111 protein-coding genes and 6 pseudogenes are annotated in these 103,209 nt (G+C 58.1%); 51 read left to right on the top strand and 66 right to left on the bottom strand.

Annotated elements, in window-relative coordinates:
* A partial coding sequence (locus GLP43_RS15490) for a L,D-transpeptidase (protein WP_237280043.1) occupies positions 1-338 on the top strand: 338 nt, incomplete at its 5' end.
* A gap of 83 nt (positions 339-421) precedes the next feature.
* Here the strand turns inward: GLP43_RS15490 and GLP43_RS15485 are convergent.
* From GLP43_RS15485 to GLP43_RS15450, 8 genes are all read right to left on the bottom strand, one after another.
* Entirely contained in the window at positions 422-691 is a 270-nt protein-coding gene (locus GLP43_RS15485; RefSeq protein ID WP_237280042.1) for a hypothetical protein, read from the bottom strand.
* Between the two features lie 17 nt (positions 692-708).
* Positions 709-1,299, bottom strand: a complete 591-nt coding sequence (locus GLP43_RS15480; RefSeq protein WP_067293148.1) for a L,D-transpeptidase — start codon at positions 1,297-1,299, stop codon at positions 709-711.
* Between the two features lie 108 nt (positions 1,300-1,407).
* A complete protein-coding gene (locus tag GLP43_RS15475; protein WP_237280041.1) occupies positions 1,408-1,965 on the bottom strand; it encodes a methyltransferase family protein in 558 nt (185 codons plus the stop codon).
* A complete protein-coding gene (locus GLP43_RS15470) occupies positions 1,958-2,866 on the bottom strand; it encodes a cation diffusion facilitator family transporter (protein ID WP_007121394.1) in 909 nt (302 codons plus the stop codon). Before GLP43_RS15470 ends, GLP43_RS15475 begins: the two co-directional genes overlap by 8 nt.
* Entirely contained in the window at positions 2,856-3,626 is a 771-nt protein-coding gene (locus GLP43_RS15465) for a transglutaminase-like domain-containing protein (protein WP_024099353.1), read from the bottom strand. The genes GLP43_RS15470 and GLP43_RS15465 overlap by 11 nt, the downstream gene beginning before the upstream one ends.
* 86 nt (positions 3,627-3,712) lie before the next feature.
* A complete protein-coding gene (locus GLP43_RS15460; protein ID WP_024099354.1) occupies positions 3,713-4,330 on the bottom strand; it encodes a cation transporter in 618 nt (205 codons plus the stop codon).
* 113 nt (positions 4,331-4,443) lie between these two features.
* Positions 4,444-4,800 carry a YnfA family protein gene (locus GLP43_RS15455; RefSeq protein WP_208596091.1) on the bottom strand — a complete coding sequence of 119 codons (357 nt, stop codon included), beginning with the start codon at positions 4,798-4,800 and terminating at the stop codon, positions 4,444-4,446.
* Positions 4,767-5,195 (bottom strand): MerR family transcriptional regulator, encoded by a 429-nt coding sequence (locus GLP43_RS15450; protein WP_024099356.1) that lies wholly within the window; start codon positions 5,193-5,195, stop codon positions 4,767-4,769. The genes GLP43_RS15455 and GLP43_RS15450 overlap by 34 nt, the downstream gene beginning before the upstream one ends.
* Before the next feature lie 178 nt (positions 5,196-5,373).
* Between GLP43_RS15450 and GLP43_RS15445 the strand changes: the two genes are divergently transcribed.
* The 11 genes from GLP43_RS15445 (at position 5,374) to GLP43_RS15395 (ending at position 13,010) form a co-directional block, all read left to right on the top strand.
* Positions 5,374-5,982, top strand: coding sequence for an SCO family protein (locus tag GLP43_RS15445; protein WP_443069485.1), 609 nt, complete (start codon positions 5,374-5,376; stop codon positions 5,980-5,982).
* Complete coding sequence (locus GLP43_RS15440; protein WP_237280040.1) at positions 5,979-6,422, top strand: disulfide bond formation protein B; 444 nt, start codon at positions 5,979-5,981, stop codon at positions 6,420-6,422. Before GLP43_RS15445 ends, GLP43_RS15440 begins: the two co-directional genes overlap by 4 nt.
* On the top strand, positions 6,419-7,081 hold the full coding sequence (locus tag GLP43_RS15435) for a DsbA family protein (protein ID WP_047997971.1): 663 nt from the start codon (positions 6,419-6,421) through the stop codon (positions 7,079-7,081). The genes GLP43_RS15440 and GLP43_RS15435 overlap by 4 nt, the downstream gene beginning before the upstream one ends.
* A gap of 70 nt (positions 7,082-7,151) precedes the next feature.
* A complete protein-coding gene (locus GLP43_RS15430; RefSeq protein ID WP_043939878.1) occupies positions 7,152-7,583 on the top strand; it encodes a copper chaperone PCu(A)C in 432 nt (143 codons plus the stop codon).
* Positions 7,584-7,591: 8 nt separating this feature from the next.
* Positions 7,592-8,215, top strand: coding sequence for an SCO family protein (locus GLP43_RS15425; protein WP_237280039.1), 624 nt, complete (start codon positions 7,592-7,594; stop codon positions 8,213-8,215).
* Positions 8,212-9,561 (top strand): M23 family metallopeptidase, encoded by a 1,350-nt coding sequence (locus GLP43_RS15420; RefSeq protein WP_443069484.1) that lies wholly within the window; start codon positions 8,212-8,214, stop codon positions 9,559-9,561. The genes GLP43_RS15425 and GLP43_RS15420 overlap by 4 nt, the downstream gene beginning before the upstream one ends.
* A gap of 20 nt (positions 9,562-9,581) precedes the next feature.
* Complete coding sequence (locus tag GLP43_RS15415) at positions 9,582-10,034, top strand: DUF411 domain-containing protein (RefSeq protein WP_007120870.1); 453 nt, start codon at positions 9,582-9,584, stop codon at positions 10,032-10,034.
* Positions 10,035-10,044: 10 nt separating this feature from the next.
* Positions 10,045-10,827: a ZIP family metal transporter gene (locus GLP43_RS15410; RefSeq protein ID WP_237280046.1), complete on the top strand. Its 783-nt coding sequence runs from the start codon at positions 10,045-10,047 to the stop codon at positions 10,825-10,827.
* A 3-nt stretch (positions 10,828-10,830) separates the two neighbouring features.
* Entirely contained in the window at positions 10,831-11,307 is a 477-nt protein-coding gene (lspA, locus tag GLP43_RS15405; RefSeq protein ID WP_237280037.1) for a signal peptidase II, read from the top strand.
* A 45-nt stretch (positions 11,308-11,352) separates the two neighbouring features.
* Positions 11,353-12,849, top strand: a complete 1,497-nt coding sequence (gene lnt / locus GLP43_RS15400) for an apolipoprotein N-acyltransferase (protein ID WP_237280036.1) — start codon at positions 11,353-11,355, stop codon at positions 12,847-12,849.
* A complete protein-coding gene (locus GLP43_RS15395; protein WP_237280035.1) occupies positions 12,846-13,010 on the top strand; it encodes a hypothetical protein in 165 nt (54 codons plus the stop codon). The genes lnt and GLP43_RS15395 overlap by 4 nt, the downstream gene beginning before the upstream one ends.
* 25 nt (positions 13,011-13,035) lie before the next feature.
* Here GLP43_RS15395 and GLP43_RS15390 read toward each other — a convergent pair whose 3' ends face one another.
* The gene (locus tag GLP43_RS15390; protein ID WP_047998128.1) at positions 13,036-13,536 is read right to left on the bottom strand and encodes a L,D-transpeptidase family protein; all 501 of its coding nucleotides are present in this window, start codon (positions 13,534-13,536) and stop codon (positions 13,036-13,038) included.
* 61 nt (positions 13,537-13,597) lie between these two features.
* Positions 13,598-15,934 carry a heavy metal translocating P-type ATPase gene (locus GLP43_RS15385; RefSeq protein WP_237280034.1) on the bottom strand — a complete coding sequence of 779 codons (2,337 nt, stop codon included), beginning with the start codon at positions 15,932-15,934 and terminating at the stop codon, positions 13,598-13,600.
* Between the two features lie 216 nt (positions 15,935-16,150).
* On the opposite strand from GLP43_RS15385, the gene GLP43_RS15380 reads away from it, so the two are divergent.
* From GLP43_RS15380 to GLP43_RS16355, 5 genes are all read left to right on the top strand, one after another.
* A complete protein-coding gene (locus tag GLP43_RS15380; RefSeq protein WP_237280033.1) occupies positions 16,151-18,478 on the top strand; it encodes a heavy metal translocating P-type ATPase in 2,328 nt (775 codons plus the stop codon).
* Positions 18,479-19,004: 526 nt separating this feature from the next.
* Positions 19,005-19,403: a FixH family protein gene (locus GLP43_RS15375; protein WP_007120878.1), complete on the top strand. Its 399-nt coding sequence runs from the start codon at positions 19,005-19,007 to the stop codon at positions 19,401-19,403.
* Positions 19,400-20,836: an efflux RND transporter periplasmic adaptor subunit gene (locus tag GLP43_RS15370; RefSeq protein ID WP_237280032.1), complete on the top strand. Its 1,437-nt coding sequence runs from the start codon at positions 19,400-19,402 to the stop codon at positions 20,834-20,836. The genes GLP43_RS15375 and GLP43_RS15370 overlap by 4 nt, the downstream gene beginning before the upstream one ends.
* A complete protein-coding gene (locus tag GLP43_RS15365) occupies positions 20,833-22,896 on the top strand; it encodes an efflux RND transporter permease subunit (RefSeq protein ID WP_272903309.1) in 2,064 nt (687 codons plus the stop codon). Before GLP43_RS15370 ends, GLP43_RS15365 begins: the two co-directional genes overlap by 4 nt.
* Positions 22,790-23,983: an efflux RND transporter permease subunit gene (locus GLP43_RS16355; RefSeq protein ID WP_272903308.1), complete on the top strand. Its 1,194-nt coding sequence runs from the start codon at positions 22,790-22,792 to the stop codon at positions 23,981-23,983. Before GLP43_RS15365 ends, GLP43_RS16355 begins: the two co-directional genes overlap by 107 nt.
* A gap of 50 nt (positions 23,984-24,033) precedes the next feature.
* On the opposite strand, the gene GLP43_RS15360 is transcribed toward GLP43_RS16355, so the two are convergent.
* The 10 genes from GLP43_RS15360 to GLP43_RS15315 form a co-directional block, all read right to left on the bottom strand.
* Positions 24,034-25,275 carry a sialidase family protein gene (locus GLP43_RS15360; RefSeq protein WP_237280031.1) on the bottom strand — a complete coding sequence of 414 codons (1,242 nt, stop codon included), beginning with the start codon at positions 25,273-25,275 and terminating at the stop codon, positions 24,034-24,036.
* 94 nt (positions 25,276-25,369) lie between these two features.
* The gene (locus GLP43_RS15355) at positions 25,370-25,828 is read right to left on the bottom strand and encodes a c-type cytochrome (protein WP_237280030.1); all 459 of its coding nucleotides are present in this window, start codon (positions 25,826-25,828) and stop codon (positions 25,370-25,372) included.
* A complete protein-coding gene (locus GLP43_RS15350) occupies positions 25,825-27,129 on the bottom strand; it encodes an ABC transporter transmembrane domain-containing protein (RefSeq protein ID WP_007120883.1) in 1,305 nt (434 codons plus the stop codon). Before GLP43_RS15350 ends, GLP43_RS15355 begins: the two co-directional genes overlap by 4 nt.
* An 8-nt stretch (positions 27,130-27,137) precedes the next feature.
* Positions 27,138-27,671: a cupredoxin domain-containing protein gene (locus GLP43_RS15345; RefSeq protein WP_007120884.1), complete on the bottom strand. Its 534-nt coding sequence runs from the start codon at positions 27,669-27,671 to the stop codon at positions 27,138-27,140.
* A 109-nt stretch (positions 27,672-27,780) separates the two neighbouring features.
* Complete coding sequence (locus GLP43_RS15340; protein ID WP_237280029.1) at positions 27,781-28,494, bottom strand: copper-binding protein; 714 nt, start codon at positions 28,492-28,494, stop codon at positions 27,781-27,783.
* Positions 28,495-28,540: 46 nt separating this feature from the next.
* On the bottom strand, positions 28,541-29,899 hold the full coding sequence (locus GLP43_RS15335; RefSeq protein ID WP_007120886.1) for a multicopper oxidase family protein: 1,359 nt from the start codon (positions 29,897-29,899) through the stop codon (positions 28,541-28,543).
* An 11-nt stretch (positions 29,900-29,910) separates the two neighbouring features.
* The gene (locus GLP43_RS15330; protein ID WP_007120887.1) at positions 29,911-31,374 is read right to left on the bottom strand and encodes a TolC family protein; all 1,464 of its coding nucleotides are present in this window, start codon (positions 31,372-31,374) and stop codon (positions 29,911-29,913) included.
* The gene (locus tag GLP43_RS15325; protein ID WP_237280028.1) at positions 31,374-31,595 is read right to left on the bottom strand and encodes a hypothetical protein; all 222 of its coding nucleotides are present in this window, start codon (positions 31,593-31,595) and stop codon (positions 31,374-31,376) included. The genes GLP43_RS15330 and GLP43_RS15325 overlap by 1 nt, the downstream gene beginning before the upstream one ends.
* Before the next feature lie 73 nt (positions 31,596-31,668).
* Positions 31,669-32,091 (bottom strand): hypothetical protein, encoded by a 423-nt coding sequence (locus GLP43_RS15320; protein WP_237280027.1) that lies wholly within the window; start codon positions 32,089-32,091, stop codon positions 31,669-31,671.
* A 174-nt stretch (positions 32,092-32,265) separates the two neighbouring features.
* Entirely contained in the window at positions 32,266-32,475 is a 210-nt protein-coding gene (locus tag GLP43_RS15315; protein WP_007120889.1) for a heavy-metal-associated domain-containing protein, read from the bottom strand.
* A gap of 138 nt (positions 32,476-32,613) precedes the next feature.
* Between GLP43_RS15315 and GLP43_RS15310 the strand changes: the two genes are divergently transcribed.
* The 5 genes from GLP43_RS15310 to GLP43_RS15290 all read left to right on the top strand — a co-directional run bounded on the left by GLP43_RS15310 (position 32,614) and on the right by GLP43_RS15290 (position 38,521).
* On the top strand, positions 32,614-35,121 hold the full coding sequence (locus GLP43_RS15310; protein ID WP_007120890.1) for a heavy metal translocating P-type ATPase: 2,508 nt from the start codon (positions 32,614-32,616) through the stop codon (positions 35,119-35,121).
* Positions 35,122-35,140: 19 nt separating this feature from the next.
* Positions 35,141-35,560, top strand: coding sequence for a Cu(I)-responsive transcriptional regulator (gene cueR / locus GLP43_RS15305; RefSeq protein WP_007120891.1), 420 nt, complete (start codon positions 35,141-35,143; stop codon positions 35,558-35,560).
* Between the two features lie 107 nt (positions 35,561-35,667).
* Positions 35,668-36,537 carry a DUF305 domain-containing protein gene (locus GLP43_RS15300; RefSeq protein ID WP_237280026.1) on the top strand — a complete coding sequence of 290 codons (870 nt, stop codon included), beginning with the start codon at positions 35,668-35,670 and terminating at the stop codon, positions 36,535-36,537.
* 22 nt (positions 36,538-36,559) lie between these two features.
* Positions 36,560-37,324: a MauE/DoxX family redox-associated membrane protein gene (locus GLP43_RS15295; protein ID WP_197089315.1), complete on the top strand. Its 765-nt coding sequence runs from the start codon at positions 36,560-36,562 to the stop codon at positions 37,322-37,324.
* A gap of 87 nt (positions 37,325-37,411) precedes the next feature.
* A complete protein-coding gene (locus GLP43_RS15290) occupies positions 37,412-38,521 on the top strand; it encodes a permease (RefSeq protein ID WP_007121398.1) in 1,110 nt (369 codons plus the stop codon).
* Here GLP43_RS15290 and GLP43_RS15285 read toward each other — a convergent pair.
* From GLP43_RS15285 to GLP43_RS15235, 12 genes are all read right to left on the bottom strand, one after another.
* Positions 38,518-39,258: a cytochrome c biogenesis CcdA family protein gene (locus GLP43_RS15285; protein WP_040652296.1), complete on the bottom strand. Its 741-nt coding sequence runs from the start codon at positions 39,256-39,258 to the stop codon at positions 38,518-38,520. The two genes, GLP43_RS15290 and GLP43_RS15285, sit on opposite strands and share 4 nt — an antisense overlap.
* Positions 39,255-39,746 (bottom strand): hypothetical protein, encoded by a 492-nt coding sequence (locus GLP43_RS15280; RefSeq protein WP_007121400.1) that lies wholly within the window; start codon positions 39,744-39,746, stop codon positions 39,255-39,257. The genes GLP43_RS15285 and GLP43_RS15280 overlap by 4 nt, the downstream gene beginning before the upstream one ends.
* Positions 39,743-40,447: an SCO family protein gene (locus GLP43_RS15275; protein ID WP_045685125.1), complete on the bottom strand. Its 705-nt coding sequence runs from the start codon at positions 40,445-40,447 to the stop codon at positions 39,743-39,745. Before GLP43_RS15275 ends, GLP43_RS15280 begins: the two co-directional genes overlap by 4 nt.
* The gene (locus GLP43_RS15270) at positions 40,447-40,737 is read right to left on the bottom strand and encodes a hypothetical protein (protein ID WP_007121402.1); all 291 of its coding nucleotides are present in this window, start codon (positions 40,735-40,737) and stop codon (positions 40,447-40,449) included. The genes GLP43_RS15275 and GLP43_RS15270 overlap by 1 nt, the downstream gene beginning before the upstream one ends.
* Positions 40,738-40,819: 82 nt before the next feature.
* A complete protein-coding gene (locus GLP43_RS15265; RefSeq protein WP_007121403.1) occupies positions 40,820-41,332 on the bottom strand; it encodes a TlpA family protein disulfide reductase in 513 nt (170 codons plus the stop codon).
* Positions 41,329-41,925: a DsbE family thiol:disulfide interchange protein gene (locus GLP43_RS15260; protein ID WP_237280025.1), complete on the bottom strand. Its 597-nt coding sequence runs from the start codon at positions 41,923-41,925 to the stop codon at positions 41,329-41,331. Before GLP43_RS15260 ends, GLP43_RS15265 begins: the two co-directional genes overlap by 4 nt.
* Positions 41,922-42,347: a c-type cytochrome gene (locus GLP43_RS15255; protein ID WP_090270163.1), complete on the bottom strand. Its 426-nt coding sequence runs from the start codon at positions 42,345-42,347 to the stop codon at positions 41,922-41,924. Before GLP43_RS15255 ends, GLP43_RS15260 begins: the two co-directional genes overlap by 4 nt.
* 149 nt (positions 42,348-42,496) lie before the next feature.
* Positions 42,497-42,631 carry a hypothetical protein gene (locus GLP43_RS16350; RefSeq protein WP_272903307.1) on the bottom strand — a complete coding sequence of 45 codons (135 nt, stop codon included), beginning with the start codon at positions 42,629-42,631 and terminating at the stop codon, positions 42,497-42,499.
* A 66-nt stretch (positions 42,632-42,697) separates the two neighbouring features.
* The gene (locus GLP43_RS15250; RefSeq protein ID WP_009820203.1) at positions 42,698-43,153 is read right to left on the bottom strand and encodes a DUF411 domain-containing protein; all 456 of its coding nucleotides are present in this window, start codon (positions 43,151-43,153) and stop codon (positions 42,698-42,700) included.
* Positions 43,154-43,193: 40 nt separating this feature from the next.
* On the bottom strand, positions 43,194-44,633 hold the full coding sequence (locus GLP43_RS15245; RefSeq protein ID WP_075571762.1) for a multicopper oxidase family protein: 1,440 nt from the start codon (positions 44,631-44,633) through the stop codon (positions 43,194-43,196).
* Positions 44,634-45,288: 655 nt separating this feature from the next.
* Positions 45,289-45,912: a hypothetical protein gene (locus tag GLP43_RS15240; protein ID WP_007121517.1), complete on the bottom strand. Its 624-nt coding sequence runs from the start codon at positions 45,910-45,912 to the stop codon at positions 45,289-45,291.
* A 17-nt stretch (positions 45,913-45,929) separates the two neighbouring features.
* Positions 45,930-46,658, bottom strand: coding sequence for a HupE/UreJ family protein (locus GLP43_RS15235; RefSeq protein WP_009820205.1), 729 nt, complete (start codon positions 46,656-46,658; stop codon positions 45,930-45,932).
* A 501-nt stretch (positions 46,659-47,159) separates the two neighbouring features.
* On the opposite strand from GLP43_RS15235, the gene GLP43_RS15230 reads away from it, so the two are divergent.
* Together GLP43_RS15230 and GLP43_RS15225 are read left to right on the top strand one after the other, a co-directional pair.
* Positions 47,160-47,420 carry a metal-sensing transcriptional repressor gene (locus GLP43_RS15230; protein WP_007120627.1) on the top strand — a complete coding sequence of 87 codons (261 nt, stop codon included), beginning with the start codon at positions 47,160-47,162 and terminating at the stop codon, positions 47,418-47,420.
* A gap of 8 nt (positions 47,421-47,428) precedes the next feature.
* On the top strand, positions 47,429-48,748 hold the full coding sequence (locus GLP43_RS15225; protein WP_007120628.1) for an MFS transporter: 1,320 nt from the start codon (positions 47,429-47,431) through the stop codon (positions 48,746-48,748).
* A 173-nt stretch (positions 48,749-48,921) separates the two neighbouring features.
* On the opposite strand, the gene GLP43_RS15220 is transcribed toward GLP43_RS15225, so the two are convergent.
* The gene (locus GLP43_RS15220) at positions 48,922-49,974 is read right to left on the bottom strand and encodes a hypothetical protein (protein ID WP_237280024.1); all 1,053 of its coding nucleotides are present in this window, start codon (positions 49,972-49,974) and stop codon (positions 48,922-48,924) included.
* 245 nt (positions 49,975-50,219) lie between these two features.
* Here GLP43_RS15220 and GLP43_RS15215 point away from each other — a divergent pair, with 245 nt between their 5' ends.
* The 7 genes from GLP43_RS15215 to GLP43_RS15185 all read left to right on the top strand — a co-directional run bounded on the left by GLP43_RS15215 (position 50,220) and on the right by GLP43_RS15185 (position 56,210).
* Positions 50,220-51,101 (top strand): recombinase family protein, encoded by an 882-nt coding sequence (locus GLP43_RS15215; RefSeq protein ID WP_237280023.1) that lies wholly within the window; start codon positions 50,220-50,222, stop codon positions 51,099-51,101.
* 282 nt (positions 51,102-51,383) lie between these two features.
* Positions 51,384-52,571 carry a plasmid partitioning protein RepA gene (gene repA / locus GLP43_RS15210; protein WP_037930882.1) on the top strand — a complete coding sequence of 396 codons (1,188 nt, stop codon included), beginning with the start codon at positions 51,384-51,386 and terminating at the stop codon, positions 52,569-52,571.
* Positions 52,571-53,641, top strand: a complete 1,071-nt coding sequence (repB, locus tag GLP43_RS15205) for a plasmid partitioning protein RepB (protein ID WP_237280022.1) — start codon at positions 52,571-52,573, stop codon at positions 53,639-53,641. The genes repA and repB overlap by 1 nt, the downstream gene beginning before the upstream one ends.
* A 155-nt stretch (positions 53,642-53,796) precedes the next feature.
* Positions 53,797-54,846, top strand: coding sequence for a helix-turn-helix domain-containing protein (locus GLP43_RS15200; protein WP_237280021.1), 1,050 nt, complete (start codon positions 53,797-53,799; stop codon positions 54,844-54,846).
* 201 nt (positions 54,847-55,047) lie between these two features.
* Positions 55,048-55,431, top strand: a complete 384-nt coding sequence (locus tag GLP43_RS15195) for a hypothetical protein (protein ID WP_237280020.1) — start codon at positions 55,048-55,050, stop codon at positions 55,429-55,431.
* A gap of 115 nt (positions 55,432-55,546) precedes the next feature.
* Positions 55,547-55,801, top strand: coding sequence for a type II toxin-antitoxin system prevent-host-death family antitoxin (locus GLP43_RS15190; protein ID WP_237273232.1), 255 nt, complete (start codon positions 55,547-55,549; stop codon positions 55,799-55,801).
* The gene (locus GLP43_RS15185; protein WP_237280019.1) at positions 55,794-56,210 is read left to right on the top strand and encodes a hypothetical protein; all 417 of its coding nucleotides are present in this window, start codon (positions 55,794-55,796) and stop codon (positions 56,208-56,210) included. The genes GLP43_RS15190 and GLP43_RS15185 overlap by 8 nt, the downstream gene beginning before the upstream one ends.
* Before the next feature lie 28 nt (positions 56,211-56,238).
* On the opposite strand, the gene GLP43_RS15180 is transcribed toward GLP43_RS15185, so the two are convergent.
* Positions 56,239-56,532 (bottom strand): hypothetical protein, encoded by a 294-nt coding sequence (locus tag GLP43_RS15180; protein WP_007120638.1) that lies wholly within the window; start codon positions 56,530-56,532, stop codon positions 56,239-56,241.
* A 368-nt stretch (positions 56,533-56,900) separates the two neighbouring features.
* On the opposite strand from GLP43_RS15180, the gene GLP43_RS15175 reads away from it, so the two are divergent.
* Both GLP43_RS15175 and GLP43_RS15170 read left to right on the top strand, forming a co-directional pair.
* The gene (locus GLP43_RS15175; protein WP_237280018.1) at positions 56,901-57,371 is read left to right on the top strand and encodes a hypothetical protein; all 471 of its coding nucleotides are present in this window, start codon (positions 56,901-56,903) and stop codon (positions 57,369-57,371) included.
* A 40-nt stretch (positions 57,372-57,411) separates the two neighbouring features.
* Positions 57,412-58,056, top strand: a pseudogene (locus GLP43_RS15170) (ArdC family protein); the annotation flags it as partial.
* Between the two features lie 374 nt (positions 58,057-58,430).
* Here the strand turns inward: GLP43_RS15170 and GLP43_RS15165 are convergent.
* The 4 genes from GLP43_RS15165 to GLP43_RS15150 all read right to left on the bottom strand — a co-directional run bounded on the left by GLP43_RS15165 (position 58,431) and on the right by GLP43_RS15150 (position 60,779).
* Positions 58,431-58,841, bottom strand: a complete 411-nt coding sequence (locus tag GLP43_RS15165; protein ID WP_237280017.1) for a DUF1801 domain-containing protein — start codon at positions 58,839-58,841, stop codon at positions 58,431-58,433.
* 2 nt (positions 58,842-58,843) lie between these two features.
* Entirely contained in the window at positions 58,844-59,725 is an 882-nt protein-coding gene (locus GLP43_RS15160; protein ID WP_237280016.1) for an AraC family transcriptional regulator, read from the bottom strand.
* On the bottom strand, positions 59,722-60,372 hold the full coding sequence (locus tag GLP43_RS15155; RefSeq protein ID WP_237280015.1) for a hypothetical protein: 651 nt from the start codon (positions 60,370-60,372) through the stop codon (positions 59,722-59,724). Before GLP43_RS15155 ends, GLP43_RS15160 begins: the two co-directional genes overlap by 4 nt.
* Before the next feature lie 200 nt (positions 60,373-60,572).
* Positions 60,573-60,779, bottom strand: coding sequence for a hypothetical protein (locus tag GLP43_RS15150; RefSeq protein ID WP_237280014.1), 207 nt, complete (start codon positions 60,777-60,779; stop codon positions 60,573-60,575).
* Between the two features lie 952 nt (positions 60,780-61,731).
* On the opposite strand from GLP43_RS15150, the gene GLP43_RS15145 reads away from it, so the two are divergent.
* Complete coding sequence (locus tag GLP43_RS15145; RefSeq protein WP_237280013.1) at positions 61,732-63,552, top strand: hypothetical protein; 1,821 nt, start codon at positions 61,732-61,734, stop codon at positions 63,550-63,552.
* Here the strand turns inward: GLP43_RS15145 and GLP43_RS15140 are convergent.
* From GLP43_RS15140 to GLP43_RS15130, 3 genes and pseudogenes are all read right to left on the bottom strand, one after another.
* Positions 63,549-63,734 (bottom strand): annotated as a pseudogene (locus GLP43_RS15140) (IS3 family transposase); the annotation flags it as partial. The gene GLP43_RS15145 and the pseudogene GLP43_RS15140 overlap by 4 nt on opposite strands.
* 16 nt (positions 63,735-63,750) lie before the next feature.
* Positions 63,751-64,803: an IS110 family transposase gene (locus GLP43_RS15135; RefSeq protein WP_237280012.1), complete on the bottom strand. Its 1,053-nt coding sequence runs from the start codon at positions 64,801-64,803 to the stop codon at positions 63,751-63,753.
* 193 nt (positions 64,804-64,996) lie between these two features.
* Positions 64,997-65,940 (bottom strand): annotated as a pseudogene (locus GLP43_RS15130) (IS3 family transposase); the annotation flags it as partial.
* Between the two features lie 65 nt (positions 65,941-66,005).
* Between GLP43_RS15130 and GLP43_RS15125 the strand changes: the two are divergent.
* From GLP43_RS15125 to GLP43_RS15105, 5 genes and pseudogenes are all read left to right on the top strand, one after another.
* Positions 66,006-66,605, top strand: a pseudogene (locus GLP43_RS15125) (DUF2493 domain-containing protein); the annotation flags it as partial.
* 537 nt (positions 66,606-67,142) lie between these two features.
* Positions 67,143-67,349, top strand: coding sequence for a hypothetical protein (locus tag GLP43_RS15120; RefSeq protein ID WP_007120662.1), 207 nt, complete (start codon positions 67,143-67,145; stop codon positions 67,347-67,349).
* Between the two features lie 518 nt (positions 67,350-67,867).
* Positions 67,868-68,449, top strand: coding sequence for a helix-turn-helix domain-containing protein (locus GLP43_RS15115; protein WP_336885974.1), 582 nt, complete (start codon positions 67,868-67,870; stop codon positions 68,447-68,449).
* Complete coding sequence (locus GLP43_RS15110; protein ID WP_237280010.1) at positions 68,436-70,769, top strand: relaxase/mobilization nuclease domain-containing protein; 2,334 nt, start codon at positions 68,436-68,438, stop codon at positions 70,767-70,769. The genes GLP43_RS15115 and GLP43_RS15110 overlap by 14 nt, the downstream gene beginning before the upstream one ends.
* 8 nt (positions 70,770-70,777) lie before the next feature.
* Positions 70,778-72,778 carry a type IV secretory system conjugative DNA transfer family protein gene (locus tag GLP43_RS15105; protein WP_237280045.1) on the top strand — a complete coding sequence of 667 codons (2,001 nt, stop codon included), beginning with the start codon at positions 70,778-70,780 and terminating at the stop codon, positions 72,776-72,778.
* Positions 72,779-73,067: 289 nt separating this feature from the next.
* On the opposite strand, the gene GLP43_RS15100 is transcribed toward GLP43_RS15105, so the two are convergent.
* Both GLP43_RS15100 and GLP43_RS15095 read right to left on the bottom strand, forming a co-directional pair.
* Positions 73,068-75,407 (bottom strand): S8 family peptidase, encoded by a 2,340-nt coding sequence (locus tag GLP43_RS15100; protein ID WP_237280009.1) that lies wholly within the window; start codon positions 75,405-75,407, stop codon positions 73,068-73,070.
* Positions 75,408-75,415: 8 nt separating this feature from the next.
* Positions 75,416-76,402: an AAA family ATPase gene (locus GLP43_RS15095; RefSeq protein WP_237280008.1), complete on the bottom strand. Its 987-nt coding sequence runs from the start codon at positions 76,400-76,402 to the stop codon at positions 75,416-75,418.
* Positions 76,403-77,299: 897 nt separating this feature from the next.
* Between GLP43_RS15095 and GLP43_RS15090 the strand changes: the two genes are divergently transcribed.
* Positions 77,300-78,184: an ArdC family protein gene (locus GLP43_RS15090; protein WP_237280007.1), complete on the top strand. Its 885-nt coding sequence runs from the start codon at positions 77,300-77,302 to the stop codon at positions 78,182-78,184.
* 89 nt (positions 78,185-78,273) lie between these two features.
* On the opposite strand, the gene GLP43_RS15085 is transcribed toward GLP43_RS15090, so the two are convergent.
* Positions 78,274-78,732: a hypothetical protein gene (locus GLP43_RS15085; protein WP_113913515.1), complete on the bottom strand. Its 459-nt coding sequence runs from the start codon at positions 78,730-78,732 to the stop codon at positions 78,274-78,276.
* A gap of 220 nt (positions 78,733-78,952) precedes the next feature.
* On the opposite strand from GLP43_RS15085, the gene GLP43_RS15080 reads away from it, so the two are divergent.
* Positions 78,953-79,750 carry a uracil-DNA glycosylase family protein gene (locus tag GLP43_RS15080; protein ID WP_237280006.1) on the top strand — a complete coding sequence of 266 codons (798 nt, stop codon included), beginning with the start codon at positions 78,953-78,955 and terminating at the stop codon, positions 79,748-79,750.
* A gap of 140 nt (positions 79,751-79,890) precedes the next feature.
* On the opposite strand, the gene GLP43_RS15075 is transcribed toward GLP43_RS15080, so the two are convergent.
* On the bottom strand, positions 79,891-80,760 hold the full coding sequence (locus tag GLP43_RS15075) for a hypothetical protein (protein ID WP_237280005.1): 870 nt from the start codon (positions 80,758-80,760) through the stop codon (positions 79,891-79,893).
* Between GLP43_RS15075 and GLP43_RS16380 the strand changes: the two genes are divergently transcribed.
* The 5 genes and pseudogenes from GLP43_RS16380 to GLP43_RS15055 all read left to right on the top strand — a co-directional run bounded on the left by GLP43_RS16380 (position 80,759) and on the right by GLP43_RS15055 (position 83,742).
* The gene (locus GLP43_RS16380) at positions 80,759-81,229 is read left to right on the top strand and encodes a GNAT family N-acetyltransferase (RefSeq protein WP_443069483.1); all 471 of its coding nucleotides are present in this window, start codon (positions 80,759-80,761) and stop codon (positions 81,227-81,229) included. The two genes, GLP43_RS15075 and GLP43_RS16380, sit on opposite strands and share 2 nt — an antisense overlap.
* Positions 81,230-81,408: 179 nt before the next feature.
* Positions 81,409-82,493, top strand: a pseudogene (locus tag GLP43_RS15070) (IS3 family transposase).
* A gap of 110 nt (positions 82,494-82,603) precedes the next feature.
* Positions 82,604-82,948, top strand: coding sequence for a hypothetical protein (locus GLP43_RS15065; protein ID WP_237280004.1), 345 nt, complete (start codon positions 82,604-82,606; stop codon positions 82,946-82,948).
* A 36-nt stretch (positions 82,949-82,984) separates the two neighbouring features.
* Positions 82,985-83,233, top strand: coding sequence for a hypothetical protein (locus tag GLP43_RS15060; RefSeq protein WP_237280003.1), 249 nt, complete (start codon positions 82,985-82,987; stop codon positions 83,231-83,233).
* Positions 83,230-83,742 (top strand): DUF192 domain-containing protein, encoded by a 513-nt coding sequence (locus tag GLP43_RS15055; protein ID WP_237280002.1) that lies wholly within the window; start codon positions 83,230-83,232, stop codon positions 83,740-83,742. The genes GLP43_RS15060 and GLP43_RS15055 overlap by 4 nt, the downstream gene beginning before the upstream one ends.
* On the opposite strand, the gene GLP43_RS15050 is transcribed toward GLP43_RS15055, so the two are convergent.
* A complete protein-coding gene (locus GLP43_RS15050) occupies positions 83,698-84,531 on the bottom strand; it encodes an ATP-grasp domain-containing protein (protein WP_237280001.1) in 834 nt (277 codons plus the stop codon). The genes GLP43_RS15055 and GLP43_RS15050 overlap by 45 nt on opposite strands.
* 281 nt (positions 84,532-84,812) lie before the next feature.
* Here GLP43_RS15050 and GLP43_RS15045 point away from each other — a divergent pair, with 281 nt between their 5' ends.
* Entirely contained in the window at positions 84,813-85,424 is a 612-nt protein-coding gene (locus tag GLP43_RS15045; RefSeq protein ID WP_237280000.1) for a hypothetical protein, read from the top strand.
* Here the strand turns inward: GLP43_RS15045 and GLP43_RS15040 are convergent.
* The 18 genes from GLP43_RS15040 to GLP43_RS14955 all read right to left on the bottom strand — a co-directional run bounded on the left by GLP43_RS15040 (position 85,376) and on the right by GLP43_RS14955 (position 99,358).
* Positions 85,376-86,146, bottom strand: a complete 771-nt coding sequence (locus GLP43_RS15040; protein WP_237279999.1) for an SAM-dependent methyltransferase — start codon at positions 86,144-86,146, stop codon at positions 85,376-85,378. The two genes, GLP43_RS15045 and GLP43_RS15040, sit on opposite strands and share 49 nt — an antisense overlap.
* 333 nt (positions 86,147-86,479) lie before the next feature.
* Positions 86,480-86,860, bottom strand: coding sequence for a GFA family protein (locus GLP43_RS15035; protein ID WP_272903306.1), 381 nt, complete (start codon positions 86,858-86,860; stop codon positions 86,480-86,482).
* Entirely contained in the window at positions 86,853-87,422 is a 570-nt protein-coding gene (locus GLP43_RS15030) for a DUF2087 domain-containing protein (protein WP_237279997.1), read from the bottom strand. Before GLP43_RS15030 ends, GLP43_RS15035 begins: the two co-directional genes overlap by 8 nt.
* Positions 87,423-87,773: 351 nt before the next feature.
* Positions 87,774-88,853, bottom strand: a complete 1,080-nt coding sequence (locus tag GLP43_RS15025; RefSeq protein ID WP_237279996.1) for a type IV secretion system protein — start codon at positions 88,851-88,853, stop codon at positions 87,774-87,776.
* Positions 88,854-88,859: 6 nt separating this feature from the next.
* Positions 88,860-89,264 (bottom strand): hypothetical protein, encoded by a 405-nt coding sequence (locus GLP43_RS15020; protein WP_237279995.1) that lies wholly within the window; start codon positions 89,262-89,264, stop codon positions 88,860-88,862.
* Entirely contained in the window at positions 89,261-89,449 is a 189-nt protein-coding gene (locus GLP43_RS15015) for a hypothetical protein (RefSeq protein ID WP_237279994.1), read from the bottom strand. The genes GLP43_RS15020 and GLP43_RS15015 overlap by 4 nt, the downstream gene beginning before the upstream one ends.
* Positions 89,446-90,432, bottom strand: a complete 987-nt coding sequence (locus GLP43_RS15010; RefSeq protein ID WP_237279993.1) for an ATPase, T2SS/T4P/T4SS family — start codon at positions 90,430-90,432, stop codon at positions 89,446-89,448. Before GLP43_RS15010 ends, GLP43_RS15015 begins: the two co-directional genes overlap by 4 nt.
* Before the next feature lie 4 nt (positions 90,433-90,436).
* Positions 90,437-91,816, bottom strand: coding sequence for a TrbI/VirB10 family protein (locus tag GLP43_RS15005; protein WP_237279992.1), 1,380 nt, complete (start codon positions 91,814-91,816; stop codon positions 90,437-90,439).
* Complete coding sequence (locus GLP43_RS15000) at positions 91,813-92,508, bottom strand: TrbG/VirB9 family P-type conjugative transfer protein (protein WP_237279991.1); 696 nt, start codon at positions 92,506-92,508, stop codon at positions 91,813-91,815. The genes GLP43_RS15005 and GLP43_RS15000 overlap by 4 nt, the downstream gene beginning before the upstream one ends.
* 1 nt (position 92,509) lies before the next feature.
* Positions 92,510-93,163: a virB8 family protein gene (locus GLP43_RS14995; protein ID WP_237279990.1), complete on the bottom strand. Its 654-nt coding sequence runs from the start codon at positions 93,161-93,163 to the stop codon at positions 92,510-92,512.
* Between the two features lie 17 nt (positions 93,164-93,180).
* Positions 93,181-93,981 (bottom strand): type IV secretion system protein, encoded by an 801-nt coding sequence (locus GLP43_RS14990; RefSeq protein WP_443069482.1) that lies wholly within the window; start codon positions 93,979-93,981, stop codon positions 93,181-93,183.
* An 8-nt stretch (positions 93,982-93,989) separates the two neighbouring features.
* Positions 93,990-95,078, bottom strand: a complete 1,089-nt coding sequence (locus GLP43_RS14985) for a lytic transglycosylase domain-containing protein (RefSeq protein ID WP_237280044.1) — start codon at positions 95,076-95,078, stop codon at positions 93,990-93,992.
* A gap of 55 nt (positions 95,079-95,133) precedes the next feature.
* The gene (locus tag GLP43_RS14980) at positions 95,134-95,301 is read right to left on the bottom strand and encodes a hypothetical protein (protein WP_024099338.1); all 168 of its coding nucleotides are present in this window, start codon (positions 95,299-95,301) and stop codon (positions 95,134-95,136) included.
* The gene (locus tag GLP43_RS14975; RefSeq protein WP_237279988.1) at positions 95,298-97,673 is read right to left on the bottom strand and encodes a type IV secretion system DNA-binding domain-containing protein; all 2,376 of its coding nucleotides are present in this window, start codon (positions 97,671-97,673) and stop codon (positions 95,298-95,300) included. The genes GLP43_RS14980 and GLP43_RS14975 overlap by 4 nt, the downstream gene beginning before the upstream one ends.
* Positions 97,663-97,941, bottom strand: coding sequence for a type IV secretion system protein VirB3 (locus GLP43_RS14970; RefSeq protein ID WP_012187324.1), 279 nt, complete (start codon positions 97,939-97,941; stop codon positions 97,663-97,665). Before GLP43_RS14970 ends, GLP43_RS14975 begins: the two co-directional genes overlap by 11 nt.
* Positions 97,934-98,218 carry a TrbC/VirB2 family protein gene (locus GLP43_RS14965; RefSeq protein WP_027246639.1) on the bottom strand — a complete coding sequence of 95 codons (285 nt, stop codon included), beginning with the start codon at positions 98,216-98,218 and terminating at the stop codon, positions 97,934-97,936. Before GLP43_RS14965 ends, GLP43_RS14970 begins: the two co-directional genes overlap by 8 nt.
* Before the next feature lie 107 nt (positions 98,219-98,325).
* A complete protein-coding gene (locus GLP43_RS14960; RefSeq protein WP_237279987.1) occupies positions 98,326-98,946 on the bottom strand; it encodes a lytic transglycosylase domain-containing protein in 621 nt (206 codons plus the stop codon).
* 43 nt (positions 98,947-98,989) lie between these two features.
* Positions 98,990-99,358: a hypothetical protein gene (locus GLP43_RS14955; protein WP_237279986.1), complete on the bottom strand. Its 369-nt coding sequence runs from the start codon at positions 99,356-99,358 to the stop codon at positions 98,990-98,992.
* Between the two features lie 211 nt (positions 99,359-99,569).
* Between GLP43_RS14955 and GLP43_RS14950 the strand changes: the two genes are divergently transcribed.
* The 3 genes from GLP43_RS14950 (at position 99,570) to GLP43_RS14940 (ending at position 100,600) form a co-directional block, all read left to right on the top strand.
* A complete protein-coding gene (locus GLP43_RS14950) occupies positions 99,570-99,821 on the top strand; it encodes a hypothetical protein (protein WP_237279985.1) in 252 nt (83 codons plus the stop codon).
* A gap of 124 nt (positions 99,822-99,945) precedes the next feature.
* Entirely contained in the window at positions 99,946-100,203 is a 258-nt protein-coding gene (locus GLP43_RS14945; protein WP_237279984.1) for a helix-turn-helix domain-containing protein, read from the top strand.
* 169 nt (positions 100,204-100,372) lie between these two features.
* Positions 100,373-100,600 carry a hypothetical protein gene (locus GLP43_RS14940; protein WP_237279983.1) on the top strand — a complete coding sequence of 76 codons (228 nt, stop codon included), beginning with the start codon at positions 100,373-100,375 and terminating at the stop codon, positions 100,598-100,600.
* 120 nt (positions 100,601-100,720) lie between these two features.
* Here GLP43_RS14940 and GLP43_RS14935 read toward each other — a convergent pair whose 3' ends face one another.
* Both GLP43_RS14935 and GLP43_RS14930 read right to left on the bottom strand, forming a co-directional pair.
* Positions 100,721-101,476: a hypothetical protein gene (locus GLP43_RS14935; protein WP_237279982.1), complete on the bottom strand. Its 756-nt coding sequence runs from the start codon at positions 101,474-101,476 to the stop codon at positions 100,721-100,723.
* Positions 101,477-101,560: 84 nt separating this feature from the next.
* A complete protein-coding gene (locus GLP43_RS14930) occupies positions 101,561-102,586 on the bottom strand; it encodes an IS30 family transposase (protein WP_237279981.1) in 1,026 nt (341 codons plus the stop codon).
* Positions 102,587-102,880: 294 nt separating this feature from the next.
* Between GLP43_RS14930 and GLP43_RS14925 the strand changes: the two are divergent.
* Positions 102,881-103,209 (top strand): annotated as a pseudogene (locus GLP43_RS14925) (L,D-transpeptidase); the annotation flags it as partial.

Below are 103,209 nucleotides of genomic sequence, written 5' to 3'. Positions count from 1 at the left end.
GTACATACACGATCAAGCGTAAAGTCAGATGGCCGCATTGGCAGCCGACGCAGAACATGATCGACCGCGACCCAGAACTCTACGCTGATATCGCCGACGGTATGGAGCCCGGACCTAAGAATGCGCTTGGGTCGCGAGCTCTCTATCTCTTTCTCGGCGACCGGGACACTTATCTCCGCATTCACGGTACGCCACAGCCGAGAAGCATTGGCGGTCGTGCAAGTTCCGGCTGCGTCAGAATGGTCATGGCGCACATAAACGAGCTTTATCCCAACGTCGATATTGGTTCGACGGCTTTCCTCTACTCGGCCGAGGACAGTGTCACTGCGGGAAGCTGAGGCCGTGTACCAAAGCACCATCGGTCAGGGAAAGTGACGGGAGTTTATCCTAGCCGGGGAGCACTTCGGATTATTGAACCCCGCTAGGCCGCCGGCGCGGTACAAATCGGATTTCCGCGAGGGGTTCGGAGCGGCACCAGGGTAACTTCCACGGGACCGTTGTGCAGATACCAGTAGCAGCCGTCTTCCGGCAAAAGGCGCGCGGACTGAAGATCCTGACCCGTTGCGGCCATAGCGACGACTGCCTCCGGCAGTGGTCTGTTTTGTGCAGTGTCGGGCCTGCCAGGAATAGAAGCGGAACACGCTCCCAACAAAAACGCTGCTGGGAGAAGTAAGCCAAGATGAATTCGCATATTTAAAATTTCCGCCCTTAGAACAACTTAACCTGAGTACCAACCTCGGCTAATCCAAACAACTCTTCGATATGTTCGTTGTAGAGGCCGATGCAGCCGTTCGACGATTGTCGACCGATCTTGCGCGTGTCACCTGTGCCGTGAACGCGGTAGTACTGCCATGACAGATAAAGGGCGTGTGTTCCAAGGGGATTGTCGGGGCCAGGGCCAACGAAATCCGGCCATTCGGGATTGCGCTCCTTCATCGACGGCGTAGGTCGCCAGCTCGGGCCATCCACCTTGCGAACGATTTCGGTGTAACCGCGCCGCGTCAACTCCTCCGTAAGAGGGACGCTGGAGGGGTAAAGCTTGTAGACGTTTTCGTCTTCCGACCAGAACTGCACCGCGCGGGAGTCAATGTCGCAGAGAATCGCGCCATTCCGCAGGTTGTCAAAATGATCTTGCCAGGACGCAACCCTAAACCCGGAAATATTGCTTCGCACCGCCGGTGTCGCCAGACCCTCGTTTGTCTGTGCCACTCCCCTGCCGGTTCCGAGAACCAAGCCGCTTGCGGCGGCCCCCAGGAGCGCAGCCCTGCGCGTGACTGACATGTCGTTCGCTCGTTTCATCATGAAAACCTCAAATTTTATCTGTTTGGACTATTCTCGGACCTCCACCCACTAGAGCTTCAACAGGCTGCCACTCACAAAGCCGTGAGATCAGCTGTCCTTATGCTGTCAGAGAAACCTGCGGGTTGTGCGGAGGTAGCCTCGGTATGGGTCCCCGTAGCGATCAATCAACCAGCGCTCTTCAGCGAAGGGCGCGAGTGCCAATGCAGTAACGCCGGTGATAATCACTGGCCACGCGAGGATCGAGGCGGAGAGCAGTCCGATCCCGATGAGGATCGCCATGTCAGCCACATACTGAGGATTGCGGGAGAACCGGTAAAGGCCACGGGTCCGCAGAACGCCTTCATCACCACTCGTCGCCGCCATCCCAAGTTGCATCACACCGGACCAGACAACGGCATTGCCCAGAACGATCAGACAAAGCCCTAAACCCCAACGTATGATCCATGGGAAGTCGAGCTCACCCCATTCTAGCAGAGCCAAAACGATGGCAGATCCGAAGCCGACGCACGTAGGTCCCCAGACGACAATCTTGTGGGCTCCTGTAGAGTGAATCGGCGGCCAGACTCGTCGCTCCGGTTGGAACATGGACCAGAGTATACCCGCGACCAGCAACAGATTGGCCGCACAACCCAGCACGAGAACCACGGTTTTGAGGTCACCCATGACCATACCTGTCTGCGTCCCGATGTTTGGTCGCTGAGCGTTCAAACTCCAGCGTTGAGTGGTCGATCCCGAATTCCTCGTCGAGGCGGGTCTTGATTGCCGTCTTGATGTTTTCGAGGTCATCCCAGCGGTCCTCGGCGATTACGACGTGGGTATCGAGCGCCGCACGATGCTCCTGCATCTGCCAGAAATGTGCGTGATGAACTTCCTCGACTCCGTCCACGTCCTCCACGGCCGCGATAACCTTATCCGTGTCGATATCGGGCGGGCTTCCCAACATCAGGGTGCGGATCGGGCCACCGATCTCGCTGAAGGCGAGCCAGAGGATATAGGCGGCAATCCCGATGGTGATCGCCGGATCAACCCAGCGGACATCGTAGAGAAGGATGAGAACGCCACCGACGATCACGGCCACAGACGCCAGCGCATCGCTGAGGTTGTGGAGGAACAGCGCCCGGATGTTCACGCTGCCTTTCTGCATCGAATAGGTCAGCCACGCGGTGAGGGTATCGATGAACAGCGCCACACTGCCCAGGATGACCACGGTCCAACCCGCGACTTCGGGCGGATCAACAAACCGCATCGCGCCCTCATAGACCAAATAAAGGCCGATGATGATCAGCGAGGTATAATTGATAAGCGCGGCGACGATCTCGACCCTGCCATATCCGAAGGTCATTTTCGCATCGGCCGGGCGGCGCGCGATCTTGCGCGCGCCGAATGCGATGACGAGCGACGCCATGTCGGAGAAGTTGTGGATGGCATCCGCGATCAGCGCGAGGCTGCCGGATAGTATCCCGCCGACAATCTGCGCGACCGTCAGGAGGCCGTTTGCCCAGATGGCAATGGCAACCCGCCGGTCGCCTTCTTTAGGCTCCATATGGGCATGATCATGCGGCACGAGAAGCCTCCTCATGGCCGTGGTTTGGCCGGCTGAGCCCTGGAACGCTTGGCAAACGACCAGCGCGGATCGCCCTGACGCGGGCATTCATCCAATGGCGAATGAGGTGCCGATAGATCCAGTCGCGCAGGGGGCCAAACGCCTGACGATGGTGCTCATAAAACATGTCAGGATTATCGAATGTTCCAAAATCGCGGGCGATGCCGGTCTTTTGGATATATGTACTCTCCCCCGTCCATCCGACTGGCGGTGCGCTCAAGCAGTCGGTCCCGGCACCGTAGCCGCATAGGGACCGTGTCTCGGGAAACGACCGCTGCAGGGCCAACAGGAAGGGTGTGTCGAGGATGAAGCCCTCAAGATCGACCCATCCTGCCTCGGTCTCGACCTCGATCCATGAGTGGAGGATTTCTGCGGGTGCGATCGGATAGATCAGTTCAGGCACGACGCCCCGTTGCAACGCTTTGTGGATTGTGAAGCCGTGCAAGCGGCATCTTACGCCGACAGCGCGTAGAAGCGCCATCAGCAGCGTTCCCTTCGTGTTGCATTGTCCATACCTGTCGTCGAGTACTTCAGAGGCAGGAATGTCGTCGGCGCGGTTATAGCCAAAGTCGATCTCGTTTCGCACGAAGTCGTAGATTGCACCAATTCGATCATGCAACGGCAAGGTTCCCCACCCCCGGTCGGCGATCAGAGCGGCAAGTGAAGGATGCCTGACATCCAAGAGTGGCGTCGACGAAAGCAGCGGGTCAACAGGGGTCATGAGCGTTTCCTAGAATCAACTATACAAAGATGATAGTTTCTACAGTCACTGTAGCTTCAACCTTTATCTTGTCGCGACGCGAGAGACTATTCTGGTTGGTGATTGTGAACTGCCTTGTGATGCTCGTCATGCGCGTCCCGCAGGATGCCTATGCCGCCCCACGCCGCGATGCCAGCCACCGCGACCCCGACAACGAGGTCGGGCCAGTTGCTGCCCAACCACCAAACGAGACCGCCCGCGATCAGGATGCCGCCGTTCGATGCGAAATCGTTGAGGCTGAAGGTGTTGGCGGCCCGGATGTTCACGTCCGGTTCCTTCAGTCGCCCGAGCAGCCAGATGCAGGCGAGGTTGACGACCGCAGCGATCAGCGACATTGCGATCATCAGAGTTCCGAGCGGTTCGGAACCGCCGACATAGCGCCGCCAAGCGTCAATCAGAATGCCAACCGCAAAGATCAGAAGCAATCCGCCGGATACGTTCGCGGCACCCCGCTTCCACTTCGACGACCGGGACAAGGCCAGAAGGCTGATGCCATAGACGAGGCTGTCGGATGTGTTGTCGAGACCATTGGCGATCAGGGCGCTGGAATCGCCGATAGCTCCCGTGGCGAAGAACCCCGCAGCGATTGCGAGATTGAGACCGAGAACAATCCAGAGCGTCTGGCGCTCTTTTTCATTCTTCCCGCTGAATTCGCTTTCGACCATCGAACTGGCAAACCTTCCGATTTCTAAGGAAGGGGGCAGAAACGCCCTCTTCGGATGAAGCTGTCAAAAAGATATATAGAACCTCTAGCGACTATAGATCCAAAATAGCTTATTTACGTCCCTCTGGGCACCGAAAGAATAATCGCGGCACCGATCAAACAGATGGACGTCCCTATGAAGTCCCATCTGTCAGGTCGCTCGCCCTCGACGAACCACATCCAGAGCATGGAGGCCCCGATGTAGATGCCGCCATAGGCTGCGAAAGCGCGGCCCGCTGCGCTGGTTTCGACCTGCGCCAGCAACCAGCCGAAAAGCGCGAGCGCGATTATGCCGGGTGCGAGCCAGAGCGGTGATGCCCCAAGACGCCACCACGCCCAGATGGCGAAACACCCGCTGATCTCCGCGACAGCAGCCAGCGGATAGGCAATTGCGGCGTTCAAGCCCCAATCTCGTCGTGCTCGGTGAGACATTCCGCATGGTCTCGAAGGACCTCCAGAACCTTGCACTCCGCAACGCTGTCACCGTCGCACTCGGCGACCATGCGTTTCAATTCCTTCTTAAGCGCTTGCAGACGCTTGATCCGCTGTTCGACTTGGTGGAGTTGCCGACGCGCGATCGAATCCGCCTCCGCGCAGGATTGGGACGGGTTGTCCGAGAGGTCCAGCAGCTCCCGGATGGAGTCGAGCGAAAATCCGAGCTGGCGTGAGTGCCGGATGAAAGCCAGCCGGTCGAGGTCCTTTTCAAAGTAACGGCGCTGGCCGCCTGCGGTCCTTCCGGCCTCGTTCATCAAACCGATTTCTTCGTAGTAGCGGATCGTCTGAACCTTGGTTCCGGTTCTCCGCGAGAGTGTTCCAATTGCCAGCATGTGAGATCCTTCAATCTACAAAGACTGTAGCTTACTGAAGAGACAACTCCATTGAAAAGACAAAGGTTTCACTTTGGCGTGACTTCGGACAACAAAAAGTAACTTTTCGCTTGAACCTCTATCTGCTGTAGCTTGTATCCCGCGCACAGACAAACTGAACAGGTGGGTAGCGCAAGCAATGAAGAAGGTCCGGATAGTTCTCTGGTCGGCAGTGGTTGTCGCTGCGGCGGTGTCAGCCACGCTTTGGATGACTGAACGCAATCAGGGACCGTTCGCCGCGCGTGTTGATCCTGAGGCCGAGAGTTTCACTGCGGATTTTGAGCTGACGGACCATACCGGTATGGTGCAGACCGACGAGGATTTCCGAGGGCGCTGGATGCTCGTCTTTTTCGGATTTGCGAACTGCCCCGACGTGTGTCCCATGGGGCTCGCAACCATCGCGCAGGTCATGGACGAGCTCGGCACCCAAGGTTCCGCCGTCCAGCCCCTGTTCATCACGGTCGACCCTGAAAGGGATACGCCAAGCGCTCTGGCCAACTACGTTCCCCAGTTTGGTCAGGGAATCCTTGGGTTGAGCGGACCGCCGGAGCAAATCGAACGCACTGCCGAGACCTTCAAGATCTACTACCAGAAGATTGAGGAAGCCTCGGCGCCCGACGGCTATACGATGGGGCATACGTCGTCCTTCCTTCTCTTCGATCCGGAAGGTGAATTTGTCCGCATCTACGAATACGACGAGGAACCCGGACTGATCGTTACTGATCTTCGCGAAAGGATCGGCGCGTGACAGCTGGCCCAGACGCAACGCCAAGCGCCGCGAGCCCGGTAGCTTTCCTCTTCGCGGCATGGTTCGTCGCCTTGTCCGCGTCGCTCGCCGTGCTCTTCATCGGAGAGGTTCTGGGGCAGACCCCCTGCAATCTGTGCTGGTTCCAGCGTGCCTTCATGTTTCCGCTCGCGATTATCCTCGGGGTGGCGGCGTGGCGCGCCGACCTCTCGATCTGGCGCTATGCCGCGCCGCTCGCGGTTCTGGGTGGTGCCGTCGCCCTTTACCATTCCCTGCTTTACGCAGGGATCGTGCCGGCGCCGATCGTCCCCTGCACGGCGTCCGGGCCATCCTGCACCGATGACGCGATGCTGATCCTTGGCCTGCCAATCCCTCTGCTCTCCCTGCTGACGTTCGGGGCGATCCTTGCCCTTCTCATTCAACTTCGACGGATATCAATATGAACCGACAGACTCTTCTGCTCGCGATACTCACTCTGGTACTGGCCGTTTTCGTGGCTGGTGCCTGGTTCGTATCGCGCCCCGATCCGACCCCGGTGGCGACAGCCGCTCCGCTGGAACAACAGGATCGTCTTGTTCGGTCCTATTCTCCCATACTCGGGCGCGAGGATGCGCCAGTGACCATCGTGGAGTTCTTCGACCCAGCCTGCGAGGCCTGCCGCGCCTTCCATCCCATCGTGAAGCAGATACTGGCGCAATACCCCGACGATGTGCGCGTCGTCATGCGCTACACGCCGTTCCACGGCGATGGGTCCGAGCTGGCAATCAAGGTGCTGGAAGCGGCTCGGTTGCAGGACGTTTTTGTTCCCGTGCTGGAAGCGCTGCTTGAAAATCAGCCCGCTTGGGCCTCTCACGGCGCTCCGGCAGCTGAGCGCATCATGGAGATCGCCGGAGCGGCGGGCTTGGACACAGACGCCGCCGCAAATCAGATCATGTCACCCAGCATCGTCGGCGTCCTCAATCAAGACCGGGCAGACGTCGAAGCTGTCGGAATCCAAGGCACACCGACGTTCTTCGTCAACGGTAAGCCTTTGCCAGAGTTCGGTGCGGAGCAGCTCTTGTCGCTCGTCCAAGCCGAAGTCGAGGCTGCGGCAACAAACTAGAACGAACAGGAGACCCAACGTGTTCAAAACCTTCGCAAAGGCAATCCAGAGCCTGTCTGTCGCTCTTCTGATGGGCTTGCCAATGGCATCCTCAGCGCAGCAGTTGTCAGAGAACGCATCGATTGTGGTCGAGAGCCCCTGGGCGCGCGCGAGCCTTGGAATGTCGCGGCCCGGCGGGGCCTATCTGACCGTTCGGAACGAGGGCAGCGATCAGATCTCCCTTATCGGTCTTCGCGCGGAGATCTCCGGCATGGCTTCGATCCACGAAACCAGAACCAATTCTGACGGCGTCAGCAGCATGGCTCCGGCGGACGATATCGTGATCCCGCCCGGGGGTATGTTCGCCCTTGAACCCGGCGGATATCACGCGATGCTGATGCAACTGCAATCTCCGCTCGTCGAGGGGGAGACCTTTCCGCTGACCCTGCTCTTTTCCGATGGAACGGAGCTTGAAATCACCGTCCCGGTCCTTGGCATCGGCGCACGCGGCCCCGAAGGCTGATCCGGCTAATGATGAGGGTGGCCAAAATCGCAGCGATCGGAGCGGCGGCGGTCTTTGCCGCCCTGTTTGTCGGCTGGTGGCAGGTAGATGGGCCTGGCGCTGACTCCGCGCCGGGCAAGCGGTCTCTACCGCTGACTGCTATGGAATTCAGCCTGACGGATCAGGATGGTCGGGATGTCGGCCCGGAAACCCTCATCGGCGAGCCGAGTCTGGTCTTCTTCGGATTCACCTATTGCCCCGACGTTTGCCCGACGACCCTCTCGGACATTTCCGGATGGCTCGACGAGATTGGGCCGGACGCCGAAGACCTGAATACCGTTTTCATCACCGTAGATCCGGACCGCGACACGGTCGAGACCATGGCCGAGTATGTCTCGTATTTCCATCCGCAGATACAAGGATGGACGGGCTTGCCAGACCAGATCGCGGCCATCGCCGATGGTTTCCGTGTCACCTATGAGAAGGTTGAGGCGGAAAACGGCGAATATACGATGAACCACACGGCGGGTGTTTTCTTGTTCGATGCGACAGGTCGCTTCGTCACCACCATCGACTATCACGAACCACGCGAATTCGCCGTGCCGAAGATAAGGCGCGCGATGCAGAACAGAACCGAGAGGGCAGAATCTTGAAACTGAGACATATCGTTCTGGGAACGACAATGGCCGCGGCAGCGGTCAGCACGATAGCGAGCCGGGCTTTGATCCTGGAGGCGCCGCCCGAGTACATCTTTTCCGAGGCTCCGGAAGCCTTGGACAGTCCGCCCGAACCTCTCGATGGACCAGGCGTCAACGCATCCGGCGAGACGATGCCGAATATGCTTCCGGCCGCTTTTCAGCCGCCTGAGTTTCCCGCACTCGAACGGGCCGAGCCAGATAATCTGATGGCGCTTGTTCAGGCCCTCGCCACGCCGCCTTGGGAGGCGACGGTCGAGGCGGGTGACACATTGGACGTGCTTCTCTCTCTCGCGGACATGGATGCGCAAACACGGACCGAAGTCGCACTGGCACTGACGGTTGAATACGACCTGCGCCGCCTTCGACCGGGCCATCGTCTCAGCGTCGACTTTCGCCCGGACGGAACGCCATCCGTTGTGACGTTGGCTGTCGATGACGGTGTGCGGATCGAAGTCACCCTGGACGACACCATTGCGAGTCGGACGGTAACGCCGAGCGCGTTGACAGTCGAGCGTGCGAGCCAGCTGCTGGTAAACGGGTCGATCTACGCTTCGCTGGATCGAGCAGGCGTCCCGGCCCGTTTTGCCGTCGATCTCGCACAAATCCTCGGGGAAACGGTCGACTTTCGCAGGGATCTTCAAGGCGGAGAGACCCTGAATATCCTTTGGGGTCAGACCGTCCTTCGCGATGGTTCAGAGGTCGGTCAACCGTCAATCTCCTATGCGGCCCTCGATCTGGCCGACGACCGCTTCGAAATCCTCTGGTCAGCCGAAGACAGCGGGCGGGCAACGGTCTATTTGAATGGTGAAATCCTGCGGACGGTCGCGCCGCCGGTGGAAGGCGCACGACTGTCGTCGGTCTTCGGGCAGCGCAAGCATCCGATCTACGGCAATATGCGGATGCACACAGGTGTCGATTATGCCGCCGCTGCGGGGACACCGATTGCAGCGACCGCACCCGGACGGGTCTCCTTCATCGGATGGCGGAGCGGGTATGGCCGGGTGGTCGAGATCGCGCACGGGTCAGACACAATGACCCGCTATGCGCACCTCAGCGCTGTGCCGGAGGGTCTGGCCGTCGGAAACCGCGTGGTCGCGGGCGAAACGATTGGCCAGGTCGGTGAGACAGGCACGGCGACAGCTCCGAACCTTCACTACGAAGTGCGCGTGGACGGCCGACCTATCGATCCGCTCGGGGAGGAATTGCTCGCCTCTGCGGAAAATTTCGACACTGCGGATGCCACTGAAATCCTTGAAGAGACGCGCACACGGTTCGCGACCTTTCTTCGCGAAGACACATGACTGATTTGAAAGGAATTCCGATGAAAAACAGGTTTCAAACCTTGGCCGCTGCGACCCTCATGATTGGTGCCGCGACGGCAGTAACCGCCCAGACCGCTATCCACGTCGGAAAGACGCGCGGCTGCGGTTGTTGCCTTGCCTGGATGGAAAAGCTGTCCGATGCCGGGTTCGCTCCTGAAGGTGAGAATATGGGCGGGGCGTTGATCCGTCTGAAAATGGATCGCGGTATTCCCGTCGATATGTTCTCCTGTCACACGGCGACCGTCGAAGGCTACACCATCGAGGGTCACGTTCCGCCAGCCGATATTACTCGACTGCTTGAAGAACGTCCCGATGCCATAGGCCTGGCCGTGCCCGGCATGCCCATCGGCTCGCCCGGCATGGATTTCGGCGACGATGCCGAAGCCTACGATGTCTTTCTGGTGAAATCCGACGGCTCCACTGAGATCTTTTCGTCCTATCCGGCGAGTTAAAGTGGAGCAAATCACAACACTCTCACCAGTCGCACTGGGCTTTCTAGGCAGCCTGGCCGCCGGTCTCATGACCGCCGTCGGGGCGGCGCCCGTGCTTCTCGGCAAGACCCCGTCACGCAAATGGCGCGATATTTCGCTCGGCTTTGCCGCCGGGGTCATGCTTGCCGCGTCTTTCTTTTCTCTCATCATACCGGCACTCGACGCAGCGGAGGGCCGATACGGGGATGGCGCGATACCGGCGCTGATCGTCTGTGCTGCGATCCTGATGGGCATGGGCGCGGTCGCCATGATGAACGAAATGATCCCGCATGAGCATTTCAGCAGCGGGCGCGAAGGCCCGGAGGCGGTCTCGCTGCGCCGTGTCTGGCTCTTCATCATCGCCATCACGATCCACAATGCGCCGGAGGGTTTGGCCGTCGGCGTTGCGTTCGGAGCTGATGGTTTTACAGGCGGATTTCCCGTCGCTCTCGGGATCGGATTGCAGAATGCGCCTGAAGGGCTGGCTGTTGCAGTCGCCCTACTGGGCGAGCGATACTCGGCGGGCCGTGCGTTCGGCATCGCAGCACTGACCGGACTGGTCGAACCCGTCACCGGTTTCCTGGGTGCTGCGGTAATTGTCGTGGCAGAACCTCTGCTGCCTTGGGGCTTGGCCTTCGCAGCGGGCGCGATGCTTTACGTCATCAGCCACGAGATCATCCCCGAAACCCATCGCAGCGGCCACCAGAAGCAGGCGACGACCGGGCTCGCGATCGGGCTCGTCGTCATGCTGTTCCTCGATGTCTGGTTGGGATGACGCATGGCAATTCGTTCCATTGGCATTTGCACGGCTGTCGCGGCGCTCGCCGCCGATCAGGCATCGAAGGCGTTCGTGCTTGCGAACGCAGAAGCGCTCGCCACCGGCGTCGCTGTATTCCCCGGCTTCAACCTGATCTTCCACCGCAACTACGGCGTGACCTTTGGGTTCTCTCAAAATGTGCCGTGGTGGGTCCTTGCATTGGTCGCCACCGCCGTCGTTCTGTTCCTCGTCGTTTCACTGATCCGGGCAACGCAGGCAGCCGAGGCGGTTGCCTACGGCATGGTGATCGGCGGCGCTCTTGGGAATATCGTCGATCGTCTTCGCTTTGAAGGGGTGACCGATTTTCTGGATTTCTATCTCGGAACGGTGCATTGGCCAGCGTTCAACCTCGCGGATGTCTTCGTGGTCTGCGGCGTCGGGATTTTGCTGATCTTCTCGGGGCGCGAAAAGGTCGCTGCGTCCGAAACCTCAAGATAGATCTCGGTGATTTCAATCGGCATCACTGTTCTCCGCATTTCCGGAATGTCAGGTATCATCCTCACATTCTGTGCATTCGGCCTCGGCGCTTTGGCGGTTCTCGCTCTGCCACCATTCTCGATGCCGGTGCTTTTGCCCGTCGCGTTTGGCGCGCTGTATCTCCTCACGGTCGGAGAGAGCCGCATGCGGGCCGGACTTGCCGGATGGGCGTTCGGCGTTGGCTTCTTCCTGTTCGGATTGTCCTGGATCGCGGAGAGCTTTTTTGTCGACGCGGAGCGGCTCGGCTGGATGGCCGTTCCTGCGGTGGCTGGACTGGCCGCCGGCCTTGCGCTGTTTCCGGCGGCGGCAATGGCAGCGTTCGCATGGAGCAGGACGAAAGGTGTCTCCGGCGCATTGATCTTCGCGGTCTGCTGGTCGGTTTCGGAATGGCTGCGCGGCACCATGCTGACAGGCTTTCCCTGGAACCTGATCGCCTATGCATGGGCCGACTACGATATTCCACGCCAAATGGCCGCATGGGTTGGCAGCTACGGACTTGGCCTCGTCACAGTTCTGCTGTCGGTCCTGCCCGTAACGCTCCTCATGCGGAATCGTCGGCAAAATGCGTTCGCCGCATTTGTTTTCATGTCGGTGGTGGGGGGTGCCGGAACCCTCGGTACGGTTCGCCTTATGGCCACCACACCGCCAACAGACACAACCGTCAGGATCGTTCAGGGAAACATTCCTCAGACGGAGAAATGGGACCCCGCGTTCCGCGAACGGAACATATCCCGCTATCTGGACCTGTCTGCGCAGTCTGGCAGCTTCGACGTCCTTCTCTGGCCCGAAAGCGCATTTCCCGGTTATCTTGATGAGAATCCTGAAATGTTGGGTCGAATTGCCGAACGTCTGCCTGAGGGCCGCGTTCTTCTGACCGGTGCACAGACGCGCGAGTCGGACGGCACTGGCACACGCTACAGAAATTCGATCCTCGCAGTCGATCAGACCGGACAGATCGTCACGCGATACGCCAAGCATCACCTCGTGCCGTTCGGGGAATACGTTCCCCTGCGGAGTTTTCTTCCGATCCAGCGATTGACCGCAGGGCTTGGGGACTTCACGCCCGGTACCGGACCCCAGACCGTTGAGCTACCCGGTTTATCTCCGGTCGGCCTTTCGATCTGCTACGAGGCCATTTTTCCGGGACGTGTCGTAGACGCCGCTTCGCGTCCGGACTGGATATTCAACGCCACCAATGACGCTTGGTTCGGTGCGTCTCTCGGTCCCCGGCAACATCTGGCCTCTGCCAGGATGCGCGCGGTCGAAGAGGGGCTGCCTTTGGTTCGCGCGGCCAACACGGGCATTTCAGCAGTTATCGATGGGTACGGCCGGATCGTCGCCCGGCTCGGGCTCGATGAGACCGGCGTGCTGGACGCCTGCTTGCCAGTTGCGCTCCCGGCCACGCCATTCGCGAAATACGGGCAGATGATGTTCCTGCTCGTTTTGGCAGCGTGCATCGCGGGTGCCATTGGGTTGACTATTGGAAAGGAAAAGGCACCATGATCGTGATCTTCGGAGCATTGGTCGGCGCCGCATGGGGCGGATATCTCGCCAAGAAGTGTGGCGGCAACAGGCTGGACATCGCCCAGTACGCGGCAAGTTCCGCGATCGCATTCGGACTCCTGGCGTTGTTCGCCTCGATCGTTCTTGCACGGGTTCTATGAACCGCCGTCCAAGGCCGGATAGGCGCTAGGCGAATATGTCGATCGGCGTCCCGTCCCGCACCATCGCGTAGATATCCTCAATTTCGCGGTCCGACACCGCGATGCAACCCGCCGTCCAGTCTGGCTTGATCGCGTCGATCCCGGGTCGTGGCCCGCCATGGATGAAAATGTCGCCGCCTGGCTCACGTCCCTGTGCAGCGGCGAAGGCGATATCGGCCTCGTTCGGATAAGAGATTCCGATGGAGAGATGGAACAGACTGTCGGGATTGCGTCGGTCGACGGTATAAGCCCCTTCGGGCGTTTTCCCGTCACCCTCGAACTGCTTGGGCCCCTCGGGCGCGAAACCGAGGTCTATCCTGTAGGCTTTCAGGACCGAGGTATTGTTGAACAGGAACAGGTTCCGGTCACCTTTGAACATCTGCAACCGGGTGACCTCGGGCCCATCGTAGGTTCGGAATTTGCTGGCGCACCCTGCAAGGCCAAGTGCAAGTCCGCCCAAGAGTGCCGTTCGTCGTGTCGTTTTCATCATGTCGTCCGCTCGATCTTTTTACCTGTCCACTCATATCGGTATCGGTATGCTTGATCAATCAATGGCCGTGCGCCATCTTCTCTCCCACTTTCTCTCCCCCGGACCCGTCTGGCCGGTCCTTCTTGGCCCGGAGCAGCCTGAGCGCGTTGGCGACAACCAGCAGCGAAACGCCGACATCCGCAGCGATGGCACCCCACATTGTTGCCATGCCGAACGCTGTCAGCCCGACGAACAGCGCCTTCGTCGCAAGCGCAATAGCGATGTTCTGATGGATGACGTTCATGGTGCGGCGGGAATGGCCTATCAGCCATGGCACCTTGGCGATGTCGTCCGTCATCAGGGCGATATCGGCGGTCTCAATGGCGGCATCCGATCCGACCGCACCCATGGCGATGGCGAAATGCGCCCGCGCCATGGCAGGTGCGTCATTCACACCATCTCCGATCATTGCCACGACATCGTAACTGGCAACCAGTTCTTCGATTGCCGCCACCTTGTCTTCTGGCAGCAGTTCTGCGCGAACCTCATCGATGCCGACTTCCGCCGCCACGGCGCGCGCCGTGCGTTCATTGTCGCCGGTCAGCATGATGATCTTTTGCACGCCTTGGGCATGCAGACGCGCCACGACCCCCTTCGCATCCGGGCGGATACGGTCGCGCAGTTCGATCAGGCCCAGCAGGCGGCTTCCGGAGCCTACGGCCACGAGTGTGCTGCCAGCCCCTTCGATCCGTTCCAGCAGGTCGCGGGGGATCGCTTCGCCAAGCCCCTTCTCGGTCGCAAATCGATCCGAACCGAGCCAGACGGGCTGACCCTCCCAGGTTCCCTCGACACCGCGGCCCGGCACCGTTTGGGTGTCGGTAGCCGCCGACTGCGTCAGCCCATCGCGTTCGCCGCGCACCAGGATGGCCCGCGCGAGAGGATGCGAAGAGCGGGCTTCCAGCGCGACAGCGGCGCTCAGAAGGTCGCGCTCGGCCGTGCCGCCCAAGGGATGCAGACCCGCGACCTCCGGTTCTCCCATGGTGATCGTCCCGGTCTTGTCCATTGCCAGAGCTGTCAGGCGTGACGGCGCCTCCACATAGGCACCGCCCTTGATCAGCACGCCATTGCGTGCCGAGGCCGCGAGCGAAGCGACGATGGAGACCGGCGTAGAAATCACGAGCGCACAGGGGCAAGCGATTACCAGGAGAACCAGTGCATTGTAGAACCAATAATTCCATGCCCCCGCGAACAGCAGCGGTGGAACGACGGCGATTAGAACCGCCAGCACCATGACAATAGGCGTGTAGATGCGGGCGAACTTTGTGACCCACTGTTCAACCTCGGCGCGGCGCGAATGAGCGTCGCCTACCATACGGATGATTTTCGAGAGCACGGTATCGCCTGCGGCCTTGGTGGCCCTGACCGTCAGTGTGCCGTCGCCGTTGATCGTTCCGGCATACACTTCATCGCCAGTTTCCTTTGCCACAAGAGCACTTTCCCCGGTAATCGGAGCCTGATCAACATCGCCGCGACCCTCGGTCACCTCTCCGTCGAGCGGGATACGGTCTCCGCCGCGCACCACGAAGCGGTCACCGATCGCAACCTGAGCCGCAGGAACATCGGTCTCCGATCCGTCGTCACGAATGACGCGCGCCGTGGGTGGTGCTAGGTCCAACAGGGCCGAGACCGCGTTGCGCGCACGCCCCACGCTCCAGGATTCGAGAGCGAGGGACAGAGCAAAGAAGAATGCGACCGTTGCCGCCTCGAAAAACTCGCCCAGACCGATCGCCCCGGCCACGGCGACGATCATCAGCAAATTCATGTCAGGCGAAAATCTACGCGCGGCGGACCATGCTTTGGGGGCGACCAGCCAGGCTCCGAACACCACCGCCAGCATGAACAGCCCCATCTCGACCAGAGGCATAGACGTCTCGCCATGACCGGAGAAGAGCCGCAGCGCGCCGCCCGCCCCCGTCTCGACGATGTGGTAAAGGAACCCCGCGGCCCAGAAGCCGCCGCTGAGCCCGGTGAAGAGGCGTTGACGTGCGAAATGGGCCGCCTGGTCCGCTTCGGCGCTTTCAGCATCCCACATCTTCGCGCTCATCCCAGTCGACCCGACGATCTTGATGATCTTATCGTCGCTGAGCGGTTTGGCGCTTTTGAGGATGGTCATGCGCCCGTTGATCACATCGAAGGCCAGATGCTCGCTGCCGCCGACTTCCGGCCCGACGACCTTGTTCAGGATCGCGACCTCTTCCGCACAATCCAGCCCGTTAACGCGAAAACTGCGTCCGGAGGATGGTGGAGGTGCTGCCACCTGCGCGGTGTCTTCGGCCGTCTGGCCGCAGCAAGCCTTTGTGTCTTTGCGATCATCCTGATGACCGTGCGGATGCGTGTCTGGACCGTGGTGGGACATGGGAAACCTCTGAGAATAAGCGTTGAGCCAAAGATAGGAGCTTCAGTTGCTAGAGGTTCAAGAAGTTTCTTGGGATGTTCTGTGCTTAAGGCCATCACAATCAGCACTGTACCTCCTCTGAACTGTTCGGGCGCGACAGCGAGGCGATTGGACTTGACCTTCCATCTACGGGAAGCACTATTTGCGGACCCAGTGTAGTTTTTGAAAGGCTGGGAAATGGATCAGATAGTAGGCAAGGATGCGTCAGAGCGGTCGTCGGATCATGCCGTGGATCCGGTGTGCGGCATGTCCGTCACAATTTCTCCGGACGCACGCCGTGCAGACTATGACGGTGAAATTTTCTATTTCTGCTCCGACAGGTGCCACACCAAGTTCAAGGCTGATCCAGTTTACTACGCCTCTGGCAAGGCATCGGATCGTCGCATGACCTCACAAGCAGGCGCGCAGTATACATGCCCGATGCACCCTGAAATCGTACGTGATGAACCCGGATCTTGCCCGATCTGTGGCATGGCGCTTGAACCGATGTTACCGTCGGATGAACCCAGTGAGGAACTGACCGACTTCACCCGCCGCATGTGGATCAGTGCCGCCGCGGCCGTTCCCCTGGTCATCCTAACCATGGGTGAGTTGGTCGGTCTGCCCGTCCGAGACTGGATCGGGCATCAACTGGCGACCTATGTCGAGTTCGCGTTGGCGACACCAATCGTCCTATGGGCGGCGAAACCCTTCTTCGAGCGGGGATGGGCGTCGATCGTGAACCGCTCGCCCACCATGTGGACACTGATCTCCATCGGTGTCGGTGCGGCCTACATCTATTCGCTGGTGGCTACGTTCCTTCCGGGCGTGTTTCCGGAGGTCTACCGGATGGGCGCGGGGGTCGGCACCTACTTTGAGGCCGCCGTTGTCATCATCACCCTGATTTTTGTTGGGCAGGTTCTGGAGCTGAGGGCGCGGGAACGGACCGGCGATGCCATTCGGGCACTACTCGACCTGGCCCCGAAAACTGCGCGACGTATCCTGCCCGACGGCACAGAGTATGACGCGCCGCTGGAAAACATCGTTGAGGGGGATCGTCTGCGGGTCCGCCCAGGCGACGCGATCCCCGTCGACGCCACGGTCATGGACGGTACGTCGTCCATCGACGAGAGCATGATCACCGGCGAACCCCTGCCGGTCGAAAAAGGTCCCGGCGATACCGTCACCGGCGGCACGATCAACAAGAACGGATCCCTTGTCATCGAGGCCGCGCGCGTGGGTGCCGACACGATGCTGAGCCAGATCGTCGAGATGGTTTCGAACGCGCGTAGGTCCCGCGCGCCGATTCAGGGTCTTGCCGACAAGGTCTCATCCTACTTCGTGCCGACCGTTGTCCTGATCGCGCTGCTCGCATTCGTCGCGTGGCTGAGCTTCGGACCCGAACCTGCTCTGGTCTTTGCCATTGCCTCGGCGGTGTCGGTGCTGATCATCGCCTGCCCCTGTGCTCTGGGTCTGGCGACCCCGATTTCGATCACGACGGCCGCGGGGCGCGGTGCACAGGCGGGTGTGCTGATCAAGGACGCCGAAGCTCTGGAACGCATGGCCAAGGTCGATACGCTGATCGTGGACAAGACGGGTACCCTGACCGAGGGGAAGCCGAAGCTGACCGATGTGGCCGCTCTGGGCGACGAAAGCGAGGAAACCATTCTAACCCTAGCTGCCGCCCTGGAAAAAGGCTCGGAGCACCCGTTGGCGGAGGCCATCGTGGAGGGTGCGATGGAGAAGGGCATCAAGGTCGGCAATGCCGAAAACTTCGAGGCGGTGACCGGAAAAGGCGTGCGCGGAACTGTCTTGGGGCGGGCTGTCGCACTTGGAAATACCGCAATGATGCGCGACATGTCTCTCGACACATCTACGGCGGAGGAAGCGGCAGATGTTCTACGGGCCGAGGGTAAGACCGCCATGTTCGTAGCCATTGAAGGTAAGCTGTCCGGCATCGTCGCAGTGGCCGACCCGATCAAGGAGTCGACTGCCGAAGCCATCAAGGTACTGCACGAGGCAGGTCTGCGGATCATCATGGCGACAGGTGACAACGAACGCACCGCCAGCGCCGTGGCGCAGCGGCTTGGAATCGACGAGGTTCGGGCCGGCGTTCTGCCGGAAGATAAGAAGGCGCTGGTCGACGAGCTGCACGCCGAAGGCAGAAAGGTCGCGATGGCGGGTGATGGTGTCAACGACGCGCCAGCCCTGGCCGCAGCGGACGTCGGCCTTGCCATGGGTACGGGCGCGGACGTGGCGGTTGAAAGTGCGGGCATCACGCTGTTGCGCGGGGATCTGAACGGCATCGTCAAGGCGCGGACACTGGCGGTGGCGACGATCCGCAACATTCGCCAGAACCTGTTCTGGGCGTTTGCCTATAACACGCTCGGTGTTCCAATCGCGGCAGGGGTCCTCTACCCGGTCTTCGGCCTATTAATGTCACCAATGATCGCCGCAGCCGCGATGAGCCTTTCTTCAGTCTCGGTCATCGCAAACGCTCTCAGGCTGAGGCGATTGAAGCTTTAGCGGGTCCGCGTTTTGAACGTGAAGTAGGTCAATTATCCATTTCAGCAAAACGTGTATTGCTGGTCTGTCAGAAATCCAACATAGCTGACCGATGATACTCAAAACGCGCCTTTTTGTGCTTACTCTTTTGATTGGCGTTGTTCTGGCGCAAATCAGTCATGCGTCCATTTCAAGCGTGGATTCAGGGTCTTCGATGGTCATGCAAAGCGATTGCTGTCCAGATGACTGCCCGGACATGCCGGAATGCGATGCTGCTTGCATTTCGACGATGCAATGTCGGGTAGCCCCGATTGTGCTGGGGCTGGAACGAGCAACTCTAGCGAGCTTGCCGAGCCCCGGAAACGCAGAGTTCTCACGGGCCGAGGCGGCAGCGCACCGACAACATGCGGACATTGAGCTTCAAAGACCGCCCAAGGCATGACGGGTCAGGTGTCTTTCGCACCAAAATCCACGCGCCGATGTAACGTATAGACTCAGGGTCGATACGATGGCTGGCGTTCCCGTTGCCCGTCAAAATAGGCGTATCATGCTCCGTTATATCCCCACCTTTCTTGCGACCCTCGTGGTTGCGACCCAGCTCTCCGTGCCGATAGCACAGGCGGCTGCATCTGATTACAACCTTGTTCTCGTCGAAACGACCTATCCCTTCGGAGACGGCGCGGTTCTGGAGCTTCGTCTGATTGATACCCGCACCAATGCGCCCGTCGAAGGCGCCGTCATCTTTGCCACAAGGCTGGATATGGAGCCGGACGGCATGGAGACGATGACTTCGACGGTCTTGGCGTTGCCCGGCGAAGAGCCGGGTCTCTATCGCTTTTCCGCCGATCTGACGATGGACGGAAACTGGCGGTTTTCCGTTGCGGCCAAGGTGCAGGGCGAACCTGAAACTGTTCAGGCGCAAATCGTGCTCGAGGTGCTGCCATGAGCGTCTTTGGCAAATTGGTGCTTATCGGCGTGGTTGGCGGCGCGGCTGGATGGGCGGGCCTCGCGGCAGGCGTCAAGGGTTGGACGCCTGCTATGCTGGCAAATGTGGCGCAGACGCAATTCCCCGCGCTGATGGGACGGCAAGCTGAAGCAATGCCAGCCGCAACCCGAACGCCGACAGGCCCGGTCATCTACTACCGACACCCTGACGGTCTCGCCGAATGGTCCGCCGCGTCGACCGAGACTGCCGATGGAAAGTCCTTTTTGCCGGTCCTGGCGAACGAAGACGTATCGTTTGATCCAGAGGCGATCACGCCTCTAGAGGCAGAGAGTGGCGAACGAACCCTACTCTACTACCGCCACCCGATGGGCCTGCCTGATACGTCGCCGGTGCCAAAGCTGGATTCCATGGGGATGGACTACCTGCCCGTCTATGCCGACGAGGTAAGCGATGCCGGATCAGTGACCGTATCGCCCGGCAAGCTGCAACGCACGGGCGTGCGTACGTCAATTGCAGTGTTTGATCCCATGGCAACAACAGTGCGTGCGCCGGGGATCGTCGCGCTGGACGACCGTAGAGTCAGCGTCATTTCATTGCGTGCGGATGCGTTCATCGAAGAAGTTGAGGATGTAACGACCGGATCAATCGTTGAAGCGGGCGAACCGCTGGCGATGCTCTATTCCCCAGAGGTCGTCGCCGCTGCGGCGCAATATGTTTCCGACCTTCGGGGCGGTGAAGGGAGGGTCGAAGGCAGCCGCCAAAGGCTGGCAAATCTGGGCGTCCCAGCAGCCGTCATCGACAAGATCGCGGCGGAAAGGCGTACGCCGGTGCAAATCACTCTGATGGCACCGCGGTCGGGCGTGGTACTCGAACGGATGGCCGTCGAAGGCATGATGTCCGAGGCCGGAGAAACGCTGTTTCGTATTGCCGATACATCGGTTGTCTGGGTCATGGCGGACGTGCCGGAATCTGCGCTCGCGGGCCTTTCGGATGGAAACGCTGCGACGATCACCTTCCCAGGCCTGCCGGGCGAGACCTTCAGCGGCTTGATCGACAAGATATACCCTGAAGTCGATATGCAGACCCGGACTGCACGCGTCCGCATCGATCTGTCCAACCCCGAGGGTCGCTTGCTGGTCAACATGTTCGCGGATGTGGTTTTGGCGACGGGCGACGGTGCGCCCGTGGTGCAGGTGCCGGAAACGGCGGTGATCGACACCGGCGATCGCCAGGTGTTGATCCGCGATATGGGAGAGGGGAAATTTGTGCCGCAGGATGTGGTGCTGGGGCGGCAGGCCGCCGGGATGGTGGAAATCCTTGAAGGCATTGTGGAGGGCGACCGGATCGTCACCACCTCGACCTTTCTGATCGACGCGGAGAGCAACCTGAACGCAGCCCTGGCTGCGCTGACCGCCCCGGAGGCAGTCGAATGATCGCGCGTGTCATCGAATGGTCCGCCCGCAACCTTGTTCTGGTGTTCTTTGCCACGGCCCTGATCATCGCCGCAGGGGTCTGGTCACTGCGCAACTTGCCGATCGACGCTATTCCCGACCTGTCTGACGTGCAGGTGATCGTGCTGACCGATTATCCGGGCCAGGCTCCGCAGGTCGTCGAGGATCAGGTCACCTATCCGCTGACTTCGGCGATGCTGACGGTGCCGCGATCCCGCGTCGTGCGGGGGTTTTCGTTCTTCGGCATTTCCTTTGTCTACATTATCTTCGAGGACGGCGTAGACCCCTATTGGGCACGGTCTCGCGTTCTGGAATACCTGAACGCCGCGGCAGCCCGCCTGCCGGACGGCGTGACGCCCACGCTCGGTCCCGATGCGACCGGGGTCGGATGGGTTTACCAATACGCGATCACCGGAGAAAATCTGTCGCTGGCCGAATTGCGGTCGTTGCAGGATTGGGTCGTCCGCTTTGGTGCAAGCCGTGCCGAGGGCGTGTCCGAAGTGGCCAGCGTCGGCGGCTTCGTCAAGCAATACTCGGTCACGGTGGATCCGGTGCGGATGCGGGCGCAGGGGTTCACGCTGTCCGACATCGGCAAGGCCATCTCTGAAAGCAACATGGACACCGGCGGGCGCACGGTAGAGCTTTCCGAGTTCGAATTCATGGTACGCGGACGGGGCTATCTGTCGGGGACCGAGGATATCGGCAAAATCACCCTGCGCAGTATCGGCGGCGTCCCGATCAGCCTGCGCGACGTGGCGCGGGTCGAAATCGTCCCCAATGAACGCCGCGGCATCGCCGAGTTGAACGGTGAGGGCGAGGTGGCCAGCGGCATCGTGCTGCAACGGGTGGGCGCCAATGCACTGGACGTGATCGAAAACGCCAAGTCAGAACTGGATGTGGTTGCTCAAAGCTTGCCGGACGGGGTCGACATCGTGCCGGTCTATGACAGGTCCAACCTGATCCTGTCGGCAATAGAGACGCTGAAAACAACGCTTCTCGAAGAAAGTCTCGTTGTGGCCGGGGTCACGATCATTTTTCTGTTGCACGTCCGGTCGGCCCTCGTAGCGATCATCATGCTGCCTATCGGATTGCTCATGGCGTTCACCGCGATGAAATTCCTCGGGATCGGGGCCAATATCATGAGCCTCGGCGGCATTGCCATCGCCATCGGCGCGATGATCGACGCCGCCATCGTGATGATCGAGAACGCGCACAAGCATTTGGAACGTGCTGCCCCCGATAAGCCCCGCATCGAGGTGCTGATCGAAGCCGCAAGCGAGGTCGGCCCGGCACTGTTCTTCAGCCTGCTGATCATCACCGTATCGTTCCTGCCGATCTTTGCACTGGAAGGACAGGAGGGACGCATGTTCGGCCCGCTGGCCTATACCAAGACGTTTTCGATGGCGGCGGCGGCGTTCTTGTCGGTGACGCTGGTGCCTGCGCTGATGGTGGTCTTCGTGCGCGGCCGGATCATCCCTGAACACAGGAATCCGGTGAATCGGGCACTCATCGCCGTTTACCGCCCAATCATCCGCGCCGTGCTGAAGGCCAAAAGTCTCACGATCATAGTGGCTCTCGCCGCACTGGTGGTCACGATCTGGCCCGCGCGGCAGTTGGGGTCAGAGTTCATGCCCGTCCTGAACGAGGGCACGCTGATGTATATGCCGACCACTTTGCCCGGTCTGTCAGTCACCAAGGCCGCAGAGTTGATGCAGACGCAAGACCGCATCATCAAGACCTTTCCCGAGGTCCTGACCGTCTTCGGCAAGGCGGGCCGCGCCCTGACCGCGACCGATCCCGCGCCGACCGAGATGTTTGAGACGATCATCCAGCTCCGCCCGGAAGACGAATGGCGGCCCGGTGTGACGACCGAAAAGCCTGCGGCAGGAAATGGATGCCGCCCTGCAATTTCCCGGCGTATCGAACGCCTGGACGATGCCGATCCGGGCGCGCATCGACATGCTGTCCACCGGAATCCGCACGCCTGTGGGGATCAAGGTCTTCGGCACCAGCCTGACCGAGATGGAAAAGGTCGCCCGTGAGGTCGAAGCCGTGGTACGAACGGTGCCCGGAACGACCAGCGCCTATGCCGAACGGGTGATCGGCGGCTATTACCTCGACATCACCCCGGACCGTACAGCGCTTGGCCGCTACGGTCTGTCGGTGCAGGATGTGCAAGAGGTAATCGGCATGGCGTTGGGGGCCAAGGCCATCACGCAGACCGTCGAGGGGCGCGAGCGCTACGACGTCGCAGTGCGCTATCCGGCGACACTGCGGTCTGATCCGGAGGCGATTGGGCGCGAGGTTCAGGTTGCACTGCCGGGCGGTGGCACCATTCCGCTGGGGGACGTGGCCACCATTGAACGCACCCGCGGAGCTACGTCGATCCGCACCGAGAACGGACAGCTTGCCGTATATATCTTTGTCGATATCGTCGGACGCGATCTTGGCGGCTATGTGGCCGAAGCTCAGGCGGCGGTCGCGGCCTCCGTCACTCTGCCACCCGGCTATTCTTTGGGCTGGAGCGGTCAGTTCGAATACCTTGAACGCGCGAAACAGCGGCTGGCCACTGTTGTGCCGCTGACGCTGGCGCTGATCTTCCTGCTGCTTTACCTAAACTTCCGCCGCCTGACGGAAACCTTGATCGTGATGCTGTCGCTGCCTTTCGCTCTGGTCGGTGGCATTTGGCTCATGTGGTTCATGGGCTTCAACATGTCGGTTGCGGTGGCCGTCGGGTTTATCGCGCTGGCCGGGGTGGCGGCTGAAACCGGAGTGATCATGTTGATCTATCTCGATCAGGCGTTGAATGAAGCGCGTGCCCGCGCGGGCGACAGGGACCTGACCCGCGACGAGCTCTACGCCGCGATCATGGTGGGTGCAGTAGACCGCGTGCGCCCCAAGATGATGACAGTTGTCGCAATCATGGCCGGCCTGATGCCGATCCTTTGGGCGCATGGCACCGGGTCCGAGATCATGCAGCGCATCGCAGTGCCCATGATCGGGGGAATGGTGTCGTCAACCTTGCTGACCCTGATCGTCATTCCGGCGGTTTATGCCATCATCAAAGGGTGGAGCCTGAAGCAAGCCGGTACAGTGCCTGATTTGGCCCTCGGGCGGGCCGCAGAATAAGGGCAACGGCGTCAAGCAAGCAATAGGATATTGAGATGTATGCTCGAAACCTATGGAGTCACCGCGACTTCGACCATGCGGATTGTAGTGTCCCCATCCCCGCCGCCGGTCGGCTGCGTCCAGGCCACAAACGTATTGGCGTCTCCGCGCGCCATTCGGGGAAAACCGATCGATCCGCCGCCCCGATTGATATGGAGCGCCTGAGGCGCTGCGCATCCGGTACTTCGCGATATGTGGCACATGACGATCGCTTCACCGCCTCCCACATATTCAATCCAGAGCGCCAATGCGCTTCCATCCGGCATTTGCAGAACATCCACCCGTCCCGCGGCTGTGCCGAGGTCAATGCGGAGCGGTTCGTCAAACTGCGCGCCGCCATCGTCCGAAAACGCGATATAAACCTCCGGTTTATTCTCAGCTGCAGTGAACCAGATGACGGACACCTTGTCGTCCATCGTATCAACAGCTGGGCCATTTACGGGGCAGCCGGCAATTTCCCATCCGTCGTCGTGAACAGTGAGGGGTTGCGTCCAGTCCCCTCCGGTAGATCGAACAATCGAAATGTCGCGGATTTCATCGGCGGTTCGATCACGATAGACCGCCACGATATCGCCCGAAGCGGTCCGCGCTGCGGACGTCTGACAACAAGTACAAGCGCGCGCGTCCAACAGGCTTTCTGGCTTCATCGTTCCGTCAGAGTTGATCTGTCGTGCGCGCAGCTGCATCGCATTCTCGAAGTTTTCGCCTTCTGTTTGACTGTCATACTCCCGGCCATCCAGCCACAGTGCCGTCAACCCGCCAAACTGATCGGGAACCAACGAAACAAAACCGTGCTCGCGTTGTGATCTGTCATCATGGGGAATAAGCGGTTCCGTCCAGCTTCTGCCTTCATCTTTAGAAAAAGCGATATTGACGTCATATTGGTAATCACCCTCCCCATTCAGTTTAAGCCATTGTGCCGCCAGGCCGCCATCAGCCAGCACCGCTACCGATGGAAAATCGGCCCAGTTGATGTAAATCTTTGACGATTTATGAATTGTGCGAGCGTCCGACCACTCGCTGCCATCAAGGATGGCCATGCGAACTTCCGCTTCGGCTCCGTTTTCTTCTGTCCAACTCAATACGACCCGGCCATCCGGCAAGGTTGCAAGTGATGGCTCACGGGCACCGATGCCGACCGGGGCTGCGCGGTCGGTCAATCTGAAGAGGTCGGTTTCCTCGGCATATGTTGCGGTGAAAGAACTGAAAAATGCACCAATACTCAATATGGATGCAGAAAGACATTTACTCATGAAAACGTTCTTCCGCCAGTTGTGGCCATGTCGCGGCGAACCTAGTAGTCGTTGACCGCGAACCAAACTCCACCCTCTTATCTGTCGAAACGGCTTAATTGATCCCATTGGCACGCTGCAATGCTCGAATGTACGTCACGATAGCAAGGATATCTGATCGCGTCACGCCTTCAACCGCTGGCATGTTTCCAAATTTCCAATGATGCGCCCGCACTCCATTTTGCGCAGCGAGGACAAACGCCATGTCGCCGTGATGGCTCGGCTCATAGATCTTGTGAACAAGCGGTGGAGCAACGCCATCCAGGCCTTGCCCGTTCGGGCCATGGCAGGCGGCACAGACCGCATCATAAGCGCTCGCGCCGATTTGCTCCTGCTCTGTAAAACTTGCTGGTAGCGTGACAGTTACAAGCGCGCCTGCGGGAAGCGCGACGCCCTCATCCGTCTGCGTACCCGTTTGAGAGTAATCCGGCTGCATGATGTACCAGCCTGCTGAAGCAACGGCGATCAAAGCAAAGAATATCGCTGCCCATTTCATCCCATCAAACTCCTTCATGATGTTGCTATGGCCCCCTGCCCTACCAAAGACAGAGCTGGGTATCTCTGCTTGGATCGCTCGAATTGGCCAGCCTCTTGTGGCGCAGTGTTGTCTGGCTGAGCATGCCCCAATGGCTGAATCGATTTGTTTAAAAAGGCCATGATTTCCTGATACCGGATCCGCGTGTCTTCCAGCGTCTGATAGTAGTTGAAGAGCTCTTTCAGCGGTGCCGAGAAGTCCTTGTGTGCTGCCAGGACGGCCACCAGCGCGCCGAGTGTAATGCGACCTTCGATGACAAAATATCCACCCAAAGAGTAGAACAGGAATGGCGTCAGCGCGGTCAGAAAATTGTTGAGGGCCTTGATGAAGAACTTCAGACGGAAAATCTTCCTGCGCACGCGCTCAAGCTCTCTAAAGCTTGTACTCACTGGCAGCAGCCCGGCCGGATTGACCTGTCGTTCGCGCAACTGATCGCTGAGCTGCCTGCCAAGTTGTCGGACTTCCCTGATCCTTGTGCGTGAAAGGGCGTTGACCCGGCGTTGTAGCTTGGGCAGCAGCACGAGTTGAATTGGCAGCACCGTCAGTGCGGCGGCACCCAACACAGGGTCCTGAACGAACATGAAAGACAGGATCGTCAGAAGCGTACCGCCTTGCAGGATTGGTAGCGCAAGGACATCTGCAGCAAAGCCACCTATGGGCTCAACTTCCTGTGCGAGAATAGGGATGATTTCGCTCTGGTTTCGAGCGTCTGGATCGCTGCGCCAGTGCCGATAGACCAGCAGGCGGAAGCGCCGCAGAAAACGCTCAGCGACATACCCTTTGAAGACATTAAGGCCATATTTGTTTAGCCCGTTCAGGATGATCGCCAGAAGGTAAAGACCGCAAAGCAGCATGAGGAAAACGACCTGATCGAGGTCTTGTCCCAAAATGGCAATCGGGAAACGGCCTGAATCCAGAGCGTTGTTTACGATCTGTTTTGGCAGTTCTAAAGTCAGATAGAGTATAGGCATTGCGATGAGGCTAACCAATATCATCAATGCCTGCTGACTTCTGGAGTAGCGCAAGACAGTCTTGAAAAGACTTTTTTCAAGCCCTCGTATGGGCTCTGTGTGTAACGCCGGCGTGCTGCGGTACTTCCAAAGCTTCAGAATGCCGCGAATAGCAAGATATGAGCCAACGGTGATCAGCAGCGCGGGGGCCAAGACCAGTATGAGATGAATGAACGGATGCACCCAGTCTGGCGTGGCATCGTTGTAGTCGTACCCAAAGGCGGCAGCTACGTCGTGTACAAGCAGGTGATACCTGTCCAAGAGTGACATTGAAAAGTCTAGCCCTTGGATTTCGGCGCAAGGTGGTCGTGCACGATGATGACGCCCCACATGCCCGCTTCCCGGTGGCCGGGGATCAAGCATACGAACTCCAGGTTGGCCATATCGGAGAACTCCCAGATCAACTCGGCATTTTGTCCACTAGGGATCGAAACTGAATTGGCGTTGTCATGTTGCATATCGGGATGTTCGCGCATCCACTGCTGGTGTTCTGCAACCTCGTCAAAGGAGCCAAGAAAGAACTCGTGATCCAGTCTGCCGGCATTGCCGATCGAAAACCGGATGACCGACCCCCTTTCAATCTGGATCGCGTCCGGCTCGAAAAGCATGTAGCCGCTTTCTGTCTCCCTGATGGACAATTCAATCGTCCTGTCGATCGAGGAGCCATCACCGGGTTTCCCGATCGGATCATGGCCAAGCATTTCGAAGGCTCGGGCGTGAGGCTGCTGGCCCTTCCCACTGGAAGCGCCTACTGAAAAAGCCGGAAGGACGAGCGCAAGGGCGATGGTGCAGGTTCTCAGGAAATTCTTCATGCTCGGCTACCTCCGTAGCGCTTGATTTTATGGGATCTTCTTGCTTGCTCGGGCCAAGCGATCAAGGCGATGGGGCCGGAGTGTTTACCCCCGACCCCATTGTTTGTAGTTACTTCATCTGCGTGACGGTCAGTTTACCCTTGACCCGGTCAGCGACGAATTCGATGCCCTGACCTTCCGCCATCTTGGCCATCATTGCTTCGTCGGCGCGAAACACCATAGTCATCGCGGGCATATCGAGGTTGACCAGAGGGCCGTGGATGATTGTGACCTTGCCGGCCTTGGCGTCGATTTTCTTGATGGTCCCGCTCGTGTATTCCACGTCAGCTTGGGCCGTCTGGTCACCGACTGCGACCTCACGGTGCATGCCGGATTCGTAGTGGCCAGGGATCAGGCACGCCGCTTCGAACGTACCAGAATTCGCGAAAGTCCAGACAACCTCACCCGACGCGCCCGCATCGAGACGGATACGGTTCGGATCGTCGTGTTCCATATCCATCTTGGCCATTTCGATCTTGTGCTCGGCATTCCGCTCTACCGTGTCGAGGACGAATTCATGCTCCAGCTCACCCTTGTTGGTGATGTTGAAGCGGATGGTTTCGCCCTCCTTGATATCCATCGGCTCACTCTCGATCAGCATCTGGCCCTCATCGTTTTCGAGCAAAGTGACGTCGATTGTGCGGTCCACCTTGGCGGCGTCACCAGGGACACCGATGTCCATCTGCGGTGCCGCCGTTTCAGCTTTGCTGGTATGCCCGGGAGATGCATAAGCGCCCGTGGCAAGTGTGAGAGTGATGGCCGTGCTGAGAAGTATCTTTTGCATTTTATTGTCCTGTAGGTTGGTTAGGTTGGAGATGACGAAGGGCCGCTCAGCCCTTCGAGGTTGGTTTCGGTGTGAGAATGGTCTTGGGGCTGTTGTTGGAGGCAAATTCGGGTAATTCGCCGGTCCATTCGTAGGCCATCTCGCCCGGAGGATTCTCGTACCAGCCGGGATCGGAGTAATCGTCCGCGTCGATGCCGTCCCGCACCTTCACGACCGAAAACATGCCGCCCATCTCGATGGGTCCGTACGGGCCCCAACCCGTCATCATCGGGATGGTATTGTCGGGTAGCGGCATTTCCATTTTTGCCATGTCCCCCATGCCGGACATGCCCATCGGCATGTATTCCGGCTGGAATTGACGGATCTTCTGGGTCAGCGGCTTCTTGTTCACCCCGATGAACGTCGGCACGTCATGGCCCATGGCGTTCATCGTATGGTGCGATTTGTGGCAATGGATCGCCCAATCTCCCAGATGATCGGCGACGAATTCGTAGGCGCGCATCGCACCTACGGGAATGTCGATGCTGACCTCCGGCCACTGTGCTTCAGGCGGCACCCAGCCGCCATCCGTGCAGGTGACCTTGAAGTCATAGCCGTGCATATGGATCGGGTGGTTCGTCATCGTAAGGTTCCCAACCCGTACTCGCACCCGGTCGCCCTTGTTCACGACCAGCGGATCAATGTCGGGGAAGATCCGGCTGTTCCAGGTCCAAAGGTTGAAATCCGTCATCGTCATGATGCGGGGTACATAGGTACCCGGATCGATGTCGAAAGCATTCAGCATGATCAGGAAATCACGATCCACCGGCATGAATGTGGGATCCTTGGGGTGGACCACGAACATGCCCATCATCCCCATCGCCATCTGGGTCATTTCATCGCCGTGGGGGTGGTACATGAACGTTCCGGACTTCACCAAGTCGAATTCGTAGACGAAGGTTTTGCCCGGCGGGATGCTTGGATGGCTCAATCCGGAGACCCCATCCATGCCTGAAGGAAGAATGAGCCCGTGCCAGTGCACCGTTGTGCCTTCCGGCAGCTTATTGGTGACGTAGATGCGCACCCGGTCGCCTTCGACTGCTTCGATCGTCGGGCCGGTGGATTGGCCGTTGTAGCCCCACAAATGCGCGATCATGCCGTCGGCAAGCTCGCGTTCTACCGGTTCGGCCACGAGGTGAAATTCTTTCACCCCGTTGTTCATCCGGTGCGGCAGGGTCCACCCGTTCAATGTGACCACAGGTGTGTAGTCCGGCCCGGAATTGGGACGCGCCGTGATCGCCGTTGCTGCGCTATCCATTTGGGCAGCTTCGGGCAGGCCCATGTTCAGGGTTTGACCCCAGGCTTTCGAAGATACCAGCGTTGCACCTGCCGCGCCGGCTCCGAGTAATTGACGTCTATTTAGCATGTCAGTTCCTTTCAGTGTCCTGCGCCGCCACCGGCGGCAAGTGTCGCGCCTTCTCCACCAGCACCGCCACCGCCTTCGCCGCCGCCATAGATCGCAGCGGTCAGATCAGCCTGTGCCATGTAGAATTCGCGTTTTGCGTTTGCCGCTTCCAGTGATGCGCCCAGTTTCTCGCGCACGTCTGTCAGCAGCTCGAAAGTGTTGGTGATCATGCCGTTATAAGACAGCAGCCCCTCTTCTTCGACGGTCGTGCGTAGCGGCACCAGAACGTCGCGATAGTGGCGGGCGATCTTATACGCGGCGTGATAGGAGGCTTCAGCACCACGCGCTTCGGACCGCACGTTGACGGCTCTTTCTGCCAGCACGTTAGCTGCTTGCAGGTACGACAATTCCGCCTTGCGCATCCGTGCCTTCCCGGTGTCGTAAATCGGGATTGCGAACTCCACCTCCACCTGAGGGGTGGTCACGGTCTCCGTTTCTCCGTCCTCAATTTCCCGCTCCGCTTCGAACCCGGCAATGAATTCGAGATCGCTGATAATGCGAGTCTGATCAGTCAGACCAAACGCCTTGGCCTGTGCTTCCAGGCCAAGTTTGGCAACGCGCAGATCAACCCGATTTCGCAATGCTTTCGCTTCGATGTCAGTCACACGGCCGACGGAACGCGGCAGCGCAGGAAGGGCATCGGGCACATAATAGTCGACTTCGGTGCCCCACAGCCCCATGAGCCTGGTCAAAGCCTCCTTGGACCGGGTAGCACTCAATCGTGCCTGGGCAAGTTGTCCAGCGAGTTCGGCATTGAATGCCTGCTCGCGGGCCTGTCCAGCTTTGTTGAGTGCGCCGGTCTCACCCAGCCTCATAGCCAATTCCGATCCGGCGTCAGACGTCGCCTTCGCACGGCGGAGATAACTCACAGCCTCGAAGGCGGCTACGGCATCGACCCATGCCTTCCGCGTCTGATTGGCCAGTGCGAGTGTGTCGTTCACGGCGCTCAGTTGAGCCTGCCGGAAGTTTGCGTCTGCAATGGCCGTACGCTGCTTGCGAGTGGTGGCATCGAGCACGTTCGACCGGATCAGTCCCTCGATCGCCCTGTAGGCACCCAGTTCGGGCGCACCGATGCCCAGTATACCAATCGACACGATCGGGTTTTCCGGCGTCGATTGCTGCCAGGCCTCTGCGGCCGATAGGCCAACGTTCGCATAGGACGCCTGCAACCCTTTGTTGTTCAGAAGCGCGACCTGAACGGCGGTGTCCGCCGAAATGGTCTTGCGGTACACCATTGCGTGCACCTGCTTCTTCAAGGCCTCGTTTTCGGCCTGGGTTTCGGCGAAGGCTGTCCGTTTGCCGATGGCTGGTGTGACCTGGCTGGAAATGTTGGCAAAGCCAGCTTTTGGTTCCGTGTAGATGCCCGGTACAGCTGCAGCACAGGCACCCAAGATTAGCGGAAAGCCGAAAACCAGCGGAAACTTCGATACCCGCATCAGTTGCCCTCCGTCTGTTCTTGATTGACGGAACGCCAGTCGCGGGGACCTGTAGGGCCGCGATAGGTGTAGCCCGCCAAGGGGTCCTGATAGCTGATCGGCGATGAAACTGCCGTGTTGACGACGGCCTGTTGGGTCGCGACGGACGGCAACGGGGTGGGCTCATAGGCGCATGCGCCAAGCCCGAGGGCCGAAGCCCCCATAAGTATATGAATTTTCATGAAAGTAACCTGATTGGTGAACGTTGTCTCACGCAGAATCTGCGCAAGGCTCACACCCGATTTGGGCGCCGGTTCAGATCAAGAATCGAGGGGGCCGAAGAAACCCTGCTGTTTCTACCGAATACGTTTGACCGTCCAGAATGACATATTCACTTGTACCAACCGGCTCTGCTCTGATCCTAGTGTCTTCGATGAAGACGACAGAAATACAGATGCCGTTGCAACACTCTTGAGATTGTTGCTCTTTGCCATCCTTGTCGGACGCTGCGATGTCAATGTCGCTTGCGACCCTAAGCGTCTCATGCGCGTGATGCGCATCGCTTCCGGTGTCATGAGTCATGGCAGCACCAACGACACCAACAGACTTGGCTTGATGTCCGTCATGCATGCCGGATGCCGCGTGAGCGGCAGAAGGTGGTGACAATACCAATGCCAGCGCAAACGCAATGCACGTAAACACCCTTGACCAGCTTGATATGAAAACTCGAAAGCTCATGCCGCGAACATCGGAGACCTGTGCAGTACAGTCAATCCGTCCTGCGCAGGAAGGTTTGTCGCTTTTTTTGAAACAGGCGAGTTTTGGCCGCTGCTGTCAGAGAGTGCTGCATATCAGCGACATAGAGAGAGAGCCACTATCTCCGTCCAGCGGAGCGTTGCTGACGCATCTTGGCTACTGAACCTCTGCCAGCTTCTCAGACCTGTAGCCCGCATCGCTGATCGCTGCGGCCAATGCAGTTTCATCCAGAGTGCTGTCGACGTCGACGATACGTGCAGTCAGATCGCACGAAACCGTTGCATCTGGGTCGGCCGCCATAATGGCCTTTTGGATGGAAGCGGTACAATGGCCGCAACTCATGTTCGGTACGCTGAATTTGAACATCGCAATCTCCTTTGACGACATGCATGTAAGGCGTTCCGGCGCGGGAAGGTCAATGGCCAGAATTTTATTCTACATGCCTGTTGACCTTCCAGTAACTGGAGGCCCTATCTGCAGGAGTATCAGAACAAGGAGATTCTCATGTCGGATCCGCGCACCCTTCGGCTTTCCCTGCAAAACATGTCCTGCGCTTCCTGCGTCGGGCGCGTGGAACGTGGCCTCACGGCTCTGCCGGGGGTCAGCGATGTCCGTGTCAATCTCGCCAGAGAGACCGCCCAGGCGCAGATCGACGCACCGGAGCGCATCGCCGAAATCGCCACGACCCTTCAGGAGATCGGCTATCCGGCCCGGAGCCGGAGCGTACGTCTGAACATTTCATCTATGTCCTGTGCCTCGTGCGTCGGTCGGGTGGACAAGGCACTGGCAGTGCTGCCGGGCGTGCTGGACGTGAACGTCAACCTGGCCTCGGAAACCGCTACTGTCAGCTATCTGGAGGGCGCAGTCGCGGTTGCCGACCTTATCAAGGCGGCCAGCGACGCGGGTTACCCCGCCACGCGGGCCGAAGACAGTTCATCGGAAGACGCAGGAGCCCGCAAGAACGAAGAGGCACGGGTTCTGGCTCGCCGGACTGTCGTGGCGACGACCCTCGCCCTGCCCGTATTTTTGCTCGAGATGGGCGCACATCTGATCCCCGGGATGCACGGTCTCATCGGCGACACCATCGGCCATCGGGCCAGCTGGATGATCCAGTTCGTGTTGACCACGGCAGTCCTGCTCTGGCCAGGACGTGCTTTCTACACACGCGGTTTCCCGGCACTGTTGAAAGGCGCGCCGGACATGAACAGCCTTGTCGCGGTTGGCACATCGGCGGCCTACATCTATTCACTTGTGGCGCTTTTCGCACCGACGCTGCTGCCCGCGGGATCGCGCGCGGTCTATTTCGAGGCAGCGGCCGTCATCGTGGTGCTGATCCTTCTGGGCCGCTGGCTGGAGGCCCGCGCAAAGGGCCGGACCGGGGCTGCGATCCAGAAGCTGCTGGGCCTTCAGGCAAAGACGGCCCGTATGCTGGTTGACGGGGAGCCGCAGGATGTGGCCATCGACCGCATCGTCGCTGGCGACATTCTGATCGTGCGCCCTGGCGAGCGGATCGCAGTGGATGGTGAGCTGACCGAAGGCAGTGCCCGTGTGGATGAGAGTATGATCACCGGCGAACCGGTGCCGGTCGCCAAATCCGTGGGCGATCCCGTCACCGGCGGCACCGTCAACGGCAGCGGTGCCTTCCGGTTTAGCGCGACGCGTGTGGGTGCCGACACGACGCTGGCCCAGATCATCCGGATGGTCGAAGAGGCGCAGGGCGCCAAGCTGCCGATCCAAGGGCTGGTGGACCGGATCACCCTGTGGTTCGTGCCCGCGGTCATGGCATTGGCGCTGTTGACGGTGATTGTCTGGCTGTTGGTCGGTCCTTCGCCCGCGCTGTCATTTGCGCTGGTGGCTGGCGTATCCGTGCTGATCATCGCCTGCCCCTGCGCGATGGGTCTTGCCACGCCAACGTCGATCATGGTCGGCACGGGACGTGCCGCCGAGATGGGCGTGCTCTTCCGCAAGGGCGACGCGTTGCAACAGCTATCCAGCGTGGATGTGGTGGCGCTGGACAAGACCGGAACGGTGACCCAGGGCCGCCCGGAACTGACCGATCTCGTGCTTGTGCACAGCTTTGACCGCACCGAGGTGCTGACGCTTGTCGCCGCTGTCGAGGCGCAATCGGAACACCCGATCGCCGAGGCGATTGTGCGCGCGGCAAAGGTCGAGGGCGTCGCGCGGCATGACGCTAAGGATTTTGAATCCATCACCGGCCACGGCGTGCGGGCAAAAGTGGCGGGCCGCGAGGTGCTTGTCGGGGCCGACCGCCTGATGACCCGCGAGGGGCTGACAATCAGCGATCTGGCCGACGAGGAGCGTCGGCTGGCCGAACAGGGCCGCACCGCACTTTTCGCGGCGATCGACGGTCGTGTCGCCGCCGTCATCGCGGTGTCCGATCCGGTGAAGCCGTCCAGCGCCGCTGCAATCCGCGCCTTGCACGCACAGGGACTGAAGGTCGCCATGATCACCGGTGACAAGCGCGAAACGGCAGAGGCTATCGCCCGCGAAATCGGCATCGACCATGTGATCGCTGGCGTTCTGCCCGACGGTAAGGTGGCGGCGCTCGACGATCTGCGCGGCGCGGGCAAGCGCATCGCGTTCGTTGGCGACGGGATCAACGACGCACCCGCGCTTGCCCATTCGGACGTGGGTATCGCCATCGGCACCGGTACAGACGTGGCCATCGAATCCGCAGATGTGGTGCTGATGTCCGGCGATCTGCGCGGCGTCGTGAACGCCCTCGAGGTGTCGCGGAGCACCATGCGCAACATCCGTCAGAACCTTTTCTGGGCATTTGGATACAACGTCGCCCTGATCCCGGTTGCGGCGGGCGTGCTTTATCCGGTGTCAGGACTTCTGCTCTCACCCGTTCTGGCAGCAGGTGCGATGGCTCTCAGCTCTGTCTTCGTGCTGACGAATGCGCTGCGGCTGCGCCGCGTGCGCCCGGCGATGGACGAAACGGCGCGCCCCGTCTCCGAAGCCTCGGCATCCCCGATTCCAGCTGAATGAACTCAAGGAGGAAACGATTATGAACATCGGAGATGTGGCCGACCTTTCCGGCCTTCCCGCCAAAACGATCCGCTACTACGAAGACATCGGTCTTGTCGAACCGCTGCGCAGTTCAAATGGCTATCGCAGCTTTCGGCAAAGCGACGTGCACAAGCTGGCCTTTCTCGGCCGGGCACGGGCCCTTGGATTCACCATCGAGGATTGCCGGAGCCTGCTGAAGCTTTATGCCGATACTGACCGCGCCAGTGCCGAGGTAAAGCAGATTGCCGAAGAGCATCTTGATCGGATTGACAGCAAGATCGCCGAACTGACCGAAATGCGCGCGACGCTGTCGCATCTTGTGGATGCATGCGCGGGTGATCACCGCCCCGATTGCCCCATCTTGGCCGATCTGGCGATGGAACAAAAGGCGGGCAGTATCAGCAAGGCGTCCGGGTAGCTCTGACGTCTGCAAAAGCCGAACTTTCCCGAAAACTACGGAACATTCCAGCGCAGCAATGTTGTTCCTTCTATAGGACATCAATTTTTCGAGACTGGAGGTCGCCAATGACATACCTACGCTTTTTCGCGATGATCGCCACATCCACGGTGGTGATGTTCATCCTGATGTATCTCAACACCTATCTGCTGAGCCATATCTTCTGGTCCGAAACACGCGCCTATATGGCCGTGCTGATGGGGGCCATAATGGCGATCATCATGCTGGGCTTCATGCTGTCAATGTACTCCAGCAAGGCGATCAACGCTGCCATCTTTATTGGCGGCGCCGTGGTGTTTGCCGGATCCCTCTGGCTGGTCCGGAGCCAGGTGACCGTGGGCGATACCAGCTACATGAAGGCAATGATCCCGCACCATTCGATCGCGATCATGACATCGAGCCGCGCCAACATTTCTGACCCTCGGGTGCGCAAACTGGCTGACGAGATCATCTTTGCCCAAGACAAAGAAATCGCCGAAATGCGGTATCTGGTGAATGACATCGACACGAATGGTGACGCGGCTGATGAGGGTCTGGATGGTTCAGCCCGCATCGTCGATCTGAACGAGGCACTCTCATCCGCCGAAATCGCCATCCTTGATCTGGAATTCCTGACTGGCGATGAGATCGCGCAGCTTTTCCCGGATGGGGCCATCTGCACCTTCAAGTATACGACGACCAGCAAACCTGTGCTTGCCACAGGACAGATCGACGGTGCCCCGGCGGCGCTGGCAAAGATCAGCGGCGACCTGGTGCGTCTTGGTTCAACCGACGCAACCGGCACCCTGAGCACCGAAGGAATGTCCGTAAGCCTCAGTGCGCCGGACGGGGCTGCGGCGCTGGAAAACAGTGGTGAAGTGCAGGACGCCAACCTCGTGCTCGAACTCGATGCCGGCCTGCGGGCAGGCTATCGCGGCTATTATGGCTGCGACGCCTGAACCCTGAAACGGAGGATATGACATGCCAAGAGACACAACCCAGACAGCCAAGCTTTACCGGATGGTGATGCCCGACCACCTCTGTCCCTATGGGCTCAAATCCAAGGACCTGCTGGAGCGCAAGGGTTTCGAAGTCGAGGATCACCCTTTGACCACGCGTGAGGAAACCGACGCGTTCATGGAAGAGCACGGCGTCGAAACCACCCCGCAAACCTGGATCGGGGACGAGCGGATAGGCGGATATGACGACCTTCGGGTCCATTTCGGCATCGATGCGCCGGAAGACGAACGCTCGGACACGTCCTACCAGCCGGTGATCACGATCTTTGCCGTCGCGTTCCTGATGGCGCTCGGTTTGTCGTGGTACAGCTTCGAGAACATTTTCACCCTGCGCGGGCTGGAATGGTTCATTTCGATCTCGATGTGCTTTCTGGCGGTACAAAAACTTCAGGATGTCGAGAGCTTCTCGACCATGTTCCTGAACTACGACCTGCTGGCGCGTCGGTGGGTGCGTTATGGCAAGATCTATCCGTTTGGAGAGGCTTTCGCAGGTATCCTCATGGTCGCCGGGGCGCTGACCTGGCTTTCGGCACCGGTGGCCTTGTTCATCGGCACTGTTGGCGCAGTATCGGTTTTCAAGGCGGTCTATATCGACAAGCGTGAATTGAAGTGCGCCTGCGTCGGCGGCGACAGCAACGTACCGCTCGGCTTTGTCTCGCTCACAGAGAACCTGATGATGATGGTCATGGGGATCTGGATGCCGATCAGGGTCTATCTGATCGGCTGAAAGGCGGGTGCCGTTTTCATATCCCTCGGACTCGTTCTCCCGATAGATGCGCAAGTCGGACAGCACTGCGAAAAAGGGTCAAGCTGAATGGACCAGATAATCGAAGCATTCACGACCGGGGCGGGCATGCTCTGGAAGGCGCTCTGGGCGCTCATCTTCGGGTATATCATCTCCGCAGGCATCCAGATTTTCGTGACACGGGATCAGATGGCGCGTGTTCTTGGCGACCGTGGTGCCAGGAAGGCAGGCATTGCCGGCTTCTTTGGGTTTGTGTCATCGTCCTGTTCCTTCGCGGCTCTTGCCGCGTCGCGTTCGATCCTCGTGAAGGGTGCGCATCCGGTCAATTCGATCGCCTTCCTGATTTCATCGACAAATCTGGTGATCGAGCTTGGAATCGTCCTTCTGGTCCTGCTGGGCTGGAAATTCATGGTGGCAAATTTCATGCTTGGCATCCTGATGACGATCTACGCCTATGCCCTCACCCTGATATGGCTTCCAAGGTCGTTTGTCGAAAGCGCAAAAGAGCATGCGGAGAAGGCCCAGTCCGACGAAGGTATGGACAGGGACCAGACCATGAAGGGTTCGTTCCGCGACAAACTGCTGTCCCGCGAAGGATGGGACCGGATCGCCCGCGCTTTCTTCATGGAATGGAAGATGGTCTGGAAGGAGATCCTCTTCGGCTTCACGGTCGCGGGTTTCATTTCCGTCTTTGTGCCGCAGAGCTTCTGGAACGCGATCTTTCTGGTCGGAGATGGCGGTGCGCAGGACGCGCCGGGCTTCCTGATCGTTCTTGAAAACGCGCTGGTGGCACCGGTCGTGGCCTTCTTCACCTTCATCGGGTCGATGGGCAATGTCCCCCTGGCTGCGATGCTCTGGTCGCGTGATGCGTCGTTCGGAGGCGTGATCGCCTTTCTCGGAGCCGATCTTGTTGCTGCCACGGTGATATGGGTGCACGCAAAATATTACGGCTGGCAGTATGCGCTCTATCTTTCAGGCTTGCTGTACCTGTGCATGGTCGCTGCGGGAATTACGGTGCATTACCTGTTCGCTCTCGTAGGGATGATCCCGACCGAGCGGCCTTCGCTTCAGGAAATGGTCCGGTTCAGCATCGATTACACGTTCTTCCTCAACCTGATCTTTCTTGTCATCGGGTCAGCACTGATCTGGCTTCACATCAGGAATGCCGAGGAAGACTAACCGATTGAGGCCAAGAATGGGAAGGTTCCCAGAAGCCAGTAGGCAAACCGGGACAATTGGCCGGTCATGATGGCAACGCCCATGATGATCATGGCGACGCCCGCGCCCTTGTAGAGCCAGCGACCGGCTTTGCCGATCTGTCTGACCCGTGCGGCGATGGCGTCGGTGAACAGCGCGGCCAGCAGGAACGGCACGCCCAGCCCTGCGGAATAGATCGACAACAGCCAGATGCCGTCCGACATACCGCCGGATGTCGAACTGAGCGTCAGGATTGCGCCGAGGATCGGCCCGATGCAGGGCGTCCATCCAAAGGCGAAGGCCAAGCCCAGGACGTAGGCTCCAAGCGGGCGACCCCCCGGAATGTCGAGTGTGAAGCGGGTGTCACGCGAGAACGCTTCCAGACGGAAGGCACCCAGCATGACCAGTCCGAACAGGATGATGATCGCCCCGCCCAGATAGTTGAGCTCAGTGCGCCAAGTCAGCAGCAACGACCCGAGCGCGCTGGCCCCGGCCCCCAACGCGACAAAGACCGTGGAGAACCCCAGAACGAAGCAGGTGCTTAGGCCAAGTGCCCCGGCGCGTGCCCGCAGGCCGACCGATCGCGTCGTGCGCAAATCCGGCTGGCCTGCGATGTAGGAAACATAGCCCGGAACCAGTGGCAGGACGCAGGGTGACAGGAAGGAAATGGCCCCCGCCAGAAAGGCCGCGAAGATGCCGATGCCGGAAATATCCATCATGCTTTATGCTCGGCGCTGAAGGGTCGCGCCGCCCACCAGAAGGCAATCAGCGGGATTACGATCCATTGCAGCACGGGCGACAGCCCTGCATCGAGGACCGGAATGATCGGCATCAGGTCCGAATAGGCCCAAGCCGCGCGGATCACGATGTTGAGCCATTCGCTGAACAGCGTATATCCCAACCCGAACACCACCGTCAGGACGGTTACCGAGCGTCGCGTCGGAGCCACGAAGGGCCAGCCACGGCCGGTCAGCATCAAGGCAAGCACCAGCGCGCTCATGGCAATCAGGATGTCGCCACCCGTGCAATGAACCGCGGCGAAGACGATCTCACCCCAGGTGCCCTCGTTCCAGATCGTGTAGAGCGGCATATGGGCGAACTCCCAGATCAGATTGGCCGGGATGATTACCGAAAAATACCGACGTAGCGCTGTCAGGGATATTCCATCCGCCGAAGATGGCATGACGCCAGTCGCGGTGACACTCATTGAAACACCCCTGTCACCCGGTCCCACCAACTGCGTTCCCGGCGTCGATGCTGGGCATTGTTGATCAACTCGCTGACATAGAGGATCAGGTTCACATTCTTGAAATCCATGCCATGGAACTTTGCGGCGAACCGCCCGCCGATATCCACGACATGGGTGACCGCACCGTGCATCATCATGTCGCTGTCGGCGGTCGTGGTGAACTCGAGCCCATAGTCCCGCGCCACAAGGCGCGTCGCGTCGTCGCTCTGATCGGGCCGTTTGGTCAGAATGACCCAGTTGCTCGGATCGAGCCCATGCCGGTCCGCGTAGTCGCGCAGAACGTCCGGCGTGTCATTCACGGGATCGGTTGTGATCGAGATGAATTGCACCAGATCCCTCATCGGCCCGTCGTTGATCGAAGCCTGGACCGCCGCGATCTTTTCCGCATGGAGCGGGCAGATATCCGGGCAGTTGGCGTAGATGAAATGCAGGATGACGACCCTTTCGCTGAAATCCGCCAAGCGCACAGGATTGCCCTCCGCATTCTGCAACTCGAAATCCGGGGCCTGTGCCGCGTCGATGGCCTGGAAGTATGGCTCCATCTCGAACATCCGGGCATCCAGATTTTCACCCGGATGATCGGCGGAGGCCGGAAAGGCGATCGTGGCCGCAAATGTCGCCAAGGCGGCGCGCCGGGTCAGATAGACAATCAACTGCATCACCTTTCGGATTGATCGGGCTTGCCACCACCCGCATCGTCGCATTTCCCGCCGGACCCGCCCTTCATGCACAGACCGAGCCCGCACATCGCGGCACAGGGTGCCAGCGAAACCAAGACAGGCGCGAGACCGATCGCGGTGAGCCATCCCCAGTTCAGCGCCATGCCGCCGCCCATAACGGTTGCCGCACCGACGAACAGCAGTCGTCTGCGCGTCAACCACCGGGGCCAGTTGCCTGCGCTTTCGATGTCGGCGGCACCCGCATCGTTGGAAGATGATATGTCGGTCATCCGGAAAATCCTTCTGAAGTTTGAGTACTGGTCATTCTGATAACTGGGCGGTCAAGGGCGGGCGGCGCTCTTTCAGGGGCGCTTATTCGATAAAGCCTCGCAAGAAGGAGACCATCTCGGGATCATCCCATTCGGCCGGGCCGACCAGTCTCCCAAGCTCCCGCCCCTGCGCGTCGATCAGGATCGTTGTCGGCAGACCGACGGTGCGCAGCGCGGTCATCGACAGCATGGTCTTGTCGACATACATCTTGAGATTGTTGACACCGATCTCGTCGTAGAACCGCCGCACGACGGGCGACCCGGCCCTGTCGATGGACAGGGCGACAACCTCGAAACGGTCGCCGCCAAGTTCCGCCTGAAGTGCATCCAGCGTCGGCATCTCTTCCCGGCAGGGGACGCACCAGGTTGCCCAAACGTTCACGAGGATCACCTTGCCACGAAAATCCTCCATGTCCCCACGGCTGCCGTCCTCGGTCTCGTAGCGCACATTGATCACCGGCTGCGGCGTGTCGTGCAGTGCGAAGCCTTGCGGCCCGGCAAACGCCGTGCCGACGGACAATGCCCAGACGAGCAGCGCCGTTTTGAGATATTTCATGGCGTTGGCTCCTTGCCGGCTTGGGTTTTCAGATCACGGACGATCGGCAAAAGGGTTTCCTCCAGAATCGCTCGCGTGATGGGGCCGACATGGCGGTAGGCAATGGTGCCGTCGGAAGTGATGACATAGGTTTCAGGCACGCCGTAAACACCCCACTCGATGCCCGCACGTCCGTTTATGTCGGCCCCGATGCGGGTGTAGGGATCACCCAGTTCGTCTAGCCAGGCGCGCGCCTGTTCGGGCGGATCCTTGTAGTTGATCCCGTAGAGCGGCACTTCGCCCGTGGCGCTCAATTCCATGAATAGCGGATGTTCGGCGCGGCAGGGCACACACCACGAGGCAAAGACGTTCACCAGCGAAACATGGCCGATCAGGTCCTGCGTCGAAAGACCTTCCTCGCGGCCGAGCACCGGAGCGAGTGCAAACTCCGGTACAGGCTTGTCGATAAGCGCGGACGGCAGATCATCGCCCTCGCTGAAAAGCCCCCAGCCAAACAGGACCATAAGGGCCAAAGCCACGACGGGCGCCAGCACAAAGCCGAGATTTCTCCGGCGGGGCGTGGGAACAGTCATATTGTCACGATAGCTGGTCATGGCTGTGCTTGCTGGTCCTCGCGGGTCCGCTCACTCTGAAAGGCACGTTCTTTGTCGGGCCAGGTGCTCTTGATGTAGTCGACGATCGACGTGATTTCGTCATCTGTCAGTACGCCCTCATATCCGGGCATGTCGCTTTCATAACCGGCCCCGACAATCGCCGCCGGTCCGCGTTTCACGATGTCGAACAATACGCGGTCCGTATGATGCCAGGTATGACCCGACGCATCATGCGGCGGGGCAGGCAATCTGCCGTTCGGCAATCGGGTGCGCCAATCAGGCTGCCCCTCCAGGTTTGCGCCATGGCAACTGGCACAATTCTCCTGATAGAGACGCTCGCCCATGCGCAAGTCGCTCTCCGCCGAAACGGGAGAGACCGTTGTGGCGAGCAAGACCGCGGCGAGCCTAATGGTGTTTTTCATGTCGCTTGTGCCTTCTTCTGGCTATCCAAATACAACGAGAGTGCGACTATCGATGCCACGACAAGCAGGACGCACGCCCCCAGACCAATCCCCATCGACAACAGGCCGTCGCCGTTGCTGTCGCCCTCATTCCGCATCTTGGCGCATTTCTATTTTCCGCTGTCCGAGCGGATGTATTTGACCAAGGCGATTGCCGCGAGCACCAGCACCGCCACGATGAGTAACCAAACCAGTCCCATCGCGATCATCATGCCGTCACCCATCATTCCACCATCCATCATCATGCACTTCATCCTTTGTTTTCCCTTGAAACCGGTCAGGCACGGGATCGCACCAGTCCGCGCAATTAATCATTCGACCGCATAGACGGTCGGGTTCACACCTTCTTCGACGGTGTAAATCTTGAACGGTTCCTGCTTCGCGCCCCCCATACCCGGCGATCCCAACGGCATGCCGGGAAGTGTCAGACCGGCAATGTCCGGGCGCTCATCAAGCAACTTGTTGACGACATCAATTGGCACATGACCGCTGACGACGTAGTCACCCAGAAAGGTCGTATGGCAGCCCTGGAAATCGTCCGGGATACCTGCATCACGGCTGATCTGAGCCAGATCATGGGTCGGCTTTACCTCGACCGTGAAGCCATTCTCGCGCAGGTAGTCCGCATAGCTCTCGCAGCATCCGCATTGCGGGTTCTTGTAGAGCGTGGCCTCTTGCGCTGCTGCAGGCGCGGCATTCAGGCTCATTGCAAGGACAGCGGCAGCACCTGCGGTGCCAAGACTGGCAAGTCCAATTAGTTTCTTCATCGGTTCTTTCCTTTCGTGGTGATCGTTACGTGAGATTGTTTCAGGTTTTGGTCGTGCCAGGATCGACACGTATGATGCCCATCATGCCGGCCGCCTGGTGTTCCAGGATGTGACAATGGAACATCCAGTCTCCCGGATTGTCCGCCACGAAGGCGATCTCGACCCGTTCCTCCGGTGCCATCAGGACGGTGTCCTGCCATTCGCGATGCCGTGTCGGTTGCCCGTTCCGTGTGATCACACGGAACGAATGTCCATGAAGATGCATCGGGTGATGCCACGCGGTGCGATTGTCCATCTGCAGCACATGCGACGTGCCCTGCGGCAGGACCAGCAATGGATCCATCATGTGCCCCGTTGCTGCTTTGCCGTTGATGAACCACATGTTGCCTTCGCGCATCTGCTCCATCATGGACCCCATGCCGCCGCCCATCATCATCTGCCCCATCATGCCGCCATTAAAGATGATCTGATGCCGCGTGGCAGCTTGCATATCGGGTTCGGCCAGCGGGTTGGGTGGCAGTTCCATCGACCAGTCCGGGACCGCGTCCCGTAACCGATCCGGCCCGTAGGCGAGATCGACCAGACGGTATTCCAGATCCCTGTAGAAGACATCGGTGATGGTCAGGCTCTCTCCGGGCTTGCCGGTCATATCAATCACCAGATCGACACGCATGGCCGGACCGACCACCACGATGTCATCGTCTGGTACATGAGGTGACACGGGTTGACCGTCCAGAGCGACCACGACCGGCGCAAGCCCCCCGAAATCCAGCCCGAATATCCGCGCGTTCGCTGCATTGACCAGCCGAAGGCGGATGCGTTCCCCGGATCGCACCGCGATACGGTCAGGGATCTGGCCGTTGATCGTCACGGAATTGCCGATACGACCGCCGTGCATCGCGTCGTGCCGGCTTCCGAAATCTGTCGCAATCTGTCCGTCGCCGGTCATCCGCCAGTCATCGAGCATCCAGGTCAAATCGCGATCCACGCGGATCGGGTTTGCTTCCTCGACGATCAGCGGCCCGTAAAGCCCGCGCCCGACCTGTTCCGAACTGCGCTGGTGCGGGTGATACCAGAATGTACCTGCGTCCAGCGCATCGAATTCGTAGAGAAACTCGCCACCGACCGGGATCGGGTCCTGTGTCAGGAACGGCACACCGTCCATCGCATTGGGTGTGCGAATGCCATGCCAGTGGACCGTCGTCCCCTCATTTAGCCCGTTCCGGGCCAGAACCCGAATTCGGTCTCCCTGCCGCACCCGGATCTCGGGGCCGGGGAGGGATCCGTTGTAGCTCCAGACGTCGGTAGGGCCGTAGGGTGCCGGTCGCAGGGCGGCTTGTCCGGCCGCAGCGCGTAGCAAGAATGGGTCCTCTGTCGGACCTGCCATCGCTACTCGTGCCGGTGACAGAGTGGATATGGCCGTGAAAGCGGCACCGGTGCGCAGCACGTGCCGTCGTGAAATCAGTCTGTTGAGGGTCATTACTTCTGCCTTGATCTGAAAGGGTCGCACTCAGCCAGCTTCGGCCAAGGCAACGGTCAGGCCCCGCAACAAGCGAGGCCGCTATCAGGTTCAGACAGGCAGCTTGGGAGGAAATGGATCAAGGGAGGGAACCGCGCCAATCGGGATCACAGGTCCCGCGACCGGGATGACAACACCGAAGGCCATCTCAAGCGTCATCGCTGACGTACGAGCTACGATACCGGCCGTAGTTCCCGCGCCACAAGGGACTGTACACCCACCCTCGCAGGTTATCCCGTCAGCAAATCCGATCGGATCGCATCCGCCGCAATGGTCGTCCCCGCTTTCAGCGCCCACCATCTGAGCCATTGCTGCCTCAGCCGCATTCGCTGCCGATACATCCGGCGCAACCACGGCACCGAAGCTCAATGCAAGAATCAAAATGAGGCGGAAAACGCAGATCATGCGATCCTTATGCAAGCTTCCAGTAGGGGGAGGTCAAGAAGTATCCCGTAACATAGGCGTGACATTGCCACGCGGGTACTCACTGATTGGCCAAAAGATGCCCGAGGTTGGTTTCGGGGGAAAATCTGAGGCGAGACTGCGGACTCATCCAAGGTCTGTTTCGGAGCCAGGCAACCACCCGCATCTTTTCATGCGGGTGGCTGCCCTTGTGTCAACTTGCGTCTTTGAATTCGGTGTATTCGCCGCGCACCTGGACAGTCACGGTTGCGGGCTGGCTGTCCCGATTCCGCCAGAACCATCCGTGTTCGCCGTCGAATGCCGCGATGATCTCGCCCTCGTCGCCCGTCGAACCGCGGCCCTTTTCATAGGTCACCGAATTGCCGCCGCCGTGGCCGTGCATGTCAAAATTCACCCGACCGCCATCGACCAGCATTCGGTATTCCACCGTCTGGCCCTCTTCCATGACCAGCTTCCACTCGGCACTGTCGCCGGGTGCAAGCGTAAAGGTGGTTTCGTCACGCCAGATTTCGGCCTCCTGTGCATATGCCGTGCCGACAAAAAGTCCAAAGATATCGTTCATAAGGCTCGACTGCTCTTCGGCTTCGATCTCCAACAGCCTGTCGGCTTCGGCCTCCTCCGCAAGCTGGGCTTTGATCTCACCCATCTCGCTCAGCCCGAGAACCCCGCCGATCCCGGTCGGGTCGATGTTGTATTCGGCAGGCAGCACGACGGTCACAAGGATCGCAACGGCGCTGGCCGCCGCAATGGCAGTGGAACGGATAAGCTGCGCGGAGCTGGGAAGCTCATCAAGGCTCGGTTTTTTTGCGTTAAACATTTTGGTCTCCTAAATTCTCAGGTGGCTACGAAGTAGCCGGTGATTTGCAGGCCCATGAGGATGAATCCCATGGACATCATGACGACGTTGGCGGTGTAGGCTTGGCGGAAGAAGCTTGGGGATTTCCGCCAGAAGCCCATGACGATGAGGATCACGGCAAGCGCCATGATCTGGCCAAGCTCGACGCCCACGTTGAACGCCAGAAGATTGGCCAGTAGGCCCTCTGACGCGATCTCGTAGTCTAGGATCTTCGTGGCCAGGCCCGTGCCGTGGAAGAAGCCGAAGATCAGCGTTGCGGCCTTGGTGTTCGGCTGGAACCCAAACCAGCGCTGATAAGCCCCGAGATTGTCGAGCGCCTTGTAGACGACCGAAAGGCCGATGATCGCGTCGATGATGTAGGCGTTGATTCCCCAGCCGAACCAGACACCGGCCAGCATCGTGGTCGAGTGCCCGAGGGCGAAGAGGCTGACATAGATGCCTACATCCTTCATCTTGTAGAGGAAGAAGACGACGCCGAGCAGGAACAGGATGTGATCGTATCCCGTGACCATGTGTTTGGCGCCGAGATACATGAAGGGGATGATGTTCACCCCCCAGATTTCCTGGATATAGCCTGCGTCACCTTCTGTGACGGCATGGGCAAGAGCGTTTTCCGCACCCAGGACGAGCGCCGAAAGGGCAATGAAGGACAGGATCACGATCCGGCGTATGCCGGGATCGGTCCAGCCCTGGTGGACTGTATTCATGGATTGAACTCCGCATATGTGTTGATGATCGAATGCAGCGCGCTGTTGGCACGCAGTCGATCAGACGCGCGGAGGTCTTTCGATTTGGTATGTCTGCAAGGTGTTCGACGTGGCCGAACTCAACGGCCATGCGGCTCTATAAATATCGAGCGGGTGCGGCGATCGGTCGGGGCCAGGCACGACCGCCTGACTGTGATCGTGATCGATGCTGTCATGGCTATGTCCATGCATGGCCCAGGCGAGGTCTTCTTCCAGTCCATGCGAATGACCGTGCTCAGCAACCATTTCTGCGTGCTCTTGAAGGACGCCGATGACTGAGGGTGCGTGCGAGGTTGCGGGCACCACAGACCAGAGGAGTACGGCCAAACATAAGAGTGTCGCAAACGCGGCGTTTACAACTGTCCTCAAGGTATCCATAGGATCTGCCCGTCTGCCCGTCTCTAGCGTGGTGCGTCGTGGCACCATCTTGTTCTATCCTCCCGGGGGGGATAGAACTACTTTATGACAAAACATCCAGTCCATGCAACCCATCCCGCCCTTGTCGCCCGGCTGAAACGCGCTGACGGCCATTTGCGCGCCGTGATCGAAATGATCGAGGCGGGCAAACCCTGTCTGGAGATTGCTCAGCAGATGCAAGCGGTCGAAAAGGCCGTGACGAACGCCAAGCGTGCGCTGATCCATGATCACATGGACCATTGTATCGACGTTGAAAGTTCTGAAACTGATCGGGCCGAGTTGCGGGCGATCGCCCGATATCTCTGAGGCTGACCATGCTCGATATTCTCTCCGACCGCACTTATCGGCACCTGTTTCTGGCACAGGTCGTAGCCCTTCTGGGTACCGGACTCGCCACAGTCGCACTCGGCCTGCTCGCCTTTGATCTTTCGGGCGACGGGGCGGCGCTGGTCCTCGGCACAGTCTTCACCATCAAGATGGTTGCTTATGTGGGCATCGCGCCCATTGCAGGGGCTTTCGCAGACCGCGTGCCGCGCCGCGCGCTTCTGGTGACGCTCGATCTGGTGCGTGCCGGTGTCGCGCTCGCACTGCCCTTCGTGACCGAGGTCTGGCAGGTCTACGTCCTGATCTTCCTTCTTCAATCGGCTTCCGCCGCCTTCACGCCGACCTTTCAGGCGACGATCCCGGACGTTCTGCCCGAAGAGGCGCGCTATACCCGCGCGCTGTCGCTGTCGCGGCTGGCCTACGATCTGGAAAACATCGTCAGCCCGACGCTGGCGGCCCTTCTGCTCGCGGTGATGTCCTACAATTCGCTTTTCCTCGGCACGGTCCTCGGTTTCGCCGCATCGGCCCTTCTGGTTGTTTCGGTCGTGCTGCCCAGTCCCCGCCCATCCGAGCCGCGCGGTGTCTATGACCGCACTACGCGCGGCATCCGCATCTATCTGGCCACGCCCCGCTTGCGCGGGCTCTTGGCATTGAACCTCGCGGCGGCGGCGGCAGGTGCGATGGTGCTGGTCAATACCGTCGTTCTTGTGCGCGGCTCGCTCGGTCTTTCGGAAAGTGCTCTGGCCTGGACGATGTTCGCCTTCGGCGCAGGGTCGATGATCGCCGCGCTGGTCCTGCCGCGTGTTCTCGATGTGTTGCCGGACCGGCCCGTGATGTTCGGCGGAGCCACGCTGATGGTGGCTACTCTGGTCGGTCTGGCGTTGACGGTCCTTGGAGCGGGCCTTGGCTGGTCCATCCTTCTGACAGCCTGGTTGCTGGTGGGGCTCGGATATTCCGCTGTCCTCACCCCTTCTGGCCGACTGCTGCGCCGTTCCGCACACGCCGGGGACCGCCCGGCACTCTTCGCGGCGCAATTCGCGCTGTCCCACGCCTGCTGGCTTGTGACCTATCCGCTGTCGGGATGGCTGCTGACGGTCTATGGTGTCGTTCCCGCACTGATCGGACTGGCCCTCATCGCCGCCTTCGGAATGCTCGCAGCGCTGAAACTCTGGCCGTCCGGCGATCCCGTTGAGCTTGAGCACACCCACGATAATTTGCCACTCGACCATCCCCACCTAAGGGGACATCGCAGGCACAGCCATGCCTTGATCATTGACGAGAGCCATCCTCGCTGGGCCACGCATTTATAAGCCGCAGCAAGAGACGAAGACTGGACACGGGCGGTTCGTTTTTATCCATGCGGACATTCGTGCTTCGAGCAAAATTCATCCAAGTGGGCTCGATGCGCGAATTCTCTGCAAGTTTGGCGGACAGAAGCGTTGACTCTAACATAAACTGTCGGCCCCCCGACAAAGAGCACGGCTTAAGTTGCGACCCTCCACATCCGATACCGCCCCTGCCCCGTCATCTCGTGGATCAGACCACGCGCTTCCATCCAAGCAAGGTTGCGCTGGACGGCAGCCCGGCTGGCGCCGATCAGGGCCTCGGCCATCGGAGCGGACACGAGCGGCCATTCGGTAAGTACCGCGCACAAGGCCGGGGGCGTGCGGCCGGAAAGCGGGCTCATCTCGGCTTCCGCCCTCGCCGACCATGCCTCGATATCATCGAGGTGACGCATTGCGGTCAGGCATGCGGTCTCCATCCCGTCAAGCCAACGAGACAGACGGTCAGCGGGTGGGCCACCGGAGCGCAATCCTCCTGCCCCGCCGATGGCCAAAGGCGCGAAGAGCGCCCCCTTGCCCTCACTGGCCACGATCCGTGCGGCTGTGACCGCCGCTTCCATCCGGTCGCCGTGCTGCCCGAGGCCCGCGAGACTCCAGAGATGGAAGCCCATGCAAGCGCGCGTGATTGGGTGAAGATCGGCGGCTTGCGCCATGAGATCGAGCCAACCGCCCGCGCGATCCGCGAACGGTTCGGCTTCAACGCCGAGGTTCTCGGGGTCGCGGCGGTCGAGGAAGGCGGACAGGTCCACTTCCGGTCCAGGGCCGCCTGTAAGACGCCGCACTGCCCATCCGACACGCGCGAGCGCCGCGGTGTCGTCCTGCACGCCGGACAAGCGCATGGATTTCCAGAGCGCCAGCCGATCCGGGCCAATTCGGTCGCCTACTACAAACCAGCTGAGGTCTGCCGCCTCCATCAGCGCGAGCCTGTGCCGCCAACCTTTCGGGCCACGGCGCAGCCGGTCGTCCAGCGCGCCGATCCGGCCAGCCACACGGGCGAGACGCGCGGCATTGCCCGCCTCTGCCTTCCGCCAATCGTCGAGGACTGCGGTTTCACGAAGCTCTGCCCTAGGTCCGGGCGGCAGATAATCTGGCTCCTCGTCCATCGGACCGGGCAGGAACCACAGGTCGTCCTCAGACGTCTCTTCAAGCCCCTCCGCATTCACAAGAGGATCGTAAAAAATATCATACTGCATAGATACTTGAGTCTTCATGTATGCAAAATACCGCACTTTTGCCTTTTACCAAAGTGTTTTGTCAGGGTGCGCCTGCACAACTTTTACAGCACGAGCGCGCGGTGTTCTGCGACATCTCTCTGATCGCGCTCAGCGTATAGAAAACCAAGTGGTTTTTGATGAACAGCGCCACAGAGCACGCCCTTGCATCTGTCTACAAACGGTCGTTTATTAGCGATACATAAAACTGCAAAAAGACTGTTTTGATGCCCCTGATAGGTTACGCTCAGGTCTCGACCGAGGATCAGACCCCCCTGCCCCAGACGCAGGCCCTGAAATCCGTGGGCTGCGCCGAGATCCATGAAGAACAGGCCTCGGGCGGCAATCGTGCGCGGCCGGTGCTGGCGCGGGTGTTGGAGCGCATCGGCAAGGGCGACACGCTGGTGGTCGTGCGGATCGACCGCCTTGCGCGATCCCTGTCGCATCTGCTGGAGGTGATCGAGCGGCTGGAGGCCAAGGGCGCGTTCTTTCGTTCCATTCACGACCCCATCGACACCGGATCCCCGCAGGGCAAGTTCACGTTGCAAGTGCTGGGGGCCGCGGCCGAGTTCGAACGCGCCCTGATCCGGGAACGTACCAAGGCCGGCCTCGCCAGCGCTCGCACAAAGGGCCGCGTGGGCGGGAACCCTGGGCTGCGCGCCAAAGACCCTGCCGCTCTTCGTAAGGTACGGCTGGCAAGACAGGACGGCTACATGGAGCGCCTGAACGAGACGGCACAAGACTGGGTGCCCCATGTGCGCCGGTTGCGCCCCGACTTGGCCTGGGAAGACGTGTTGCGCATCATCAACGGCCCCTTGCCCGAGGCGCGTCGCTGGACCCAAAGCCGTCTCTTGCGCGCTGTGAAGGCATATGTCCGCGACGGCTTCCTGCCTGCCGAGGTTCTGGCCCGCGCCGGGCGCCGCGAAACCGACGACCGCCTGCCCGCCATTATTGCTGGCATCAAGGGCGCAGATCCTGACATCACGCTTCGAGCGATCTGTGAACGGCTGGAATCTATGCGCGAACGCACGCCCCGTGGCCGAACGAGATGGCAGCCCTCATCGGTCAAGATGCTGTTGGAGCGAGCCGAGAGTCTGGGAATGATTTAAGAGACTCAGATTCGTTCTTTGGAAGCAAAACCGCCTATGTGAATCGAGTACATCTTGCGTTTAAGAGATGGCAGCGACACAAGCACTTGACGCGCTGGATCCGCAAAATAAGATAAGTCATTGTAAATAAATGATTTCACCGGATACCGGCCTACCATTTGAAAAAATCCTTGCCTGTCAAACGCTTTCCTGACATTTTTGCGGAAGAACGCTAACCATCAGTTTCCGGCGGTTTTGCGTTCCTTCTCAAGATAGACCCGGAAGACGGGCGGCGGGACGGGCATGAACGAGCAGCGGATTAGAATGGATCAAAAGATCCAAACGATGGCGACACGTCTAAGCAAATCGCTTGATGTGAATATGCGCAAGTCGTTTCTACCTGATGAACGAAAGGCTCTCAGACGCTTCTCATCCACGGAAGTTGCCCAGATCCTCGGGGTAAGCCAAGATTTTTTGCGGAAGATGTTTTTCGAGGACAAGCTCGATCTCGGTGATATCGAGACAGACGCCCGCGGCCGCAGGTTCTACACTGCAGAGCAAATCGATATAGCGCGCCACGAAATAGCCCGGTCAAGCACCAAGTTCCAGCATATCGTTCCTCGTCGTCGGGATGGGGAGCATATCCAGATCATTTCGATCGCCAACTTCAAAGGGGGGGCCGGGAAGACGACAACGGCGATCCATCTGGCCCAAAAACTTGCCCTTGATGGTTATCGAGTTCTGGCAATCGATCTCGACCCACAAGCCTCAATGACCACCATGTTCGGTTTCCGGCCGGAAATCGACTTCCCTGAGGCCGGAACGGTGTACGATGCCCTCCGGTACGAGGACCCTATCCCATTTAGAGACGTTGTGCGCAAAACGTATTTCCACAACCTCGATCTAGCCGCGGCCGGCTTGTTGCTCTCTGAGTTCGAGACCGAAACCGCACACGCGCTTCGAAACAATATCAGGCCGCCGTTCTATCAGCGGCTTGCTCTTTGCATTAATGAAGTCGAGACAGACTACGACATTGTCGTCATCGACTGCCCACCGCAACTCGGGTTTACCACACTATCGGCTTTGGTAGCGTCGACATCCCTAGTCGTCACTGTCATTCCGAGCATGCTTGACGTCGCCTCGATGGCCCAATTCCTGCAGCTCACATCCAGCCTCATGGCAACAATTGCTGATGTGGGCGCATCGCCCGACTGGGACTTCATGAGATTTCTAATCACTCGTTTCGAGCCCAATGACGGCCCCCAAACTCAGATGGCGGCATTCCTGCGGACCATGTTCACGGATGACGTTCTTACTCAGCCTTTCCTGAAATCCTCCGCAGTCTCTGACGCTGGACTCACGCAACAGACACTGTTCGAGATCGCCAGAACGGATTTTCATCGCCAGACGTACGATCGGGCTATCGAGTCCATCAACGGGGTTGTGGCGGAGGTCGAAGGGCTCATCAAAACGGCATGGGGGCGTAAGTAATGGCCCGCAAAGTCACATTCGACATTCCCGAGGATGAAGAAAAGCAGCAGAGCTCGTCGATTTCTCCGACTCGAACCCAGTCACGAGCCCCTGCCCTTTCGGGAATGGCCCGTTCTCTTCAGGATGCGGCACAATCTTCAATTCAAGAAATCAGTACCGACCTTATTGATGATTCCGAGTTCCAGGATCGTCTGGCCCTGGATGACGAAGATGACATCAGGGAACTGGCTGAAAGCATTGACAAGCAGGGACAGCTTATCCCGATACTTCTGAGCCCCGAAGGGGGGCGGTACAGGATCATCTATGGGCGCAGGCGATTAGCCGCCCTTCGACTTATCGGCAAGCCCGCAAAGGCTCTCATCAGAGGCTTGGATGAGGATCAAGCGATTCTTGCACAAGGCCAAGAGAACAGCTTCCGAAAAGACCTCAGCTGGATCGAGAAAGCCCTGTTTGCACGTTCTCTCATAGAGTCCGGCAAGGATGAGGGACTGGTCTGTGACGCCCTCAACATCGATCAGAAAGCCAGGAAAGCCGGTGACAAGCTCACGGGACTTGCTCGCATGAAACAAGTCACTTCCTGTATTCCGACTGAACTCATCCAAAAGATCGGGGCGGCACCCGGGGTTGGACGGGATCGTTGGTATGCTGCCGCAAAGGCTTATGAGAGCTTTGGCTTCTCTGGAGATGAAGGGTTTCCGGCCGGAAACCGAGAATTCCATGATGCTCTCATGGAATCCAGAGGTTCAGGCAAGACCTCCGACGAACGCTTTGCGATCTTCGAAGGGCTCCTAAAACAGCACAAGCCCCCTGCCCCATCGGCAATCAAGACAAAACTCGGGATGGTGAAGGTCACCAAAAGAAACGTGATCATCACCGTCAAGAACGGAGATGACGGGCTTCATAAGTGGATCTCTGAGAATCCAGAGGCCGCTCTTCTAGCGTTGGCGAACGCGAAGGCCGCTGGTCTAGGGCAGATCATTACCCCAGAGAAAATGGAACCCATAGGTAACCCAGTCTCCGGCAGGGATCAGGATCTTGATGGTCCTGACATAGACGATAACAAAAACTGAGCAGAAAGGAGGACAGGCCAGAAAAGGAAAGACCCCCCGAAAGCAGTGCTTCCGAAGGGCCTCGATTAGCTTAGACACCTGATTGATACCCCGAAGCCGAATCGTTTTCAACACCGTTCGCGGTGAACGGGGAAGCTTTTTCAGCCGCAATCATCATGAGACAGGTATTTTCTCACACACCCGCCTTGGCGGAACGATCTTCTGTACCCGGTACGAACCCGTACAGGGTAATCGAGCCAATCCGAGCGCTTCGCAAAGAACTCGGTCTGACACCAAATGACCTGGTAACACTGCAGGCCTTGATCAGCTTCATGCCGAAGAAGGCCGGACAAACAGCTCCAATGACTATCGTCTTTCCCTCAAACGCATCATTGTCTGAGAGAACGAACGGCCTGAACGAGAGAACGATTCGACGGTGTATCGGACACCTCGTGGATGCCGGGCTGATCCAGCGCAGGGATAGCGCAACCCGCAAACGGTTCCCTCTTCGCTACGGTGGATTGATCAGAGATGCCTTTGGCTTCGATCTGCAGCCAATGTATGATCGGGAAAGAGAGCTCACCGAACACGCAGAACAGCTTGTGGGCGATCAGGAAAAGCTACGGTCACTCAAGGCGGAGGCACTGGCTCTTCGTGTCGAGGCTTTGCGCCAAGCAAAGGATGTTGAGACTGTCTCATTTCTCCAGAACGTACGAAACATCCTACGCCGTGCAACTCTCAAAGCCGACGAAATCATAGAGCTTATCAAGAGGCTGGCAGAGTTGGTCGGAGCGACCATCAGAGAGTTTCCGGCCGGAAACCATGACGCTCAGGAAACAATGCCCGACCAAATGTCCGGCGACGACGGACCAAATGTCCGGCACGTAGAACCCACAAGATTGAATATAAAAAAAGATAGAGCAGATGCACACTGCACCTCTGGTTTTCAGGAACGCCGAGATCCAACAATTATGGCATGGACGGACCTGAAAAACATATCGGACTTCTTCCCGCATGAACCAAGAGATCATCAATCAGTTCTCGAAATATTGGCCGATGTCGGAAGATTGCTAAGAATAGAACAGGGCAGGATCATGAAACACCTTAGAGAACGAGGTCCAGGGCAGCTCCTTATTGCACTCGACGAATTAATTTTGAGAGCCAGCACAGGACAGGTGAAAAACAACAACGCCTACCTTGATGCTATGATGAGGCAAGGAAACTGATGCTCTTGCCACATAAACTCGACCGGCTGGTGATTCTGCATAGCCATCGAAGATCAAGAGACAATTGCGGCACACTTCAAACCATACGATCATCAAGAAGAAGAATGTTGGTTTGAAGGTGAACCCAGATCACCCGCGTCAGGTGCAAGTCTGGAATGTTGTAGCTTATCATGGAACAAGAAGCCATTCTAGGTTTGCTAGATGTTCACAGACGCCTCGGCCCAAGTGGCCAACCTTACCGTCGTGTTTGTCTGTGTTAATGCTTATAACGCTGAGGGTGATACAATCCTGCTCGATTGGCTGGTGACGGATGAACAAGCGACCCATACCAAACTACTCTCCGAGTATCAGGCCTTGGAAGAAGAGTACGCTAGACAAGATGAACACCCCGAGATCGATACTCAGCTTGGCGTGTTGGAAGCAGAGATCCAAAAGATCGAGATCCGGCCGTTAGCCTTCAATCCGACAGACATCGGGCGGGCAGGGGCCTTCGTCATGTTTGACCGCTACGGCGCGCTGGCAGTCTCTCGCGGCTACGACCGCCTGACCTCGGACGAGTCCGTTGAAGACGGCAACACCGCCTAAGAGTACGCCTACACTGGACCGTGCGGCGGTTCGGATGACACATGGGAGGGCTCAACCCATCTCTTGCAGAATATCCAGAATGTACTTATATTCTGCACGAATGGAGACCCAGATCATGCATGAGCTTCCCGAGTTCAAGGCGGCCGACCTGACGCGGCACACAAGTGACCTGTTTGACGCGGCCATTCGGTCGCCGATTGCGATCACCAAGCACCGCAAGCCGAAATTCGTGCTGATGAGCATGGACCAGTACCAGCAGCTCGCGCGGGGGGCCACGCAACAGGCTCATATGGTTGACGAGATGCCCGAGGATCTCAAGGCGCTGATGATTGAAGGGCTCGAGCGGGACTTGACGCGGGCGGATGACTAAGCCGAGTGCGGGAGAGGTTTTCCGCTACCCGTTCCTATGCAAACGCGAGCAGATGGCGGGCGAGACCGAGGGCCGCAAGACACGGCCTGTCTGTATCGCCGTCACTGTCGCCAAGTCCGATAGCGAGACCGTGGTGTTCATCCTGCCGATCACGACGCAACCGCCCTTGCCCTCGCGCAAGTGCATCGAGGTGCCACAGATCGAGTCGCAGCGTGTGGGGTTGGAGACCCATGTCCGCAAATGGGTCATGCTGGACGAGATCAACACCGATATTCTGGAGCGGTCCTATGTCTGGGAGGACCGCACGCCCATCGGCGCGTTCAGTTCCGTCTTCACATTCAAAATCCAGTCCAGCCTGATCGCGCTTGCCAGGTCGGGCGGGGCATCGATTGTTGATCGGCTGAAGTAGTCTCAATCACCGCAGGGGCTACCCAGCTTCATTTGTTCCCATCGATCCATTTTGACATCAGCCCCTTGTCGCGGAAACACTCATCCGGGACGGCGCGGCGTTTGATCCGGGCGAGACGCTCGGCGAAGGCGACCTGCTTCGATGTCGGGCGGCTGTCCTGCGCGCCCGGGTTCAACTTGGCTTGTGCGTCGATCCAGGCACTCAAGGAGCGCCGATCTTGCTGAACCTCCCACGGCAGAAGCGTCTGGTTGCGCAGGGCCAGCAACCGCGCATAGGCAATCTGCTTTGGCGTCGCGGGCAGGGCGTAAGTAGTGCTTTCCATCGGGGATTTCCCTTCTTAGCTCGGTTCTTAAAAAGAGAACATAACAGGAACGAATGCAAGCCACCTCCGGAAATCATGGGGTTTGAGAGGAAGAGGAGGGCCGGGGAGGGTCAGGCCTGAGGGTGTCGGAGAGAGGGTGCCCGAAAGAGGGTTGAACCGGCTTGATCCTGTTCCTCATCGGGGTCTGATGCCGGAAAGTGCAGGATCCTGCGTTCTCATGAGCTTCGCATTTAACAATCTCCGGCATCAGATCCCTAAAGAGTGAAAGTGTCCTTCGGGTTTTGTGACTGACGGATGAGGGCCTTTGGGGTCCCTCAGATGGTTCCGGGCCGGGTTCCGGTCTGTCTTTCCTGATTAAGGGCATTCCCATGCAAACAGGTGTCTTGCGCGTGTTGCGCGCGACCGTTGCCTCGTCGTGGCGACACAAGGAACTACGCCGAACCGGCCAGACGGGGCAGTCACAACGGCGCGAGCGCGAGACTGTCCTGCGTGACCTCGGCTATCTGAAGCAGGCGGCGTCATTGCCAAACGCGCATGTGATCTGCGGAGAGGGCGGGACATTCATCCATCTTGGTTGGACCACCGTGTCGACCTTCGCGCCGATCGAGCGCTTTCCCTTGGCCACTCTTGCGGTCGCACGAGGGACCCCGTTCATCGATGTCCGGCCCGTCACCGATATCATTGCCTTCGCGAACTTGCCGCGGGTGGCGCGGGACGGATCAGACGACTCTGAACCTTGGGGTCCCGGCAGGTCCGTGTCGCTGACCACCTACATCGACATGGTCGAAGCCCTCGGTGCCAGGATCATCAACGATCCGCGGCCCCATCAGTCAGCCTGATCACCACTTACTCTCACCAAAACTCGAAAGGAGGCCAGCCATCGCCCGATCCCGCACGCCCAAATTCGATGCCTCCGAGGCCATCACAAACGAAATCATCCGCATCATTGAGCGCGGCGTCCTTCCATGGCGCAAGCCCTGGACTGCAGGCGGCAGCTCTCGTCCCCTGCGCGTGGGCGGTGAGCCCTACCAGGGGGTGAACAACTTCCTGCTGACGATGCGGACCGTGATGGCGGGCCACAGCTCTCCCTTCTGGATGACGCTGCCGCAAGCCAATGCGTTGGACGCAAAGGTCCGCAAGGGCGAGAAGTCCTCTGTCGTCGTTTATTACGGTCAAAGCCGGAAAGACGCGGGCGGCGACGAGCATGACCGCAGCGACGGGGATGATCGCTCCGGGGAAGCCCACATCTTCCGCTTCCAGAAATCCTACCGCGTGTTCAATGCCTGCCAGATCGATGGCCTGCCCGACAGTTTCTACCCCAACCCGGAGCCCGCGCCCAAGCATCCGTCGTCCGAGCCCATCCCGCACATGCAGGCGTTTTTCGATGCCATCGACATCACAACCGTCTTCACGGGCACGGAGGCGTACTATTTGCCGCCCGTGGACAAGGTCTACATGCCGTCCATCACGCGGTTCCAGGACCCGCGCAATTTTTACGGGGTCTGGGCCCATGAGCTGGCCCATAATGCCGCGCTTTGGATTATGCCGCGCTTACATCTGAGATCACTTACTTCATTAAGCTTTCATCAATCTCAGTCTGCATAAGACTCGTCGCGAGAAACAGCGGTCATTCGTGATCAAAGCAGCGAAGGCCACGAAAGAGCCCATTGCCACTGATGCTGCACAAAGCATGGAAGTCGGCTATCATGAGAGAGCCAGAAACCTTCAACAACTGGTCTGGTTTTGAATGGGGTTTGTGGCAGCGTCAAACGGGGTGGTGTGAGAGCGTACCAAAAACGAGGCTTTTTGAACCGCCCCTAAGTTCCGCTATACGGTGTGATTTCAACGGGTCGCTGCAACTGGTTTAGTGGCCGCTTTGTTGGCTACGCCTTCGAAAACTAACCCGGCAAATGATAGGTCAATGCGGATGCGATGCAGACACTCATAGCCGATTTGATTTCTGCATCGGTTCTGTCGATCAAAACCGCCCTGTTTTTCGAATATTTGAGCACAGGTCCAAACTGATCACGGAATCCTTCAACCAGCGTTGTATTGCAGTTAAAAAACAGGGCGGGCATCCCAGAAGTTCTTTCTACGCCGAGACGAATTGTGCTGCCTGTCTTTCGCCGTGTCGCGATATAAGCTGGTTCGCCCCAACGCAGGGCTTCCTCAATGATACCGACACGAGGGTCATTCGATGACACGTCGAAAATCAGCTTGCGGACATCAAGCAATACGGAACGATGTACAGGCGCAATGTTCTGGAAGACGGACAGAACTGGTTCTGAGATAACGGGAATTATACTCATGGTTAAGTCTCCACTGGTAGGAAAATGTCACTGCGCAGGTCCTCTGGTTTGGTGTCAACCGGTGAGTTGAGGTAGACTTCGAACCCCGGACGATCCGATATTTCAAAGCCCGAGGTTGGCAACCAAACACCGTAAAGCCAGCGATAGGCGTCCCTCATGTCAGCGTAAGGTCCTTTGTACTCCAGTTTGGCGAAGCTTCCTGGTGGTCTCAAAAGTTCTTCGGTGTCTTCCGGTACTTCCAAATAGTCAGGCCACGGCGTACAGGCTGCTGACCTGAGATGCTCTTCTGTGCTGAGGTCAGGGTCATCGTAAAATTCAGCCTGCATCGGCGTGTTTTCCAACAGCATATTTGATTTTGCCAACGTGCCAAAAAGCTTTCCCATCGCTGCGTCAATTTGCAGGTAAGAACCAACGTGTGGCACGCTGATACATCGGACCGCAGTGTGATGCTCGATACTGACTCCAAAGCTATTTGCATTCCCACTCGAAATAGCTGCCTTGAAGGCAGCGTGGCTGCCGCTTTGACGATAGGCACCCGGTGCTTTGCCATATGCTTTACGGAAAGCACGAGAAAAGGCATCTTGCGAACTGTATTGTGCCAATCTCGCAATCTTGGATATCAGCATATCTGAATTGGCCAAGCGATCCGCGGCGCGCTGCAAGCGCAGGCGACGCAGCGTGATAGCAACTGTCTCGCCGCTCATCGCAGTGTAAATCCGGTGCCAATGATAGCTGGAGAGACAGGCCACATTTGATAAATCATCTATACCAATATCGGTTTCCAGATTGGCATGCAGGTATGCTGTGACCCGATCCAATCGCTCACGGTAGCTCTGTTGGGTTGTTCTCAAGATGTGCTCCACTTCACATAGTTCGGCAATCACGTACTTGGCCGGAGCCGCCCCGGTTCTTGTCGAGTTGCAAGAAACTCAACTTGTGACTGACGGAATAAAAACTTGCGTACACCAATCGCTAGCAACAAAAACACCAATAGCGAAATGAAGACCAGCATAGTGCTCGACTTGAAGGTGGTGGCAATCGAGCTGAGCAACGTAACTATTTCTGGGATTTCAGGAAACCGCAGCAAAAGGGTAATTATCAATCCGTTCTCGATGTAATCAGCCCCACTGCTAATCAGTGGTAAAACCCCAATCCACCCAAAAATATCCCTACGAAATGGTGTTTTGCTTAGAAGCCACAGCCATACCGCTGCACCTCCCAAGCCGTATAGAGCGGGATAGATCATATCCAACGCCAAATGGTGGCTAAGATAATAGCCCCGACCTTCATCACCAAGATTGGTCAAAAACGCCCTAGCATAGTCGACATCATAGCCTGAAGTCATGAGATCGAAGGGCTTCAGGCCACCAGAATATTGCACCACCTGAGGTATGGTAACAGTGAGCATAAAGACATTGACGAGGTTTGAGATGATGAAGAGTGCCAGGGTCTTTTTGCCGTCCGGGACTTTACCAAAAAGAGATGCCCTTCCGGCAACCTCGTCATCTCGACGCGGTTTGTTCGATAACATGATTTCCTCCAGATTGTGTCGTTCGTCTCAAAGATAGGTGAACGACAACCGACAAATCCTGCTAACTTACATGCGAGAAGTTTGATGCTTCTCGAAGAGGTTCAGCTTTATTCAGCGCTCTTTCCTGACTCGCACCGCACCCACAACCGTTCCAAAATCGACCGATATAGGCGAAGAACGCGACCTACCAGATGTTGTCTTTAGGCACCCTCAACACCGCACACGGCATCCGCGAGGCCCAGAAAACGTGGAAGCCAGCCAACGCGCCGATCTGGCCGCTCAGCCGGGTCAGGGTCTGTCAGATCGTCAAGCGGATCATGGTCGAGGCCGGGAATACCTGATTCCCCAAGCCGCAGCCCGAAGGGCTTGTGCCACGGGTTCGGAATCAACGCTACGGTGAACGGCATTCCGCTGCACATGCTCCAGAAATGGATGGGACACGCGCAACTCAGCACCACGGCGATCTATGCCGATGCCTTGGGCAAGGAAGAACAGAACATCGCGGTCAGGATGTGGGGGTAGGCCGCCGGTTTCGAACTGCGCGTAAAGAAGTCGAAGGTCCGATCCGAGAACCCGTCAGAACGGGACGCTGAAGGTTCTGGTACCGTAAAACCCTTGATTCTGCGCCAAAAAGGGTAGGAGGGGCAGAACGTGTGGCCAGAAAGGAGCCCGCAATCAAACAAACGTATCTATTTCCCCCACGGCGCACATCGAAGGTTGACACCCGAGCACCCGCATCCATAACCTAAGGTTGAACTAAAATAGGTTAATAAGTATGTTTGCTGTGGATGATAGAAGAACATCTTACCCGGCGCTCCATGGCGTTATCTTCCTTATCTCATTTTCGAATTACATATTTCATTTGCTTGGATATTATATAGATCCATTCGTATTGGCATCTGGAACGATACTCAGCGCCGAAATATCTGAGGTAGCCTCCACTGAAGAACAAGGCTTACTTCAAGTAAAGTCGACACTCAGCGCTCTGTTCTTTGTTTTTATACAAGCCATAGCCTCAGCAGCTATTATTGCATTTCTATTATATCGGCACATCAAATCATTTCTCTTTCCCCTTCGCTGCAGTGAGGTCGAGAGCATTCAAGTGCTTATGTATCTATTAATTCTATACATTATATCAGCATTTATGCTCACCCCCTACGGGCTAAGCATGTTCTCATCGAGCACATCAAAGCTAAGTGCAGGACCTTATTGGTTAACACTGCTTATACTGACATTTTTTTGGCCGCTTATCTTAAGTGGCTCAATTTTAAGTCTTTTGGAGCCGTCTAAGATAAGTGGATCGGTAGGAAAACATAGCGCGATTTCTCGCACTATTAATCAACGCAGAAATGGCCGCTAGTGCCAGAAAATCCTTCAGCGTCACTTCAACAAGTTGTTTCAGATTCCTTTGCTAGCCTGCTGAACTTCTCTGGCTCTGGCCTCAGCGGAACGGCTGCCGTAGATCAACAGGCGCTAAGAGCCGCCGCCTTGAACGATTTTACAGATGCAGTGGCAACGGCAATCAACGACTTTTACCCGGGACAGTTCAATCCACAATTACTTGCTCGTACCCTTGCTGGCACTAACGCTGCTGTTGGCACGCTGTTAGAGGTTCCAGAAATCGCGGCGGCAATTGCTAATGGGGAAGATGTTTCCAATCAAATCTCAGGCGCCATTGCTTCAGTTTCAGGCGCTGCTTTAGGAGCGGAGATTGCAGGCGCCTTGGCGGGTGGTATTGCCGCGACGCTGATTGGCCCAGGTGTAGTGGCCGGAGCAGTTGCAGTCGCTGCTGCCGTTCTTGGGGCTTACGTAGTAGGCTCTCTTGCAGAATCCATCGTTGAGAATCTCGGCGGGCTGTTCAACCCGCGGCCCATCGATCCTCTCGTAATTGATCTTGACGGCGATGGCGTCGAGTTGACCTCCCTCGAGACATCAAACGCGTATTTCGATCTTGACCACGACGGATTTGCGGAGAATACAGGCTGGGTGTCCGGTGATGATGGATTGCTTGCTATTGATCACAATGGAAATGGCTCAATTGACGGAATACATGAGCTATTCGGATCTGAAAGTCAAACTGGCTATGAGCAGCTTGCTTCCTACGACACCAATTCAGATAGCCAAGTCGACAGCCAAGACACTGGATTCGGTAATCTTCTAATCTGGCGTGATCTTAATGGTAACGGGTTAGCAGAGGTCGGTGAGCTTACATCACTCTCTGCAACAGGAATTTCTTCAATTGGACTTATCGTTTCAGATAGTAATCAAACTGTTGCGGGGAATGAGATCGTTGAAACTGGAATTGTTACATTTTCTGATGGATCGACTACTATTTCTGCAGAAGTTCTTTTCGACCTGTCACAAATTAACAGTCAGTTTGTGTTGCCCCAAAACTTCAGCTATAATGATGATGTTTTTGTATTGCCGTATTTACAAGGTTTCGGGGTAATACCTGATTCTTGGGTTGCCATGTCTATGGATACGGATCTTCTTACGGACTCGAATGCGATTATTGCTGCTGCCCGCGCAGGGATCTTTGTGCAGGCGGCTGTAGATTTCGAACGACTCCTGTTTGAGCAGGCAGGAGTGGAGAATGCGACTTGGGGAACAGCAGAAGGCGATACTGCAACAATAAGTGCGCCGCGTTTCAGTTTTCTTGAACACCTCATGGGCCAGAGTTTCAGGGGCGCAGGCTTTCCGATGGAAGAGCAGTTAACTACTATTTTGGACAGTAGCCAAGCCGCTGATCTGAACAATGCCTTTGAAGACGTTCTAGACTACTATTGGTCGCGCTTCCTGGTCCAAGCCGCGAATACACTGCAACTCCAAGAAGGCGCTGGCGCTGATCTGGGGTCCTTGGCCCCATTCCAGAACATTTCATTGAGCGCTTCCACCGATACCATCGTCGGGAATTTTAGGGCGTTGGCGGTTGATCTCCTGAATCAGGAAGGTCCGGCGAACTACCAAAATGCAATCGATGTGCTTTCCTCCCTTCGAGATCATGGCGACGAACTCGCTGCGATCATCCACATCGAGTTTCCACAAATCAGTTCCAGCGTTCTGACGGATGCGTTCGGCGCAACAATCATCGACGCTGGCACGGCGAGTGCCGATACCATCACGGCGAATGGCGACGGTTGGACCTGTCGCGCTTTCGTGCCGCCCCAGGTGCTCGTTTAGGCCACCTTGCGTTCGAAAGCGACAGGGCTTTTCCAACCCAATGCTGAGTGTCGGCGTCGCGGATTGTAGAAGCCGTTGATGTACTCAAAGATCGCTATCTCAGCTTGCCTGCGCGTTTCCCATGACTGCCGCCATATCAGCTCGGCTTTTATGGTTTTGAAGAAGGTCTCGACGGCGGCATTGAAGCTCCTATATTCGTCAAGCCTTGATCTGGGACGATTTTGCGACGCAAAGCTGGCTATAAATTTCGCGCACGATGTAGCGTTTTAGGCAACGAATAATCTCGCTTTTGCTCTTCCCGTCTTTTGTGCGTTTCTTGACATAAGCCAGTGTCGGTTCGTGGCTTCGCATCCTGACAATGGCAACACGATAGAGGGCAGCATTGGCCTGGCGATTGCCGCCCCGGTTCAGTCGGAACCGATGTGTTTTCCCACTCGATGCCGGAATGGGACAAACCCCGCAAAGCTTAGCGAAGGCAGCCTCTGATCGAATGCGTGTTGGATCATCGCCAACGAGGATCAGCATCTGTGCGACCGTCAAAGTGGCAATGCCGTGGGATGCCATTAACTCTGGTGCGCGTTCTGTGACAAGCCGTTCCAGTTCCTTATCGTGCGCAATAATCTCTTCGTGCAGCCACAGCCAACGACGCGCCAATGCACGCATGGCGGCTTTAGCAGAGGCCAATGGATTGTCGATATCACCAGGTCGAAAGGCGGCGATGTGCCGGATTAGTGCGATTTTCCCACGGATATGATTCAGTGCGTCGCGCAAATCGGCGGGTGCATTTATGATCAGTGTTTTCAGGGTGACCATTGCCTGCGAGCGCGATTTAACTGCGGTATCACGTGCAATCTTCAGATGGCGAATCATTTCTGATGACCCCGTCTGTGTCTTCGGTCGTGCCGTAGCTTGCCCAGAAAGAACGGAACGTGCGGCACCTTCCGCGTCCAAACTATCTGTCTTGCCCTGCGTGTATCGCAGTTGCCGATTTGGACGCGTGACCTCAATGACATTGTGGCCGTGGGCGAGCAACGATCGCGAAAGACCTGCGCCGTAAGAACCGGTGCCTTCAATCCCGAATGCCTGAACTTTCCCAAGAGACTGAGACCAACGCTCCAAATCTAAATACCCCTTCGGATTGGTTGGAATGGAGAGCGTCGCTAAGCGGGTGCCTTGCGTATCAATCGCCACAGCGACGTGGCTGGCCTTGTGCGTGTCGATGCCGATAATTACTGGATGTGTAGTCTTCATGATGCCCTCTTTGCTAAGAATGCCCAGGCACCGATCCGAGGGGACAGGACTGTGATGGGGCGTACCCGTCAGGCTCCTATAAGGTCACATCTCGCCCGTTGCCGGGGCGACTTGATGGTCGACACGTCAACGCAATGACACGCAGTCAATCGTAACATGGGTCAGGCCATCAAGCCGCAATACCATACTCACAATCATAGCAATTTCCCTTGCCAGACATCGACACCTTGAACCCGTGCTGGCGCAGGATCTTCTGGTAGTCGTGCGAACAATATTGCGACCCACGATCCGTGTGATGGATGCAGTCCTTGGGCGGCTGACGGAACGCGATGGCCATCTTCAAAGCCCTGATCGCAAGGTCGCGTTTCATCCGGTTCGAGACCGCCCAGCCAACTACACGCCGTGAATGCAAGTCCAATATCACAGCCAAGTACAGCCACCCCTCGCGCGTCCAAATATAACTGATATCGCCTGCCCACTTTTGGTTGGGCGCATCAGCGTTAAAGTCACGATCCAGCAGGTTTGGCGCGATATTGAACTTATGATTGCTGTCCGTTGTCGCCTTGTATTTACGAGTTCTTACGACCGATATGCCGTTCTGACGCATCAGCCTGCCTACGCGGCGGTGCCCTACATTCAGACCAATTTCCTTCAGCTCTTCGGTCATACGCGGCCTGCCATAACTGCCCAAACTGAGACGGGATTGTTCTTTGATATGGGCCAGCGTAACCAAATCAGACCGCTGCCTGCGGCTGGCTGGACGGCTACGATGCGCCCGCAAACCACGCGGGCTGACTGCCATAACCCGGCACATCAGATTGATGGAAAATGTTGTTCGGTGTTCTTCAATGAACTTAAACCTCACGGCTTTTGGCTCGCAAAGAACACCGTGGCCTTTTTTAACACTTCTCGCTCCTCCTTGAGAATGCGGTTCTCACGACGCAAACGGTCATTCTCTTCGGCAAGGCTAAGATCCTCTTTTGACACCACATCCGTGTCTCGATGTGCAGTGATCCATTTGTTCAGCGTCGACATGCCGACGCCCAGATCGTCAGCCACCTGTTTGCGCGTCAGTCCACTGGTTAGCGCGATACGCACCGCATCAGCGCGGAATTCATCTGTGCGTTTCAGTCCCATAGTTAGTCTCCTTTGTTGCAGTAGATGCTATCAAAGGAGCGGCATCAAACCGCGACAGGTCCATCGTGCAGCTGCGCGAGATCGTCGGCGCCATCGAGCTGATGAGCGAGGCGGCGGCAGAATGCTACGAGATCGAGACGGGCCACGCCTTCATCCCGGCAGCCGGGTCGCGCGCAAGCGTCCGGGCGCAAGAGACCGGGGCGGTCTTCGAGGCACGGCAGCTCCTCGATCAGCACGACCGCGAGACTGCCGAGAAGTCGAAAGTCGAGGGGGTGCCCCTGATCGTCTCAGGCGCCACCGACTGGACCGATGTGGATGTGATCTTCAACACGCTCGACAAGGTTCGCGAGCGGATCAAGCAGAACCGCAATCAGGAGATCTTCCTCTGCCACAAGGGTGGCAAGCACGGGGCGGAGATGATTGCGGCCCGGTGGGCCCGGGCACGCGGGATCGCGCAGGCGCGCTTCGATCCGCGCTGGTCCGCACACGGCCGGGCGGCACCGTTCAAATGCAACGACGAAATGCTGGGCGACAAGTTCGCGGCGACGGGGGTTGTACTCTTCGGCGGCAACGGGGTCGCGCTGAACCTCGGGCAGAAGGCGGAAGCGAAAGGCCTGACGGTCATGCGGGTTGCTGACCCGGCTAAGAAGACTGCACAGGATTAAAGAGAGGGGGTCGCGCTTGGCGCGGCCCTTTCGTCATGTCTCATGGCGCCTGCGGTCGGTCACGCATGATCGGCAGCTCGCAGCAGCCAGCACCGTCACCCCTCTACCCGGTCCGTCAGAGTGCGGCCCATCCGCATCGGTACGGGCTGGGGATGGTACGCACCTCACGCACATCGTCAGCAGCGCAAGACGCGAGGGGTCGAGACGTCGCATATGAGGCTGAACACCTGCACGTCCCTCGGGGCGTGTTTCGGAACATCGCATCCACGCGGGCGGGCTCCGTCAGCACCCCGGCCAGGCTCGGCGGGACGCGGACGCGGAGGATGGCGGCTGCGTGATGGCAAGGGTCATCCGGATCACTCCTTTTTGCTTATAGATGTGGATCGCACGGGGTCGGCCCAATCGTGCCCTCCGCTTCGCTTCGGCAAGCACAAATACGGCTTCCACGGTTGGCCGCGGACCCTCCGCATTTGCGCTTGCGACCGGGCCTCTTGCCCCCGTGCCGGGTGATCCCCATCGCAACAAGGAGTAACCCAAATGACCAACCACTACGTCGCCACCGTCCCCGTCAAGTTCACCGATACCGATGGCCAGGAGCGCACCCGTTTTCAGCGCGTGGGTGCGATGTTCCGCAACACCCGCAACGGGGATGGATCGGAGTTCTTCAGCCTCAAGCTCGACTTCCCGGTCGCGGTCTCGGAGCTGGTGATGTTCCCGCCGAGCGCAAAGGATCCCCAGGACTAAATCCTCTGACGAGGATGGGCCGCCCCAAGACGATCTTGGGGCGGCCCGATCCCTGTTCCAGGGATGCCGGTCCCTGCGCGTTCAACGGACGCACTCCGCCCGGAATGATCAGGCCGCGACAGACCGGCCAGTCAGCCTCAAGGGGGCCATCCACAAAAACCTATCGGCCAGGGCCTCCCGGTTTTTGCGGCAGAGATTTGGCAAGCCAAATCTGGCCCTCCTTGACCCTGCCTGTCCGCCCTGTCGGTGGGGTTTGCGCCCGCCCGCGGTTCCGTCCGAAAACATGCGTGTTCGGCCAGACCCCCGGGCGGGGCTGACGGACGGGGGTCCTGGCGTTCGGATGGTGTGCCGGTGGTGTCCGCTTCACGCCGCGTCCCTGCGGGCCGCGGCGTGAAGCGGACACCAAGGCTGCCTGAGCCTGAATGCAACGTAAGTATATAATTGACAGCGCGGTATATTATCGTAAGGTGGGGGCAGCCTTGGTGGAAGGTGGCAGGAAATAGGGGGTCTTTCTTCGCATGTCGCGCTCAAAACGTCTCACAGATGCAGACCGCATGGAGATCGTTCGCGAAGCCGCAGAAGGCGTTTCCACTTCAATGCTGGCGGAACGGTTTGGCGTGTCGGTGCGGGCGATCCAGTACACGCTCAAAGCCGATGCCGAGCGCCAGACGGATGCCGCGATCCCAGTCTCAGCGGTCAGTGTGAAGGTCACGGCTGCGGAGCTTGAGGCGCTCGACGCGGTGCTGGCGAAGGCGGGGGTCGAGAGCCGGGCCGAAGGGCTGCGGCGGCTCATTCAGGCGGCGGGTGGCGTGTTTGTTCCGGACGCGCAGATGGCGGCCGAGATGGCGCGTTACCGCGCCTCTCTGCACGAGGTCGGCAATGGGGTCGCGCAGATCGCCAAGCAGATGACGCAGGCCAACCGGCGGGAGCAGGGGGCTGGCCCGGAATTCACCGAATTGCGCCTCGCGCAGATGCGCGGGCTGGCGCGGTTCATTCTGGATTCCGCTGACGAGATCGATCTGCTCCTGCGCCGCCGTCGAGACGCGATGCAGCTGCAGGCCACGGCCGCGCTGAGGGAGTTTGCCCATGCGGCTGAATGATGCCGTCCATGCCGTCACGGGCGAGGTCTTCCGGGATGGCTGGAGCCGCGTCCGGGGCTCGATGCAGGGGCTGCACGCGGCCAAGCAGACCCAGCTCATGCGCGCGGCAGCCGGGCACCGTCCGGCGGTCTTCAAGGCGATCCGGGGCGGGGGTACGCATACCAAATTTCAGCTCGCAAACCAGCTCGATTACCTCACCACCAAGTCCACACATATCGTGGACAGTAGCGGGTTCCTGGATGGCAAAGCGAAGCTCGAGTCGGGTGACATCAAGGACCTGACCGAGCGCTTTGCCAAACGGTGGGATGCGGGCTTCAAGCCCAAGCTCGGACAGACCACCCACATGCTCATGTCCTTCCCCATCGGCACGCGCGGCGAGGATGTGCGCGACATCGCGACGGCTGTGGCCGAGCGGTTCTTCCAGACCGACGCGGGGCATTTCGACTACATCATCGCAGTGCATGAAGACCGCGATCACCCGCATGCGCATCTGGTGCTGAACCGTCGCTCGCAGGAAGGCGAGTTCTTCTTTCTGGGGCGCAACCATCGCTTCAACTATGACGACTTCCGGCTCGCCATGGTCGAGGAGGCCGAGAAGTACGGTGTGCGCCTGGAAGCCACACGGCGGGTGGATCGCGGCGTCGTGCATTACCCAGCCCGCACCAGCGAGGTTTACGCCGCGAAAGACGAGGGCCGCGCGCCCCGCGAGCGGGAACGCGTTGGGACCGACCTAGCCCGGACACTGGCGGAGATCGCCAACACCAGAACCGTTTACCATTCGCTTGCTGCGGAGGCCTCCCGGGAGGCCCGGGAAGACATCGCCGCGGCACTCTTCCGCGCGGGCGAGGTGTTGGCGCGCGGCGGGCAGGTGGACCGAATAGGAGATGTGTATATGGCCGAGGATCAAAGTTTCGAGGATCTGAGAAGCCTCTATGCGGAAAAGCTCGCGCGGGTGCAGGGCATGATCGCCGAGAAGTCTGACGCGGAACGTCCCGTGCTGGAAAAACGTCTCATCGAGATCCAGACGCAGGTCCAGCACATGCAGCCCTTGGGGCTGCGATCATCCACGCTGTCAGAGACTCCCTCGGAGGGCGGGATCTATTCCGAAGCCAATATCGACGCCAGCCAGCGCGAGCGTCTGGCAGAGCCCGACCTGAGATCGCGCATTGACGCGGCAATACGGGGCACCGGGATCAGCACATCGGAAGTGGTGGCCCGGATCGAGACGGGTGCCTCAAATGCAGCGCTCGAGCATCAATGGATCGCCGACGATCTTGCCAAGGTGGCCGAGGCGCGGGAACTGAACCTTGAACGCCGCGCCGATCTGGAACAGGCCCGCGACATTCTCAACGATGTGCATGTCGAACTTGGCACGCTCTTGGAGCGGGAGAACGTGCTGCGCCGGGATGGCGTCATGGAAGCGGAACCGGTCAGCGAGCAGTTCCATTATCATGAGGGCGCGGTCCGGGCGATGGAAGGGACAATCCGTCAGGAGATGCGCGCAGACGGCCTGACCGCGCAGCAGATCGAAGACCGGGACTGGGAGGTTGTCTCACGGGCGGAGCGCCGGATCGAGACGGAGCAGCGCGCGTATCTCGAGGCACACCCGGACTTGCTTGCACGCCCAAGCGATGTAATCGACCGGTCTGATCCCTACAGGGAGACCATCACCGATGCGGCCCGCGCCAGCGAGATCACCCGCGAGGTCGACCGGATCATGGAGGGACGCGACCTCCGCACGCCTGTTGCAGATGCTGTCACGGATGACTTGCGCGCGCGCTATCCCGACATGCCGTCCCACCTCTCCCGTGGGCTCGGCGCGACCTATGCGGCCGTCGTCGATATACGCGACACGGAGGTCATCAATCAGGTCCGCCGCGAAACCGAGATGCGCGACGGGCTCAGATCTGGCACGCGCGACGAAGTCCTCACAACCCGCGATGAAACTGCGCCGCAGTCTGAACGTGCCGACCGCCTCGCAGACGAGATTGCGCGTGTCCTGGACCATGAGCGGGCGGGGGAGTTGTCCGCCCCCTTCGAGACCGAGGCGGAGCGGGACGCCTTCCGTGGCGAGATCGCGCGGGTGCTGGATGACCCTCAACTTGAGAGGCTCACATCTGGCGATGCCGATGCGCTGGAAAAGGTTCTCGAGGACCGCCTCGACCGGCTCTATGTCGCCAAGGTCTACCTGCAATCGGATGCAGCGACGGCCAACACGGAGGCCTTGCGCCAGGTGGTCGATGATCTTGCCGACACCGAATACGAAAAACACCGCACGACAGACGTGGATGGCGAAACCGAGCGGGGTCAGGTCCATTGAGCGCCTCCATCGGAAAAGCGCGGATCGCAACCGGCGTCTTGCTGGTAACGCTGGTGACCGCCGCCATGGGCTATACGATCGCCTCGGCGGTGCTGACCTACCAGGATCTCGGCTTCGGGGCCGAGATCGACTTTGCCTACATCGCGCAGAACTATCTGGCGATCCTCGATCGCCGCCCTGAGGATGCGCAACTTATTCACCTGATCATCGGCAGCTTCGCCGCCGCCGGCCTGATGCTGAGCCTCGCCCTCTCGGGGTCCGCCCTGACACGGTTTGGCCAGACCCATTGGCAGACCGCGCGCGAGATGAAGGCCAATGGCTTCTTCGGGGCGCCGGGCACCGGGTTCATCCTCGGCAAGCTGGGGCCGCCGGGGTCCCGCGCCAATTACATTTGCTCGAAGGTTTTCCCGCATGCGCTGATCGTGGCGCCCACGGGCCGCGGCAAGACCACGGGCTTCGTCATTCCGAACCTGCTGACCTGGCAAGGCTCCGCCGTGACGCTCGATGTGAAGGGCGAGTGCTTTGAGGCCACGGCCCGGCATCGCGCAGCCCAAGGCGACAAGGTCTATCGCTTTGCCCCCACCGATTGGGAGGGCAAGCGCACGCATCGCTACAACCCGCTCCTGCGCATCTTTGAGCTGAAAGATCCCGCGCGCCAGCAGATGGAATTGCAGCTCCTGGCGACGCTCTTCCTACAGAGCGACAATGACCGGGTGCAGGGGCTGCTCAAGGGCGGGATCGATCTCTTTGTGGCAGCAGGCCTGCTGGCGTTCCAGCGCAAGCGCCCCACCTTGGGAGAAATCTACCGCATCGCGGCCTCGGGCGGGAACAAGCAGAAGGAGTACTTCGCGCGCGGCCACGAGGTGGATAACAGGGCCGCCAAGCTGATCTTCACCCGGCTCGCCTCGACCAACAATGATACGCTGACCTCCTACGTCTCGCTCCTGATGACCTCGGGGCTCGATCAATGGCAGAACCCGGCCATCGACGAAGCGACGTCCGTGTCGGACTTTGATTTCCGAACGATCCGCAAGAAACCCTTTTCGGTCTATCTCGTGGTCCAGCCGCTGATGGTCAAACCCCTCGCGCCGCTGATCCGGCTCTTCTTCTCCGACCTGCTCTCGGCCATGCAGGAGAAGGACCCCGGACCGGATGAGCCCTGGCCGGTGATGATCATGCTCGACGAGTTCAACCGTCTCGGCAAAATGCCGATCGTGGTCGAGAGTATCGAGACGCTGCGGACCTACCGTGGTCACCTCGCTGTGGTCACCCAAACCATCCCCGCCCTCGATGAAATTTACGGCGAGAACACCCGGCGCGCCCTGCAGGGCAATGCCGGTGTGAAGCTCTACCTGACGCCTTCGGATGAAAAAACCGTCGAAGAGCTGAGCAAGGCGGTTGGCAAGACCACGAAGACCGTCATCACGCGATCCCAGTCCATCGGCAAGAACCCCTTCGAGGGCCGTAGCCAGTCCACCCGGACCGAAGAAAGCTCTCTCCTGCCCGAGGATGAGGCGCGCCGCCTACCGCTCGACGAGATCGTCATGGTCATCGATGCCCAGATGCCGGTCCGTGCAAAGCGGATTCAGTATTTTGACGACCGGATGTTCAAGGCGATCCACGCGGCGCAGACGGGGGAGTTGCCGTTTCCGAAGCCGGGGGGAGGGGGGCCGCAGGGCACGCTGCCGCTAAGTGTTCAGGCGATGCCGATGACACCGCCTTCAAATGGACCAGGTGGAGGTGAAGCCGATGTGGAAACCGCACGCCAAGATGTTGGCAGTCAAACGTCAGAGCAAACTGACGTCGCCCCAAAAAAGACCGCGCCTGTCGTTCAAGCCGTCATCGCCGAGGAACAGCGCCAGATGGAGATGGACTTTGGCGGTCAGGTCGCGGGTGCCGAGGCAGCGAGCGTTGTTGATGAGGCGCAGATGCGCTCCGCTGTCGATGGCTTGGACGAAATGGAGGCGATGCTGCGAGAGGACGGTGGTCAAAAGCTGGTTGCTCGGTAGCGTGGTGAGGATGGTATGTCTGTCGGGAACGGCGGGAACCAGACATTCGCTGCGGGTGCAAATATCAAAAATTAGATCTTAAAAGCGGACATTCGTTTCGTATTGTAGTCCATCTAAGATCGATTGAGCCTGTTCTCAATTTCATCGGTGGGAAACCGAATGCCATTCCAAGGGCCGCCTCGAGCGAAGATCGTCACCCTTATGGACGAAAATGTTGGCTCCAGTCGGACAACCGACTAGCGCTGATCGCCACAGGCGACGCTCCCGAAACATTTTTACTTTAAAAGGCTTAGACTTGCACACGCGCACGTTGCTGCAGTCGTGCATAGAGCTCAACTTCGGCTTCATGCTCAAGTTCCACAACGATGGCGTAGCGCTGCCGTACTTCTTCGTCTGATGCCCATCCACCAACACATCGCACCACAAGAAAATACTCAGCACCATATTGAGCCGTATCTTGGCTAAACTTCACGCTTGAAGTCTGAATCGTATTTCGATCGCGGCGATTAGGGCCAGGTTGCAAGTTGCACTTGCACCGACCTTCGATCCCCGGAGGCTCAGTATCTGCTCCGGTATGCGATCGGAAATGCTCGAACACCTGATCGGCCGGGCAACCTCGGATCAAACGGTAGTTCATCCGCGTTCCAATATACTCTGCCCGTGTGCGTTTCACAGGAGGGTCAAATGCCAAGGACACATGAATTCTTCGTGGCCCATTGCCCTGAAAATCACCCGGGATGGGGACTTGGTAGACAGCAAATTGATCCATCCCAAGGCTGTCTTCGGCAAAAAGAACAACACGATGATCGTCCGAATAACTGGCTTTCCCAGCGTTCACGAGGCCGTTGCCGTAAATCTGTTCCCGCTCAACATCAGCGATGCCGCCCAACCGCTGTAATGTCGCCTCCGGAACTTTGGCTGACCCAGCCATAAGTGCTTTCACGAGATTGGCAGACGCATCGGGTAACGCTCTTAATATCTGTGCGGCCTTATGGGCAAGGTGTGGCCCAGCAAAAGACGTGCCGGTTTTACTGACGAGAAGCTGTCGCTGGAAATCCGCATGAGTTGTCAGGACACCAGCATTTGGCAGGACGGGGGCGCGTTGCAAGCGCCGTCCAACAGCATCAAAAACCAATGTACCGCCATAGTCGACAAAATCGGGTTTTTTGATGCAGCCCCCGCCTGGCCCCGTTCTGGAGAAAGGCGACGGCTCGTCAGCTGCAGTGATGCTTTGAATGTGAGCATCAAATTCATGTTGCGGACTAAGCCCATTGGAATTTGCGAGAGATCCAACGGTGACGGCGTTGACGGCACCTGCGGGTTCACAAACACGGTTTGCGGATTCTAAGAGGTAGCGTGGATAGTGGGTGACACCTTGTTCAAGCGCATTGCCCCCCCGAGGGTCTCGGTTTCCTGCAGACACGATGATCAAAACGTCAAGCTCACGAGCAAGTTCATCGAGAGTCGTAGCCCACGGACCAACCCGGCCACGCTCAAAGCGTGCCCTCACATCGCCCAAGGAAATGACAAAGAGACGGCAGCCATACGTGTTTCGCAGGCGTTCAATCGTGATGCGCATTTGCGTGGGCAGCGTCCGACGGTCGTAGAACTGGCCCTGATCCGTGACCACTTTTGCAGAGACGATCCGGGCGGCAGGTTGCAGTTCGGGCAAGTCCAATTGATGACGCAGATCACCGAAGCGGGCCATACCTGCGACCGGCGTTCCATGGCCATAGACATCGGCCGTTCCGAGCACGTCCGGAAACCCCTCTTGAGCAACTATTCCACCGGTAAGCAACGGGTTGTCGTTTACCCCACTGTCCAGAATGCCGACAATTGGCAAATCGTCGGGCTCATCAGCGACAGGCGGAAGATCTCCGAGAGCAAATTCTTCGGGTGGCTCTGCCACGATGTCGGGTTGGGGTGGAAAATCAACGAAAGCGACCTGTGGAATCGCAAGAATAGGGCGAATTGTTTGCCCCCGCGCTCGGACGCGGATGATCGTGATCGATGGGCCGGAATAGAGATCATAAAGCTCCCCGCCTTGTTCTTCGACCCAGGCAACAATCTCTTCGGCAAGGTTGCGTCTTGCTTGCGGTGCACCGAACTCCCACAGCTCGATGTCGACGACATATTCAGTATCATCTTGAAAATTTTCGGCCTCAACGAAACCATCTTCGCGTGCACGAACGCCGATGCGATCGCGCGGAGCAACTGTCGCAATTTCGTCGATCCGATTGATAAAACCGGCATAACGACGGTTGATCTGCCCGTTTGGGATTGGCCCTTCGTACTCATTGAGCCGGTAGCGGAAATCCTGCAAATCATCCGTCGAGGAAAATAGGACAAGGGTATTGTCATCGTCCGTGGACAAAACGGTCAGCCCGAGACCTTCCCAGTCTTCCTCCATCGTTGCGCCGTCCATCTCAACGCGCAAGATGAGTGCCGGATCAACAAAACGGGGCGGGCGTTGCTGCGCGCGCTGTTCTTCAACGGCACGATCAATTTCTTGTCGGACGCGCCCACCGTGACCACCACCTCTGCCAGGGGCGGCGGGGATCATTCCATGTTTGCGGCGATCAAAACTCTCGGGAAGACGCACCAAAGGCAGGTGCTGATGTTGAGGCACGGTTCATCTCACGCTTTATGGGTTAACTTGCGGATGCGCATACGACGACGATCGGCATATCGAATGGCTTCCCTAAAATGCTTTTTGGAAATTGTCTTGCGGCGGGCCAAAACCGCCAGTTTTTTAGCTTGATTGCAGATCTTCTCTAGCTCTGCGTAGGAATAATCGGTCGTGCTCTGAACCATGTCTTCGATGTCGAAATCAAGGGTCACGTTCTTCATCGCATTGATAAGGTACTTCCGCGTCATATTTTCGTCGGGATGATCAAACCAAACCACTTCATCGAACCGCCGCCAGATAGCAGGATCCAACTGTCCGTCCAGGTTTGTCGCTGCAATCAGGAAACCGCTCGGCTGAATTTGATCGATGAATATGAGCAGTGAATTCACAACGCGTCTCAGTTCGCTGTGATCATTACCTTCTTCTCGCGAACTTGCGAGGGCATCAAATTCATCAAAAAACAAGACGCTGGGTTGTCGACGGGCAAACTCAAAGGTCTTGCGGATGTTGGTGGCGGTTTCGCCAAGGAATGACGAGATTAAGCGGTCCAGTTTGACATGGAAGAACGGCAAGCCAAGCTGTCCTGCAAAGATCTCTGCACAAAGTGTCTTGCCGGTGCCAGGTGGACCGCAAAAAAGAAGCTTTGAACGCACGGGTAATCCGTTGCGCTTGATGATTTCACTCTTCCGGTACTCTTCAATCAGTCCTGCAAATAGACTGACGTTATCGACAGTGAGTTGGATATCTTGAGGATTGAAGCGAGGTTCAACTCGCTGGATGAATTCACCGGCATCGTCAGGGAAGGGAAGGAGCCGGTTCAGTTCCTTGGGCGCCGCTGCGCTAGACAATCCGTGGAGTGCTTTGCGCAGACCGTTGGCGAGAACCTTGTTATTTTTCTTCTCTTCCTCAGCGATTATCTGTTCCACAACGGTGCGAAACTCATCGTCCCGACCGTAGTTCAGCAACAGTTTTTTCATCAATTCGCCGCGAGCCATGAAGCACCCTCCTAACATCAAGCTTAGCGTGAAATTCGCTGGCTGGCCACACAGTATTGCCATGAAAACTGGACGCAGCACATCCTGTGACATCAGCCGCGCAAGTTGAAACGATATCGCAACCAGCCACAACATATTAGCCGCTGAAACATGGCTTTGGCAACGACAGCGCTAACCGAAATCAGTTCATTAAAATCACTCTTCGCCAATGTCAGCAATGGAGGCCGCGACCGCGGTATTCCGTGACGGCGGTGGACGTCAGCTTTGGGCCGTTCTCGTTGCCATTGCAGGTCTTGTAAACTTAACGCTGCCAGATATCTCGGCGCCCCTAAGGGCGCACTTATGCAAAGCCAACTCCTGCGGTGTTGAGATATGCCAAAACTGGTCCCCAAAGACTCCCGGTTGAAAAGACGGCGGACGCGGTGGCCCATGTTGCGGCATTGGTCAGCGCCAGCGAGTGGGACGCCCACATCAAGAGAGATGGGAGGTTGCATGGCCACTAACACCATGCCGTGAGGACGATCAAACACAGTGCCAAGTGCTCTGCCAAGGCGGGGGACCGACGGGCTGACGCCCGCTCACCCCAACCCTAACGATTTCCAAATTTTGTTGATCCGCCTGCCATCCCGGCAGGTCCGAGAAAACCGGCAAGCGCCGCCTGCGGCGTCGGTTCCGGTCGAGAATTCCGGTTCCTCCCACGCGCAGGCGCGCGGTTCCCTCCCAAATTCACGCCCTCCACCCGGTTGTCACGGCCCCGCCAGGCCGCAGGACGGGCTTTGCCCTTACCTGCTCCGCCCTTCGGAATGCATGGGCATTCCAAAGATCAGAACAGGAAGGCCCGCCCATTGGCGGAAAGGGGTGCAGACCCGGACCGCGTCACGCGAAGGAGGGTCACAAATGACCGCAGAGAAGTTTGACGTTTATTCCCATGTTACCAACCAGATCATCGCGCAGATCGAGGCGGGAACGCCGCCCTGGCGCAAGCCGTGGACCGGTAGCGGTGCATCGGTCAGCTTGCCGGAACGGTTCAACGGCGAAGCCTATCGGGGCATCAACATCCTGATGCTTTGGGCCACGGCGATGGCCAAGGATTATAGCTCAGCTCGCTGGATGACGTTCAATCAGGCCAAGCAGCTTGGGGGCCATGTCCGCAAGGGCGAGAAATCTGCCACGGTCGTGAAATACGGCACCGTCGAGCGCGAGGACGAGAACGGCGAGGAGCGCCAGATCCCCTATGCCAAGGCCTACCGCGTCTTCAATGCCGACCAGATCGAGGGCTTGCCCGCAGAATTCTATATCCTGCCTGGTCCGCCCCGTGATCTTGGCACCGAGGTCGACCCCGCGTTGGAGGCGTTCTTTGCCGCGACCGGCGCGCAGATCGACAGCACTGAGGAGCCGCGCGCCTATTACAACATCAAGACCGACCGCATCCACATGCCGCCGATCGCAACTTTTCACAGGGCCGCAGGATATTACGGCACCTTGGCGCATGAGCTGACCCACTGGACAGGCGCAACAAAGCGGCTGGACCGCTTGGGCCGGTTCAACGACCGCAAGGCTTACGCGTTCGAGGAGCTGGTCGCTGAAATAGGGAACTGCATGCTTTGCGCGCAGATCGGGTTGGAGCCTGAATTCGACCAGAGCGCGGCCTATGTTGAAGGATGGCTTGAGGCGATTAAGGAAGACAGCCGCGCGATATTCCGCGCTGCGTCGGAGGCGCAGAAAGCCGTGGACTACATCATGGACCGCACCGCGCGGGCCGACCGGATGGCCGCTGAGTAACAGCTCGCACCGCTGAAATGATCAAGGCCCCCGTCAGCAGGCCCGGCGCTTCGCGCGGACGGGCATGGAATGCCCGCAGGGCGATCTAGTTAAGCCCGAATCTGGATTTCAATCTGATCTGGTTGAACCCCCAGAGTCTTGGCCAACATAGACTTCGCCTTCTGTATGGTCAGAGGGCCGTCCAATCCTTCCGCGCTAAAGGTTTCCTCTTCGGTTTCTGAAATTGGGTCCGAAACCAGTTCGATTTCGTCCGCCTCACCAGCGGCAACCTGTCCGAGGCTAACGCGGCTATACGACCACTCAAAGCGGGAAGAACTGCCTCTTCGCCCTACGATAAACTCACCGCAGCCCGCTTCTTCGAGGGCTTTCGCCAATGATACGGCTGCACTTCGGGAAATCCCTAGTCTGGCAGATATTCTTTCGATGCTTGTTGCTGTCGCATCTCGCCGGAGCGATGCGACCCAATCAAACAGTTTCTTGGCGTTGTCATCTCGTTCGTAAAGCGCTTTCACGGCGTCCGCGATTGCTGGTTGGAAATTGTCATTCATATAAAGTCCTTTCAATATAAAGCATGTCTTATTGCCTGATAAGAACAATATATTGATTATTAAGGCCCTTGTCAAGCATATAAGGGCTTTTAAGTGGCTTTAAGTCATTTTAATGGAGTTATGAGGTATGATGCTTCTCTATTCGAACCTTGCGATCCAAAACTCCGGTACCAGTAGAATGTGATTCTACTGATAGGGTTTCCGCCTGGGAGGGACGCACGTGAGCCTGCGCAACGACATGCAGCAAGCCTTGGCTGACTGGGCGGCCACCGTCCCGGAAAACTGGCGGGAGGCGATCATTGCCCCCAATCTGGAAGCAGATAAGCTCGTTGGGGCACAGGGCGAAGAAGGCGCTTTTGCGCCCTACCCACCCCTGCATGATGCTGAAGGCGCGAGACGTCTGTTTCTCCCGTTCACGGGACTGCTGCCGACCGATGTTCGAGTCGTCCTTATTGGCCAGGACCCGTATACCGAACCTGATAGAGCGACCGGGCGTAGCTTTGAGGACGGTGTCGCGGGACGGATATCGGAAACTACTCGGCCTGCTCTCCGGCGTCTGGTGCAGTCGGCGGTGGCCCTTGGGCTCTTAGGTGGCCCGGAGCCTTGGCGGAATCTTCGTGCGATGTTAGGTGACCCGCCCCCCCAGACAGTCAGATTTTTCGACTGCCTCCAGGAGCAGGGAGTGCTGTTCGTTAACGCCAGCTGGACCTTCACGCACAAGAAGCACCAAAGTGCGCATAAGGAGATCTGGCGGCTTGTGACCGAACACCTCCTGCGACAGATCGCGGCGGCGCAAGGCGGGACTGTTTTCTTGCTGCTCGGTAGAGAAGCGCAAGATGTGTTCCGACGAAGCATTCCGGAACCTGATGACTTTCCGCGTACCGCCTCCATCGCTCACCCGCATCCTACTGCGTATAGGGGGGGTACGTACTTCAACGGTGCCAACCCTCTGATCAGCGTGAACCAAGCCCTCCAAGCCATGGGCGAGGCGGAGATCGAATGGTGGCCTTTCCCATGATGGATTCCGCTCAGTTCTGCCACAAACGGTGGATTCCGCCGGTGTCAGAAACGTGTGAGTTTTGACCGACTTACGCCAGACAGTGGACCTTCACCGGAAGGCCGGTCATTGTCGGAAGTGCGGGACGTAGCGGACGTTCGTTATGTCAACCGAAGCAGTTCTTTGTGCGACTGATCTACTGCGAACCAAGCTGAGAGTTCGACGGGCTCAGGGTCTGGATTTTCAGCAACAATGAAGTGGAAGGATGCGGCGGGTGATGAGGGAAGCCGGTCGATCTTAAGCGTCATTGATTGGGGTCCGAAATCGACGCTAAGGATGTCTGCGAAGCCCATGCCGGGATAGCGAATATCCAGTGCCTGACTGTCCTCTGTTCCGATGACGACGAGGCTTTCTCCGTCGCTCCATTCTTGCGCATCAAGATACTCACCTATGCATGCACTCGCTACGGCTTCTGTAGCGAGTTCCGCATGCAATCGGAGGCTTTGTAGCTCCTTGCCCTGCCGAACCTGAAGCAGCACCGCCGTGCATGTCGATGTGATCATCCCTGCAGGTAGCTTCGGAGCGAATGCTATACCTCGCAGCGATATGTCATCGTCCACAAGGGAAGCCCCAGTCACCTGTGCCTCAAATGACAAGAATCCAAGTTGTGTTGGCAGGATCAAACTCTGACGTATTTTGATCATTAACTCATCCTCATACCCATTGCACATTCCGAAGATGTAGCTTCGGGCAGACGGCGAATGACCGCAATGGGCTGATACTGTTGAAAAACTCCAAGCTGCGAAAATTACTTTCGAAAACTGGAATATCATTCTCGCAATCGACCGATCGGAAGATCGCGTTTTGAAATGGAGCCTTCGCGGAAGATATTCTGGCGATCCGGTGAGTTTGTGCAACGAGGTGAGTTTTTCAACAGTATCGGCTCGAAGAAGACCCTCGTCACGCGCCGCGAAATGGGCTGGTATGCGGGCATTGCCGACACTGCCATGATCTGAAAAGGTTGATGGCATGGAAATCCCGGACCTCCCTCCTGATCTACGGTTTGCTCGGCTTGGTAGCGATCCCAGTGAGATTGACTTTGCCTTCGAAGCCAAACGAGCGGCTATGAGGCCGCACATCGTAAAGCGATGGAATTGGGATGAAGCATTCCAACGAAATATGCATGCGCGCAATTACAGCGAGAAGCCGTTTTTCGAGATAAGGCGCGCGGAGCACAAACTTGGAACGTTATCGTTTCAGAGGCTACCGGATCATCTACGGATTGGAGAGTTTTACCTGTTCCCGGAGCATCAAGGCTGGGGAGTAGGGTCTGCCATTCTCGCGCACTGCCTCGCGATGGCTGATGATATGAGGTTTCCTGTTAGACTGGAGTATTTGCACTGGAACCCGGTTGGCTCGCTCTATCGACGGCATGGTTTCAAGGAAATCAGTCGCTCTGAGACCCACTGCTTTCTACAACGAGAAGCCGTCTTATATTAGGCCTGTTATCGGGCTCGAGCGGAGATGCGGCGGCGCAGCAGACCGGCCGTATGGCGTCATCGGCCATGTGCGCCGCTTTTCCGGCACAGAGCTAATCTCGGCTGGGTCGGTAATACCCCCTAAAAATAGTGGTGTTCAAAAGTAGAATTTTCTCGGCAAGATATCTGAGGAGATTTACGATGAAGAACGGACGATTTAGCGACGCGCAGATTATGGCAGTGTTGAAGCAGGCGGAGGGCGGTGTGCCAGTCTCAGAGCTTTGCCGCGAGCATGGAATGAGCAGCGCCAGCTTTTATAAGTGGCGCGCGAAGTTTGGCGGGATGGATGCGTCATTGATTTCCGAGATGAAGGATATGGCGGAAGAGAACCGCCGTCTGAAGCGCATGTATGCTGAGATGAGCATGCAGAACGATCTGCTGAAGGAAGCGCTTGGAAAAAAGCGTTAAGGCCGTCTCTGCGACGAGAGATGGCCATGAATGCGGTCGCACGGCACGACGTAAGCATCGCGTTGGCGTGCAGGACGTTCGGGATCAGCGAAACCTGCTACAGATACAGCCCAATCCTGAGCGATGAGAATGAAGAGATCGCCGATTGGCTGGAACGTCTGACCGCAAACAAGCGTAACTGGGGCTTTGGCCTGTGTTTTCTGTATTTGCGCAACGTGCAAGGCTATGGCTGGAACCACAAACGGGTCTACCGGGTCTATTGCGAGCTGGAGCTAAATCTGCGGATCAAGCCAAAGAAACGGCTGAAACGGGACAAGCCCGAGCCTCTGGTGGTGCTGACAGGCCCAATGAGACGTGGTCGATGGATTTCATGGCGGATCAGCTGGCAGATGGGCGCTTGATCAGGACATTGAACGTGCTGGATGACTTCAATCGTGAGGGCATGCATCGAAGTCGACTTCTCGCTGCCCGCAGAGAGGGTGGTCAGAAGCTTAAACCGCATCATCGAATGGCGCGGTCAACCGCAGACAATTCGCGTCGATAATGGCCCAGAATATATTAGTGGTAAGCTGATGGAATGGGCCGAAAAACGCAATGTTCGACTGGAATACATCCAGCCAGGCAAGCCACAACAAAATGCCTACATTGAACGCTACAACCGCACCGTTCGCGGCGAATGGCTTGGGCAATACATCTTCGAAACCATCGAGGAGGCACAAGACCAAGCAACTGAATGGCTCTGGACTTACAACAACGAGCGACCCAACATGGGCATCGGCGGCATGACACCCGCCATGAAACTGAAAACAGCCGCCTAAATTCTACGGCTGGTCCCCATTAAAAATGGGGGGATTACCTGTCCGCTGGTCTGGCAGCACTACGCGCCGCAGTCGATAAAGACCGCAGTGGTGAGCGTGGGGCTGAGGATGTGCGGGAGCGGTTGGCCGGTATCTTGGACAAGGGCAGGGGTGAGGAGCGGACCCTCGACGATGGCAAGGAAGGATACAATTATGCCCGTGAGCGGTTGAAGGGCATATTGGACCGTGATGCGGGGGGTGTGCCACAGGCGACCAGCCACAAGCTGGACGGGCATTCCGAGTTGGAGCAAGGCGTTGAACCTGGACCGAAGCCTTCAATCAGGGAGAGGCTGGACAACGTGTTGAACAAGCCGCGCGAAAAGCTGGACATCGAGGATGACCGAGAGCTGGAACGGGACGATAAGGAAGAGGAAATCTCGCGGGATGTGGACCGAGGGAGAGGTCATAGCTTATGAAGCAAACCAACAAATCACAGACAGGAGATTGAAGCGATGAACCATATCGAAGTTGTGGGTGAGACGATTTTGCTGGATGGCCAGCCGTTGTCATTGGTGACGCAAGCGGGCGTTGCCGCGTGGGTCGAGAACGGAATTGAACATAGCTGTCGCCATGATCAGGTGCGCGATCCGCTTAGCGGAAACCTGAAATACCGCCGTTTATACGAGAAAGACGGGGCAGACGTGACGTTTGTTTTGGTCGGCGATTGCGACAACGAGGATGGCGCACGGGTATTGGTATGAGGGAACATTCTAAACGACTTCATAAAAAGCAGTTTTCCTTGCTTGGCTATCCGAACTATTTGTTTTCACGGGGGGCCGTGCATTTCGAAATGTGTGCGGTTGTCGTGTCGACAGATCAATCTTTAATACGTTTGCCAACTATAGCGTTCAGGAAGAAAAAACAAATAATCAACGGTCTGTCCTTGTTTGCTTCAACTTCTCGCTTCAAAGCAGCGCTGTTTGTTTTGCCTGTTTGTGAACGTCAGCACTTTGGCATGAATGGCATGTCTTTTGATTTAGATATTCACTTCTTTGACACGCATGGTCGCCTTGTGAGTTCATTTTTTGATGCAGAATCAGGGTCAGCGCAGTCATATTCCAGTGGTGATCCTGCGCGATATGCTCTTGAAATACCTTGTTGCGTGAGTCGCCAGTGGAAGTCGAGGAAGGTTAAGTCGATTGCAGTTCCCGCTCAAATGAAACGCTCAAAGAGCCCTCTTTTCATCAAGGGGCATACTTACCCAAGATAGTACTTCGTTCGCAATCAAGCTTTGAACTTCTTTCGTGAACTTCACAGGGAACCCATCTGTTGTGCCCAGTGGGTTTACGTCTATTACAATCATTTCGTTCTGTTTGAGGAGAATGTCGAAGCAACAATACCGTAGTTTCATTGCGCGAGTTAGCTCCTCCAAATTCTTGGAATTTTCGCTACTTATTTGCCCACGCACGAACTTTCGATCACCTTGTAAACGGGCGTCCAGCGCATTGCCACCGACGTCCTGAATGTCAAAAACCCTTACATTATCGCCGACTACAAATACTCTTGCTTCATTACTAGGTTCTACGATCTCTTCAAGCCAAATAGGTGCGTCCAACGGACCACTGTTTGCAAAGTCTTCAGTTTCTACAATTACTGGGATCGACACTCGACCATCAATAAAAAAACGATTGTCAGACAATCTTTTCATCATCACTTTAGACCCTGACGAATGTATTCTAGAAATAAATTCGGATGCGTCTACGCCGTTAAGTGCGAGGCAATACCTTGGTATTCCGATACCTAATTTTCTTGCTAACCATATCGCTGGGGCGCGGGATGACCATTTCATTAAGTTGGCAGGTCGACCAAGCGGAAAGTGTGATTCGCTTTCGTCATATAGCCATGAGAGCGCATTCCACTGCTCGGATTCGAACTGCTTGTTAGCTAGGGCTTCCGCGTCAAGCGTTTGTCCTGGCAGCGTTCCCTGAGCAAAAGATGGCCACCATACTATGGTTCGAGATGTGGAAAGGGCATCCTCAGCAAAAACCAAATTGTCCAAGAGCGGATTCTGTTTTTCGACAGTTCTGAGGGCGCAATGCCTAACGGACATCCCTGCGGCTTGAAACGATGAGGCCAGTGAAATACTAAAGCCCCCCCCCCAGGACAGCAACAGTAGGTCATTTGAACTGGACAGTACTGTCACTGGCCCGAACCACTACTGGCTCTGCTTCACTTGACTCTGTTTAGCAGTTTCCGCCGATTGTTCGTAGGTTGCAGCTTTTTTCGCATAAATGGACATCAGTATCTTCCTCCTTGTGTGAGGTCAGTCTAAGCTTACGTATGGAAAACGATCAAGTAGTAATGGCCAATAGTCCAAAATCAAGTTCAGGAGGGATCTCCGAACTGTTCTCTTATCTTGCTTCATCATTTGACCTTGCTGTAGCAATTTCACTGGCGAACTTGCTGATCGTTGCGATAGCAGCGTACATAGCCATCCAAAACCTTCGTAAGTTTCGGAACTCGCGGGCTATTGATTTTGTAATTTCCGCCGAAGGGCAAATTGATACACTTGTTTATGGCATGATGACTGCATCGCCTCATACAATTCGAAAGGTTTTTGGCTCTCGACTACCAGAGGGAACTCGAGACGAAGACTTGCCTGCATTTGTGTATTCATATTCAAGCTATGCACATATTAGCCGAATGTTCTATTTGACCAATAAGGCTGGGCTGGATCTTGGCATGTCTAAGTCTGATATTCAGGAATGGGAAGACATATGGCTTCGCTTCATCGGCAAACAGAAAGACAATGATCTGTGGCTTGGATTGCATCGGCAAGCTGTAGAGGGACGTTACTTTAACGATGCGTTTCTGGACAAGGCTTCGAAAGCTCTCGATTTCGATCAAAGCAAACCAGAAAGTGGGGAGCGCGACGCAACAAGTGAAGTATAGTCAATATATTTCTGACCAATCAGCTTATAGTATGCCTCGTCGATTGCGGTTGACCTGCAAAACGTATCATCTTCTGCTAACCCAGTAGAACTCGGGGCTGCTGAATACATGTTTGCGTAATATTCGGACCAAACTAAGCCAGACGACCTTGAAGCCCAGCACGAACCAATTGCATGCTCAATAGCCGTTACTGCCTCATCTTCAAATGGCAGCCATCGTGTCGTTGAGGAAAGAACAGTATTCCTATATTGTTCGGTGACCTCTTCTGGAACATGCTGCGGGACATCGCACCCCCCCAACTGTTTGTATGGCACACGCCGTAGAGTCAGCATGGAAGCATGCACAATTCCGTTAGCAGTAAGACATTTCTTGGAGATCGTTTCAATTAGGCTTGGTCCTGTTAGGCTAAGCAATCCTCCATGAGCTATCACAAAATCATAAGTTTCGTTACAGGTCTCAACGTACTCTTCTGCTGTAGAATGAAATGTTTTACACTGATTGCTGATATTTTTTGCCGCTGCAGCTACGCTAACTTCATTTACTCGGCTTTGCGACACATCTACAAAATCGACTGTGCATCCAAAATATTCGCTTAGTGCGATGCCTGAGTAACCTGATCCGCACCCAATATCCAGCAAGCGGCTCCCAGCATTTAGGCCAAACGCTTTCGCCAACAAACGTGTCAGTAGATGGTCCGTGGGCGACTGCATTAAAGGGATCATGATGAAAGCTCCTACACTGCTAACGAGGGCACCAGAGAAGTGATGGATGCTCCAAATTTAATAGTGCATTTTTTTGAAGTGGTTCACACGCAAAAAGATCTATTTTCCAATAAATTGCCATTTATGTGAACGCAGTCACTTACCCTTCGCGCTGTGCATTTGGATCTCTTGATCCTGTTTCAAACCAGTTCTTCAAACCGAAACAATCATAACCTTGGAAGTGGTTGAGTATCTTGAAGAAAGTGAAGTAGTCCGGCAAAACAGGTTAGCGGCGAAAACAGTCGATTTAGCCAGTGACAGAAACGTCTGAGTTTTGACCAGCATAAGGTCGCGCTACCGGGCATTCTGTGGAAGCCCGTCCTTGATCTCGTAGTAATCGCCCTTCTCCGAGACAAAGATATGCATCGACAGCGAAGTCTTGGTTGGACCATCGAGGATGCCCATCGCCACAGCAGTCCAGTCGTGCTGGATCGGGTCCCAGAACAATGTCGAACCGCAGGTGCCACAGAAACCTCGTCTGACCTTTTCCGACGACTGGTACCAGCAGATAGCTTCTTCGCCCTGCACATGCAGCCGTGAGCGAGGCACATCGAGTGAAGCTCCGAAATGACCTGTTTGCTTCCGGCAAGCGACGCAATGGCAAGCATTTGGTTGCGGGAGGTCGCCTTCAATGGCGATCTGAACAACGCCACACAAGCAGGAGCCCCTATGCATTTTTGGTCTCCGCAACTTTCAGAGAGCGCGTCAATCGGCGTGATCCAAGAACTCGGATTAACGCTTTGGCCTCAGCGGGCGGTTTCTGTTCGATCCGTCGATAGTCTGTTCCATCGTCGCGGCGTGACAAAAGCTCGCAAGAAATCATCATCCGGCGGAGTGTCGCTGGATCACCGAATAGATGTTCCTGGGCTAAGCGCTCGTTGACCTCTTGCTCCTTCAAAGGTTGGCTGGTGGGGAATGTCGCCCATAGCGCCCAAAGAGCAAGCGTCTGGACGCTTCGCTTCGATGGCCATTGTTTTAGACGACCTTTGATGTCGAATTGGTGCAAGGCGCGCTCTACGGCTCGCGCATTCACAGGAGTTTCACCAACAGCGCGCGTTAGCCTTAGTTCGGCTGCATGCGCCGAACGCATATGCTGGACATTTTGATAGCCCGCTGCACGCGCGGCCATGTTCATAAGTGTGAGATGCGACGGGCTTACGTCACCCAGCTGTTCGGAGAGTGCGCGCACAAAAATCGTCAAGTCGTCCGCTCGCAGCGGCAGAGGGGTCTTCGGCATGATTCATCCACATCGAGCACCGGTGGTCATCATCGGTCGCTGGCTTAATGACGCGGCGCTCTAGTCCGTGTGAATAGATACATTGCCGTTCAGTCGAAATGGCAGGTTTAGCTCTCCCGCAGGAGCAGCGACGCCTCGGTGTCTGCCGACCGTAAGCGATGTATAGCGAAGATCAGAATAGCAGCCAAGCTGATTGCTGAACTGGACAAAAACCACTGGTCATAACATGCAGGACAAATACGGTCGTTTTTGTCCGAGTTCCCTGCCCCCCCCAAAAAATCAAGCGCTTAGCTATGCCAAAAACCCCCAGCAAAACCTTTGCGGTTTTGGCAGGTTTTTGGCATCTGGCTGTCAACGCCTGCCCAACCTACCAAGTCTTGAAAGCTGTGCCAGCATTCGGGCGCCTGTTCCGGTTGCGTCACCCGGACGAGCCGGAACAGGCCCTCCAACTGAATTTGGTCGGCTCGGCAACGCTTGCATGCCAAAGAATTGTCGCGCTCGAAGGGCTGCGTATTCAGCCCCAGTTGCGCCCCCGATAGCGTATCGGTTGTAGACCTGCTGGCTACCTGCAAGCCCTCTGGCAAAGGCATAGCTGCCGCCAAAGCCGGCTGAGAGCGCTGGCATCATGATGTTTCCAGAAATCGCCCGAACCAAGAACGGTGTTGCTATGATGAAACCCTTTGCCATCAGCACCATCATGAAAAATGGGAGAAGGGCCCCTATGTTCGAGGCGCCCTCTGGGTCACCAAGCTCGGCAAGAAGCGCCCGAGAGACCCCCGTGATCGTCGCGAACACTCCGGCGACTACGATCGGATACATCGCGAATGAAATGAGCGCGGATAACCAGCGCGCGAAGTAATCTTTGGTCACCTCGAACAGGGTCAAGAATATCATCACTGGCGCCATGCCAATTAGCAGAGCGATCATGAGCCGGGACGCCACAACAATGAACGCCGCCAACCCGCCAAGAATCGAGAGCAGCAGAACCCCGAGTGTGTCCAACAAGGCACCCGCCATCCAGTTCAGCTCAGATCCCGCAGCATTCAGATAGTCCCCGAGCGCTGCAATCAGTTCGTCAAATTCCTCTGCAAAGGTACCGGACGGACCAGGTGATCCGCCGCCGACAGAAGCCACAAGTGCCCCGGCAATGCTGTCAATTCCGTTCAGTATTGCTGAGGCAAGCGCATTGAACTGGACCCAGTTGGCCGCGAAGACCCCTATAAGTCCGACCTTCACGGCCAGCCAAAAGGCAGTTCGGCCGTCCATGGCGCGATACTGGTAGATCATGTTGATGAAGACCAGAATGACAACTAGTGTTGTGCCCAGAACCAGCAACGTGCCGACCGTTGCTGCGACCGCACCAAACTGAGTTTCGGCAGCGGTATCTAGATACCCTTCGGACGTTTCCACGAAGTAGGTGACGACACTCATGGATTGCTACCAGTTGCCAGCTGCTACGCAGATTGGCATGGCGGCGCGGCGCAGTTCATTTGCCCGTCGTCGGTATTCGGACGTCGCTTCGACAACGTCCCAGTATTTAGATGAAGCATAGCGCTCTGTGTAGAAGCGTACGGCGTCCTCCCAAGTTGGATACCGTGTGGGACAGTCGCAGTTTTGCGAGTCTACGACGCGCTCCATGCTTTGAGCCCGATATATCTGTTGGATCAAAAGGCGCTTATAGGATTCGCGCACATTGATGTTCTGCATCCACTTCGGCTCAGGTGGCTGGTCTGGGCAAACATTTGGGTGGTTGTCGAGCGTCGGGATCAGGTTCCGCTCGGCTACGCCAGCAGTTGTGCCAAAGATCAAGAGCAGGCCAGTGACTGCAATAGCCCGTGTCATTCCGCTGCCGCCTTCATTGTACCAGTCTCACGCTTCAAGAAAGTGGTGTAGCCGTAGTCGCCGGATTCGGCGGTGATAACCTCCCACCCTTCCGCGCCGCGCTCATTCAAAGCACGTCGCACCTCGTCGTAGTCCTTTTGCTTCTTCACCGGAAAGAACAGGATGTCATATTCAAACGTCTTCATGGAGAAGTTCCAATCTCAGTTGTGCCGGGGAGGTAGAATTCGGTGATGCCGCGCTTGCCATCATGGCGACCGGCCTGGATGATCACATCGATGGAGTTCTCGATGTACTGGATCATGTCGGCATAGGTCATCGGGATCTCGGTCTTGAGCGCCGCGATCGCGAGGCGCTGCACGGCCAATTGCGGTGTTTCAGCATGCAGTGTGGTCATGGACCCGCCATGGCCGGTGTTGATGGCTTCCAGAAAGGTCATGGCCTCCTTGCCGCGCACTTCGCCCAGGATTATCCGGTCGGGGCGCATGCGCAGCGTGGCGGTGAGGAGCACATCGGCGGTCTGGAATTCCGCGTCGCGATTGGCGATGAGGGTCACTGCATTTGGCTGGGTCGGCAGCAGCTCGGCGGCTTCTTCGATGGTCACGATGCGTTCCTCGGATGGCACGTGAGATAGGATCTTGCGCGCGGCCACGGTCTTGCCGGTGGAGGTGCCGCCCGAGACGATCATGTTGAGTTTGTTCTCGACGCAGAAGGCGAGCGCGTCATCGATCAAACCCGCGGCCACCACGGCGCGCAAGGCGCGCTTTTTTTCGACGCGCAGGTCTTCGAGCTTGCGCTCTTTTCCGTAGAGGAAATCGAGTGCGATGCCCTCGAGTGGCAGGCTCGAGAAGAACCGCAGGCTGATCGACATGGCCGAGAGCACGGCGGGCGGGGTGATGACCTGTGCGCGGATCGGGCGCCCCTTGTAGGTGATCGAGACCGAGACGATGGGGCGGTCCTTGCTCATCGTGGTATTGGCCGAGGAGGCGATCTGGTTGCCGAGGTCCCTGACCTGAACGCCCGTAAGCCTCTGGTCCAGCGCGCGCATGAAGTGATCGCCCTGGAATTCGCCCCAGCAGGTTCCGTCTGGGTTGATGCAGATCTCGATGACATCGCCGCGGGCGGCGGCGTCGATCCGGTCGAGCGAGGTTTCGAGATAGCTCAGCGACATGGGCTCAGAATATCTCCAGATCGCGGTCGACCATGACCGTGACGCGGGCGCCCTGGTCGACATAGATGACGGGGCCGATTGATAGATAGTCGCCGATGACGCTGTCCGTCGCATCTGCCAGATCATCGCCCACGTCTTCGAGAACGTCGGCGGCAGTCTCATCCTGGACCTCGGATGCGGCGGCACTTGGTGCGGCGGAAATCAGCGAGATCAGGGCGGCCGACCCGAAACGCTCGGCAAAGCGCGTGTCTATGAGGCCGGTGACGCCAGAACGGCCCAGTTCATCACCTCCGAAGGAGCTGATCTGGACGGTCTGGTTGTCGGGCAGGATGATCCGGTCCCAGGCGATCGTGACGCGGCGCTGCGCGATATCGACGCCAGCGCGGTAGCGCCCGATGAGACGCGATCCGCGGGGGATCAAGAGGCGCACGCCATCGACGCTGTAGACATCCTCGGACACCACGGCACGTGTCTGGCCGGGCAGGGAGCTGTCAAGGGCAGTTTCCATGACGGCCTGGATCATGGTGCCCTGTAGAATCGTGTTGGAGGGATTGGCGATCACCTCGGCCTGCGTCACGGTAGAGGGCAGCGCCCCGTTCAGCACGAAATCCGTCACGTCGCCAAAAGTGCGTTCAGTCAGAGCCGTTTCATTCGCTCCGGAGGCACCGCCAAACGCGATGGTGGGCGAGGTGATGCGCCGCTCCTGGAAGGCGCGTTCCTCCGCGGCGCGGCGCTCCAGCTCGGCCATGCGCCTGGCTTCTTCCTCCCGGCGCAGTCGCTCTTGCTCGCGTGCGCGCAGCTCATCTTCCGTGGGGCCCACTGGCGCGGGTTGCGGTCGGCTGGCCTCGAGTTGGGCCAGTTCCAGATCCATGCGGAGTTGCTCAAGGCTGCGATCCCGCGCCGTCAGTTCGTCCTGAAATCGTTGCTGTGCGGCTTCCGAGGCGGCTTGCAGCGCCGCGATCTGAGCGGTTAGCGCGTCAATAGCCTCTGCGGCGGCGGTGTCTTCCTCGACGACCGGTTCGGGGACGTTGCGCAATTCCTCGATCTGAGCCTGCAGCGCGGTGATCTGCGCCAGAAGCTCCGCGTTGGGCTCGACTGGATCCGGTCCGACAAACACAACCTCGGGCTCGGGCGGGGGCAAGGTCTCGATAGCGCCAAAGCCGTCCCCCTCGTTTTGAAAGACGTCCGGGGTGGCCGTCGGCAAGGCTTCCTCTTCGTCGGGCTGTGAGAGGAGATAAAGCAGGGCACCACCCGCGCCGATGACGAGGACCACGATCAGCGCGAGAAGGGGCGACCGGCGCTGCGCCGCCGTGGGGGCGCGGGCACTGCCTTTCTCGAGGGCGGCGAGGCGTTTTTCCAGCTCGGTGTTCTCGGTATCGCTCATGAGGCGGCCTCCCCGGGCGGGATCGCCTCGATGCAGACCACCTCTTCGCCAAGTCGCAGGGCCCATTGACGGTTTACGCCGCTGACACGGATCACGCCGTCTTCAGGGGTTTGCGTGTTGACCGTGCGCTCGCGACCGCCCGCGTAGCGGAAGATCGCTGGCACAGGGGCGTTTCTTGGAAAGGCGAAATACGTGAACGTCCCGTCATCCCAGATACGCGTTGGCGTGAACTCGGTCCGCGCGCTGGCACCGTAGTTGTAGTTTGGCGCTTGGGCGGCGATGGCCCGGGTCGAGCGCGCATCGTCCTCCGGATAGCGGAACTGCACCACGTAGAAGGTTGGGCTGCGGACCTCCTGGACGTTGAAATAGTAGCTCCGCCTGTTCGTGTAGACGGTCACATTGGTATGGACGCCGCGCGCGATGGGTTTGATCGCGAAGGCCTGGCCGCCGGGCACGCCATCGATCTCGAAGCCCTCGGTGTCGCCCGCAATAATCGAGCGGATGCTTTCGCCCTCTCCAAATTCGATGGTGGTGACATGGGTGAGCGACACGCTGAGACGGTAGACCTGGCCGTCCTGGTAGGTGGCCAGCCGCACGCGGCTGTCATTAGGGCCGCCGCGCGGGATGGCTTCGGCAAAGGCAAGGCAGGGCAGCAAGACAAGTAGGGCTGCAACAAAGGACTTACTGGTCAAACTAATTCTCCAATCTGTCGGAGCGGATGGAATATTCGAGCACGGTGAAACCAAATGGGTTGGTCCAAACTTCGTCAATCGAGCGGCGGGCCTCGGGGCGGAACTCGAAGAGAAGCGTGGCGGTGAAGAGCCCGGTCTGGGTGCCGTTGATCGAGGTCAGGCGCTTGCGCAGGCGTATGGTGGCGCGGTTGGGTCCGATCCGGTTGATGCTGAGGATTTCCACATCAAGCCGAGCATTCGGTCCATAGACGGTTGGTGGGTAGTTCTCGTTCGCGCTGTTCCAGATCTGGCGCAACCCGCTCTCGGCGGCCCCGTCCGAGCGGCGCAGGACGCTGCGGATGCGCAGATCGTTGTCGAGCTGGTTATATAGCTCTCGATCAGTCACGTAGCGGAAGACTTCCGCCTCGATGATCGCCTGGTTAGCGGTTACCGAGGTCGCGCCCACCGAGGCTTCGGGGAGTGCAAAGCCGGTGGCGGGATCATAGGGGACAACGACGGGCGGCGGGTCGACATCAAGGATTGAGACAGCCGCGGCACTCAGACAGCCAACTATGCCGAAGACAAGGCCCGTCAGGCCAAGGCGTTGCCAGAGCCGTTCTCGGCGTAGGGCACCGTAGACCAGTTCTTCCTCGATGATTTCTTGTTCACTCGCCACCCGTCATGCCCCCACGATCAGTCAGCCCGCAGGTCCGGCAAGGTGAAATCCATGAAGCGCTGCTCTTCGGCAATGGTGGCGGCATCAATCACGCCGCCAGTGCCATCGCCAACTGTCTGCACCGCCTCGAGCTGCCACATTGCCACGAGGGCGATGGCGAGCTCTGCTGTCACGCGGGTGTTGAGGTCGATACTTTCCTTGAGTTCGTCCATATCGTCGATGAGCCCGACAAGGCGGTCTACCCGCTCGAGCGACTGGCCGGCATCTTCATAGCTGTTTTGGGCGGCGGCTGAGACGAGCGCGCCGGTTGTTGCCTGCGTCGCCACGCGGTTGGCTCCGGGATTGCCGCTCGTGGCCATTTCCGAGAGCGTGTCTTCATCGAAGCCGAGATCGGCCAGCACCCGGTCCATTTGGGTTTCGATCTCGCTGGCGCCGGAGCCGGACAGGCCGGAGAAGTCCCCTGTCTTGATCGCCTCAATCGTGGCAAGGATGTCGCCGAATTCCTGGTCGAGCAGACCGTTCAACTCATCTTCCATCTCGGTGCGAATGATTTCCGGAAGCTCGGCAATGCGCGTGAGGGCCTCGTAGGTGCGCTGCAATTCGCCAAGTTGATCCGTGAGTGTGGCAAGTTGTTCGCGGAGCTGCGTCAGCTGCTCGTTTTGCAGGATCTCGTCCTCGATCATCTGCCGGAGCTGCTGGATGTTTTGTGCTATGTTCTGGGTGTCGACGACCGGTACACCTTGTGCTGTGGCAGGGGAGATGGTGCCGAGATGCAGGCCCACACCAAATGTAGTCGCCAAAGCCGTTTTCAGAAACATTGGTCTCATCAGTCAATCTCCCTGATTGTGAATTCCATGAAGACACCCTCGGCCATGCGGGCGCTGGCCTGAGCAAGATCTTCCGCTGAGAGCAAGCGGGTGCGGGCCGCCTGCAGCCGGATGCGGGCGGCGACGAGGCGCACGAGTTCGGCGCGGGCATAGGTGTTGAGCGCCACGCTCTCCTGCACATCCTCGGTCTCGGAAATCCGTTCGACGATGTCGGAAATGCGCAAGGCGGCTTGGCGGATCGCGGCGGGCGAGTTGCTGCCATAAAAGGCCGCCCCATGACCCGTGAGCGAGAGGTTGGCATTGGCGAGAAGCGCCGGATCGATCGTGCCAAGCGCATCGATCCCGCCGATACGGCTCAGATAGAGATTATAGCGTTCAGGGATGACCGACACGTAGTGCTGGGTCTCGCGGAAGGGTGGGACGCCGCCATACTCGAAGACCCGGCCGGGTCCGGCGTTATAGGCCGCGAGGGCGTTGATGATGTTGCCATCGAATGTGTTTAGCTGGGTCGCGAGATAGCGCGCGCCGCCATGCACCTGAAGGTAGGGGCTGTCAAAGTATTCCGGGTTGATGCCCAGATCGCTGGCGGTGCCAGGCATGATCTGGGTGAGGCCATAGGCGCCAACGGGAGACCGTGCCCCAATCGTAAACCGGCTTTCCTGCCAGATCAGCGCTTGCAGCAACGCGCGCCACTGGACGGACGAGAGCCCTGCGCGGCCAACACCCCCAAAGCCGCTGGTCTCCTGAGCCACGCGGATGATGAGCTGCTCGATGGTCTCAGACGCGTCCCCGAACATCTGCGCACCGCCGGGATTGGGATCGATCTCGCCCGTGCCATAGACGGCTTCTACGGCGCGGTCGGGATCGCCGCTGCCGCTTTCCAGCCCCGAGACCATAGCCGGCAGTCCCTGACCGCCGAAGCTGGTCTGGGCATCGAGAATGCGTTGCAGGGTTTCCAGCTGTTCGCGCTCGATCTCCGCGATGAGTTCGCGCACTGCAAGTTTGTCGGCCTGGATGGCAAGGTCTGTCTCTCGATCCCCGGTTTCGACGATGTCACGCGCGGTCAGCCCATTGTCATTGGTCGGCACACCTTGAGACAAGGCGAGACCAGGCAGCAGGCAAAACGCCAGGATATGAGGCAGGCTAGACTTCAATGTCGCCCTCCGGCGCATCTAGAGGCGTGAAGGTGCAATCAGGCGCGACAGGGGCTGTCGAGGCCAGGAAGGTGAAGCAGTTTGCCTGCGGTTCGCGATACTGCGCACAGGAAGCGAGCAGGCCGAGTGCTGTCAGGGACAAGAGAATACGGATCATGAAAGCCTCCAGAAGTCAGCGCGGTCGCGGTAATCGGGGCCGACGAGCGCCTCGCCTTTCTCCATGCCGCCGAGGATGGTGAGATTGGGCCCAAGGGCGCTCAGATCGGCATCGACGACGATCGAGCCCTGATCGTCACGGATGAGCGCCAAGCGGCTGTTGCTGCCGGTGTTGAGAAGGACGTCGAGCTCCTTCTCCGAGAGGTTCAGCATGGCGTAATCCGCTGCATTGGCGCGGATATTGGGCAGAAGGATCTGCGTCGGCACGGCCTCGACGATGGTCTTGCCGGTCCGGGTGCGTTCGAGCTGGCTTGCATATTGCGTCATCATCACGGCAACCGTGTTTTGCTTGCGCGCCGTCACCAGCCAGTTCGACAGCCGCTCGGCGAAATACGCGTTGTCGAGCGCCTTCCAGGCCTCGTCGATCACGATGATGGTGGGGCGGCGGTCCTCGATCTCGCGCTCGACCCTGCGGAAAAGATAGGAGAGGACCGCCATCCGCTCCTTGTCGGCCTCGCTGTCGAGAATGCCGGTCAGATCAAAGCCTACCACATCGCCTTTGAGCGAGAACGTGTCCTCAAGGCTCTGCCCGAAGATCCAGCCATAGCGGCCCTCTTCGGTCCATTCGAGCAGGCGCTGGTGCAGATCGCCGCCATCATCGGTGGACACGAAGAGCGATGCGAAATCCCGCCAGTTCCGCAGGGCCGGATTGGTGGCCTGCGCGTTCTGGCGCACGACTTCCTGGATGCGGTTGGTCTGCGCCGGGGTCAGCGGCTTGTCGGCGCGGTAGAGTAGTGTGGTGAGCCAGTCCGAGAGCCAGGCCGTGCCGCGCGCATCGGTTTCGGTCCAGAGCGGGTTAAGGCCCGTGGGCTGACCGGCGTTCAGGGACGCGTAGCGCCCGCCATTGGCGCGGACCGCCATCTCCATACCAAGACGGTAATCGAAGACGAAGATCCGCGCCCCTGCGCGACGGGCTTGCGTCATCAGAAAGGCCGAAAGCACCGATTTGCCCGACCCGGGCCGTCCCATGATCAGGGTATGGCCGCTTGTCGGTTCTTTGCCCGGGCTGCCCTGCTCGTGATAGGAAAACCGGTAGGCGCTCTGCTCGGGCGTGGGCAAATATGTGACGACCCGGCCCCAGGGGGTTTTCGCGGCGGGTTTGCCAAGCTGCGTTCGGTGGAAGGCCGCGAAATCCGCGAAGTTGCGATTGGTGACGGCGCTGGCACGGACGCGCTTTAGCTGGTTGCCGGGATGCTGGCTGAGGTAATGCGCCTTGGCCGCAACCCGCTCGCCGATCATTTTCACGCCCTCGGTCGCGGCGGCATTCACGATCTCGGCGCTGAGCGCCTGTAGCTCTTTGAGCGTGTCGCAGAAGAGTGTGACGACCATATGGTGCTCGCCGAAGCTCTGGCGCTTGGCTTCGAGATCATCGGCGGCGATGTCGAGGGCTTCCATGAGCGAGAGGGCCGCGTCCTGGCTGGCCTGCATCTGGCGCTTTTGCCGCTTGATCCGGCCCGCCATGAGGTTCGAATTGATCGGCGTGAAGGAGTGCGTCACGATCATGTCGACCGGCAGGTTCAGCATGTCGAACATGGTGCAGGAGGTGCCTTCCGAGTACTCCCCGATGGTGAAACTCTTGCCGTAGCGATGCCCCACGACGCCTTCGGAAAGCTCGAAATGGTCTACGTGAAACGTCACGCGGGTGTTGGCGACGTTGAAAGACAAAAAGCCGTAGGTGTTTGCCGGATAAAGCGGCAGTTCGGTTCCTGTGTTGAGCGCGCCCAGAAACCCTACCAACTCCCCCGATGCGGCTGACAGGAGCCGCGGCTTGAGCTCGGTGAGCCCCGAGAGGAAGACGTTCACGGCCTCGCCGAGGCGCTGCAGGCGCTTGCGGGTCTCCTCCTTCAGCCTGTCCGGCGCGCTGCGGCCGAGATGCGGCAGGAGGCTTCTTGGGGGCGGGCGGTGAATGACGGTGAGCGTCAATGTTTTGTCGCGGAGCCCGCTGGTTTCGAGCTTGGCGCGCCAGCGCCGGTCGACCTCGCCTGCGAAGCTGTCCTCACGGATCGGGTCCAGATCCGGTCTGATGGCCTTGGAGACCTTGTGGACGTAATAGCTGAATTCCGGCCCGAGTTGCGCGACGATGCGGGCAAAAAGCGCTGTCACCTTGTCGAGATAGGCATCGTCCGTCGTGTAGCTGTTGATCCCCTCGAGCCGGATGCAACGGAAGAGTTCGTTCACCCGGGTCCGCACTGTCTGGTCGTCGACGAGGCTCACATAGGGCAGCATATGCGCAAGCCGGGTCTCGCGCGCATACCATTCCGGCGTCATTGTGCGGGGATCGAGCGCAGCATCACGGGCTTCATCACGGGGCATAGCTGTCCCCGCCATGGATGGACCTGTTGCGCGTGGGTGGCGTTTCCTGCAGCGCCGTCATCATCACGTCGATGAAGCGCGGGTCCCAATCTGCGGCCTTCCACAGCACCGGATAGAGAAGGGCGGCCACGCCCAGCACTGCGATGTGCTGGACCCAGACGAACAAGAGCACCGAACCGAAAAGCCAGACCATCGCGTACATGATGGGCAGGCCCAGAAGCTTGGGCGGGCGCACGAGGCCTAGAAAGAGAGGCGCGCGCTCAGCCACCGGCAAAGACCGCGGCAACGATGGTGGGGGCGGCGGCAACACCAGCGATGCCCACGAGGACCCAGAGCGCCTGGCGCAGATCGATGATGTTGAAAAACCAGCTGAGAAAGACCCCCAGAACGGCAAGCGTCGCGATGACAACGCCAAGTGGGCCGGTCAGCGCATCGACAATGCCCTGCAACAAGCTTTGGATCGGGGAGAGGTCGATGCTTTGCGCTAGGGCGGGTTCGGCAATCAGCAGGAATAGCGCCAGCGAGGCGACAAAGAGGTTTGAAATCCAACTTGTTTGGAAAAAGCGGTATCGCCAATGCACTGCCGCGCTGCGCGCTCTCGTGACATTGCCTATAAGTTTTTTGAGGAATGATTTCCAAAAAGGTTGGGACATCATGAATTTGATCCTTCCAATCGGGGCACGACAGCCATGACGCGGGCCACGTGATTCTGGGTTTCTCGGTAAGGGGGGATGCCGCCGTACTGGCGGACAACATCGGGTCCGGCGTTGTAGGCAGCCAGCGCCAGGCGCGGATCGCCGAAGCGCTCCAGCAGCATCGCGAGGTAGCGGGCGGATCCGTCGAGGTTCTGCAGCGGGTCACGCGGATCGACGTCGAGATCTCGGGCAGTAGCAGGCATCAATTGGCCCAGGCCAATGGCGCCCGCGCTCGAGACGGCATCCTGTCTGTAGGCACTTTCCACCTCGATATTGGCCCGGTAGAGAGCCAGCCAATCCCTCACGGAGAGCTCTGCGCGGCGTAAACCGGGATGGCTGGCATAGCGCAGGGCCGTGACTTCGATGGCCGGGAGAACGTCTGCGTGGGGCAAGGCTGCTGGCTGGGCGAGTGCCGCAAACCTCAGCGCGTCAAATTCGGAAGCTGCTTCGGTCTCCCCAAGAATGGCCAAACCATCGGATGCCGATCCCTGACCAACGCCGTCATTACAGTTCCGCGCAAAACCGCTCTGAGACCGCGACTTGGTCAGAGAGCCATCGCTCTCCATGACAAGGACCATTTGCGCTGAGGCGGGTGCTGTGACCAGCCAGAGACAGATGAGGTTAGGTACCAGCGCCCTTGTCTGATGGGGCTTTGTTTGACGGCGCACGTTTGTGCGTACGGCTTGTACCCGCTTCAAGCGGCAGGTCGACATGCGCAAAGCCAAGGCCAATGAAGAAAGACACCACGCCGGAGATCGTCTTGAACTCGCGGATCTTGATATCGTTGTAGGTCGTCCGCGTGCGGGCGGTAACGAGGAGCTTTTCCACGCCATCGTCAGAGATAACGCGCATGATCCAGACCCCGTAATAGCTGGGGCCTTTTTTGTGTGCCGACTCCTGGCACAGGATTTCTGCGCTATAGCCGCTTTCCACGAGCTCGCGGAACCTGGCTTCCGTAACCACATTTGGTGCTTCGATGTCCCAGTTCATGGCCCGGCTCACGCTTTCTAAAAACACGCAACGCCTGGGCATTCCTACTTGAAGCCCAGAGTTACGATAGTATATTTTCAACTGCAAGTTATATTATTATTCTTCAGCTGTAGTTTAGTTACGCAAACACTAGTCACGGCCAGTGTCCGCGATCAAGGAGATAACAGGTTTGAGAAACCCAAGGTTGACATGCTTGTTTCCAGTGCAAGCTATGGTTCTTCTGATCTGCGTTCCCGGGCCGGTTTTGGCGCAATCCTGCCTCGCGCCACCCCGTCCATTCCTGCCAAGCGATTCGCGGTCAGCGCGGGACTATACGGACATCATCCGTGGCGATTTCGAAGATTACATCCAGGATATCCAGAGCTACTTCCGTTGCCTCGACGGTGAACGGGCCCGTGCCTTCGAGGAAGCGCGCGAAGTCAGTAAAGACTATGGCCGATTTCTGCAATTGGTAGGGGATTGATGGGCAACCTCGGGAGCATCAGACTTGCAACCCATGGAAACCAGACGCTGATAACAACCTCTAATATCCACTTTTTAGATAACAGATTTCATCCGCTAGCGACGTCACAAAAGGTATGTGACGCGTGGCAAAAACAATCAGAAGCAATGGGCAGGTGGCACTCTGCCAGGCGTTGGTCGACGCTCGGAATAAAGCAGGACTCAGCCAGGAGGAATTGGCGGTCAAACTCAGACATCACCAGTCATTCGTGGCCCGTGTCGAAAGTGGCGAACGCCGGATTGACGTTGTTGAGCTCATCGCATTGTCCCGTGCCGTTGGATTTGATCCTTTCAAGATTTTGGCGATCGTCGAAGCCGCCACGGAGCCCGACCACAGGATTTGAAGCCAATGAATTGTTGAGAACACGGAAACCCATTTTCCCGGTCTGATGATCATTCCCTCCTCGAGGACCAGTTAGCCAACATCAAAGAAGCCCGGCGCGCGGTCGTAGTGAACGCACTGTAACCCCACGCCGCAATTCGCAGCGCCGCAGTGCAGGAAGTCAGTAAACAGTGAACGAAGATATGGGTGAGGGCGTCGCGATCGCCAATCTGATCGGGACCGATGGGCGCAGTGTTGTTGGTTGGGTGTATCGCTGGAGTACAGGCTCACATGCGGTGATGTGGGACGTCCAAGGGCCCCAGCCGGTATCGGAAACCCGGCCGGATATAAGTGACGAACAGAAGCAAGAAATCGACTTCGATGCGCTGACGAGGATCGGAAGAAGCGACGACAGGTGAACAGAGCGAACCCGCAGTGTTTGCCGAAACGCCAAACAGCATGTGGACCGCGACGCGTATGCGGTGCGGTCGTACACGCCAAAGAAGCCGTCTTCCGAGACAAATCTACGTGGCGGCAGGTCAGTAGTTCACCTGCTCGAACCCGTAGTTGCCCTCATAGTCACGCCAATCGACGAAGACGGATCGGTGATAAATGCCAGGGCAATGCTCGCCCCAGCGTTCAAGACCTACGTGAGCCGAAGGAAGGGCAGTGACGGAAGACCTTTGCCACGCGAAGTCACCTTGGGTCCCATATGTGCCGAGGACCACGGTCGCACTTCGGTTGCAATCCCCATCTCGCCCGGATTCGTGCTGGCGGGCATAGCGAACGTCAAAGACGCGGATGGACCGCACAAAATTGAACTCCGGACCGCTGATATCGATATCAGCACGATCCTGAACAAGGCGAAGCACGAAGTCTGCTGGAATGCCGCCCGTTCCGGTTTCTGGAGAGCGCCAAACGGCATTTGTTGATTTTGTTTGGACGGCAACATCATTGCCTGGAAACGATTGGTGGGGCGAATAGTCCTTAGCGTGAAACAAGGTTTCGAAGATCCGGCCTACATTGCTCGGATGCCGTTCGGTCTCATAAGATGCGCCCATAGGACAGCGCCAAATCTGCAGTGGTGGTTCCACAGGCCATGGCGTGATGCGACGAATAAACTCGGCGCGGGCACGGCTGCAAGGCACGGAAGCGGGCCAACCCCCGGACAGACAGAGGAGGATTGCGCAGTCGATTGGATAGGTTTGAGCCTTTGTGATGCTCGGCAGCCAACCAGCCGCTAAAGTGATTGCTGCGGTTAGGCATAGCGACAGTCTCTTGAGTTGAAAGCGCATGGTAGGGGCCCCTTTGTCGGACACCATCTTACCTTCAATAATATACTAACGCAACTGTGAGCGATAACTGAACCGCGACTCCTATTACCTTTGAGGGTAGGGATGTTGGCCCATCTCCTCCATCATTTTTTCGCGGAAGACCTCCGCAGGTGTTTTCCATCCTAAGCATTTGCGGGGCGTGTTGTTGAGCTGGTCGCAGATTTGTTTGATGTCATGATCTGTCATCGCCCTGATGTCCCGCTTACGGGGCAGCCATCGTCGAGCGCGTCGATTAGTGTTCTCGACTGTTCCTTTTTGCCACGGAGAGGAAGGATCACAGAACCAGGTTTGTGTCCCAATCTCGGCTTGTAGATGCGGCCAGCTGACGAACTCGGTGCCACGGTCAAAAGTAATCGACCGGCGAGCGATCAGGGGCAGATCCTTGATGGCTTTCATGATCTTGCCCATCACCGGCTTGGTTCGTTTATTTGGATTCTTTAGTATCACAGTGAACCGGCTAACCCGTTCAACAAGCGACGTCACATTCGTCTGCCCAAGCTTCTGTTCGAACAGCATTAAGTCACCTTCCCAGTGGCCGAACTGACGGCGGTGGGCAACGTCATCAGGCCGGAACAAGATGCTGACATCACGATCAAACTTTGACGGCTGACGCTTGCGCGCACGGCGCGGCGTCCGGTTCTTTCGGTGCAGAGGCAGGTACCACCACAACTCCTGCGCCATGCCTTCTTTAGAGTAGATGTAGCGGTAGATCGTCTCTTGGCAGGCACGCAGCTTTGCACCTTCATAGATCATTCGGTTACCGATCTGCTCGGGCGTCCAGCCATTCTTCAGCCGGGACACGATGCTCTGACACAGCTCCGGATGCCGGATCAGTTTGCGTTGCGTAGATCGCCGTCGCTGCGTGCGTTGGTGTGCGGCCATCCCGAAGTACCCGGCGTATTTCTTGGGCAAAGAGTCATCCGCCCAGAAATTGCGTTTGATCTCGCGAAAGATCGTCGACTTATGACGCTGTAGAACACGCGCCATCTCAGCGACAGGGACCTTTGCGAGCCACCAGTCTTCAATTCTACGACGTTCTTGCATGCTCAGTTGCGTGTAAACGGTTCCCATGCGATATTCCTCCTATTAGGTAACTCATTGTTTTTTAATAGGAGTCGCACTTCAAAGTAGCGCGCGCCACATTAAGTATATTGCACCCATAATAAGGGTTATGTAAATTACAGTCGTATTTTACATTAAGTGCTCGAATAATCGCCATCGACCACGCGACAAGATGTAGAAGCCGAGCAATCAATCTGTGTCAAAAGAAACTCCTTGAAGCTCTAGTTGGTAGAGGTTCTATGGTACATTAAACGCCGTTTCTCGTGTCACGGCATTCGCCAGACAAAGCTGGAAGAGTATAGTATGCTGACTAGACGACATTTCGTGATGACCACCGCCGCCCTCTTTTCTGCCCCGGTTGCCAGCCCGGTGCTGGCAAATACCTGGCCGACCGAATCGCAGAAGGTTGCCTGGGACGCACAGGTGACGCCGCCCGGCTTTGACCCGGCAACCTCGAACCCCTGGGGCTTACATCCGCGGTTTCTCCCGACCCGGGTGGCCGCGAAAGACGGGCTGACACCGGGTGACATTCATGTCGATGCGGTTGCGCGCTACCTTTATCACATCGAGGAGGGCGGGACTGCCATGCGCTATGGCGTCGCCATTGCTCGTGGTGATCTGTACGAACCAGG

Source organism: Sulfitobacter sp. M39 (assembly GCF_021735935.1).
Taxonomy (GTDB): domain Bacteria; phylum Pseudomonadota; class Alphaproteobacteria; order Rhodobacterales; family Rhodobacteraceae; genus Sulfitobacter.
This window is presented reverse-complemented; position numbering and strand designations above follow the sequence as displayed.

Bases quoted from the DNA above. Each gene is read 5' to 3' on its own strand.
- lnt (WP_237280036.1), top strand. From the start codon at position 11,353: ATGTCAGGTATCATCCTCACATTCTGTGCATTCGGCCTCGGCGCTTTG.
- GLP43_RS15055 (WP_237280002.1), top strand. From the start codon at position 83,230: ATGAGGGAACATTCTAAACGACTTCATAAAAAGCAGTTTTCCTTGCTT.
- GLP43_RS15075 (WP_237280005.1), bottom strand. From the start codon at position 80,760: ATGCCATCAACCTTTTCAGATCATGGCAGTGTCGGCAATGCCCGCATA.
- GLP43_RS15190 (WP_237273232.1), top strand. From the start codon at position 55,547: ATGCATGAGCTTCCCGAGTTCAAGGCGGCCGACCTGACGCGGCACACA.
- GLP43_RS15265 (WP_007121403.1), bottom strand. From the start codon at position 41,332: ATGAAATATCTCAAAACGGCGCTGCTCGTCTGGGCATTGTCCGTCGGC.
- lspA (WP_237280037.1), top strand. From the start codon at position 10,831: ATGGCAATTCGTTCCATTGGCATTTGCACGGCTGTCGCGGCGCTCGCC.
- GLP43_RS15375 (WP_007120878.1), top strand. From the start codon at position 19,005: ATGCTCCGTTATATCCCCACCTTTCTTGCGACCCTCGTGGTTGCGACC.
- GLP43_RS15370 (WP_237280032.1), top strand. From the start codon at position 19,400: ATGAGCGTCTTTGGCAAATTGGTGCTTATCGGCGTGGTTGGCGGCGCG.
- GLP43_RS15235 (WP_009820205.1), bottom strand. From the start codon at position 46,658: ATGAATACAGTCCACCAGGGCTGGACCGATCCCGGCATACGCCGGATC.
- GLP43_RS15365 (WP_272903309.1), top strand. From the start codon at position 20,833: ATGATCGCGCGTGTCATCGAATGGTCCGCCCGCAACCTTGTTCTGGTG.
- GLP43_RS15415 (WP_007120870.1), top strand. From the start codon at position 9,582: ATGAAAAACAGGTTTCAAACCTTGGCCGCTGCGACCCTCATGATTGGT.
- GLP43_RS15195 (WP_237280020.1), top strand. From the start codon at position 55,048: ATGTTCACAGACGCCTCGGCCCAAGTGGCCAACCTTACCGTCGTGTTT.
- GLP43_RS16380 (WP_443069483.1), top strand. From the start codon at position 80,759: ATGGAAATCCCGGACCTCCCTCCTGATCTACGGTTTGCTCGGCTTGGT.
- GLP43_RS15090 (WP_237280007.1), top strand. From the start codon at position 77,300: ATGACCGCAGAGAAGTTTGACGTTTATTCCCATGTTACCAACCAGATC.
- GLP43_RS15120 (WP_007120662.1), top strand. From the start codon at position 67,143: ATGACCAACCACTACGTCGCCACCGTCCCCGTCAAGTTCACCGATACC.
- GLP43_RS15475 (WP_237280041.1), bottom strand. From the start codon at position 1,965: ATGGGTGACCTCAAAACCGTGGTTCTCGTGCTGGGTTGTGCGGCCAAT.
- GLP43_RS15300 (WP_237280026.1), top strand. From the start codon at position 35,668: ATGACATACCTACGCTTTTTCGCGATGATCGCCACATCCACGGTGGTG.
- GLP43_RS15040 (WP_237279999.1), bottom strand. From the start codon at position 86,146: ATGATCCCTTTAATGCAGTCGCCCACGGACCATCTACTGACACGTTTG.
- GLP43_RS15350 (WP_007120883.1), bottom strand. From the start codon at position 27,129: ATGTCACTCTTGGACAGGTATCACCTGCTTGTACACGACGTAGCTGCC.
- GLP43_RS15430 (WP_043939878.1), top strand. From the start codon at position 7,152: ATGGGCTTGCCAATGGCATCCTCAGCGCAGCAGTTGTCAGAGAACGCA.
- GLP43_RS15155 (WP_237280015.1), bottom strand. From the start codon at position 60,372: ATGTTATCGAACAAACCGCGTCGAGATGACGAGGTTGCCGGAAGGGCA.
- cueR (WP_007120891.1), top strand. From the start codon at position 35,141: ATGAACATCGGAGATGTGGCCGACCTTTCCGGCCTTCCCGCCAAAACG.
- GLP43_RS16350 (WP_272903307.1), bottom strand. From the start codon at position 42,631: ATGATGATGGATGGTGGAATGATGGGTGACGGCATGATGATCGCGATG.
- GLP43_RS15230 (WP_007120627.1), top strand. From the start codon at position 47,160: ATGACAAAACATCCAGTCCATGCAACCCATCCCGCCCTTGTCGCCCGG.
- GLP43_RS15035 (WP_272903306.1), bottom strand. From the start codon at position 86,860: ATGCATAGGGGCTCCTGCTTGTGTGGCGTTGTTCAGATCGCCATTGAA.
- GLP43_RS15015 (WP_237279994.1), bottom strand. From the start codon at position 89,449: ATGAAGACGTTTGAATATGACATCCTGTTCTTTCCGGTGAAGAAGCAA.
- GLP43_RS15295 (WP_197089315.1), top strand. From the start codon at position 36,560: ATGCCAAGAGACACAACCCAGACAGCCAAGCTTTACCGGATGGTGATG.
- GLP43_RS15395 (WP_237280035.1), top strand. From the start codon at position 12,846: ATGATCGTGATCTTCGGAGCATTGGTCGGCGCCGCATGGGGCGGATAT.
- GLP43_RS15110 (WP_237280010.1), top strand. From the start codon at position 68,436: ATGCGGCTGAATGATGCCGTCCATGCCGTCACGGGCGAGGTCTTCCGG.
- GLP43_RS15460 (WP_024099354.1), bottom strand. From the start codon at position 4,330: ATGGTCGAAAGCGAATTCAGCGGGAAGAATGAAAAAGAGCGCCAGACG.
- GLP43_RS15455 (WP_208596091.1), bottom strand. From the start codon at position 4,800: ATGTCTCACCGAGCACGACGAGATTGGGGCTTGAACGCCGCAATTGCC.
- GLP43_RS15390 (WP_047998128.1), bottom strand. From the start codon at position 13,536: ATGAAAACGACACGACGAACGGCACTCTTGGGCGGACTTGCACTTGGC.
- GLP43_RS15010 (WP_237279993.1), bottom strand. From the start codon at position 90,432: ATGTCGCTGAGCTATCTCGAAACCTCGCTCGACCGGATCGACGCCGCC.
- GLP43_RS15335 (WP_007120886.1), bottom strand. From the start codon at position 29,899: ATGCTAAATAGACGTCAATTACTCGGAGCCGGCGCGGCAGGTGCAACG.
- GLP43_RS15245 (WP_075571762.1), bottom strand. From the start codon at position 44,633: ATGACCCTCAACAGACTGATTTCACGACGGCACGTGCTGCGCACCGGT.
- GLP43_RS15330 (WP_007120887.1), bottom strand. From the start codon at position 31,374: ATGCGGGTATCGAAGTTTCCGCTGGTTTTCGGCTTTCCGCTAATCTTG.
- GLP43_RS15450 (WP_024099356.1), bottom strand. From the start codon at position 5,195: ATGCTGGCAATTGGAACACTCTCGCGGAGAACCGGAACCAAGGTTCAG.
- GLP43_RS15185 (WP_237280019.1), top strand. From the start codon at position 55,794: ATGACTAAGCCGAGTGCGGGAGAGGTTTTCCGCTACCCGTTCCTATGC.
- GLP43_RS15275 (WP_045685125.1), bottom strand. From the start codon at position 40,447: ATGCAGTTGATTGTCTATCTGACCCGGCGCGCCGCCTTGGCGACATTT.
- GLP43_RS15435 (WP_047997971.1), top strand. From the start codon at position 6,419: ATGAACCGACAGACTCTTCTGCTCGCGATACTCACTCTGGTACTGGCC.
- GLP43_RS15200 (WP_237280021.1), top strand. From the start codon at position 53,797: ATGAGACAGGTATTTTCTCACACACCCGCCTTGGCGGAACGATCTTCT.
- GLP43_RS15485 (WP_237280042.1), bottom strand. From the start codon at position 691: ATGCGAATTCATCTTGGCTTACTTCTCCCAGCAGCGTTTTTGTTGGGA.
- repA (WP_037930882.1), top strand. From the start codon at position 51,384: ATGAACGAGCAGCGGATTAGAATGGATCAAAAGATCCAAACGATGGCG.
- GLP43_RS15315 (WP_007120889.1), bottom strand. From the start codon at position 32,475: ATGTTCAAATTCAGCGTACCGAACATGAGTTGCGGCCATTGTACCGCT.
- GLP43_RS15320 (WP_237280027.1), bottom strand. From the start codon at position 32,091: ATGAGCTTTCGAGTTTTCATATCAAGCTGGTCAAGGGTGTTTACGTGC.
- GLP43_RS15260 (WP_237280025.1), bottom strand. From the start codon at position 41,925: ATGACCAGCTATCGTGACAATATGACTGTTCCCACGCCCCGCCGGAGA.
- GLP43_RS15180 (WP_007120638.1), bottom strand. From the start codon at position 56,532: ATGGAAAGCACTACTTACGCCCTGCCCGCGACGCCAAAGCAGATTGCC.
- GLP43_RS15310 (WP_007120890.1), top strand. From the start codon at position 32,614: ATGTCGGATCCGCGCACCCTTCGGCTTTCCCTGCAAAACATGTCCTGC.
- GLP43_RS15425 (WP_237280039.1), top strand. From the start codon at position 7,592: ATGATGAGGGTGGCCAAAATCGCAGCGATCGGAGCGGCGGCGGTCTTT.
- GLP43_RS15340 (WP_237280029.1), bottom strand. From the start codon at position 28,494: ATGCAAAAGATACTTCTCAGCACGGCCATCACTCTCACACTTGCCACG.
- GLP43_RS15045 (WP_237280000.1), top strand. From the start codon at position 84,813: ATGGAAAACGATCAAGTAGTAATGGCCAATAGTCCAAAATCAAGTTCA.
- GLP43_RS15115 (WP_336885974.1), top strand. From the start codon at position 67,868: ATGTCGCGCTCAAAACGTCTCACAGATGCAGACCGCATGGAGATCGTT.
- GLP43_RS15445 (WP_443069485.1), top strand. From the start codon at position 5,374: ATGAAGAAGGTCCGGATAGTTCTCTGGTCGGCAGTGGTTGTCGCTGCG.
- GLP43_RS15030 (WP_237279997.1), bottom strand. From the start codon at position 87,422: ATGCCGAAGACCCCTCTGCCGCTGCGAGCGGACGACTTGACGATTTTT.
- GLP43_RS15060 (WP_237280003.1), top strand. From the start codon at position 82,985: ATGAACCATATCGAAGTTGTGGGTGAGACGATTTTGCTGGATGGCCAG.
- GLP43_RS15005 (WP_237279992.1), bottom strand. From the start codon at position 91,816: ATGAGCGATACCGAGAACACCGAGCTGGAAAAACGCCTCGCCGCCCTC.
- GLP43_RS15135 (WP_237280012.1), bottom strand. From the start codon at position 64,803: ATGAAGACTACACATCCAGTAATTATCGGCATCGACACGCACAAGGCC.
- GLP43_RS14960 (WP_237279987.1), bottom strand. From the start codon at position 98,946: ATGGTCCTTGTCATGGAGAGCGATGGCTCTCTGACCAAGTCGCGGTCT.
- GLP43_RS16355 (WP_272903308.1), top strand. From the start codon at position 22,790: ATGCCGATCCGGGCGCGCATCGACATGCTGTCCACCGGAATCCGCACG.
- GLP43_RS15255 (WP_090270163.1), bottom strand. From the start codon at position 42,347: ATGAAAAACACCATTAGGCTCGCCGCGGTCTTGCTCGCCACAACGGTC.
- GLP43_RS15380 (WP_237280033.1), top strand. From the start codon at position 16,151: ATGGATCAGATAGTAGGCAAGGATGCGTCAGAGCGGTCGTCGGATCAT.
- GLP43_RS15165 (WP_237280017.1), bottom strand. From the start codon at position 58,841: ATGAGTATAATTCCCGTTATCTCAGAACCAGTTCTGTCCGTCTTCCAG.
- GLP43_RS15360 (WP_237280031.1), bottom strand. From the start codon at position 25,275: ATGAGTAAATGTCTTTCTGCATCCATATTGAGTATTGGTGCATTTTTC.
- GLP43_RS15085 (WP_113913515.1), bottom strand. From the start codon at position 78,732: ATGAATGACAATTTCCAACCAGCAATCGCGGACGCCGTGAAAGCGCTT.
- GLP43_RS15175 (WP_237280018.1), top strand. From the start codon at position 56,901: ATGCAAACAGGTGTCTTGCGCGTGTTGCGCGCGACCGTTGCCTCGTCG.
- GLP43_RS14990 (WP_443069482.1), bottom strand. From the start codon at position 93,981: ATGTTTCTGAAAACGGCTTTGGCGACTACATTTGGTGTGGGCCTGCAT.
- GLP43_RS15220 (WP_237280024.1), bottom strand. From the start codon at position 49,974: ATGCAGTATGATATTTTTTACGATCCTCTTGTGAATGCGGAGGGGCTT.
- GLP43_RS15225 (WP_007120628.1), top strand. From the start codon at position 47,429: ATGCTCGATATTCTCTCCGACCGCACTTATCGGCACCTGTTTCTGGCA.
- GLP43_RS15465 (WP_024099353.1), bottom strand. From the start codon at position 3,626: ATGACCCCTGTTGACCCGCTGCTTTCGTCGACGCCACTCTTGGATGTC.
- GLP43_RS14975 (WP_237279988.1), bottom strand. From the start codon at position 97,673: ATGCCCCGTGATGAAGCCCGTGATGCTGCGCTCGATCCCCGCACAATG.
- GLP43_RS15270 (WP_007121402.1), bottom strand. From the start codon at position 40,737: ATGACCGACATATCATCTTCCAACGATGCGGGTGCCGCCGACATCGAA.
- GLP43_RS15345 (WP_007120884.1), bottom strand. From the start codon at position 27,671: ATGAAGAATTTCCTGAGAACCTGCACCATCGCCCTTGCGCTCGTCCTT.
- GLP43_RS14935 (WP_237279982.1), bottom strand. From the start codon at position 101,476: ATGCGCTTTCAACTCAAGAGACTGTCGCTATGCCTAACCGCAGCAATC.
- GLP43_RS14955 (WP_237279986.1), bottom strand. From the start codon at position 99,358: ATGAACTGGGACATCGAAGCACCAAATGTGGTTACGGAAGCCAGGTTC.
- GLP43_RS14950 (WP_237279985.1), top strand. From the start codon at position 99,570: ATGGTTCTTCTGATCTGCGTTCCCGGGCCGGTTTTGGCGCAATCCTGC.
- GLP43_RS15280 (WP_007121400.1), bottom strand. From the start codon at position 39,746: ATGAGTGTCACCGCGACTGGCGTCATGCCATCTTCGGCGGATGGAATA.
- GLP43_RS15250 (WP_009820203.1), bottom strand. From the start codon at position 43,153: ATGAAGAAACTAATTGGACTTGCCAGTCTTGGCACCGCAGGTGCTGCC.
- GLP43_RS15215 (WP_237280023.1), top strand. From the start codon at position 50,220: ATGCCCCTGATAGGTTACGCTCAGGTCTCGACCGAGGATCAGACCCCC.
- GLP43_RS15325 (WP_237280028.1), bottom strand. From the start codon at position 31,595: ATGAAAATTCATATACTTATGGGGGCTTCGGCCCTCGGGCTTGGCGCA.
- GLP43_RS15385 (WP_237280034.1), bottom strand. From the start codon at position 15,934: ATGTCCCACCACGGTCCAGACACGCATCCGCACGGTCATCAGGATGAT.
- GLP43_RS15020 (WP_237279995.1), bottom strand. From the start codon at position 89,264: ATGACACGGGCTATTGCAGTCACTGGCCTGCTCTTGATCTTTGGCACA.
- GLP43_RS15025 (WP_237279996.1), bottom strand. From the start codon at position 88,853: ATGAGTGTCGTCACCTACTTCGTGGAAACGTCCGAAGGGTATCTAGAT.
- repB (WP_237280022.1), top strand. From the start codon at position 52,571: ATGGCCCGCAAAGTCACATTCGACATTCCCGAGGATGAAGAAAAGCAG.
- GLP43_RS15150 (WP_237280014.1), bottom strand. From the start codon at position 60,779: ATGCCGTTCACCGTAGCGTTGATTCCGAACCCGTGGCACAAGCCCTTC.
- GLP43_RS15095 (WP_237280008.1), bottom strand. From the start codon at position 76,402: ATGGCTCGCGGCGAATTGATGAAAAAACTGTTGCTGAACTACGGTCGG.
- GLP43_RS14930 (WP_237279981.1), bottom strand. From the start codon at position 102,586: ATGGGAACCGTTTACACGCAACTGAGCATGCAAGAACGTCGTAGAATT.
- GLP43_RS15480 (WP_067293148.1), bottom strand. From the start codon at position 1,299: ATGAAACGAGCGAACGACATGTCAGTCACGCGCAGGGCTGCGCTCCTG.
- GLP43_RS15355 (WP_237280030.1), bottom strand. From the start codon at position 25,828: ATGAAGGAGTTTGATGGGATGAAATGGGCAGCGATATTCTTTGCTTTG.
- GLP43_RS14980 (WP_024099338.1), bottom strand. From the start codon at position 95,301: ATGATCCGTATTCTCTTGTCCCTGACAGCACTCGGCCTGCTCGCTTCC.
- GLP43_RS15285 (WP_040652296.1), bottom strand. From the start codon at position 39,258: ATGATGGATATTTCCGGCATCGGCATCTTCGCGGCCTTTCTGGCGGGG.
- GLP43_RS15290 (WP_007121398.1), top strand. From the start codon at position 37,412: ATGGACCAGATAATCGAAGCATTCACGACCGGGGCGGGCATGCTCTGG.
- GLP43_RS15240 (WP_007121517.1), bottom strand. From the start codon at position 45,912: ATGTTTAACGCAAAAAAACCGAGCCTTGATGAGCTTCCCAGCTCCGCG.